General features: G+C 73.7%; 91 protein-coding genes (1 of these 91 only partly in view). 41 read left to right on the forward strand and 50 right to left on the reverse strand.

The window, feature by feature from the left end; all coding sequences use genetic code 11:
- Positions 1-217: the 3' portion of an ABC transporter ATP-binding protein gene (locus AC07FJ_RS25845; protein ID WP_479051688.1), read on the forward strand. 1571 nt of this gene lie to the left of the window's left edge; only the last 217 of its 1788 coding nucleotides appear in the window; the start codon falls outside the window, past its left edge; the stop codon is at positions 215-217.
- Positions 214-1965 (forward strand): ATP-binding cassette domain-containing protein, encoded by a 1752-nt coding sequence (locus AC07FJ_RS25850; protein WP_479051689.1) that lies wholly within the window; start codon positions 214-216, stop codon positions 1963-1965. Before AC07FJ_RS25845 ends, AC07FJ_RS25850 begins: the two co-directional genes overlap by 4 nt.
- A 16-nt stretch (positions 1966-1981) precedes the next feature.
- On the opposite strand, the gene AC07FJ_RS25855 is transcribed toward AC07FJ_RS25850, so the two are convergent.
- The 4 genes from AC07FJ_RS25855 to bdeA all read right to left on the reverse strand — a co-directional run bounded on the left by AC07FJ_RS25855 (position 1982) and on the right by bdeA (position 7963).
- Positions 1982-2605, reverse strand: coding sequence for a response regulator transcription factor (locus AC07FJ_RS25855; RefSeq protein WP_479051690.1), 624 nt, complete (start codon positions 2603-2605; stop codon positions 1982-1984).
- Positions 2606-2787: 182 nt separating this feature from the next.
- The gene (locus AC07FJ_RS25860) at positions 2788-4071 is read right to left on the reverse strand and encodes an outer membrane protein assembly factor BamB family protein (RefSeq protein WP_479051691.1); all 1284 of its coding nucleotides are present in this window, start codon (positions 4069-4071) and stop codon (positions 2788-2790) included.
- 96 nt (positions 4072-4167) lie between these two features.
- Positions 4168-7008 carry a helix-turn-helix transcriptional regulator gene (locus AC07FJ_RS25865; protein WP_479051692.1) on the reverse strand — a complete coding sequence of 947 codons (2841 nt, stop codon included), beginning with the start codon at positions 7006-7008 and terminating at the stop codon, positions 4168-4170.
- Between the two features lie 100 nt (positions 7009-7108).
- On the reverse strand, positions 7109-7963 hold the full coding sequence (gene bdeA, locus AC07FJ_RS25870; RefSeq protein ID WP_479051842.1) for a bis(hydroxyethyl) terephthalate hydrolase: 855 nt from the start codon (positions 7961-7963) through the stop codon (positions 7109-7111).
- Between the two features lie 222 nt (positions 7964-8185).
- On the opposite strand from bdeA, the gene AC07FJ_RS25875 reads away from it, so the two are divergent.
- Together AC07FJ_RS25875 and AC07FJ_RS25880 are read left to right on the forward strand one after the other, a co-directional pair.
- Entirely contained in the window at positions 8186-8665 is a 480-nt protein-coding gene (locus AC07FJ_RS25875; protein WP_479051693.1) for a DUF6098 family protein, read from the forward strand.
- Between the two features lie 107 nt (positions 8666-8772).
- The gene (locus tag AC07FJ_RS25880; RefSeq protein WP_479051694.1) at positions 8773-10137 is read left to right on the forward strand and encodes an APC family permease; all 1365 of its coding nucleotides are present in this window, start codon (positions 8773-8775) and stop codon (positions 10135-10137) included.
- Positions 10138-10152: 15 nt separating this feature from the next.
- Here the strand turns inward: AC07FJ_RS25880 and AC07FJ_RS25885 are convergent, their stop codons facing one another.
- The 5 genes from AC07FJ_RS25885 to AC07FJ_RS25905 all read right to left on the reverse strand — a co-directional run bounded on the left by AC07FJ_RS25885 (position 10153) and on the right by AC07FJ_RS25905 (position 14722).
- A complete protein-coding gene (locus AC07FJ_RS25885) occupies positions 10153-10323 on the reverse strand; it encodes a hypothetical protein (protein ID WP_479051695.1) in 171 nt (56 codons plus the stop codon).
- Positions 10324-10443: 120 nt separating this feature from the next.
- Complete coding sequence (locus AC07FJ_RS25890) at positions 10444-11400, reverse strand: cytochrome c oxidase assembly protein (RefSeq protein WP_479051696.1); 957 nt, start codon at positions 11398-11400, stop codon at positions 10444-10446.
- Between the two features lie 127 nt (positions 11401-11527).
- A complete protein-coding gene (locus tag AC07FJ_RS25895; RefSeq protein ID WP_361420353.1) occupies positions 11528-12553 on the reverse strand; it encodes a 6-phosphofructokinase in 1026 nt (341 codons plus the stop codon).
- Positions 12554-12720: 167 nt separating this feature from the next.
- Positions 12721-13449: a type 1 glutamine amidotransferase gene (locus tag AC07FJ_RS25900; RefSeq protein WP_361420350.1), complete on the reverse strand. Its 729-nt coding sequence runs from the start codon at positions 13447-13449 to the stop codon at positions 12721-12723.
- A gap of 34 nt (positions 13450-13483) precedes the next feature.
- Positions 13484-14722 (reverse strand): Mur ligase family protein, encoded by a 1239-nt coding sequence (locus AC07FJ_RS25905; RefSeq protein WP_361420347.1) that lies wholly within the window; start codon positions 14720-14722, stop codon positions 13484-13486.
- Between the two features lie 147 nt (positions 14723-14869).
- Between AC07FJ_RS25905 and def the strand changes: the two genes are divergently transcribed.
- Positions 14870-15415: a peptide deformylase gene (def, locus tag AC07FJ_RS25910; RefSeq protein WP_479051697.1), complete on the forward strand. Its 546-nt coding sequence runs from the start codon at positions 14870-14872 to the stop codon at positions 15413-15415.
- Between the two features lie 112 nt (positions 15416-15527).
- Here def and AC07FJ_RS25915 read toward each other — a convergent pair whose 3' ends face one another.
- A complete protein-coding gene (locus AC07FJ_RS25915; RefSeq protein WP_361420341.1) occupies positions 15528-16175 on the reverse strand; it encodes a TetR/AcrR family transcriptional regulator in 648 nt (215 codons plus the stop codon).
- Positions 16176-16310: 135 nt separating this feature from the next.
- On the opposite strand from AC07FJ_RS25915, the gene AC07FJ_RS25920 reads away from it, so the two are divergent.
- From AC07FJ_RS25920 to AC07FJ_RS25935, 4 genes are all read left to right on the forward strand, one after another.
- A complete protein-coding gene (locus tag AC07FJ_RS25920; RefSeq protein WP_479051699.1) occupies positions 16311-17552 on the forward strand; it encodes an acyl-CoA dehydrogenase family protein in 1242 nt (413 codons plus the stop codon).
- Positions 17553-17644: 92 nt separating this feature from the next.
- The gene (locus AC07FJ_RS25925) at positions 17645-18616 is read left to right on the forward strand and encodes a serine/threonine protein kinase (RefSeq protein WP_479051700.1); all 972 of its coding nucleotides are present in this window, start codon (positions 17645-17647) and stop codon (positions 18614-18616) included.
- Between the two features lie 8 nt (positions 18617-18624).
- On the forward strand, positions 18625-20835 hold the full coding sequence (locus tag AC07FJ_RS25930) for a protein kinase domain-containing protein (RefSeq protein WP_479051701.1): 2211 nt from the start codon (positions 18625-18627) through the stop codon (positions 20833-20835).
- A gap of 25 nt (positions 20836-20860) precedes the next feature.
- The gene (locus AC07FJ_RS25935) at positions 20861-22972 is read left to right on the forward strand and encodes a serine/threonine-protein kinase (protein ID WP_479051702.1); all 2112 of its coding nucleotides are present in this window, start codon (positions 20861-20863) and stop codon (positions 22970-22972) included.
- A 48-nt stretch (positions 22973-23020) separates the two neighbouring features.
- Here AC07FJ_RS25935 and AC07FJ_RS25940 read toward each other — a convergent pair whose 3' ends face one another.
- From AC07FJ_RS25940 to AC07FJ_RS25960, 5 genes are all read right to left on the reverse strand, one after another.
- The gene (locus AC07FJ_RS25940; RefSeq protein ID WP_479051703.1) at positions 23021-23902 is read right to left on the reverse strand and encodes a carbohydrate ABC transporter permease; all 882 of its coding nucleotides are present in this window, start codon (positions 23900-23902) and stop codon (positions 23021-23023) included.
- Entirely contained in the window at positions 23899-25266 is a 1368-nt protein-coding gene (locus AC07FJ_RS25945; protein WP_479051704.1) for a carbohydrate ABC transporter permease, read from the reverse strand. The genes AC07FJ_RS25940 and AC07FJ_RS25945 overlap by 4 nt, the downstream gene beginning before the upstream one ends.
- A gap of 10 nt (positions 25267-25276) precedes the next feature.
- Entirely contained in the window at positions 25277-26614 is a 1338-nt protein-coding gene (locus AC07FJ_RS25950; RefSeq protein WP_479051705.1) for an ABC transporter substrate-binding protein, read from the reverse strand.
- Entirely contained in the window at positions 26611-28278 is a 1668-nt protein-coding gene (locus AC07FJ_RS25955) for a glycoside hydrolase family 13 protein (RefSeq protein ID WP_479051706.1), read from the reverse strand. The genes AC07FJ_RS25950 and AC07FJ_RS25955 overlap by 4 nt, the downstream gene beginning before the upstream one ends.
- Before the next feature lie 215 nt (positions 28279-28493).
- The gene (locus AC07FJ_RS25960) at positions 28494-29780 is read right to left on the reverse strand and encodes an ABC transporter substrate-binding protein (protein WP_479051707.1); all 1287 of its coding nucleotides are present in this window, start codon (positions 29778-29780) and stop codon (positions 28494-28496) included.
- A gap of 122 nt (positions 29781-29902) precedes the next feature.
- Between AC07FJ_RS25960 and AC07FJ_RS25965 the strand changes: the two genes are divergently transcribed.
- The 3 genes from AC07FJ_RS25965 to AC07FJ_RS25975 are packed head-to-tail and all read left to right on the forward strand — an operon-like array spanning position 29903 to position 33476.
- The gene (locus AC07FJ_RS25965; protein ID WP_479051708.1) at positions 29903-30418 is read left to right on the forward strand and encodes a PadR family transcriptional regulator; all 516 of its coding nucleotides are present in this window, start codon (positions 29903-29905) and stop codon (positions 30416-30418) included.
- A complete protein-coding gene (locus AC07FJ_RS25970; protein WP_361420309.1) occupies positions 30415-31182 on the forward strand; it encodes an ABC transporter ATP-binding protein in 768 nt (255 codons plus the stop codon). The genes AC07FJ_RS25965 and AC07FJ_RS25970 overlap by 4 nt, the downstream gene beginning before the upstream one ends.
- Before the next feature lie 5 nt (positions 31183-31187).
- The gene (locus AC07FJ_RS25975) at positions 31188-33476 is read left to right on the forward strand and encodes an ABC transporter permease (RefSeq protein WP_479051709.1); all 2289 of its coding nucleotides are present in this window, start codon (positions 31188-31190) and stop codon (positions 33474-33476) included.
- Between the two features lie 55 nt (positions 33477-33531).
- On the opposite strand, the gene AC07FJ_RS25980 is transcribed toward AC07FJ_RS25975, so the two are convergent.
- On the reverse strand, positions 33532-34209 hold the full coding sequence (locus AC07FJ_RS25980) for an esterase/lipase family protein (protein WP_479051710.1): 678 nt from the start codon (positions 34207-34209) through the stop codon (positions 33532-33534).
- A gap of 156 nt (positions 34210-34365) precedes the next feature.
- On the opposite strand from AC07FJ_RS25980, the gene AC07FJ_RS25985 reads away from it, so the two are divergent.
- The gene (locus tag AC07FJ_RS25985) at positions 34366-34902 is read left to right on the forward strand and encodes a thermonuclease family protein (protein WP_479051711.1); all 537 of its coding nucleotides are present in this window, start codon (positions 34366-34368) and stop codon (positions 34900-34902) included.
- A 6-nt stretch (positions 34903-34908) separates the two neighbouring features.
- Here the strand turns inward: AC07FJ_RS25985 and AC07FJ_RS25990 are convergent, their stop codons facing one another.
- From AC07FJ_RS25990 to AC07FJ_RS26005, 4 genes are all read right to left on the reverse strand, one after another.
- Positions 34909-35397 (reverse strand): glutathione peroxidase, encoded by a 489-nt coding sequence (locus tag AC07FJ_RS25990; RefSeq protein WP_479051712.1) that lies wholly within the window; start codon positions 35395-35397, stop codon positions 34909-34911.
- Positions 35398-35492: 95 nt separating this feature from the next.
- Complete coding sequence (locus tag AC07FJ_RS25995) at positions 35493-36578, reverse strand: hypothetical protein (protein WP_479051713.1); 1086 nt, start codon at positions 36576-36578, stop codon at positions 35493-35495.
- A 234-nt stretch (positions 36579-36812) separates the two neighbouring features.
- Positions 36813-37679, reverse strand: a complete 867-nt coding sequence (locus AC07FJ_RS26000) for an acyl-CoA thioesterase (protein WP_468291609.1) — start codon at positions 37677-37679, stop codon at positions 36813-36815.
- Positions 37680-37690: 11 nt separating this feature from the next.
- Positions 37691-40264, reverse strand: a complete 2574-nt coding sequence (locus tag AC07FJ_RS26005; protein ID WP_479051714.1) for a DEAD/DEAH box helicase — start codon at positions 40262-40264, stop codon at positions 37691-37693.
- A 64-nt stretch (positions 40265-40328) separates the two neighbouring features.
- On the opposite strand from AC07FJ_RS26005, the gene AC07FJ_RS26010 reads away from it, so the two are divergent.
- Together AC07FJ_RS26010 and AC07FJ_RS26015 are read left to right on the forward strand one after the other, a co-directional pair.
- Entirely contained in the window at positions 40329-41120 is a 792-nt protein-coding gene (locus AC07FJ_RS26010; RefSeq protein WP_361420286.1) for a metal-dependent hydrolase, read from the forward strand.
- Positions 41121-41188: 68 nt separating this feature from the next.
- The gene (locus tag AC07FJ_RS26015) at positions 41189-43138 is read left to right on the forward strand and encodes a flavin monoamine oxidase family protein (RefSeq protein WP_479051716.1); all 1950 of its coding nucleotides are present in this window, start codon (positions 41189-41191) and stop codon (positions 43136-43138) included.
- 63 nt (positions 43139-43201) lie between these two features.
- Here the strand turns inward: AC07FJ_RS26015 and AC07FJ_RS26020 are convergent, their stop codons facing one another.
- Positions 43202-44983 (reverse strand): ABC transporter ATP-binding protein, encoded by a 1782-nt coding sequence (locus AC07FJ_RS26020; protein WP_479051717.1) that lies wholly within the window; start codon positions 44981-44983, stop codon positions 43202-43204.
- A complete protein-coding gene (locus AC07FJ_RS26025) occupies positions 44980-46782 on the reverse strand; it encodes an ABC transporter transmembrane domain-containing protein (protein ID WP_479051718.1) in 1803 nt (600 codons plus the stop codon). The genes AC07FJ_RS26020 and AC07FJ_RS26025 overlap by 4 nt, the downstream gene beginning before the upstream one ends.
- Before the next feature lie 161 nt (positions 46783-46943).
- Here AC07FJ_RS26025 and AC07FJ_RS26030 point away from each other — a divergent pair, with 161 nt between their 5' ends.
- Positions 46944-48578, forward strand: coding sequence for a peptide-N4-asparagine amidase (locus AC07FJ_RS26030; protein WP_479051719.1), 1635 nt, complete (start codon positions 46944-46946; stop codon positions 48576-48578).
- A 221-nt stretch (positions 48579-48799) separates the two neighbouring features.
- On the opposite strand, the gene AC07FJ_RS26035 is transcribed toward AC07FJ_RS26030, so the two are convergent.
- The 3 genes from AC07FJ_RS26035 to AC07FJ_RS26045 all read right to left on the reverse strand — a co-directional run bounded on the left by AC07FJ_RS26035 (position 48800) and on the right by AC07FJ_RS26045 (position 53800).
- Positions 48800-50212, reverse strand: a complete 1413-nt coding sequence (locus tag AC07FJ_RS26035) for a Gfo/Idh/MocA family protein (protein WP_479051720.1) — start codon at positions 50210-50212, stop codon at positions 48800-48802.
- A 174-nt stretch (positions 50213-50386) separates the two neighbouring features.
- Positions 50387-53317, reverse strand: coding sequence for an FAD-binding and (Fe-S)-binding domain-containing protein (locus AC07FJ_RS26040; protein ID WP_479051721.1), 2931 nt, complete (start codon positions 53315-53317; stop codon positions 50387-50389).
- A 30-nt stretch (positions 53318-53347) separates the two neighbouring features.
- Positions 53348-53800: a MarR family winged helix-turn-helix transcriptional regulator gene (locus AC07FJ_RS26045; RefSeq protein WP_355365265.1), complete on the reverse strand. Its 453-nt coding sequence runs from the start codon at positions 53798-53800 to the stop codon at positions 53348-53350.
- Positions 53801-54241: 441 nt separating this feature from the next.
- On the opposite strand from AC07FJ_RS26045, the gene AC07FJ_RS26050 reads away from it, so the two are divergent.
- Positions 54242-56050 (forward strand): ABC transporter ATP-binding protein, encoded by a 1809-nt coding sequence (locus AC07FJ_RS26050; RefSeq protein ID WP_479051722.1) that lies wholly within the window; start codon positions 54242-54244, stop codon positions 56048-56050.
- Positions 56051-56430: 380 nt separating this feature from the next.
- On the forward strand, positions 56431-57291 hold the full coding sequence (gene mltG / locus AC07FJ_RS26055) for an endolytic transglycosylase MltG (protein ID WP_479051723.1): 861 nt from the start codon (positions 56431-56433) through the stop codon (positions 57289-57291).
- 3 nt (positions 57292-57294) lie between these two features.
- On the opposite strand, the gene AC07FJ_RS26060 is transcribed toward mltG, so the two are convergent.
- A complete protein-coding gene (locus AC07FJ_RS26060; RefSeq protein ID WP_479051724.1) occupies positions 57295-58434 on the reverse strand; it encodes an NAD(P)-binding domain-containing protein in 1140 nt (379 codons plus the stop codon).
- Positions 58435-58480: 46 nt separating this feature from the next.
- Positions 58481-59668: an NAD(P)/FAD-dependent oxidoreductase gene (locus tag AC07FJ_RS26065; protein ID WP_479051725.1), complete on the reverse strand. Its 1188-nt coding sequence runs from the start codon at positions 59666-59668 to the stop codon at positions 58481-58483.
- Positions 59669-59744: 76 nt separating this feature from the next.
- Between AC07FJ_RS26065 and AC07FJ_RS26070 the strand changes: the two genes are divergently transcribed.
- On the forward strand, positions 59745-60167 hold the full coding sequence (locus tag AC07FJ_RS26070) for a secondary thiamine-phosphate synthase enzyme YjbQ (protein ID WP_361420254.1): 423 nt from the start codon (positions 59745-59747) through the stop codon (positions 60165-60167).
- Positions 60168-60227: 60 nt separating this feature from the next.
- Here the strand turns inward: AC07FJ_RS26070 and AC07FJ_RS26075 are convergent, their stop codons facing one another.
- Together AC07FJ_RS26075 and AC07FJ_RS26080 are read right to left on the reverse strand one after the other, a co-directional pair.
- Entirely contained in the window at positions 60228-61205 is a 978-nt protein-coding gene (locus AC07FJ_RS26075; protein WP_479051726.1) for a 2-hydroxyacid dehydrogenase, read from the reverse strand.
- Positions 61193-62365, reverse strand: a complete 1173-nt coding sequence (locus tag AC07FJ_RS26080) for a lactate 2-monooxygenase (protein ID WP_479051727.1) — start codon at positions 62363-62365, stop codon at positions 61193-61195. The genes AC07FJ_RS26075 and AC07FJ_RS26080 overlap by 13 nt, the downstream gene beginning before the upstream one ends.
- 203 nt (positions 62366-62568) lie before the next feature.
- On the opposite strand from AC07FJ_RS26080, the gene AC07FJ_RS26085 reads away from it, so the two are divergent.
- A complete protein-coding gene (locus AC07FJ_RS26085) occupies positions 62569-63855 on the forward strand; it encodes an ATP-binding protein (protein ID WP_361420243.1) in 1287 nt (428 codons plus the stop codon).
- 50 nt (positions 63856-63905) lie between these two features.
- Here AC07FJ_RS26085 and AC07FJ_RS26090 read toward each other — a convergent pair whose 3' ends face one another.
- The 4 genes from AC07FJ_RS26090 to AC07FJ_RS26105 all read right to left on the reverse strand — a co-directional run bounded on the left by AC07FJ_RS26090 (position 63906) and on the right by AC07FJ_RS26105 (position 66254).
- A complete protein-coding gene (locus AC07FJ_RS26090) occupies positions 63906-64499 on the reverse strand; it encodes a DinB family protein (RefSeq protein WP_479051728.1) in 594 nt (197 codons plus the stop codon).
- Between the two features lie 66 nt (positions 64500-64565).
- On the reverse strand, positions 64566-65315 hold the full coding sequence (locus tag AC07FJ_RS26095) for an HAD family hydrolase (RefSeq protein ID WP_479051729.1): 750 nt from the start codon (positions 65313-65315) through the stop codon (positions 64566-64568).
- Positions 65312-65797, reverse strand: a complete 486-nt coding sequence (locus tag AC07FJ_RS26100; protein ID WP_361420231.1) for an Lrp/AsnC family transcriptional regulator — start codon at positions 65795-65797, stop codon at positions 65312-65314. Before AC07FJ_RS26100 ends, AC07FJ_RS26095 begins: the two co-directional genes overlap by 4 nt.
- A 46-nt stretch (positions 65798-65843) precedes the next feature.
- Positions 65844-66254, reverse strand: coding sequence for a four-helix bundle copper-binding protein (locus AC07FJ_RS26105; RefSeq protein WP_479051730.1), 411 nt, complete (start codon positions 66252-66254; stop codon positions 65844-65846).
- A 178-nt stretch (positions 66255-66432) separates the two neighbouring features.
- Here AC07FJ_RS26105 and AC07FJ_RS26110 point away from each other — a divergent pair, with 178 nt between their 5' ends.
- Complete coding sequence (locus AC07FJ_RS26110; protein ID WP_479051731.1) at positions 66433-67845, forward strand: RtcB family protein; 1413 nt, start codon at positions 66433-66435, stop codon at positions 67843-67845.
- 51 nt (positions 67846-67896) lie between these two features.
- On the opposite strand, the gene AC07FJ_RS26115 is transcribed toward AC07FJ_RS26110, so the two are convergent.
- On the reverse strand, positions 67897-68373 hold the full coding sequence (locus AC07FJ_RS26115) for an archease (RefSeq protein ID WP_361420223.1): 477 nt from the start codon (positions 68371-68373) through the stop codon (positions 67897-67899).
- A 126-nt stretch (positions 68374-68499) separates the two neighbouring features.
- On the opposite strand from AC07FJ_RS26115, the gene AC07FJ_RS26120 reads away from it, so the two are divergent.
- From AC07FJ_RS26120 to AC07FJ_RS26135, 4 genes are all read left to right on the forward strand, one after another.
- Positions 68500-69630 (forward strand): site-2 protease family protein, encoded by a 1131-nt coding sequence (locus AC07FJ_RS26120; RefSeq protein WP_479051732.1) that lies wholly within the window; start codon positions 68500-68502, stop codon positions 69628-69630.
- A gap of 161 nt (positions 69631-69791) precedes the next feature.
- The gene (locus tag AC07FJ_RS26125) at positions 69792-70175 is read left to right on the forward strand and encodes a hypothetical protein (protein ID WP_479051733.1); all 384 of its coding nucleotides are present in this window, start codon (positions 69792-69794) and stop codon (positions 70173-70175) included.
- Between the two features lie 204 nt (positions 70176-70379).
- Complete coding sequence (locus AC07FJ_RS26130) at positions 70380-71948, forward strand: FUSC family protein (protein ID WP_479051843.1); 1569 nt, start codon at positions 70380-70382, stop codon at positions 71946-71948.
- 187 nt (positions 71949-72135) lie between these two features.
- Positions 72136-73146, forward strand: a complete 1011-nt coding sequence (locus AC07FJ_RS26135; RefSeq protein WP_479051844.1) for a lactonase family protein — start codon at positions 72136-72138, stop codon at positions 73144-73146.
- 132 nt (positions 73147-73278) lie between these two features.
- On the opposite strand, the gene AC07FJ_RS26140 is transcribed toward AC07FJ_RS26135, so the two are convergent.
- From AC07FJ_RS26140 to AC07FJ_RS26160, 5 genes are all read right to left on the reverse strand, one after another.
- Positions 73279-74199 carry a sirohydrochlorin chelatase gene (locus AC07FJ_RS26140; protein WP_361420214.1) on the reverse strand — a complete coding sequence of 307 codons (921 nt, stop codon included), beginning with the start codon at positions 74197-74199 and terminating at the stop codon, positions 73279-73281.
- Positions 74200-74287: 88 nt separating this feature from the next.
- Complete coding sequence (locus AC07FJ_RS26145; RefSeq protein WP_479051734.1) at positions 74288-75394, reverse strand: N-acetylglucosamine kinase; 1107 nt, start codon at positions 75392-75394, stop codon at positions 74288-74290.
- A 16-nt stretch (positions 75395-75410) separates the two neighbouring features.
- A complete protein-coding gene (locus AC07FJ_RS26150) occupies positions 75411-76088 on the reverse strand; it encodes a uracil-DNA glycosylase (protein ID WP_479051735.1) in 678 nt (225 codons plus the stop codon).
- Between the two features lie 68 nt (positions 76089-76156).
- The gene (locus AC07FJ_RS26155; protein ID WP_479051736.1) at positions 76157-77242 is read right to left on the reverse strand and encodes a WD40/YVTN/BNR-like repeat-containing protein; all 1086 of its coding nucleotides are present in this window, start codon (positions 77240-77242) and stop codon (positions 76157-76159) included.
- A gap of 149 nt (positions 77243-77391) precedes the next feature.
- Positions 77392-78474: an NADH:flavin oxidoreductase/NADH oxidase gene (locus tag AC07FJ_RS26160; protein ID WP_479051737.1), complete on the reverse strand. Its 1083-nt coding sequence runs from the start codon at positions 78472-78474 to the stop codon at positions 77392-77394.
- Between the two features lie 288 nt (positions 78475-78762).
- Between AC07FJ_RS26160 and AC07FJ_RS26165 the strand changes: the two genes are divergently transcribed.
- The 5 genes from AC07FJ_RS26165 to AC07FJ_RS26185 all read left to right on the forward strand — a co-directional run bounded on the left by AC07FJ_RS26165 (position 78763) and on the right by AC07FJ_RS26185 (position 84714).
- On the forward strand, positions 78763-79062 hold the full coding sequence (locus AC07FJ_RS26165; RefSeq protein ID WP_361420789.1) for an ArsR/SmtB family transcription factor: 300 nt from the start codon (positions 78763-78765) through the stop codon (positions 79060-79062).
- 63 nt (positions 79063-79125) lie between these two features.
- Positions 79126-79866 carry a two-component system response regulator CseB gene (gene cseB / locus AC07FJ_RS26170; RefSeq protein ID WP_479051738.1) on the forward strand — a complete coding sequence of 247 codons (741 nt, stop codon included), beginning with the start codon at positions 79126-79128 and terminating at the stop codon, positions 79864-79866.
- Positions 79867-79873: 7 nt separating this feature from the next.
- Positions 79874-81211, forward strand: coding sequence for a sensor histidine kinase (locus tag AC07FJ_RS26175; RefSeq protein ID WP_479051739.1), 1338 nt, complete (start codon positions 79874-79876; stop codon positions 81209-81211).
- Between the two features lie 148 nt (positions 81212-81359).
- Complete coding sequence (locus tag AC07FJ_RS26180) at positions 81360-82115, forward strand: ABC transporter ATP-binding protein (RefSeq protein ID WP_479051740.1); 756 nt, start codon at positions 81360-81362, stop codon at positions 82113-82115.
- A gap of 22 nt (positions 82116-82137) precedes the next feature.
- Positions 82138-84714: an ABC transporter permease gene (locus tag AC07FJ_RS26185; RefSeq protein WP_479051741.1), complete on the forward strand. Its 2577-nt coding sequence runs from the start codon at positions 82138-82140 to the stop codon at positions 84712-84714.
- 6 nt (positions 84715-84720) lie between these two features.
- Here the strand turns inward: AC07FJ_RS26185 and AC07FJ_RS26190 are convergent, their stop codons facing one another.
- The 3 genes from AC07FJ_RS26190 to AC07FJ_RS26200 form a co-directional block, all read right to left on the reverse strand.
- Positions 84721-85212 carry an MSMEG_6728 family protein gene (locus AC07FJ_RS26190; protein WP_479051742.1) on the reverse strand — a complete coding sequence of 164 codons (492 nt, stop codon included), beginning with the start codon at positions 85210-85212 and terminating at the stop codon, positions 84721-84723.
- Between the two features lie 420 nt (positions 85213-85632).
- Positions 85633-86988 carry an FAD-dependent oxidoreductase gene (locus AC07FJ_RS26195; RefSeq protein WP_479051743.1) on the reverse strand — a complete coding sequence of 452 codons (1356 nt, stop codon included), beginning with the start codon at positions 86986-86988 and terminating at the stop codon, positions 85633-85635.
- Between the two features lie 127 nt (positions 86989-87115).
- Complete coding sequence (locus tag AC07FJ_RS26200; RefSeq protein ID WP_479051744.1) at positions 87116-87799, reverse strand: DUF305 domain-containing protein; 684 nt, start codon at positions 87797-87799, stop codon at positions 87116-87118.
- A 188-nt stretch (positions 87800-87987) separates the two neighbouring features.
- Between AC07FJ_RS26200 and AC07FJ_RS26205 the strand changes: the two genes are divergently transcribed.
- On the forward strand, positions 87988-89535 hold the full coding sequence (locus AC07FJ_RS26205) for an LVIVD repeat-containing protein (protein ID WP_479051745.1): 1548 nt from the start codon (positions 87988-87990) through the stop codon (positions 89533-89535).
- Here AC07FJ_RS26205 and AC07FJ_RS26210 read toward each other — a convergent pair.
- The 3 genes from AC07FJ_RS26210 to AC07FJ_RS26220 form a co-directional block, all read right to left on the reverse strand.
- On the reverse strand, positions 89523-90167 hold the full coding sequence (locus AC07FJ_RS26210) for a TetR/AcrR family transcriptional regulator (protein ID WP_479051746.1): 645 nt from the start codon (positions 90165-90167) through the stop codon (positions 89523-89525). The two genes, AC07FJ_RS26205 and AC07FJ_RS26210, sit on opposite strands and share 13 nt — an antisense overlap.
- Positions 90168-90299: 132 nt before the next feature.
- On the reverse strand, positions 90300-90992 hold the full coding sequence (locus AC07FJ_RS26215) for an HAD family hydrolase (protein ID WP_479051747.1): 693 nt from the start codon (positions 90990-90992) through the stop codon (positions 90300-90302).
- A gap of 18 nt (positions 90993-91010) precedes the next feature.
- Positions 91011-91688 (reverse strand): phosphatase PAP2 family protein, encoded by a 678-nt coding sequence (locus tag AC07FJ_RS26220; RefSeq protein ID WP_479051748.1) that lies wholly within the window; start codon positions 91686-91688, stop codon positions 91011-91013.
- Positions 91689-91852: 164 nt separating this feature from the next.
- Between AC07FJ_RS26220 and AC07FJ_RS26225 the strand changes: the two genes are divergently transcribed.
- Positions 91853-92614 carry a nucleotidyltransferase domain-containing protein gene (locus AC07FJ_RS26225; protein WP_479051749.1) on the forward strand — a complete coding sequence of 254 codons (762 nt, stop codon included), beginning with the start codon at positions 91853-91855 and terminating at the stop codon, positions 92612-92614.
- A gap of 90 nt (positions 92615-92704) precedes the next feature.
- On the opposite strand, the gene AC07FJ_RS26230 is transcribed toward AC07FJ_RS26225, so the two are convergent.
- Complete coding sequence (locus AC07FJ_RS26230; RefSeq protein WP_479051750.1) at positions 92705-93640, reverse strand: M56 family metallopeptidase; 936 nt, start codon at positions 93638-93640, stop codon at positions 92705-92707.
- A gap of 81 nt (positions 93641-93721) precedes the next feature.
- Positions 93722-94294 carry a DUF5134 domain-containing protein gene (locus tag AC07FJ_RS26235; RefSeq protein ID WP_479051751.1) on the reverse strand — a complete coding sequence of 191 codons (573 nt, stop codon included), beginning with the start codon at positions 94292-94294 and terminating at the stop codon, positions 93722-93724.
- A 152-nt stretch (positions 94295-94446) separates the two neighbouring features.
- Between AC07FJ_RS26235 and AC07FJ_RS26240 the strand changes: the two genes are divergently transcribed.
- Entirely contained in the window at positions 94447-95064 is a 618-nt protein-coding gene (locus AC07FJ_RS26240; protein WP_479051752.1) for a GNAT family N-acetyltransferase, read from the forward strand.
- Here the strand turns inward: AC07FJ_RS26240 and AC07FJ_RS26245 are convergent.
- Together AC07FJ_RS26245 and AC07FJ_RS26250 are read right to left on the reverse strand one after the other, a co-directional pair.
- Complete coding sequence (locus AC07FJ_RS26245; RefSeq protein ID WP_479051753.1) at positions 95061-97646, reverse strand: ATP-dependent Clp protease ATP-binding subunit; 2586 nt, start codon at positions 97644-97646, stop codon at positions 95061-95063. The two genes, AC07FJ_RS26240 and AC07FJ_RS26245, sit on opposite strands and share 4 nt — an antisense overlap.
- A gap of 122 nt (positions 97647-97768) precedes the next feature.
- Positions 97769-98452, reverse strand: a complete 684-nt coding sequence (locus tag AC07FJ_RS26250; protein ID WP_479051754.1) for a glycerophosphodiester phosphodiesterase — start codon at positions 98450-98452, stop codon at positions 97769-97771.
- Between the two features lie 412 nt (positions 98453-98864).
- On the opposite strand from AC07FJ_RS26250, the gene AC07FJ_RS26255 reads away from it, so the two are divergent.
- The 4 genes from AC07FJ_RS26255 to AC07FJ_RS26270 all read left to right on the forward strand — a co-directional run bounded on the left by AC07FJ_RS26255 (position 98865) and on the right by AC07FJ_RS26270 (position 102838).
- On the forward strand, positions 98865-100262 hold the full coding sequence (locus AC07FJ_RS26255) for a DUF6421 family protein (protein WP_479051755.1): 1398 nt from the start codon (positions 98865-98867) through the stop codon (positions 100260-100262).
- Positions 100263-100291: 29 nt separating this feature from the next.
- A complete protein-coding gene (locus tag AC07FJ_RS26260; RefSeq protein ID WP_479051845.1) occupies positions 100292-101071 on the forward strand; it encodes an SDR family NAD(P)-dependent oxidoreductase in 780 nt (259 codons plus the stop codon).
- The gene (locus AC07FJ_RS26265) at positions 101050-102144 is read left to right on the forward strand and encodes a threonine aldolase family protein (RefSeq protein ID WP_361420143.1); all 1095 of its coding nucleotides are present in this window, start codon (positions 101050-101052) and stop codon (positions 102142-102144) included. Before AC07FJ_RS26260 ends, AC07FJ_RS26265 begins: the two co-directional genes overlap by 22 nt.
- 94 nt (positions 102145-102238) lie before the next feature.
- Positions 102239-102838, forward strand: coding sequence for a transglutaminase-like domain-containing protein (locus AC07FJ_RS26270; protein WP_479051757.1), 600 nt, complete (start codon positions 102239-102241; stop codon positions 102836-102838).
- Positions 102839-102880: 42 nt separating this feature from the next.
- Here the strand turns inward: AC07FJ_RS26270 and AC07FJ_RS26275 are convergent, their stop codons facing one another.
- The gene (locus tag AC07FJ_RS26275; RefSeq protein ID WP_361420137.1) at positions 102881-103603 is read right to left on the reverse strand and encodes a lysophospholipid acyltransferase family protein; all 723 of its coding nucleotides are present in this window, start codon (positions 103601-103603) and stop codon (positions 102881-102883) included.
- 264 nt (positions 103604-103867) lie between these two features.
- On the opposite strand from AC07FJ_RS26275, the gene AC07FJ_RS26280 reads away from it, so the two are divergent.
- The 4 genes from AC07FJ_RS26280 to AC07FJ_RS26295 all read left to right on the forward strand — a co-directional run bounded on the left by AC07FJ_RS26280 (position 103868) and on the right by AC07FJ_RS26295 (position 106809).
- Complete coding sequence (locus AC07FJ_RS26280; protein ID WP_479051846.1) at positions 103868-104188, forward strand: TlpA family protein disulfide reductase; 321 nt, start codon at positions 103868-103870, stop codon at positions 104186-104188.
- 79 nt (positions 104189-104267) lie between these two features.
- Complete coding sequence (locus AC07FJ_RS26285; RefSeq protein WP_479051758.1) at positions 104268-104798, forward strand: flavin reductase family protein; 531 nt, start codon at positions 104268-104270, stop codon at positions 104796-104798.
- A gap of 202 nt (positions 104799-105000) precedes the next feature.
- Positions 105001-105786, forward strand: coding sequence for an electron transfer flavoprotein subunit beta/FixA family protein (locus AC07FJ_RS26290; protein ID WP_361420131.1), 786 nt, complete (start codon positions 105001-105003; stop codon positions 105784-105786).
- A gap of 60 nt (positions 105787-105846) precedes the next feature.
- Entirely contained in the window at positions 105847-106809 is a 963-nt protein-coding gene (locus AC07FJ_RS26295) for an electron transfer flavoprotein subunit alpha/FixB family protein (protein ID WP_468291745.1), read from the forward strand.
- Positions 106810-106913 lie beyond the last annotated feature (104 nt).

The following is a 106913-nucleotide window of genomic DNA, read 5'->3' on the forward strand; positions in this document are numbered from 1 at the left end:
CCGGCTCTCCTCGGCGGCCCGCGCCGACCTGGTGATCTGGCTGGACGAAGGCCGTGTACGCGCCACCGGGCCGCACCCGGAGCTGTGGCGGGACCCGGCCTACCGGGCGGTCTTCGCCGCGACGACCGACGGAACCGCGACGACCGGCGAAACCGCGGTCACCGGCGAAACCGCGGTCACCGACGGAACCGCGGCGACCGACGGGACCGCGTCATGACGGGCCAGGGCCCGCTGCGCCGCGTCCTCCCGCAGGCGCGCCGCTTCCTGCTGCGCCGACGGCGCGACCTGCTCACCCTGGCCGGCTGGTCTCTGCTGGAATCGGCCCACACCTTCCTCACCGGTTACGGCGTCGCCCGCGCCCTGGACGACGGTTTCCTCGCGGGGCGTACCGGCACCGGCCTGCTGTGGCTGGCGGTCGCCGCGGCCGCGGCGCTGCTGGGCGGCTTCGCCGTACGCGGGGTGTTCGCGGGGCTCGCCGGCCTGGTGGAGCCGCTGCGGGACGGGCTGGTGCGCCGTGCGGTATCGCAGGCCCTGGCCGCGGCGGTGTCCGACCCGGCGCGGTCGGACGGCGCCGGCGCCACGAACAGCGCGGCGGTCTCGCGGCTCGTGCACCAGACGGAGATGGCCCGGGACAGTTTCGCGGGACTCGTCCTGACCGCCCGGTCGTTCGTCTTCACGGCGCTGGGCGCGCTGCTCGGGATGGCCACGCTGGCGCCCGCGCTGCTGCTCGTGGTGGTGCCGCCGCTGCTGCTGGGACTGCTGCTATTCCTCGCCACCCTGGCGCCGATGGCCGCCGCGCAGCGGGCCTTCCTCGACACGGACGAGGCCCTGTCCGCCCGGGTCGGCGCGGTGGGGGCGGGCCTCCGCGACGTGGTGGCGTGCGGCGGGCAGGACCGGGTCGCCGAGGACGTGGGCGCACTGATCGGCGCGGAGGCGGGCCTGTCGCGCCGCCTCGCCCGATGGGCGGGGGTGCGCACCCTCGCGCTGGGCGCGGCGGGGCGGCTGCCGGTCGTGGCCCTGCTGGTGGCGACCCCGTGGCTGCTCGGTCGCGGGGTCACCGCGGGAGCCCTGCTCGGCGCGCTCACCTACCTCGTCCAGGCGCTGCTGCCCGCGCTGCACACGCTGATGACGGCGCTGGGCGCGGCGGGGACCCGGCTGCTGGTGGTGCTGGACCGGTTCGGCACGGAGGAGCCGGCGCTCCCGGGCGCTGCGCCGTCCATACGGCACAGTCCCCGCCCCGGCGGCAGTGCGGCCGCCGCCGTCGAACTGCGCGGTGTCACCTTCGCGTACGGCCCCCGCGCCCGCCCCGTGCTCGACGGCCTCGACCTGGTCGTCGAGCCGGGGGAGCACCTCGCGGTGGTCGGCCCCAGCGGCATCGGGAAGTCCACGCTGACGGCCGTGCTGGCCGGGCTGCTCACCCCGACCGGGGGCACGGTCCTCGTCGACGGCGCCCCCGCACGCGCGCACGACGGCCCGCCCGGACCGGATCCGCGCCGCGTCCTGCTGCCGCAGCAGGCCCACGTCTTCAGCGGCACGGTCCTGGACAACCTCCGCTACCTGCGGCCCGGCGCGCGGCCCGCCGAGGTGGAGGAGACCGTCGCGGCGCTCCGCATCGAACCCCTGGTGCGGCGGCTCGGCGGCCTCGACGCGGTGGTCGACCCCGGCAGGCTGTCGCAGGGGGAGCGGCAGCTCCTGGCCCTGGCCCGCGCCCGCCTCTCCGCGGCGCCGCTGCTCCTCCTCGACGAGGCGACCTGCCACCTGGACCCGGAGACCGAGGAACGCGCGGAGCGCACGCTCGCCGCGCGCCCGGGCACCCTGGTCGTCGTCGCCCACCGGCTGTCGTCGGCCGTACGGGCGGACCGCGTCCTGGTGCTGGACGGTACGCGGGCGGCGTGCGCGCCGCACGAGGAACTGCTGGACACCTCGCCGCTCTACCGCGATCTCACGGGCGTCTCCCACGGGTGAGCCGTCCGGCTCGCCCTCACACCCACCCCGCGCCCTGCGAGATACGGATGGCGTCTATCCGGTTGCGCGCGCCGACCTTCCGGGTGGCCGACGCCATGTAGTTGCGCACGGTGCCGTTGGACAGGTGCAGCCCTCTGGCGATCTCGGCGATGGACTCGCCCTCCGCCGCTCGTGCCAGCACGCTCAACTCCCTTGCGGTGAGCGGCATCCGGGACGCCTCGAGAAAGCCGAAGGCGAGCGATTCGTCGACGAACCGCTCGCCTGCCGCGACTTTGCGGATGGCCCTCACCAGGCGGCGTGGGGAGCTGTCCTTGTCGACGTAGCCCAGCGCCCTCGCCTCGAAGGCCTTGCGCAGCGAACCGGGGCGCCCCGCCGAGGCGAGCACCAGCAGACCGATGCGGGAGCCGAGGGCCACGCCGCCGCCGGACCGTCCGTCCTCCCACAGCGTCGCGGTGCCCGGACAGTCGAGGTCGACCACGCACACGTCGGGCCGTAACGACTCCGTCTCCCGCAGCGCCGTGCACCAGCCGCCGGTGGAGACCTCGAACGACTCCTCCGACCCCTCCGATTCCCTGGTGAGCAGCGCCGCCAGCGCCGACCGCAACAGGGCGACGCTGTGCAGGACAAGCACCTTCGTCATAGCGGTTCCCCTCCCGATGGCGGCCCGGCGTTTCCCGGGCCTCGCATGCCACACATGCGACTGCCCCGGACGCGGGCGCAGGAACCTTTCGCTGGGGCGTACGGGGCGCGCGGTACAGGCAAGCGGGCGCCCCCCGTGCTACCCGTGCGCGCCCGTGCGCCCCCTTCCCGTCCGAGGGGGCGTCAGGACCGCTCGTACGCGGTGAAGGGCGAGGCCCGGTACCCCGCCGCACCGGTGATCAACAGCCCCCGGTAGTCGAACAGCACGCCCCCGACCTGGTCGTGGAAGCCGCGGTTGTCGAGCTCCTCGCCGGTGGCGGCGTCGAAGACGAACAGGTCGCCGTCGGCGAACATGTGCTCGTCCGCCTCGGTGAGCACGGTGACCTTCCCGTCCTGGACGAGCAGGTCGTAGGCCTTGGCGCCGTCGATGTGCTCGTCCGTGCCGCCCCAGGCGATCTCACCGGTCGCCAGGTCGAAGGCGACCAGCGTGTGGTCGTAGTACCTGCTGTGGTGATCGCCCAGGGCGTAGAGCCTGCCGCCGTCCACCGCGACCTCGAACGACAGGGGGCTGGTGTGCGAACTGGTCCCGCCGATGGCGCCGTAGTCGCCCTTGTAGTCGATGGCGGGCTGGGCGCGGCCGTCCTCGCCGAACGAGTAGTAGGCCTCCGGGCCGGCCACCACCAGCGGGTCCGCGGACACCACGTGGGCCGGCGTGCTCCCGGCGAGCAGCGGGCGGCGGGCGCTCAGCGGGGTCGACCAGAGCAGCGTGCCGGTGGCCGGGTCGAAGGCGGCGGCGTGCAGTTCGCCGGAGGGCGCCTCGTCCGGGTCCTCCTTCTTGTCCCCGCCGCAGGCGAGCACCGCGGAGACCCGGCGCTCGGCCGCGCCGAACCGGCCCGCCGAGCAGTCCTTGGGGACGGCCGCCGTCCACCGCACCCGGCCGGTGCGCACGTCCACGGCGCGCGGCACCCGCTCGCCGAGCACGGCGACACCCCCGGCCGCGGCCACCATCTCGCGTGGGGAGTTGGGGTCGCCGGGGGCGTAGGCGATGGCGGTGCGCCAGAGTTCACGACCGTCCTTCAGACCGATCGCCACAGCGGTGGCGCACTCCCCGGCCTTCTCCGCAGCGCCGTCCGCGTCGCGGACCACCACCAGCACGGACGCGGCCTCGTCGGCGTCGCCGCCGCAGATCTCCGAGCGTCCGGGCGGTACGTACTCCCATGCCCGTTTGCCGGTACGGGCGTCGAACCCGGTCACCGCGTCGAAGCGGCTGCGCACCAGGGTGTCGCCGGACAGCCAGACGCCGTTGCCGTGGTCCGAGTCGGTGCGGTCGGCGGGGGTGCTCCAGCGGACGTCCATCGAGTCGCCGGGGAAGCGGCCCGTGGTGGAAAGGCACCCTGCGGTGAGCGCGCCGACCACGACCAGCACCACCCCGAGCTTGATCAGTATCCAGGTAAGCCGTGTGCTCATCCCGCTCCCCCTCCGCTACAGCGGCGATCATCATACGGACAGCCGGCGGGGAGGGACGGATGGCAGCCGGAGGGCGGACAGTCGCGGCTCCCGCCCCTACTCGTAGGCCACGGCGCCGTCCCGCTCGGCCAGGTGGGCCACCCCGGCGCCGTCCGCCCGGTCCATCAGCCGTGCCAGCTCGACCCGGGAGCGCACCTGGAGCAGCGCGAAGACGTTGCGCAGGTGGTGGTCGACGGTGCGCGGGCTGATCGACAGCCACGCGGCCACCTCGCGGTTCGTGGCCCCCTCGGCGACGCAGCGCGCGATCCGCAACTGCTGCGGCGTCAGTACGGGGAGCACCCCGGCCGGTTCGCGCCGGGGCCCCGACGCCTCACCCGTGGCGCGGAGTTCCGCCCGTGTCTGCTCGGCCCAGGGGTGGGCGCCGCACCGTTCGAAGGCGACGAGGGCGTCCCGCAGCCTGCCCCGTGCCTCGCGCGGACGGCGCCGGCGCCGCAGCCACTTGCCGTACAGCAACAGCGTGCGCGCGGTCTCGAAGTCGCCGCCCGCCTCCTCGTGGCGGCGCAGCGCCTCCCGGAAGAGGGCGTCCGCCTCCTCCGCCTCACACGCGAGCAGCGCCCGGCACCGCGCCAGCTGCGCCGGGGCCTGCGCGTCCGCGCCGAGCGCCGCCCAGACGGCGAACTCCGCGGCCGCCGCCCGCGCGTCCCCGCACAGCCCGGCCGGCACGGCCGCCTCGACGAAGCACGGCACGGCGAGCATCCGCACGCCGAAGTGGCCCCGGCGCGGCCCCGGCCGTACCAGCGGCCCGAGCCGGGCGGCGGCGTCGGCCGCCCGCCCCCGTCCGAGATCGGCGCGGGCCGCCGCCCATTCGGCGAGCGTGGCGGCCTGGGCCAGGCCGTGCGCCCGCGCGACCGCCAGGGCGTGCCCCACATGGCGCGCCACGGCCCCGGCGTCGCCCTCCACCGACGCGACGAGCGCGAGTACGGCGTGCTGGTGCGCGACGACGTTGCGCAGCCCGGCCCGGTGGGCCCCGCACAGGCCCTGCCGCGCGTGCGCCCGCGCCAGCGCGTGCCGCCCGGCCCGCAGCTCCGCGTACGCCAGGTGTTCCAGCACCCGGGGCTCCAGGGCGGTCAGGCCCCGGGCCCGGGCGAGCGCCAGCGCGCGGGCACCGGCGCGGCAGGCGCCCGCGCTGTCGCCGAGCACCAGCGCGGCGGCCCCGGCCCGCAGCAGGCCCACGGGGTCGTCGTCCCCCGCGGCCCGGCGCACCACCCGGCGCAGCGGCTCCCGCGCCCGGTCCAGCCGCCCACCGAGCGCCGCGTACAGCCCGGCCCGGTAGTCGTACGACGCCCCGGGCTCGTCGGGCGAACGCTCCGGCGGCCCTCCCTCACCGCCGAGCGCGGCCAGGCACGCCGCCACATCGCCCATCGCCCACCCGGCCTCGACGGCGGCGAGCCGCGCGGCCAGCGCGCGCTCCGGGTCGTACGGGCCCAGCAGCGCGGCAGCCACCAGCAGCTCCGCGTGGGCGTCACCGACGGGGCCGTCGTACAGCGCGAGGGTGCCGCGCACCAGCTCGGCCCGGCCGCGCACGGCTCCGTGCGCGGCCTGCCGCGCGGCGGCGAGCAGCTCCCGCGCCCGCCGCGGATCCCCGGCCGCCACGGCGAGCTCGGCGGCCGCCGTCAGCCGCGCCGCCCGGGTGGCGTCGTCGGCGCTGAGCTCGGCGGCGCGGGCCAGGGCCGACGCCCGCTCCGGCGGCGTGCCGCCCGCCTCCGCGGCCGCCTCCAGCGCCGCCGCCAGGCCCGCGTCCGGCCCCTCGGCGGCGAGGGCGCGGTGGAGGAGGTGCGGCAGCCGGTGGTCCTCGCCGCCGAGGGCCGCGGCGAGCAGTGCGTGCGCGGTGCGCCGCCGCGACAGCGGGGCCCCCGCGAGGACCGTGCGCCGCAGCAGCGCGCTCTCGAACCGGATCGTCTCCTCACCGATCCCCAGGACGCCCGCCGCCTCGGCCGCGTCCAGCGCCCCGGGCCCGATCCCGGCGGCCCGGGCGGCCCGCAGCACCACGGCCGCGTCCGCGCCGCCGTCTCCCGGCGCGAGCTCCTGCGCGGCGGCCGCCAGCAGCACCGTGAACCCGGTGTCGGGCGGCAGCCCCGACAGCCGCCCGCCGAACGTCCGCGAGAGCGTGCCGCCGTCGACGAGCGGCCGGGGCAGCGGCGCGCCCCCGGTGAGCTGCGCCGGGGTGAGGCCCCTCACGACCGCCGCGACGAGCGCGGGATTGCCCTCGGTCTCGTACCGCAGCTCCCGCAGCAGCTCCTCCCGCACCGCCGGATCGGCACCGCCACCGGTCACCACGCCTGCCGGATCGCCTGCCGGATCGCCTGCCGGACCGCTCGCCGGCTCGTCCACCAGCTCGTCCACCAGAGCGGCCACGGCCCGATCGGCGAGCGGCGCGAGGCGCACCACCGGCACCCCCGCGAACTCGGGGTCCCGCACCCGGTGCGCGGCCACGGACACCAGCAGCCCGACGGTACGCAGCGACTCGGGGCGCCGGGCCGCGAAGCCGAGCGCGGCGCGCGACGGGGTGTCCCACAGGTGCGCGTCGTCGACGCACACCAGCAGGGGGCGTGCCTCCGGGGCGGCCCCGCGCAGCAGCTCGGCCAGTCCGCCGGGCTCCAGCCCGCCGCGCAGGACGCCGGCCGCACCGCGGACCCCGGCGGCGGAGAGCAGCGCGTGCACCCCGCTGTACGGAACTCCCCGCTCGGCCGCCGCCGCCCGCGTGTGCGCCACACGCCCGCAGCCCCCGAACCGAGCGGCGGCGTGGTCGAGGAGCGCGGTGCGGCCGAGGCCGGGCTCTCCGGCGACGAGGAGGGCGCCCCCGTGGCCGGACCGCACCCGCTCCAGCAGGGCCGCCACGGCGTCGAGTTCAGCGCTCCGGCCGTATATCCCGGTCACACACAGCACGTTACTTCCGCGTAACGACAGCCGGAAGCGGCGTTGGGCACGCGCCCAACGCCGCCGGTCCAACTCTGTGCCCGGGCACCGCGTCCTGGTGTCACGAGGTGTGCGGGCAGGTGCCCCGGTACTCCTCGATGGTCAGGCTCGGCCGCGGGATCGGGCAGAGGAACTGCTCGTAGCGGGTGTCGTTGTCGATGAACCGCTTGAGCCACGAAATGCTGTACTTGGCGATCGTGGTGTCGGAGGTGTTCGGCGCGAAGTGGCCGGCGTTGTTCAGCTCCAGGTACGCCTTGTCGAGCGTGCTCGGCAGGCTCGTGTAGAACGGCTCCGAGTGCGAGGAGACCGGCGCGATCGTGTCGTTGTCGGCGCCGATGAGCAGCGTCGGCGTCTTGATCTCCGGCCAGCTCTTGTCGGTGTTCCAGGCGGTGAGCGGTATCGCGGCCTGGAGGGACGGCCGGCTCTTGGCGGCCTCCAGCGAACCGCCGCCGCCCATGGAGTGGCCCATCACGCCGAGCCGGGTGGCGTCGATCCGGCCGCGTACGGAGCTGCGCTGCGTCAGGTAGTCCAGCGCGGCGAGCAGCTGGCGGCCGCGGCTGTCCGGCTGGTCGAGGGTGGTGTTGGTGTCGATGGTGAAGACCACGAAGCCCTGCGAGGCGAGCCGGGGGCCGTACCAGGCGATGGAGGACTGGGTCCCGGTGTAGCCGGGCGAGATGGCCACGGCTCCGAAGGTGCCGTCGGCGGTGGTGGTGGGGTAGTAGATGGTGCCCCCGCCGAACCCGGTGACCGCCAGGGAGGAGACCTCCGTCTGGGAGACCGCGTAGGGGCCGCGGACGGCCTCGATGCTCGCGGTGGTCGGTGCCGGGCCGCGCTCGTAGGGGTTCTCGGCGGCCTGCGCGCCCGGCGTGATGGTCAGGGTCATGCCAAGACAGGTGGTGGCGATGAACGCCGCCAGAGTGGATCTCTTCACGACTGAGTCGTCCTCTCGGTCGTGGCGGGGCAGCCCGGTGTGCTCGCGGTGACAGGATCACCGCCGGGCGGAACCGCCGTGTTCGCTGGGGTGCCACTGTCCCGGCGCCCACGTCACACCGGCATCGGTGGAATCACCGGTCGTCACCAGGGGTACGCGGCGGACGTCCCGATAGGACGGTCGGCACGACGAGGAGCGTGACCCCCCATGGACCAGACCGACGCGGCGCCCGGCCGCAGGACGGCCCCCGACGGCGTGACCGAGCTGCCCACGGTGAGCAGCCTCGCGGAACTGGGCGACCTGGTGGAACGCCACGACGAGCTCTACGTCCGGTGGTCCCGCAGCCCCGCCGACGACGTGAAGGACACGCACAGCGCCGACCACCTCACCGGCATCACCATGCCCGGCCTCTCGGCGAACCCCCTCCAGGTCGAGACCTGGTGGGAGGACCGCCCCGTGCGGCTGTGGGTGGCCAGGCGCCTCTACGACTACTGCCACCTGCGCGAGGAACGGGACGGCGACGTACGCCCCTGGGCCCTGCGCGGCCGCGAGGTGGGCCGCGGCCCGGACAACGAGCCGCTGGTCCGCGACATCGAGCCGGTCTGCTGGATCGACCTCAAGGTCATCGAGGAGGCCGAGCGCGAGGTCGCGCGCCAGCGCCGCCCCTGGGGCCCCATGCGCAGGTGAGACCCGCCCGGCCCGCCGGGTCCGCCCGGCCTGCCCGGCCCGTCCGGCCCGGCGCGGACGGGACGAACGTCCCGCGTGCTCCCGGCCCACCAGGGAAAACGGACCACATGTCCACAGCCACGGATCACGCAGCCACGGCGCGGCCGGCCCAGCAGGGCCGGCCGCTCAAGCGGGCGCTCACCACCCCGCTGCTCTACTTCTTCATCCTCGGCGACGTCCTCGGCGCCGGGGTGTACGTCCTGATCGGCCAGGTCGCCGCCGCGTCGGGCGGCGCCGTCTGGGTGCCGCTGACCGTCGCACTCGCCCTGGCCCTGCTCACGGCGGCGTCGTACGCGGAACTCGCCACCAAGTACCCGCGCGCCGGTGGCGCCTCGCACTACGTCACCCGCGCCTACGGGCCCTTCGCCGGCTTCCTCGCGGGGTTCTGCATGCTGGCCGCCGGTGTCGTCTCGGTCGCCGCACTGGCCCGGGGTTTCGCGGGCGACTACCTCGCCGCCTTCGCCACCGTCCCGGTCGCGCTGGTCGCGGTCCTGTTCCTGGCGGCCCTGGCCCTGCTCAACGCGCGCGGCATCCGCGAGTCCACCCGCGCCAACGTCGTCGCCACCCTCGTCGAGGTGAGCGGTCTGGTGATCATCATCGTGCTCGGCGCCTGGCTCCTGCTGCGCGGCGACGGCGACCCCGGCCGGCTCACCCGGCTGGGCACCGCGGAGAAGGGCGCGGCGTCGGCCGTCCTGAGCGGCGCGGTGCTGGCGTACTACTCCTTCGTCGGCTTCGAGACCTCCGTCAACGTCGCCGAGGAGACCCGCGACCCCCGCCGCTCCTACCCGCGCGCCCTGTTCGGCGCGCTCGCCACGGCCGGCGGCGTGTACGTCCTCGTCGGCATCGCGGCATCGGCCGCCGTCCCCACCAGCACCCTGGCGCAGTCCAGCGGCCCGCTCCTCGAGGTGGTCAGGGCGGCGGGCGGCGTGCCGCTGTGGCTGTTCAGCGCGATCGCGCTCGTCGCCGTCGCCAACGGCGCGCTGCTCACCGGCATCATGTCCTCGCGCCTCACCTACGGTATGGCCCGCGACGGGCTGCTGCCCGCTCTCCTCACGCGGGTGCTGCCCGGGCGGCGTACGCCGTGGGTGGCCATCGCGGCCACCACCGCGCTCTCGATGCTGCTGGCGGTCACGGGCAGCGTCGAGACCCTCGCCGCCACCCTGGTGCTGCTCCTGCTGGTGGTCTTCTTCCTGGTCAACACCGCCGTCCTGGTCCTGCGCCGGGACACCGGCGGCACCCCGGGCCACTTCCGGGCGCCGGTCGTCCTGCCGGTCCTCGGCGCGGCCTCGTGCGTCCTGCTCGCCACCCGGATCGAGGCCCAGGTGTGGCTGCGCGGGCTCCTCGTGCTCGCCGTCGGCCTGGTCCTGGGCGCGGCCGCGGCGCTCCGGCGGCGGGCATCGGGCCGCCGGAAGCCGCCTGCGGAGCAGTCCTAGGTGTCCCTGAGGGCCCTACGTGTCCCTGAGGGCGATGACGCCGAGGGTCAGCAGGCCGAGCACGACCCACCCGAACCAGAGCCAGCCGTTGCTGCCGAGCGCCACCGTGTACGCCGTGGTCAGCACCAGCGCGCCGACGGTGAGCGCCCCCATCGTCTTCGCGGGACTGGACGTGTGTCTGGACATGCGTGCCCTCCTCCCGGCCTGGGCCGTGGGGCCGACGGGCCGTACGGCCATGGTCGCCCCACTGCCACCCACAGCGCTACCGCCGCGCACGACCCGCCGGGAGGCGCCCTGGCGGCCCCGCTACCGGCCGCGCGCGTGCAGCGACGCCAGGTAGGCGTTGTACGCCTCCAGCTCCTTGCCGCCGTCCCGGTCGGCCGCCCGGTCCTTGCGGACCGCCTGCCGCTGCTCGGAGCGGTACCACTGGTACACCAGCGCGATCAGCACCAGCACGGAGGGGATCTCGCTGAACGCCCAGGCGATGCCGCCCGCCGCGCTCTGGTCCGTGAGGGCGTCGATGCCCAGCGAGGCCGGCGGGTTCCGGTACGCGTCGACCATCGGCTCCGACGCCATCATCAGCGCGATCCCGAAGAAGGCGTGGAACGGCATGCCCGCGAACAGCTCCAGCATCCGCATCACGTAGCCCGGCCGGTGCGGGCCCGGGTCCACGCCCATGATCGGCCAGAAGAACACCAGGCCGACCGCGAGGAAGTGCACCATCATCGCGATGTGCCCCGGCTTCGAGCCCATCAGGAAGTCGAACAGCGGCGTGAAGTACAGCCCGTACAGGCTCGCGATGAACAGCGGGATCGTGAACGCCGGGTGCGTGACGACCCGCAGGTAGCGGCTGTGCAGCAGGGCCAGCAGCAGCTCGCGCGGCCCCTTGCCACCGCGCCGCGCCGCGACCGGCAGCGCGCGCAGCGCCAGCGTGACAGGCGCGCCGAGCAGCAGCAGGATCGGCGACAGCATGCTGACGACCATGTGCTGCACCATGTGCACGCTGAACATGACCATGCCGTAGTCGTTCAGCTTGGTGCACATCACCAGCGCCACGGTCAGCACGCCGACGGTGAAGAACACGATCCGGCCGACCGGCCAGGAGTCGCCGCGCCTGCGCAGCCGGACGACGCCCCACCCGTACAGGCCGAGCACCAACAGGCAGCCGACCAGGAAGAAGGTGTCCGGCGAGTACGCGAGCGCCCGCCCCAGCGTGAACGGCGGAAGGTCCATCGGCATGCCGTGCCCGCTGTGATGATCCATCCGCCGGCTCCTGATTCGTACGGGGTTGTCCGCTTGCGGGGACAAGACTAGAACCGCCCCCGGCCGCGTCTGCGACCGGGGGCGGTTCGTTCAGGTTTCACGTTTCAAGCGGAGGGTCAGCGGATGGTCAGAGGACGGTCTCGGCCTCGTCGTACCGCTCGGCGGGCACCGTCTTCAGGGTCTCCACCGCCTGCGCCAGCGGCACCATCACGATGTCCGTGCCGCGCAGCGCGGTCAGCATGCCGAACTCGCCCCGGTGCGCCGCTTCCACCGCGTGCCAGCCGAAGCGGGTCGCGAGGACCCGGTCGTACGCCGTCGGCGTGCCGCCCCGCTGGACGTGCCCGAGGATCACCGCGCGCGCCTCCTTGCCGAGGCGCCGCTCCAGCTCACCCGCGAGCTGCTGGGCCACACCCGCGAACCGCTCGTGGCCGTAGATGTCCTTGCCGCCCTCGTCGAAGGCCATCGTGCCCTCACGCGGCTTGGCCCCCTCGGCCACCACCACGATCGCGAAGCGCTTGCCCGCGCGGAACCGCTCGCCGACCCGGGCGGTGAGCTCCTCGATGTCGAAGGGCCGCTCGGGGACGACGATGGCGTGGGCGCCGGCCGCCATGCCCGAGTGCAGCGCGATCCAGCCGGTGTGCCGGCCCATGACCTCGACGATCAGCACCCGCTGGTGCGACTCGGCGGTCGTCTTCAGCCGGTCCAGCGCCTCCGTGGCGACGCCGACGGCCGTGTCGAAACCGAAGGTGACGTCGGTCGACGCGATGTCGTTGTCGATGGTCTTCGGCACGCCGACGATGGGCAGCCCCGCCTGGGAGAGCAGGTTGGCGGCCTTGAGGGTGCCCTCGCCGCCGATGGGGATGATCGCGTCGAGACCGAGCTCGGCGACGTACCCCTTGGCGCGCTCGACACCGTCGACGAGGTGCGCCGGCTGGACGCGGGACGACCCGAGGATCGTGCCGCCGCGGGCCAGGATGCCGGCCACCGCGTCGAGGTCGAGCTTGCGGTAGTCGCACTCCAGGAGGCCCTTCCACCCGTCGTGGAAACCGATGACCTCGTCGCCGTGGTCGACGACGGCGCGGTGCACGACGGAACGGATGACGGCGTTCAGACCGGGGCAGTCGCCGCCGGAGGTGAGCACACCAATGCGCATAGCCCGAAATACCTTTGCAACGTGGGCCGACTCCCGGACCACGTCGTCCGGTTGGATCCCCGCCACCCTACCGGCGTTGGGTGACGGGGCCGAACCGTGCGTCCGTCCACTGGACGTTCTTCAGAGGAACAGACAATTGACCCCCCGCCAGACGAGCGGACGCCCGCTCAGGCGGGCTGGCTCGCCGCCGCGATCCGCTCGGCGCGCAGCGCCTCGTACCACCGGTCGTCGGTCGGCGGCAGCGCGTTCACATCGAGGGCCAGCTTCAGCAGCAGGTCCGCGATCTGCGGGTTGCGCGCCATGACCGGCCCGTGCATGTACGTCCCGAAGACGGTGTCGTTGTACGCGCCTTCGGTGCCGTCCCCGGTGCCGTTGCCCTTGCCGTACACGGTCCGGGCGAACGGGCGGGCGGTCGGGCCGAGGTGGGTGATGCCCTGGTGGTTCTCGAAGCCCGTCAGCTGGGGCAGGCCCAGGCGAGGGTCGATGTCGGCCAGCACGTCGCCGACGCACCGCTCGCCCTCGCCGCGCGTCGAGATGACGTCGATGAGGCCGAGGCCGGGCTCGCGCTCGCCCAGGTCGTTGATGAACTCGTGGCCGAGGATCTGGTACCCGGCGCACACCGAGAAGATGATGGCGCCGTTCTCGGCGGCGCGGTTCAGCCCGCCGTCACGCCGCAGCCGCTCGGCCGCGAGCCGCTGCGGCCGGTCCTCACCGCCGCCGATCAGGTAGATGTCACCGGACGTCGGGATGGGCTGGTCGCTGCGGACGTCCACCCGGTGCACGTCCAGGCCGCGCTGCCGGGCGCGGCGCTCCACCACCAGCGCGTTGCCCTGGTCTCCGTACGTGCTGAGCAGGTCCGGGTAGACCCACACCAGCCGCAGACTGCTGTCGCTCATGCTCATGTCCTTCGAGGCTCTCGATCGCTCGTGCTCAGTTGCCGACGCGGCGGCGTACGTCCTGGAACGCGGTGTAGTTCGCGATGAGCTCGATCCGGCCGGGCGGAGCCAGCTGGACGGCCTCGTCGATGGTGTCGCACACCCGGAAGTCCAGGCCCGCGACGTCCAGGCGCACCGCCAGGTCGAGGCGGCGGTCACCGATCACGAAGATCGGGTGCCCGGCGAGCCTCGGGTAGTCGACGTCCCAGAGCCAGGACGTGTCGGTGCCGTCGGCGCCGCGGGCGTTGACGGCCAGGATCACCGGCGTCGGCGGCGCGTCGATCAGCGAAAACGTTTCGAGCCAGCCCGCGGGGTTCTTCGCGAGCAGCAGCCGCAGGTCCCGGCCGAGGAACGACACCACGTCGTACCGTCCGGCCACCGCCTGCACCTGGTACATGCGCTCCAGCGCCACCTGCGGCGGTACGCCGAAGACCGCGGCGACCGCGGCCGACGTGGCGGCGTTCGCCTTGTTGGCGCGACCGGGCAGCTGGAGGTGGATCGGCCAGGCCGAGCCGTGCGGGTCGAGCACGTGGTCGCCGCTCAGCGCCCAGCTGGGGGCGGGGCGGCGGAAGCCGCACTCGCCGCAGAACCAGTCGTCGCCCGGGCGCTGCATGACACCGCCGCAGGCGGGGCACGACCAGGCGTCGTCCTTCCACTCCTGACCAGCGGCCACCCACACCACGTTGGCGGAGGACGACGCGGCCCACACCACCAGCGGGTCGTCGGCGTTGGCGATCACGACCGCCTTCGAGCCGGCCAGCCCCTCGCGCCACTTCTCCGCCAGCATGCGGGTCTCCGCGGCGCGGTCCAGCTGGTCGCGGGAGAGGTTGAGCAGCGCGACCGCCTTCGGCTCGGTGTCGCGCGCGACACCGGCCAGGTACTTCTCGTCGACCTCGATGACGCCGTACTTGGCGTCCGAGCCGCCGGCGAGCGCGGAGGTGATGCCCGCGGGCATGTTCGCGCCGAGCGCGTTCGAGACGACCGGGCCGCTGGCGCGCAGGGCCTCGGCGATCAGCCGGGTCGTGGTCGTCTTGCCGTTGGTCGCCGACACCAGGACGACGTCCAGGTGCTGCGCCAGCCGCCCCAGCAGGTCGGGGTCGAGCTTGAGCGCCACCTTGCCGCCGATCACCGATCCGCTGCCGCGTCCCGCAGCACGCGACACCGCCGCTGCGGCCTTTCCTGCCGTCACGGCCAGCTTGGCGCGCGGCGACAGCGGCTCCGTGTTGCCTGCCATCGTCCTTGTTCCTCCTAGCGTGGGTCCGGGCTCAGCCTATCGAGATCCGCCCGGGCGCCCGAACCGCGCCACCTGCCGAAACGGTCGGGCGACGGCCGAACCTACGCGGAAACCGCGCTCAAACCACGCGGAACGTACGCTGACGCCATGCGAAACCGCCCGATCCCCGGCAGTTCCGGTCGCGTACGAGCCATGACACTGCTCGGCGAACCGGTGCTGCACACGCCCTGCGAGCCCGTCACCGACTTCGGGCCCGAGCTGTCCCGGCTCGTCGAGGACATGTTCGCGACGATGTACGCCGCCGAGGGCGTCGGCCTCGCGGCGAACCAGGTCGGTGTCGGTTTGCAAGTGTTCGTCTACGACTGCCCGGATGACGACGATGTCCGGCACCTCGGCCACGTCGTCAACCCGCGGCTGGTCGAGGCGGACGGGGTGACGGTCCGCGGCCTGGAGGGCTGCCTCTCGCTGCCGGGCCTGGAGGCGGGCACGGAGCGCTACGACCACGCGGTGGTCGAGGGCGTGGACCGGCTGGGCGCGCCGGTGCGGGTGGAGGGCACGGGCTTCTTCGCCCGCTGCCTCCAGCACGAGTGCGACCACCTGGAGGGCATGGTGTACCCCGACCGCCTCACCGGCTGGCGCCGGGCCAAGGCCCTGCGGGCGGCGCGCCGCGCGCCGTGGACGCGGGAGCGCTGAGGACGCCGCTGCGCGGCGCTTTATCCCCTACCCGCCCCTTCCCGTAACCGGGGGCTCCGCCCCCGGACCCCCGCGCCTCAATCGCCGGCGGGGCTGAGTTTCGGCCCCGCCCCTAGAACCCGGGCCCGCCCTCGCGGTCGTCGACCTCCGCCAGGCGGCCCCACAGCAGGTCCGCCAGGCCCCGCACCAAGTCCTCCCGCGAGCACGGCCGTTCGCCGAGCCACCAGTCACCCGCCGCGTGCATCATGCCGACGATGCCGTGGCCCCACACCCGCGCCAGCGCCTCGCTGCCCGGGCCCAGGTCTATGCGCTCCGCGATGACCTCCGCGAGCTCCTCGCCCATGCGGCGCAGCAGCGGCGCCGAGTGGCGGCCGACGTCGAAGCCCTGCTCAGGCGTCTGGCCGGACTCCTCCGCCGGGTGCATCAGGAAGCGGTACACCTGCGGGCGCGCCTCGATCGCGGCGAGGTAGGTGTCGAGCGTCGCCTCCACCCGCCGGCGCCGGTCGGCCGGCGCGTCCAGCGCGGCGCGCAGCGCGGCCAGCAGGGCGTCCGTGTGACGCTTGGCGAGGGCGCGGTACAGGCCGCCCTTGTCGCCGAAGTGGCGGTAGAGGATCGGCTTGGTGATGCCCGCCTCCGCGGCGATGGCGTTCATCGACGCCTGGGGCCCGTCGCGGAGCACCACGCGGTCGGCGGCCTCGAGCAGTTCGCGTCGCCGCTGGTCGGCCGACCGCTGTTGGTCGGTCCGGTGTGTGGTGTCCATAGTGATTCTCCCCGCCCGTGCGATGTCCTGAGGCTTTGCGCAACGTAACACCCGCCCGCGCGCCGCTGCCGGTTGACAGCGGCTACTTACCGGTAACAGACTGCGGTTACCGTTAGTAACATCCTGGGAGGCAACATGGCCGCCGAGTTCACGCTCGACCTCAACGACGACCAGAAGCAGGTACGCGACTGGCTGCACGGTTTCGCCGAGAACGTGATGCGCCCGGCGGCGGCCGAGTGGGACGAGCGTGAGGAGACCCCCTGGCCGATCATCCAGGAGGCGGCCAAGGTCGGCATCTACTCCCTCGACTTCTACGCCCAGCAGTTCTTCGACCCCACGGGCCTCGGCATCCCGATGGCGATGGAGGAGCTCTTCTGGGGCGACGCGGGCATCGCCCTGTCCATCGTCGGCACCGGCCTCGCGGCCGTCGGCGTCCTCGCCAACGGCACCGAGGAGCAGATCGGCACCTGGATACCGCAGATGTACGGCGACGCCGACGACGTCAAGGTCGCCGCCTTCTGCTCCTCCGAACCCGACGCCGGCTCGGACGTCGCCTCGATGCGTACCCGCGCCGTGTACGACGAGGCCGCGGACGAGTGGGTCCTCAATGGCACCAAGACCTGGGCCACCAACGGCGGCATCGCCAACGTCCACGTCGTCGTCGCCGTCGTCGACCCCGAGCTCGGTTCCAAGGGCCACGCGTCCTTCATCGTCCCGCCGAACACCCCCGGCCTCTCCCAGGGCCAGAAGTTCAAGAAGCACGGCATCCGCGCCTCCCACACCGCCGAGGTCGTCCTCGACGGCGTACGCGTCCCCGGCTCCTGCCTCCTCGGCGGCAAGGAGAAGCTGGACGAGCGCCTCGCCCGCGCCCGCGAGAAGGCCAGGCAGGCCGGCAAGGACGAGGGCGAGCGTGTGAAGAACGCCGCCATGGCCACCTTCGAGGCCTCCCGCCCCGCCGTCGGCGCCATGGCCGTCGGCACCGCCCGCGCCGCGTACGAAGTGGCGCTCGACTACGCCAAGACCCGCGAGCAGTTCGGCCGCCCGATCATCGACAACCAGGGCGTCGCCTTCCAGCTCGCCGACATGCGCACCCAGATCGACGCCGCCCGCCTCCTGGTGTGGCGCGCCTCCTGGATGGCCACCACCGGCAAGCCGTTCACCTCCGCCGAGGGCTCCATGTCCAAGCTGTACGCGAGCGAGGTCGCCAAGAAGGTCACGGCCCAGGCCGTCCAGATCCTCGGCGGCAACGGCTACACCCGTGAGTACCCGGTGGAGCGCATGCACCGCGACGCCGCGATCTACACGATCTTCGAGGGCACCAGCGAGATCCAGCGCCTGGTCATCGCCCGTACGCTGTCGGGCATGCCGATCCGCTGACGGACCTCGCACGCCACCGCCCCCTCGGCCCCGCCGAACTGACATCCGGTTAGACTCACCGGGCTCGGCGCACGGTACGAGGGGGATCGCACATGGAACGCCCGCGTCAGGACGATCCGGTGCGGATCGGCCCCTATCTGGTGCTCGGGGCACTCGACCCCGAGACCGCCCGGCCGGCCGTCCCGGAACGCCGCTACCTCGCGCGCAGCGCCTCGGGGGACGACACCGTCCTCCTCGCCGTCCCCCGAGCCGACGCCGACCCGGACCGCTGGTGGGCCGAGGCCGAGAACGCGCGCCGCCACACCGCGCCCGGGCTGCTGGGCGTCACCTGGACCGGCCGGGACGGCCGACTCCCGTGGCGCGCCGCCCCGTACGTGCCCGCGCTCGCGCTGCCCGCGGCGCTCGACGCGCACGGCGGTCCGCTGCCGGAGCCGGCCGTCCGCTCCCTGGGCGCCGCCCTCGCCCGGACGCTGGCCGCCCTCCACGACCAAGGGGTCGCCCATGCCGGACTCTCCCCGTCCGCCGTGCTCATCACCGCCGAAGGCGTCCGGCTGACCGCCTTCGGAGCCGTACGCGCGGCCGCGCCCGACGGCGAGCGGCGCTGGGGCCTGCCCGGCCTGGAGCCCGGCAGCCTGGCGCCGGAGCAGGCCTCCGGCGGCCGGCCCCGCCCGCCCGGCGACCTGTACGGCCTGGGCGCGGTCCTGGCGTACGCGAGCACCGGGCACACCGTGCCCGAGAACGCCGAACTCCCCCCTTCCCTGCGGAACCTGATCGCGGGCTGCCTCGCCCGTGACCCCGCCGGCCGGCCGACCGCCCACCAGGCGCACGCCGCCTTCGCGTCGCCCGGACCGTCCGGCTCCCCGACGAGCCCCGTACCCACGGTCCTCGACACGGCGGGCCATCCGACGCCCTTGCCCGCCCGGGTGGTCGTCGCCCTCGCCCGGCAGGCGGCGCAGGTACTCGCCGCAGAAGCCGCCACGCCCTCCACGGCGGGCGGGTCCGCCGCGGCCGTCACCGTGACCGCCGCCCCCGCCCCCGCCCCGCCCGCGACCGCCCTGGACTGACGCACCCCATGTTCTCGCCGCTCATGCACGACGACCCGCGCCAACTGGGCGCCTACCGCCTCATCGCCCGCCTGGGCGGCGGTGGCATGGGCACCGTCTACCTCGCACGCTCCCTCAACGGCCGCACCGCGGCCCTGAAGACGGTGCACGCCCACATCGCCGGCGACCCCGCCTTCCGTACCCGCTTCCGCCTCGAAGTCGACGCGGCGCGCGTCATCGGGGGCGTCCACGGCGCCCGCGTCTTCGACGCCGACCCGCTGGCCGCGACGCCGTGGATGGCGACGGAGTACCTGCTGGGGCCGCCCCTCGACGAAGCCGTCGCCTCCTTCGGCCCCCTCCCCGAACCGGCGGTCCGCGCGCTCGGCGCCGGACTGTGCCGGGCGCTGGCCCGGCTGCACGCCTCGGAAGTGGTCCACCGCGACCTCAAGCCGTCCAACATCATGGTCACCGCCGAAGGCCCCAAGGTCATCGACCTCGGCATCGCGCGGGCGATCGGCGACGCCCATCTGACCCGTACGGGCGCGGCCGCCGGCACCCCGGCCTTCATGTCCCCCGAGCAGGCAACTGGCCAGGAACACACCCCGGCGGGCGACGTGTTCGCCCTGGCGAGCGTCCTCGTCCACGCCGCCACGGGCCACGGCCCCTTCGGCACCGGGCAGCCCGCCGACGTCCTCTACCGGGTGCGCTACGCCGAACCGGACCTGTCCGGCGTCCCCGAAGCCCTGCTCCCCGCCCTCTCCCACTGCCTCGCCAAGGACCCCGCCCAGCGCCCCTCCACCATGGAGCTGGCCGCCCGACTCGGTACCGAGCCGGAGTACTTCGCCGAGTGCCTCCCCGAACCGCTCCTCATGGAGATCGCCCGCCGCTCGGCGGCGGTCTGGCACGTGCGCCCCACGCGCCTGCCGCCCCCGGCGCACGAGACCGTCGCCGCCACCGCCACCGCCGCGGCCCCCGCGCCGGGCCGTGGAACCGGCCTCTCCCGCCGCAGGCTCCTCGCGCTGAGCGGCGGCTCCATCGCGGGCCTGGCCGCGGCGGGGGCCGGTGCGTGGGCCTGGCTGGGGAACCGGGGGAACGAGGGGAGCGGCGGGAACGCCGCGCCGAAGCCGGCGGACACCGCCGCGTCCGGGCCCCGCTGGGAGCTCCTCTGGCAGGTCGAGGCCCAGGGCAGCCCCGATCTCCTGCCGCCCGCGGCGATCCTCCTCAAGGACCTGGTCATCGCCTCGTACCACGGCAACTCCCTCCAGGGCATCGACCCGCGCACCGGCACGGTCCGCTGGGCGAACGAGCCGTCGGTGCTCCCGCACCGCGTGGCCGCCGACGGCGAGCACGTCCTCGCCCTGGACTACGCCTCCGAGGGCGAGCCACTGCGCGTCGCCACCGTCGACCCCGCGACGGGCGAACTGACGGACCCGCTCGCGGGACCCACGGACCTGAGCGGCGTGCCCCTCGGTACGCAACTGCTGTGCGCCGGGCGCGGCGCCGTGTACGTGGCCGCCTGCCGCGGCCCCCAGTCCGTGCGGGAGTTCCGCAAGGACCAGGCGTGGTTCCTCGCGGCCCTCGACAGCAGGACGGGAAAGCAGCTCTGGGCCGAACCGCTCCCCGCGCGGTCCGACGCCACTGAGCGCCTCCACTTCCTCGCCGCCGAGGTCAGAGGCGAACTCCTCGTGCTCGTACAGCAATCGGAGCAGGGTGACCTGAGCCTGGTCGTGCGCGACGCCGGCACCGGCAAGGTGCGCTGGAGCACCCCGCTCGGTGGCCCCGGCGGGCCCTTCACGCGCGCCGTCCTCACCGTGGACGACCAGCACGTCTACCCTGCGACCGGACGCCTGCAGGCCCTGGACCTGCGCAGCGGCGCCGTGGCCTGGCGCCACGAAGGAGCGACGCCACGCGCCCGGTTCGGGCCGCCCACCGTGAGGAACGGCGTCGCGTACGCCGTCGAGGAAGGGCGCGGCCTGGTCGCCCTCTCGGCAGGCGACGGGAAGGCGCTGTGGGCGCAGAAGGCCCGCCGGGTCGCGGAGACCGAGCTCGCCTACCCGCCCGTCGTCGGCCGAGCCGAGGTCTACAGCCCCTCACCCTCCGGACTCGTGGCCGCCGACCTGCGCACCGGCGCCCCCAAGGACACGGTCAAGGCCGCCCCGGCCCGCTACTACACCCATGAATCCGCCCAGCGGCTCATCGCCGTGGGCCCGTCCTCCGTAGCCGGATACCCGCTGCGATGAACCACGGAGAGCACTGATCACCGCCATGAACCCGCTGCAATTCGGAGATCCGGTCCGCCTCGGCCCGTACCGCCTGCTCGGTGTGCTGGGGGAAGGCGGCATGGGCAAGGTCTACGTCGGCCAGGACGGCGAGGGCCGGGCCGCGGCGGTGAAGGTGCTGCACCCCCACCTGTCGCACGACCAGAACCTCGCCCAGCGGTTCGTCCGCGAGGCGCGGATGGCCCAGGCCGTCTTGAGCCCCGGCGTGGCCAGGGTCCTCGACGCGCGGACGGAGGGCGGGCGCCCGTGGATCGCGAGCGAGTTCCTCACCGGCCCGACGCTGGAGCAGGCGGTCCGCGCGTACGGACCGCTCGACGAGCCCGCCGTGCGCGCCCTCGCCGAAGCGCTCGCGCGCACCCTGCACGACATCCACGCCGCCGGTCTCGTCCACCGCGACCTCAAGCCGGCCAACATCGTGCTGACGTCGGGCGGCCCCCGCGTCATCGACTTCGGCATCGCCCGCCCCGAACACGGCCTCACCCTCACCACCACCGGACAGGTCCCGGTCACCCCCGGCTTCGGCGCGCCCGAGCAGGTCCTGGGGCACCGGGTCGGCCCGTCCGCCGACGTCTTCTCGCTCGGCGCGGTCCTCGTCCACGCGGCGAGCGGGCAGCGGGCGTACGAGGGCGCCAACATCGCCGCCGTCCAGTACGAGGTCGTCCACGGCGCCCCGCGCCTGGACCGCGTGCCGCCCGCCCTGCGGCCGCTGATCGAGCCCTGTCTCGCCAAGGACCCCACGGCTCGGCCCACCCCGCAGGACCTCGTCCGCATGGCCGCCCCGCCCCGTGGGGCGAACCGCGTGTGGCGGCACGGCCCGATCGCCCAGGACATCACCACGCGGGAACTCGGCCTGCGAACGCTCACCTCGACAGTGCCGGGCGCCACCACCCAGACCCCGCGCCCCGTGTCGCGCCGCCGTCTCCTGACGACGGCCGCGGCGGGCGGCGCCGTCCTCGCGGCGGGAGGCGCGGCGGCGGTCTGGTGGAGCACGAGACCCCGCCGCACCGACGAGCTCTTCGACATCCCGCCCGCCGTGAAAGCGCCCCCGGGCCGGCTGCTGGACGCCAAGAAGGGGGACTTCGTCATCGGGCAGTCGCCCGAGCCCCTCTGGACGCTGAAGGACGTCCTCGCCGAGGGCTCCCCGGGACCCCTCCCGGCCGGGGACGTCGTGGTGGCCGGCACCGCGGACGGCGGCATCACGGCGTACGGCGTCGTCGACGGCAAGCGCCGCTGGACCGCGCCCGAGGCCAGGGCCGAGCGCCGCTACGCGTCGCTCTCCGACCGGCTGGTCGCGGGGATCGGCGCGGACGGCACGCTGCTGACCTTCGTCGCCTCCACCGGCCAACCGAAGTGGACGGCGCCGGCCGAGGCGTCCTCGATCCTCGGCGTGGACGACGACGCGGTGTACGTGGCCACCGAGGACGACCGGGTGCGTGCCGTCGGCCGCTCCGACGGCCGCCTCCGCTGGACCGTGCGCCTCGACACCGCCCTCGGGCGGGAAGCCGAGCCCCGCGGCACGGTGTCCGAGGGCTGCCTGGCCGTCACCACCAAGGCCGGTGACGTCACCGTCCTCGACACCGGCGACGGCCGCACGGTCTGGAAGGTGGGCCAGGAGTCCGACGAGCGGGTGGAGACCCTGGCGTCGGGCCGTACGCTCTTCCTCTCGGGCCACCGCTTCAGGGCCGTGGACATCACCACCGGCAAGCAGCAGTGGATCGCGGACCTCTCGCGGCAGGACGGCACGCCGATGCGCTGGGGGCCGCCGGCGCTGCACGGCGGCCTTGTCTACGTGGCCGCGCTGGGATCCCCGTTGCGCTTCGACGTCCGCACGGGCAAGACCGTCACCTGGGCCTGGGGCCTCCTCCTGGAAGGGCACCCCCGCACCCCGCTGGTCCTCCAAGGCAACGGCTTCTGGATGTTCGAGGTCGACGGGACCAGGACGGAGGCCGGGGCGGCGGTCCGCCACCGCGAGGACACCACCGGGACGATCTGGGGCTTCCGCGGCCTGCGGAAACCCGACCGCTGCTGGATGGTGGGCGATGCCCACCGCGTCTTCGTGCGCGACAGTACGACGCTCACCGCGCTGCCGGTCTTCTGACGCGGAAACCCCGGGAGGGGGTGTCCCTCCCGGGGTTTGCGGGCGGTGTCACTTCACCGAGCCCGCCATCACCCCCTGCACGAAGTGCCGCTGGAAGGCGAAGAAGACGACCACCGGCACCACCAGGGACAGGAACGCCCCCGGCGCCAGCACATCGATGTTGGAGCCGAACTGCCGCACCTGCGACTGCAGTTCCACCGTCAGCGGCTGCGACGAGGAGTCGGCGAAGAGGAGGGCCACCAGCATGTCGTTCCACACCCACAGGAACTGGAAGATCGCCAGGCTCGCGATCGCCGGGCGGCCCACCGGAAGGACGAGCCGGGTGAAGATGCGCCACTCGCCCCCGCCGTCCATCCGCGCCGCCTCCAGCATCTCGCGCGGGATGTCGGCGAAGTAGTTGCGCAGCAGGAAGATCGCGAACGGCAGTCCGTACGCCACGTGGAACAGCACCACGCCCGGGATCGTGCCGAACAGCCCCAGCTGCCCGAAGAGCTTCGCCACCGGCAGCAGGCCCACCTGCACCGGCACCACCAGCAGGGCCACCACCAGCAGGAAGATCCAGTCCCGGCCCGGGAACTCCAGCCAGGCGAAGGCGTACCCGGCCAGCGCCGCCACCACCACGACCAGCACGGTCGTCGGGACCGAGATCAGCACGGTGTTCCAGAAGGCCCGCGTGATGCCCGCGTTGTCCAGCAGCGTCGCGTAGTTGGCCAGCGACAGCTGCCCCGGCTCGGCCAGCGCCGTCCACCAGCCGCTCGACGCGCTGTCCCGCGCCGAGCGCAGCGACGACAGCAGCAGCCCGGCGACCGGGGTGATCCAGATCAGGCCCACCAGCGCCAGGAACGCCTGCACCAGGCTGTTCCCCAGCCACCGGCGCAGCCTGCCGCCGCTCCGAGCCGGTGCCGGTGCCGGTACGGTGTTCGCGCTCATGACTGACTCCTCCGGAAACGGCGGACGTTGAACACCATCGCCGGGATCACCAGCAGCAGGAGCAGCACGCCCAGCGCGCTGCCGAGCCCCTGGTCGTTGCCGCCGCCGAAGGACACCAGCCACATCTGGGTGGCCAGCACGGTGGCGTCCTCCTGCACCGGGCCCGGCGCGATGATGTAGATCAGGTCGAAGACCTTCATCACATTGATCACGAGCGTCACGAAGACCACCGTCAGCACGGGCGCCAGCAGCGGCACGGTGATCCGCCGGAACACCTGCCACTCGTTGGCGCCGTCCATCCGCGCCGCCTCCAGGCAGTCGCGCGGCAGCGACGACAGCCCGGCGCCGATCAGCACCATGGCGAAGCCCGTCCAGATCCACAGGTACGCACCGATGATCGCCGGCGTGACGAGCGCCGGGCCGAGCCAGGAGACGCCCTCGTACGGCGGCGCGAAGTTCGCCGCGGGCAGCCGCACGGTGTACGCGCCCGGGCCCAGGTCCGCGAGGCGGAACGAGCCGTCGGCCGCCGTGGTCGCGGTGGCGACGGCCTTGCCGTCCCGTACCGCCTCGACCGTCATCCCCGGCAGACCCCGCTCGGCGGCGTCCACCACGCCCGGGCGCCCCCCGCCGCCGGGTGTGAAGTCCAGGTAGACGGTGCCGCGCACCTCACGGGGGCCAGGCTCCGGCCCCGCGGCCGCGGCCTTCGCCTCCGCCGGCAGCTCCTTGGGCGGTACGCCGACGAGGCCGAGCGCCACCGTCGCGCCGGGCGCCACCGGTTCGGCGGTGCGGTACGAGCCGTCCGGCGCCCGGTCCAGGCCCCCGTCCTCCCGGGGCCGGGCCGCCGGGTAGGAGGAGGAGTCCTCGAAGACGCCGTGCACCCCGACCACCGCCGCGTTGAGCACGCCCTTGTCGGGGTCCTCCTCGTACGCCAGCCGGAAGATGATGCCCGCCGCCAGGAAGGAGACCGCCATCGGCATGAACAGCAGCAGTTTGAAGGCGGTGGCCCAGCGGACCTTCTCCACCAGCACGGCGAGCATCAGGCCGAGCCCGGTCAGCAGCGTCGGCGCGACGACCACCCAGATCGCGCTGTTGCGCAGGGCGGTGAGCGTCGCCGGGTCACGGAACATCTCCGCGTAGTTGCCGCCGCCGACGAACCGGGTGCCGGACGCGTCGAAGAAGCTGCGCCCGACCGAGAAGACCACGGGGTAGACGACCAGCGCGCCGAGCAGCAGCAGCGCGGGCAGGACGAACACCACGGCGATGGTCCGGCGGCGCCGCCGGGCGCGGGCCCGGCCGTCCGCGGGCCGGGGCCCGCCCGGCCCGCTCTTGGCGACGGGCGGGGGAGGGGCGGTGAGTGTGCTCATGACCCTCGCCTCAGCCCTTGTTCGGCTTGTACGCCTTGGCCGCCGCGGCCTCCAGCGCCGCCGCCGTGGCCGCCGGGTCCTTCGGGTCGCGCAGGAAGTCCTGCAGCAGCTTCCACTCGCCCGCGCCCTTCGTGCCGCCGAACGCCGCCGGGGCCTGGTCCGACATGTCGAAGCGCACCGCATCCCCGGCCGCGATCAACGACTTGGCGGTCTCGCGCAGCGTGTCGTCCCCGTACGCTTCGAGGTCCAGCTCCTTGTTGGGGGAGAGGAAACCGCCCGCCCCGGCCCACGCGGCGGCCGCCTCCGGCGTCGCGAGGAACTCCAGGAACGCCATGGCGGCCTTCTGGTTCTTGCCGTCCTTCAGGACGACGGCCGCGTCGCCGCCGCTGACCACCGGCGCCTTGCCGCCCGCGACCGCCGGGAAGGGGAAGAACCGCGCGTCCTCGCCGATCTTCCTCCCGAACTGGTCCTTGGCGATCCCGGCGACGAAGTCGCCCTCGTACACCATCCCGGCCTCCGGCTCCGGGCCGAAGACCTTCTCGACGGAGCCCGGGAAGTCGGTGGCGAGCGCGCCCTTCTGGCCGCCCGCGATCAGCTTCTTGTCGGAGAAGAGCGCGCCGAGCGTGGTGAGCGCCTTGACGACCGTGGGGTCGGTCCACTTGATCTCGTGCCGGGCGAGCTGGTCGTACTTCTCGGGCCCGGCCTGGGAGAGGTAGACGTTCTCGAACCAGTCGGTGAGCGTCCAGCCGTCCTCACCGGCGACCGCGAAGGCCGGCAGACCCGAGTCGGAGACCGCCTGCCCCGCCTTCAGCATCTCCTCGTACGTCTTCGGGGGCGTGACGCCCGCCTGCTCCAAGGCGTCCGGGCTGTACCAGACGGTCGACTTGTGGGCGGCCTTGAAGTACAGGCCGTAGAGCTTGCCGTCGACGGAGCCGTACTCCTTCCACACCGGCGCGTAGTTGGCGTCGACGGCCTTCACGGTGGCCGGGGAGAGCGGCGTCAGCCACTTCTCCTCGGCGAACTGCCGCAACACCCCGAGCTGCGGGACCATCACCACGTCGGGGGCGTTGCCGCCCTCGATCTTGCTGCCGACGACGGTGGAGACGTTGTCGCCGGTCGAGGTGAACTGCGTCTTCGCGCCGGTCTTCGCGGTGAAGGCGTCCAGCACCTTCTGGAAGTTCTTCTGCTCGGCGCCCGACCACACACCGGCCACGTTGAGGGTCTGGCCGCTGAGCTCCTTGCTCCCTCCCCCCGCGCTGACCGGGCCGCCGCCGCAGGCGGTCGCGCCCAGTGCCAGGGTGAGGGTGAGGGCCGAGCAGCGGGCGAGCACTGTCCGTCGTCGCGTCATCTCTGTGATCCCTTCGGGGTGGTGGTGTGGTCGTCGCTGATCCACCAGGCGGCGGTGGAGCCGGGCAGGGAGCCGTCCGGGCAGATGCCGCTGGACAGCAGGGGGGCGCCGGCGACCGGGGCGGGCACCGGGGCGGTGGTGAAGTTCACGGCGCAGACCAGGCCGTCGCCGCGTACGAAGGCGAGGACGCCGGGCGGCGTGTCGTCGAGCCAGTGCAGGGAGCCCTCGCCCAACTGAGGCAGCCCGCGCCGCAGCTGCAGGCCCTCGCGGTACAGGTGCCAGAAGGAGCGGGTGTCCGCCAGCGCCCGCTCGGTGGCGTGCTCGGCGAACCAGCCCGGCTGCGGCAGCCACGGCCGCGCGCCCTCGGCACCGGTGGAGAAGCCGAACGGCGAGGCGTGCCCCGACCAGGGCAGCGGCACGCGGCAGCCGTCGCGGATCCGGGCCCGGCTGCCGGTGCGCCGGAAGATCGGGTCGGTGAGCACCTCGTCCGGCAGGTCCACGACCTCCGGCAGGCCCAGCTCCTCGCCCTGGTAGATGTACGCGGCGCCCGGCAGCGCCAGCATCAGCAGCGCCGCCGCCCGCGCCCGGGCGGCGCCCAGGCCGCTGCCCTCGGTGCCGGACTCGCCGTAGCGGGTGACGGTGCGCACCTGGTCGTGGTTGTTGAGCACCCAGGTGACGGTGGAGCCGGTGCCCGCGATGTCGCGGATGGCCTCGTCGATGACCTTGCGGAAGGTGTCGGCGTCCCAGGGCGCGCTCAGCAGGTCGAAGAAGAACGCCTGGTGCAGCTCGTCGGGTCGCACGTACTTGGCGTGCTCGCGGGCGGTCGGTACGGAGACCTCGCCGACCAGCAGCCGCTCGCGGCCGTCGCGGGCGGTGTACTCCTCGCACACCGCGCGCCAGGCGCGCCACACGTCGTGCACCTCGGGCTGGTTCCAGGCGAGCGGGTTGACCGAGTCGCGGGTGCGGGCGTCGGCCTCGGGGTCGGGGGAGTCGGGCAGCTCCGGGTGCTTGAAGAGCCCGGCGGCCACGTCGATGCGGAAGCCGTCGACGCCCCGGTCCAGCCAGAACCGCAGGACGTCGTCGAAGTGCGCGGGCACCTCGGGGTTGCGCCAGTTCAGGTCCGGCTGCTCGGGCGTGAACATGTGCAGGTACCACTGGCCCGGCGTGCCGTCCGCCTCGACCACCCGGCTCCACGCCGGACCGCCGAACATGGCGTGCCAGTTGTTGGGCGGTACGTCGCCGTCCGGGCCGCGCCCCTCGGCGAAGTGGAAGCGGGCGCGGGCCTCGCTGCCGGGGCCGGAGGCGAGCGCCTCGCGGAACCAGGCGTGCTCGCTGGAGCAGTGGTTGGGGACGATGTCGAGCAGCACCTTGATGTCGAGGCGGTGAGCGGCGGCCACCAGCCGCTCGAACTCGTCGAGGTCGCCGAAGACCGGGTCGACGTCGCAGTAGTCGGCGACGTCGTAGCCGTGGTCGGCTTGCGGTGACGGGTAGAAGGGGCTCAGCCAGATGCCGTCGACGCCGAGCTTCTTGAGGTACGGCAGGCCGGCCCGGACCCCGGCGAGGTCGCCGATCCCGTCGCCGGTGCTGTCCAGGAAGCTGCGGACGTACACCTGGTAGATCACCGCGTCGCGCCACCAGTGGCGGCTGCTGAGGGCTGTGAGCATCACCCGTTGACCTGTTTCTGCGTGAAGGGGTGCACGCCACCCAGAGCGGGTAGCGGTTATGCATGCATGTTAGGTATTCAGGTCGAGGGGGTGTCAATGAACGTGCGGCAAACAGCAGGAAGTTGGGGGTATGTATACCGATTTGCCCCTCCTTGGAGAGAGGGGTATGGCGGGCGTCGTTACCTAACGGGTATGTAGAAGGGTCGGCGGAGCCGTCAGCGACGGCGGGCGATGGCCGCCAGCTCGCCGGCCAGCCGCCGCACCGCCGCCTCGGGCGACTGGTGCTGCGCCATCACGTCGTGCGCCACCGCCTGCACCGCGAGGCTCACCTGCTCGTAGTGCGGGCTCTTCGGGCGCGGCGCCGCCGCGAGCACGCTCGCCCGCAGCGTCGGCAGGTACGGGAACGCCCGCACCAGCGCCGGATCCCGGTACAGCTCCGCCCGCACCGGCGGCAGCGCGCCCTCCGTCAGGACACGGCGCTGCACCTCCTCGCCGGTCAGGTACGCGATGAGGTCGCGCGCCGACCGGGGGTGGCGCGCCTGGGTGCTCACCGCCAGATTGGAGCCGCCCAGCACGCTTGTGCCCGGCCCGTCGGGCCCCGGCAGCGGCACCGCGCCGAACCTCCCCGCCACCTTCGACCCCGGGCCGGAGGCACCGGCGTACGCGTACGGCCAGTTCCGCAGGAACAGCAGCCTGCCGTCCTGGAAAGCCTGCCGGGACTCCTCCTCCTTGTACGCCAGGGCCTCGCGCGGGATCCAGCCGTCGCGCACCCCGCGCGCGAGGAAGCCGAGCCCGGCGCGGGCCGCGGCGGAGTCCACGGTGACCCGCTCGCCCTCGTCGCCGAGGATCGTGCCGCCCGCCGAGTACACCGCCTCGGCGGCGTTGACCGTGAGCCCCTCGTACGGCAGGAACTGCCCCGCGTACCCGCCCACGCCGAACCTCGGCGCGAGGGTCCGGGCCTGGTGCTCCAGCTCCGCCCAGGTGCGCGGCGGATCGGCACCCGCGCGGTCCAGCAGGTCCTTGCGGTAGAACAGCATCCCGGCGTTGGTGACGTACGGGACGGCGTACAGCCTCCCGTCGTACGTCGCCGTGTCCACCACGGGCGGCAGGAAGCTCTTCAGCGGGAAGCGGTCGCGCTCCAGCGGCGCGATCCAGCCCGCCGCGGCGAACTCCGAGGTCCAGGCGACGTCGATGTTGAGGACGTCGAAGCGGCCCCCGCCCGGACGCAGGTCCGTGATCATCTGCGCGCGGGTCTCGTCGGCGGAGTCCGGCAGCTCGACGAGCGTGACGCGCTCGCCGGGGTGGTCGCGGTTCCAGCCCTCCAGCACCGGGCCGAGATAGCCCGTGAGGTCCCCGGCGGTCGCCAGCGTGAGGGGCCCGCGCCCGTCGCCGCGCACCCCGGCCGCCCGCTCGCCGCTCGCGGGCGCGGGCGAGGCCACGTACCCGCTCAGGACGACGGCGACCGCGAGGAGCCCCCTACCGGCGGCGCGCATCCACCGCATAGGTTCCTCCTTGAGCACGGCGCCGTACACCTTCGTCCGGCGTCAGGGCATGTATACCCGTTAGGCATGGGCGATACTAGAGCTCACATCACATTGGGAGCACGCGGAGGAGGACGGCACCGGTGCGGCTTCCCCTCCTCGCCCTGCTGGCCCGCGGACCCGCCCACGGCTACGAGCTCAAGCAGGACCTTGAGCAGCTGCTGGGCGCCGCGTACCCTCCCACCAACGTCGGCCAGATCTACGTCACCCTCGGCCGGCTGGAGAAGTCCGGGCTCATCGAGGGCGAGGAGATCGCCCAGGAGAGCCGCCCCAACAAGAAGATCTACCGCCTCACCGAGGCCGGGCAGGAAGCGCTGCGCGCCTGGTTCGAGGAGACGGCGGACGAACCGAGGGTCCGCGACGAGTTCTTCATGAAACTCGCCCTCGCCCCCCGGACCGGCCTCGCCGACCAGATCGCCCTCATCAACAGACAGCGCCGCGAGTACCTCAACACCATGCGCAACCTCTCCAAGCTGGCCGCCACCGAAGACCGGGACAACCGCATCGCCCACCTGCTGATCGAGGGCGCCATGCTCCACCTCCAGGCGGACCTCGACTGGCTGGAGCGCTGCCAGGAGGAGTTGGAGGAGCTGCAGTGACGGACTCCCACGCGATACCCCTGCTGCGCGCCGAAGGGCTCGTCAAGACCCACCACGGCGAAGGCGCGCCCGCCCACGCCGTACGCGGCGTCGACCTGACCGTCCGGCGCGGCGAGTTCGTCGCCGTCACCGGACCCTCCGGCGCCGGCAAGTCCACCCTGCTGCACCTGCTGGGCGGGCTCCAGCGCCCCGACGAGGGCTCCCTCTGGCTCGACGGCGAACGCACCGACGGCTACAGCGAGGCCCGCTGGGCCGTGGAGCGGCGCCGCAGCATCGGCATCGTCTTCCAGTTCTTCAACCTGGTCTCCAACCTCACCGTCGCCGACAACGTCGAGCTGCCCGCGCTCCTCGCCGGCCGCTCCGCCCGGCAGGCCCGCGCCGCCCGCGAGAAGCTCCTCGCCGAACTGGGCCTGGAAGGCAAGGAGCGCAGCATGCCCGGCGAGCTCTCCGGCGGCCAGCAGCAGCGCGTCGCGCTCGCCCGCGCGCTGGTCAACCAGCCCCGGCTGCTCCTCGCCGACGAGCCGGCCGGCAGCCTCGACAGCAAGGGCACCCGCGAGGTCATGCGGCTGCTGACCCGCTTCCACGCGGCCGGCCAGACCATCGTGCTCGTCACCCACGACGCCCGGCTCGCCAGCGCCGCCGACCGGGTCATCAGCTTCTTCGACGGCCGCATCGCCGACGACGCCGCACTCGGCACCACCCCGCCGCGCGCCGCCGGCCGCGGCCTGTCCGGCGTCCTCGAACTCAACGAACTGAAGGACTGACCGGCGTGCGGGCCATGCTGCGCTGGGCGCACGCCGACCTCCGCACCCACCGGGGCGAGGCGCTCTTCATGATCGCCGCGACCGCCGGGATCGTCGCCTCGCTGCTCCTCGCGACCGCCCTCTTCGGCTACGCCACCAACCCCTGGCAGCGGCTCTTCGCCCAGTCGCGCGGCGCCCATGTCTGGATCCACACCGGCCCCGCCGCCGACGCCGCCCGGCTCGCCTCGCTCGACGGCGTCGAGGCCACCGCCGGCCCCTACCGCACCGCGACGACCACCGTCGCCTCGCGCGGCGCCCGGGCCGCCGTCGAACTGCGCGCCGCGGCCGCCCGGCCGCCCGCGACGGGCCGCCCCCTGCTCGCCTCCGGGCGCTGGCTCGACCCCGCCGTCCCGGACGGCGTCGTCCTGGAGTCCACCCTCGCCCGCGCCCTGTGGGCCGAACCGGGCGACCGGATCACCCTGCCCTCCGGCACCCCCCTCACCGTCGTCGGCGTCGCGGACACCGCCGAGCCCCGCTACCGCCCGGGCGAACGGCCCGGCACCGTGTGGGCGCCGCCGTCCGCCGTGCCCGCCGACCGCACCGGCGGCCAGGTCGTCGGGCTGCGGCTCGCCGACCCCGACGCCACCGGTTACGCCGTGCAGCGCGCCGTCACGACCCTCGGCGCCGGAGCCGTCACCGACGTCACCACCTGGCAGCAGACCCGCGGCGAGGCGCAGGGCGACACCCGGCTCCTCGGTCAGGTCCTCGGGCTCTTCGGCCTCGGCGCCCTGATCGCCGCCGCGCTCGCCGTGTTCGGCGCCATCAGCACCCGGGTGCGCGGCCATCTGCGGGACGTCTCCGTCCTCAAGGCCATCGGCTTCACCCCCGGCCAGGTCGTACGCGTCTTCCTGGTCCAGCACCTCGCCTTCGCGGCCCTCGGCGCGGTCCTCGCCACCGTGCTCATCCAGGCGCTCGGCGCCCGCCTGCCGGGCCGCCTCGGCGACGCGGTCGCGGTCTGGCAGGGGCTGCCCGGCCACACGGCGGCCCTGCTCGCGGTGCCCGTCGCGGCGGTGCTCTTCATCGGCGCGGCGACCTGCCTCGCCGCCTGGCGCGCGGGGCGCGTGGAACCGGTACCGGTGCTGCCCGCGGGCGCGGCCCCCGGGGCCGGTCTCTCGCGTGCCGGCCGCGCGGCGCTCGGGGCCGGGGTGCCGGCCCCGCTCGTCCTCGGATGGCACCAGGCCTTCGGGCGCGGCCGGCGGGCCCCGGCCACGGTCGTCCGGCTCGCGCTGCCGCTGCTGCTGATCATCGTGGCGCTCGGCGCCTGGACGACCATCGAGCGCTTCGACAGCCGCCCCGAACAGCTGGGCCTCGCCGCCGCGCTCACCGCCCGCCCCGGCGCGGGCCTCACCGACCGCGAGGCGGCCGCGCTCCTCACGGCGCACCCCGCCGTCCGGGCCGCGCACCCCGGCCTGGAGGTCGCCGCCCTCGTGCCCGGCCAGACCGGCACCATCGCCCTGCGCGGCCTCGGCACCCGCGCCGCGCCCTACCCGTACACCGTCGCCGAGGGCCGCCCGGCGCACGGCCCCGACGAGGCGGTGGCCGGGCAGGGGCTCCTCGACCACCTCGGCGTACGCGTCGGCGACTGGGTCCGCGTCACGGTCGGCGGCCACCCGCAGGTGCTGCACCTGGTGGGCCGCAGCATCGAGCCGGAGAACGGCGGCCGGGTCATCTCGACCTCGCTCGACACCCTCCGGGAGAACGACCCCGCCCTGCGCGCCACCCTCTACCAGCTCCAGCTGGCCCCCGGCGCCGACCCGCGCGCGGTCCGCGCCGAACTCGCCGCCGCCTCCGAAGGCCGGCTCGACGTCCACGAGGTCACCACCCCCGCCGACCGCCTCTCGGCACTGCGCGGTGTCGTCGTCGGCCTGATCGCCGTGCTCGCCCTGATCGGCCTCACCGAACTGTCCACCGCGATCGGCGGCAGCCTGCGCGACGGCGAACGCGACCTGCTGGCCCTCAAGGCCATCGGCCTGTCCCCGCGCCAGATCGCGGCCGTCACCGTGACGGCCATCGGCTGTACGGCCCTGGCCGCCGCACTCCTCGCGACCGCCCTCGGTGTGCCCTTCGCGCACTGGCTCATCGACCACGAGGCGCACGCCACCGGCATCGGCGCGGGGATCGCCCACGCCCCGGCCCCGCCGCACCTCGCGGCCCTCGCCGCGGCCGCCGTGCTCGGCGCGATCGCCCTCACCGCCCTCCCGGCGGCCCGCGCCGCCCGCCACCGCCTCGCGGACACCCTCAGCGCGGCGGCCTGAGAGCGACGGCCTGAGCGCGGCGGCGCAAGCGGGCGGACGGGCCCGGGCGGCGCCGTCAGCGGTGCACGAAGTCCCGCACCTGCGCGTACACCACCGGATCGGTGCCCAGGGCGCTGTGCCCGAGGCAGGCCGTCCGGGTGTTGGCCGCGCCGCTCAGGGCGACGGTGCTGTCCGGGTTGATGAAGCCGTCACACGGTGACCACCACGTGGCATGGCGAACCCCCTCGGGGGTCTCGTCGCCGGAGTTGAGCGCGGTGAGAAAGGCGGAGCCGATGCGCATCTCCGTACACGAGGTGTCGTAGCAGGACTCGGCGGCGTCGGTGCCGTGGTTGGGGCCGCCGAGGGATACCCAGGCGTCGGTCTTCCCGCTGCCGCCGAGCTCCTTGGCGTAGTGGCGGCTGGACAGCCCGCCCATGGAGTGGGTGACGACGTCGACCCGGGACGCGCCGGTCTCCGCGAGCAGCCGGTCGACCTGGGCCGAGACCTCCTGCGCGGTGGTGGCATTGGACTGGCGCCAGTCGTAGCTCCACTGCCGCAGGTGCGTGGACGGCCAGCCGTCCGCGCGGAAGCGGTCCGCCATGGTGTTCCAGTACGCGCCGGACGAGTTGTACCCGTGCACGAACAGCACGGGATGCCGGGTGGGGGTGGCGGTGGCGGAGGCGTCGGCCGGGACGGCGGTGCTCAGGCCGAGCAGAGTGCCCGCGACGGCGACGGAAAGCAGGTGCTTCTTCATGACCTACCTCGAAGAGGGCCGCGTGGGGGGCGCGAGAGGAGGTTACTGGTGAGTACACCGGAGAAGTCAATGGTCTTGCGCCACAACGTCGAGGTCGCCCGGCCTCCGCCACGGTGCTGTACTGGGAGGACGGAAACCCCGCTGAGAGGGGGCGTCATGCACCGCTCCTCGCCCCGCAGCCGGACCACCGCCGTCCTGGCCGCGGCCGTATCCGTCCTGGGCCTCGCCACCGCCGCCCCCACCGCGGCGCAGCCCGGCAACCCCGAGCCCAGGCAGCGCGGACCGGTCGTCCTGCGCGTCATCGACGGCGACACCGTCGAGGTACGCGGCGACGGCCGCGTCATCCCCGACGGCGAGATCGCGCGCGTACGCCTGCTGGAGATCGACACCCCCGAGCGCGGCGAGTGCTACAGCCGCCAGGCCACGGCGCGCACCGCCGAACTGCTCCCCATCGGCAGCAGACTGCGCACGGAACGCGACATCGAGCTCAAGGACCGCTTCGACCGGTACCTGCTCTACGTGTGGAACGAGAAGGACGTCTTCGTCAACGAGTCCCTCGTCCGCAGCGGCCACGCCACCAAGGTGCTGTTCGAACCCAACGACAAGTACTGGCCCACGATGACCAGGGCCGAACAAGCCGCCCGCCAGGCCGGCGCCGGCCTGTGGTCCGCCTGCCCGGCCCCGGCCCGCTGACGCGCGTCAGGCCGCCGGCAGCGCCGCCTCGATCGCCGCGACCAGCTCCGGCGCCTCCGGCTCGGTGCGCGGACGGAACCGGCTGACCTCGCCGCCCGGGGCGACGAGGAACTTCTCGAAGTTCCACTGCACGTCGCCCGCCGCGCCGTCCGCGTCCGCCGCCTTCGTCAGCTGGACGTACAGCGGGTGCCGTCCGTCCCCGTTGACGTCCGACTTCTCCAGCAGTGGGAACGTCACCCCGTACGTCGCCGAGCAGAAGGTCGCGATCTCCTCCGCCGTGCCCGGCTCCTGGCCCGCGAACTGGTTGCACGGCACGCCCAGCACCGTGAACCCCCGGCCGGCGTACCGCTGCTGCAGCCGCTCCAGCCCCTCGTACTGCGGCGTCAGACCGCACTTGGACGCGACGTTGACGATCAGCACCGCCTTGTCCTTGTACTCGGCGAGGCTCGTCGGCTCGCCGGACAGGGTGCGCAGCGGGATGTCGTACAGGGACATGGGGGGCTCCTCGCAGGGGAGAGCGGGCACGGTACGGACGGACTCCATGAAAGCAGGCCGGCCGCCGCCGCCCCGCCCCGGCCCGGTCGCCCGGGTCACGTCGTCCAGTCGGCGAGGCGGAAGACGCCGAGCATGTCGTGGGAGCGCGGGTCGGCGTCGGCGAACGGATAGAAGGACGCCTCCACGCCGACCCAGCCGCGGAAGGTGCCCGCGTCGTCGATGATCTGCAGTATCGGCTTCACGTGCGAGTTGCCCGTGTAGCAGGCCCGGCCCTGCTCCAGGGCGAGGCAGGTGCACCAGTGCCACAGGGTGTCCCGCCGGTCCTGGGGGGACAGTGACTGCAGGTAGTACTGGATGGAGGTGACGTTCGCCGGGGTGCCGCCGCCGTAGTCCGGGCAGCCGCCGGTCGCCTGGCAGGCGCGGGTGGACGTCGGCTGCAGCAGCGTCAGGCACCAGGTCGTCCGCACGCAGGTCTGGAACGACCGGTGCTGGAACAGGCCGCTCGCGGGGTCGACCCGGTCGTGGGCCCACGTCAGTGCCTGGAGGTGGAGCGGGGCCGGGTGGTCCCGCACGGCCGTCATCGCCTGACGGGCCGTCAACGGCGCGTTGCTGCCGTAGCCGTATCCGGCCGTGGCGTCGCTGGCGTACAGGAAGGACAGCCGGGCCAGTGCCGATGTGGTCTCCACCGCCCATTTCTCCGTGCTGGGCGGGGTGGTGTCCCAGAAGATCCACAGGACGGACGTCGGCCGGCCCTCGACCGTCTCCGTCTCCAGCTGGTACCGGCCCGAGCCCAGGTCGGTGGGCTCGGCGGCGAAGCCGCCCGCCGTCTGGATCTCACAGGTGCGGACCAGCGTGGCGGTGGTGGAGAGGGAGGTGGTGGAGCACGATTCGTCGGGCACGGTCCCGGTGCCGACCCGGGCGCGCGGCTCGGTGTGTTCCCACCGGTGCATGCGGGCGGCGACCGTGCCGTCGGCGGTGTCGAAGGAGTAGGTGCCCAGCCGCACCTGGTTGGCACGGGAGCCCGCGGTCATGTGGCCGACGGCGACGACGAAGTTCGCCTTGCCGCCGGGGAGTTGCTGGGCGGCCTGCGCGGGGGCGGCGGACGCCGGCAGCGCGAGGAACGCGAGAGGCACGAGGGAGGCGAAGAGCGCGAGCAAGAGGACACGGAGTCTGCGCGGCATGACCTGCACGATCCAGAGCGGGGGAGGGGGGAAGGACCCGGGGCCGGCCGAGGGAGCGCTCGGCTCGGCCCACTGCGTCCATGGCCCCGATACTGCCGCATGTGATCGTTTCGCCCGCGCATCACGCGTCGTGTCGGCCCTCGAACACCCGCCGTTCCGGAACCCGTCGTTCCCGAACCCGCCGCTCTCGCAGCCGTCGTCATCCAAGGTCCGAGCCGACGGGGGCCGCGGCGCTCAGTGCCGCCTGAACAGCCCTTCCTGCACCACCGACACCAGCAGCCGCCCCTCGCGGTCGTAGATCCGCCCGCGCGCCAGGCCCCGGCCGCCCGTCGCGATCGGGGACTCCTGGTCGTACAGGAACCACTCGTCCGTGCGGAACGGCCGGTGGAACCACATCGCGTGGTCCAGCGACGCCATGTCGAAGCCGCGCGGCCCCCACAGCGGCTCGACGGGGATGCGCACCGCGTCGAGCAGGGTCATGTCGGAGGCGTACGTCAGCGCGCAGGTGTGCACCAGCGGGTCGTCGCCCAGCGGGCCCACCGCGCGCATCCACACCGCGCTGCGCGGGTCCGCCTCCTTGACCTCCTCCTGCGTCCAGCGCAGCCGGTCCACGTACCGGATGTCGAAGGGCTGGCGCCGCGCCATTCTCTCCAGCGCCTCCGGCAGCGCCCCCAGGTGCTCGCGGATCTCGTCGGCGACCGACGGCAGGGACTCCGGCGGCGGGAAGTCCAGCCGCGGCGGCAGCTGGTGCTCGAAGCCCGCCTCCTCCGGCTGGTGGAAGGAGGCCGTCAGATTGAAGATCGTCTTACCGCGCTGGATCGCGGTGACCCGGCGCGTGGTGAACGACCGCCCGTCCCGGACCCGTTCGACCTGGTACACGATCGGCAGGCCCGGGATGCCCGGCCGCAGGAAGTACGCGTGCAGCGAGTGCACCGGCCGGTCGCCCTCCGTGGTGCGGCCGGCCGCGACCAGGGCCTGGCCGGCGACCTGGCCGCCGAAGACCCGCTGCAGGGACTCCTGCGGGCTCGCGCCGCGGAAGATGTTCACCTCGATCTGCTCCAGGTCGAGCAGGTCGACGAGTCGCTCGGCGGGGTTGGTCATACGGGGTCCTCCTACAGCTGGCCGACGTCGGTGACGCGGACGACCGCGCGGCCCTCCTCGTCCGAGGCCGCCAGGTCCACCTCCGCGCTGATGCCCCAGTCATGGTCGCCCTTGGGGTCCGCGAAGGTCTGCCGGACGCGCCACAGGCCGTGCGCCGGGTCCTCCTCGATCGAGAGCAGCTTGGGACCGCGCGCGTCGGGACCGGTGCCGAGCTCGTCGTACTCCTCCCAGTACGCGTCCATCGCCCGCTCCCAGGCCTCCGCGTCCCAGCCGGACTCGGCGTCGAGCTCGCCGAGTTCGTAGAAGCGGTCCAGCGCCGCCAGCTCCACGCGGCGGAACAGCGCGTTGCGCACGAGCACCCGGAAGGCGCGGGAGTTGGCCGTGACCGGCTTGACCTGGTCGGCCTTCTCCTGGGCCTCCTCGGCGGTCTCCACCTCCGGGTTGGCCAGCTGCTCCCACTCGTCGAGCAGCGAGGAGTCCACCTGCCGCACCATCTCGCCGAGCCAGGCGATCAGGTCCTCCAGGTCCTCCGTCTTCAGGTCGTCCGGGATGGTGTGGTCCAGGGCCTTGTACGCCGACGCCAGGTAGCGCAGCACGATGCCCTCGGTGCGCGCCAGCTCGTAGTGGGACGTGAACTCGGTGAAGGACAGCGCCCGCTCGTACATGTCCCGGATGACGGACTTCGGCGAGACGGGGTGGTCGCCGACCCACGGGTGGGACTTCTTGTACGTGTTGTACGCGTGCCACAGCAGCTCTTCGAGCGGCTTCGGGTACGAGATGTCCTGGAGCCGCTCCATCCGCTCCTCGTACTCGACGCCGTCCGCCTTCATCGCGCCGACCGCCTCGCCGCGCGCCTTGTTCTGCTGGGCGGCGAGGATCTGACGCGGGTCGTCCAGCGTCGACTCGACCACCGACACCATGTCGAGGGCGTACGACGGGGACTCCGGGTCCAGCAGCTCGAACGCCGCCAGCGCGAAGGTGGACAGCGGCTGGTTGAGCGCGAAGTCCTGCTGGAGGTCGACGGTGAGCCGGATCGTGCGGCCCTCGGCGTCCGGCTTGTCGAGCTGCTCGACGACCCCGCCGTCCAGCAGCGAGCGGTAGATCGCGATGGCACGGCGGATGTGCCGCAGCTGGTTCCTGCGCGGCTCGTGGTTGTCCTCCAGCAGGCGGCGCATCGCCTGGAAGGCGTCGCCGGGGCGGGCGATCACCGAGAGCAGCATGGTGTGCGTCACCCGGAAGCGTGAGGTCAGCGGCTCCGGCTCGGAGGCGATCAGCTTCTCGAAGGTGTTCTCGGTCCAGCCGACGAAGCCCTCCGGTGCCTTCTTGCGGACCACCTTGCGACGCTTCTTCGGGTCGTCGCCCGCCTTCGCGAGCGCCTTCTCGTTCTCGATGACGTGCTCGGGCGCCTGCGCGACCACGAACCCGGCCGTGTCGAAGCCCGCGCGCCCCGCCCGGCCCGCGATCTGGTGGAACTCGCGGGCGCGCAGCGTGCGCACGCGGGTGCCGTCGTACTTGGTGAGCGCCGTGAACAGCACGGTGCGGATCGGCACGTTGACGCCGACGCCGAGGGTGTCCGTACCGCAGATCACCTTCAGCAGCCCCGCCTGCGCCAGCTTCTCCACGAGGCGCCGGTACTTCGGCAGCATGCCCGCGTGGTGCACACCGATGCCGTGCCGGACGTACCGCGAGAGGTTCTTGCCGAACTTGGTGGTGAAGCGGAAGTTGCCGATCAGCTCGGCGATCTTGTCCTTCTCCTCGCGCGAGCACATGTTGATGCTCATCAGCGACTGCGCCCGCTCGACGGCCTGCGCCTGCGTGAAGTGCACGATGTAGACCGGCGCCTGCTTGGTCTCCAGCAGCTCGGTCAGCGTCTCCGTGATGGGCGTGATCCGGTACTCGTACGACAGCGGGACCGGCCGCGTCGCCGAGCGGACCACCGAGGTCGGGCGGCCGGTGCGGCGGGTCAGGTCCTTCTCGAACATCGAGACGTCGCCGAGGGTGGCCGACATCAGGACGAACTGCGCCTGCGGCAGTTCCAGGAGCGGGATCTGCCACGCCCAGCCCCGGTCCGGCTCGGCGTAGAAGTGGAACTCGTCCATCACGACCTGGCCGATGTCGGCGTCCTTGCCGTCGCGCAGCGCGATCGACGCCAGCACCTCGGCCGTGCAGCAGATCACGGGAGCGTCGGCGTTCACGGACGCGTCGCCGGTGAGCATGCCGACGTTCTCGGTGCCGAAGAGCTTGCACAGGTCGAAGAACTTCTCCGACACCAGCGCCTTGATCGGCGCGGTGTAGAAGGTCACCTGGTCGTTCGCGAGCGCGGTGAAGTGCGCACCCGCCGCGACCAGGCTCTTTCCGGATCCGGTGGGGGTGGAGAGGATCACGTTCGCCCCCGAGACCACCTCGATCAGCGCCTCTTCCTGGGCCGGGTAGAGCGTGATGCCCTGGCCCTCGGCCCATGACGAGAAGGCCTCGAAGAGGGCATCGGGGTCGGCGTCGGGCGGCAGCTGATCGATAAGGGTCACGCCCCCATCTTGCCTGGCGGACCCCCCGGAGTGGGAACCGGCCACCGGTACGAAGATCACAGAGCGATACCCTGTCCCGTCAACGGGGGCGCACGACAGATCCACACGGGGCGGGGAAACGCACATGATGGGACCGGCACACTCACTCTCCGGCGCGGCCGCGTGGCTGGGGGTGGGGGCCGCGACCGCCGCGGCCGGGCATCCGATGCCCTGGCCGGTGCTCGTCGTCGGCGCCCTGATCTGCGCCGGAGCGGCCCTCGCGCCCGACCTCGACCACAAGTCGGCGACCATCTCGCGCGCCTTCGGCCCGATCTCGCGCGGGCTGTGCGAGATCGTCGACAAGCTGTCGTACGCCGTCTACAAGGCCACCAAGACGCGGGCCGACGCCCGCCGCAGCGGCGGCCACCGCACCCTCACGCACACCTGGGTGTGGGCGGTGCTCTGCGGCGCGGGGGCGTCCGCGCTGGCCGTCACCTGCGACCGCTGGGCCGTCCTCGCCATCCTCTTCGTCCACCTGGTGCTCGCCGTCGAGGGCCTGCTGTGGCGGGCCGCCCGCATGTCCAGCGACGTCCTGGTGTGGCTGCTGGGCGCCACCAGCGCCTGGATCCTCGCGGGCATCCTGGACAAGCCCGGCTACGGTTCGAACTGGCTCTTCACGGAGCCCGGCATGGACTACCTGTGGCTGGGCCTGCCCATCGTGCTCGGCGCCCTCGTCCACGACATCGGCGACGCCCTGACCGTCTCGGGCTGCCCGATCCTGTGGCCGATCCCCGTCAAGGGCAAGCGCTGGTACGCGCTGGGGCCGCCGAAGGGGATGCGGTTCCGCGCGGGCAGCTGGGTGGAGCTCAAGGTGCTGATGCCGGCGTTCATGCTGCTGGGCGGGGTGGGCGGCGCGTCGGCGCTGAACTTCATCTGATCGTCCCGTTCGGGTGAACCGGGTGCGAAGCCCCTTCGCGGAGTCTCAAGATCCGCTTTCTTCTGATCATGGATTCCCCACACCTGACACGCCGTCAGCTGACCGCCGCCGCCTCCACGGCCGCCGCCGCCACCCTGCTCCCCGCCTCACCCGCCACGGCCGCGCCGGTCACCCCGGCCGTCCAGGCGCCGGCGGCCGCGCCCCGCTCCACCGCCGACCGGCAGACCTGCCTCGCCGTCGCCCGCGCCCTCCTCGTACTCGACGAGGACGACAAGCCCCTGGTCCCGCGGTACGAGAAGATCCTGCTCGGTGACGGACTGCCCAAGGGTGCGTCGCGCCGCAAGAAGGTGCTGGTCCTCGGCGCCGGACCGGCCGGCATGGTCGCGGCCCACCTGCTCAAGCGCGCCGGCCACCACGTCACCGTCATCGAGGCCAACGGCAACCGCGCCGGCGGCCGCATCAAGACCTTCCGCACCGGCGGCCACGAGAACGCCGCCCAGGCCTTCGCCGATCCGAAGCAGTACGCCGAGGCCGGCGCCATGCGCATCCCCGGCAGCCACCCCCTCGTCATCGGACTGATCGACCGGCTCGGCATCGAGCGGCGGCCCTTCCGCTACGTCGACACCGACCCGGGCGGCACACCCCGCTACCGCACCTGGATCAGCGTCAACGGCATCAGGGCCCGCCGCGCCGACTACGCCAAGGACCCCCGGGCGATCAACCGCTCCTTCGGGGTACCGAAGAAGTACGAGGACGTCCCGGCGGCCGTCATCGTGCGCCGAGCCCTCGACCCCGTGCGCGACGAGTACAGCACGCTGCGCCCCGACGGCACCCGGGCCGACAAGCCGATGCCGGAGCTGCTCGAGGGCTGGGCCCGGGTCGTCCAGCGGTTCGGCGACTGGTCGATGTACCGGTTCCTGACCGAGTACGCGGGGCTCGACACCCGCACCATCGACCTCATCGGAACCCTGGAGAACATGACCTCCAGGCTGCCGCTCTCCTTCCTGCACAGCTTCATCAGCCAGGCGCTGATCAGCCCCGGCACCGCCTTCTACGAGCTGGACGGCGGCACCGCCGTCCTCGCCGACGCGCTCCTGGAGCGGGTCCGCGACGACGTCCGCTTCGACCGCCGCGTCACCCGGATCGAGACCCGGGACGAGGGGGAGCGCGTGGCCGTCGACACGGTCTCCGAAGGCCGGGGCGGCACGGTGGTCCACGAGCGGTTCACCGGGGACGCGGCGATCGTCACCATCCCCTTCTCGGGCTTCCGGCACGTCCAGGTCTCGCCCCCGCTGTCGTACGCCAAACGCCGCGCCATCACCGAGGTGCACTACGACAGCGCCACCAAGGTGCTCCTCGAATTCAGCCGCCGCTGGTGGGAGTTCGACGAGGGCGACTGGCGACGCGAACTGGACGCCATGGAGCCCGGGCTGTACGACCGGTACCGCAAGGGCCAGGTGGCGCAGGACGGGCGGCTGCTCGGCGCGCACCCCTCCGTCCCCCGGGGGCACCTCTCCGAGGACCAGCGCACGCACTACGCGGCGAACGCCTGGGTCTCCCGCGACCAGCCCGAGGCGGCCGGGGTCATCGGCGGCGGGTCGGTGACCGACAACCCGAACCGCTTCATGTTCAACCCCTCCCACCCCGTCCCCGGCAGCGCCGGCGGGGTCGTCCTCGCCTCCTACAGCTGGGCGGACGACGCCAGGCGCTGGGACGCCTACGACGACGAGGCCCGCTACGCGCTCGCCCTGCGCGGCATGCAGGAGGTGTACGGGCAGCGGCTGGAGGTCTTCTTCACCGGCGTCGGCCGCACCCAGAGCTGGCAGCGCGACCCGTACGCCTACGGTGAGGCGTCCGTCCTGCTGCCCGGCCAGCACACCGAGATCCTGCTGGACATGCGCACCCAGGAGGGCCCGCTGCACTTCGCCGGCTGCCACACCTCGGTCAAGCCGGCCTGGATCGAAGGCGCCCTGGAGTCGGCCGTCCGCGCGGCCCTGGAGGTCCACGGCGCCCACTGACCGGTGGGGCCCGGGGCCCGGTTCGGTCCCGGGCCCCGCTTCGCATCGGCCGCATCGGCCGTGTCAGCCGTGCCAGGAGCGCCACAGCGCCGCGTACGCCCCGTCCGCCGCGACCAGCTCGTCATGGCTGCCGAACTCGCTGATCCGGCCGTCCTCGACGACCGCGATCACGTCCGCGTCGTGCGCCGTGTGCAGCCGGTGCGCGATGGCCACCACCGTCCGCCCGTCCAGCACCCGCGCCAGCGACCGCTCCAGGTGCCGGGCCGCGCGCGGGTCCAGCAGCGACGTCGCCTCGTCCAGCACCAGGGTGTGCGGGTCGGCCAGCACCAGGCGGGCCAGCGCGATCTGCTGGGCCTGCGCCGGGGTCAGGGCCAGCCCGCCGGAGCCGACCTCGGTGTCCAGGCCGTCCGCCAGGGCCCGCGCCCACGCCTCCGCGTCGACCGCCGCCAGCGCCGCCCACAGCTCCGCGTCCCGCGCCTCCGTCCGCGCGAGCCGCAGGTTGTCCCGGAGCGTGCCGACGAAGACGTGGTGCTCCTGGTTGACCAGCGCCACGTGCTCGCGGACCCGCTCGGCGGGCATCCGCGACAGCTCCGCCGCCCCCAGCGTGACGCGCCCCGCGCGCGGGGCGTAGATCCCCGCGAGCAGCCGGCCCAGCGTGGACTTGCCCGCGCCCGACGGGCCGACCAGGGCGAGGCGCGTGCCCGGTGCGACGTCCATCGACACCCGGTGCAGCACGTCCACACCGTCCCGGTACCCGAAGCGCACGTCGTCCGCCCGCACCGCGCGCCCGTCGGGCCGTACGGCCGGGTCCCCGGCGTGCGGCTCGACCTCGCGCACGCCCACCAGCCGGGCCAGCGACACCTGCGCGACCTGGAGCTCGTCGTACCAGCGCAGGATGATCCCGACCGGCTCCACCAGCATCTGCGCCAGCAACGCGCCCGTCGTCAGCCGGCCCACGTCCAGCCAGCCGCGCAGCACGAAGAACCCGCCGATCAGCAGCACCGAGGCGAGGATCGTGGTGTGCGTGACGCTGATCACCGGGAAGATCACGGACCGCAGGAAGAGCGTGTACCGCTCCCACGCCGTCCACTCCCGGATGCGCCGGTCGGACAGCGCGATCCGCCGCGCGCCCAGCCGGTGCGCCTCGACCGTGCGGCCCGCGTCGACCGTCTCGGCGAGCACCCCGGCGACCGCCGCGTACCCCGCCGCCTCCGAGCGGTACGCCGACGGCGCCCGCCGGAAGTACCAGCGGCAGCCCGCGATCAGCAGTGGCGCCGCCACCAGGATCGCGAGCGCCAGCGGCGGGGCCGTCACCGCGAGCCCGGCGATCAGCAGCCCGGCCCACACCACGCCGATGGCCAGCTGCGGGACCGCCTCGCGCATGGCGTTGGCGAGCCGGTCGATGTCGGTGGTGATCCGGGACAGCAGGTCGCCGGTCCCCGCCCGCTCCAGCACGCCGGGCGGCAGCCCCACCGACCGTACGAGGAAGTCCTCGCGCAGATCGGCCAGCATCTCCTCGCCCAGCATCGCCCCGCGCAGCCGCACCAGCCGCACGAACACCGTCTGCACCACCAGCGCGACCACGAACACCGCGACGGTGACCGGCAGATGGAGCTCACGCGTACCGGCGGCGAGCCGCTCCACCAGCGAACCGAGCAGGTACGGGCCGGCCATCGAGGCGATGACCGCGACCGCGTTGACGGCGACGAGCACCGCGAACGCCGTCCGGTGGCGGCGCAGCAGCTCCGCCACGTACGCGCGGACCGTCGCGGCGCCGCCCACCGGCAGCGTCGTCGCGGTCTCGGGAGCCGCCGGGTCGTACGCCGGCGGCGCCATGCCGATCATGCCTTCTCCTCCACATCCACCAGCGCGTGTCCGGGCGCGGCCACGGGCGGTACGTCGTCGGTCTCGCGGGTGACGACCGCGCGGTACCGGGGCTCCGTGCGCAGCAGCTCTCGGTGCGTGCCCACCGCGACCGCCGCGCCCTCGTGGACCAGCACCACCCGGTCCGCCCGGTCCAGCAGCAGCGGGGACGACGCCAGCACCACCGTCGTACGCCCGGCGCGCAGCCGCGCGATCCCCGCCGCGACCCGCGCCTCGGTGTGCGAGTCCACCGCCGACGTCGGCTCGTCCAGCACCAGCACGTCGGGGTCGGTGACCAGCGAACGGGCCAGCGCCAGCCGCTGGCGCTGCCCACCGGAGAGCGACCGGCCGCGCTCGGTGATCCGCGTCCGCATCGGATCGCCGTCCGCGCCTACCGACGCCTGCGCGAGCGCGTCCAGCACGTCACCGCACTCCGCCGCCGCCAGCGCCTCCCCGGCGCTCACCGCTCCCGACGACGGCACGTCCAGCAGCTCCCGCAGGGTGCCGGAGAGCAGCACCGGGTCCTTGTCCTGGACGAGGACGAGGGCGCGCGCCCGGTTGAGCGGCAGCTCGTCCAGCGGGACCCCGCCGAGCAGCACCGAGGCATGGCCGTCGGTCTCCTCGGCCGGATGCCCCCCGAGCCGGTCGGCCAGCCGCCCGGCGGCGTCCGGATCGCCGCACACCACGGCGGTGAACAGCCCCTCGGGCGCGCGCAGCCCGGTCACCGGGTCGTAGAGATCGCCACTCGGTGAAGGCCCGGCGCCGTGGGCGCCGGTGACCGTCGTCGTACGCGTCAGGGACAGCACGCGCGCCGCGCGTTTCGCGGAGGGCCGCGAGAAGGCGAACGCCATCGCGATCTCCTCCACCGTCCGCAGCGGGTAGTGGGTGAGGGTCACCGCGGCGTAGACGGTGACCAGTTCACCGACCGCGATCCGCCCGTCGAGGGCCAGCCGCGCGCCGTACAGCACCACACCGATCAGCAGCAGTCCCGGCAGCAGTACCTGGACCGCCGCGATCAGCGCCCACATGCGGGCGCTGCGCACCGCCGCCTTCCGGACCTCCTGGGACGCCTCGCGGTAGCGGCCGAGGAACAGCTCCTCGCCGCCGATGCCGCGCAGGACGCGGAGGCCCGCGACCGTGTCCGACGCCAGCTCGGTGGCGCGGCCGGCCTTCTCGCGCTGGACGTCCGCCCGCCGGGTGGCGCGCGGCAGCAGCGGCAGCGGCGCCAGCGCCAGCAGCGGGATGCCGATGGCCACGACGACGCCGAGCGCGGGCGCGTAGAAGACCAGGCCGACGCAGACCGCGACCAGCGTGAGCGCCGACGCGCCGAACCGCGACAGGACCTCCACGAACCAGCCGATCTTCTCGACGTCGCCGGTGGACACGGCGACGACCTCGCCGGCGGCGACGCGGCGGGTCAGCACCGCGCCGAGCTCGGCGGTCTTCCGGGACAGCAGCTGCTGCACCCGGGCGGCAGCGGTGATCCAGTTGGTGACGGCGGCGCGGTGCTGCAGGGTGTCGCCCACCGCGATGGCCGCGCCGAGCAGCGCCAGCAGCGCGCCCGCGAGCGCGAGCCGGTCCGCGGACCCGTCCACGACCGCCTGGACCGCGAGGCCCACGCCGATCGGGAGTCCGGCGATGCCGAGCTGGAGCACCAGGCCCCAGGCCAGGGACGCGAGCTGGCCGCCCAGCTGGTTGCGGCCCAGCCAGACGAGGAAACGCGTGCCCGACCTCACGTCGGGGTCACCTGGATCGGCGTACGGAAGGTTCTGGATCTGCATGACGTCCCAGGGATCTCGCGACGGGCGGCGGGGAAACCGTGCAAGGTTCGCCGTCCGGACCCGGGGTCGGCAATCGATTTTCCGGCAGGACGGTACGAAACGCGCCAAGGTCCACCGGGCTGTCTGGCGCACTCCCGTGACGGGCGCTTCACTCGCGGCCCATGAGACAACGGACAGTCATGAGCATGCTCAGCCTCACGGTCCGCGGCACCCTGCTGGCCGTCACGGCGGCGCTGCTCCCCTCCGCCCTCGCCCCCGCGGCCGCGAGTGCCGCGGAACAGCCGCAACCCCCCGCCGAGTTCGGGACCGACTGGCACGATCCCGTCACCGCCGCCCCGCCGGTCCCGCGCCCCACCGGCGTCCGCTCCTGCGAAGTGACGCTCGCCAAGGCGCAGTTCCGCGACTTCACCCCGTACCGGGGCGCCTACACGCCCCCGAAGGGCTGCGGCGACCGCTGGAGCGCGGTGGTCCTGCGGCTCGACGGCAGCGTGAAGGGACGGCAGTACGACCGCCTCGGCCACCTCACCGTCGGCGGCGTCGAGGTCTTCCGGACCTCCACCCCGCAGCCCTCCCCGGACGGCATCACCTGGTCGGTGGAGAAGGACATCACCCGTTACAGCGACACCCTGCGCCGCCCGGGCCCCGTCGAGATGCTCATCGGGAACGTCGTGAACGACACGTACACCGGCGTCCTCGACGTCACGGTGACGCTCACCTTCTACGCGCGCCCCGCCTACGGCCCCGGCACCTCCACCGACGTCCCCGACCGGGTGATCCCGCTCGACACCCCGTCACCCGCGCTGCCGCGCAACTCCGAACGGATCCTCGCCGAGGTGTACGCCACCGGCTCCGGCGGCGGCTGCGAGGAGTACTGGTACCTGGCCGTGCCGGAGGCCGCCCCCTACTCCTGCAAGGCCGCCGAAGGCCCGCACCGCGAGGTCCGCATCAGCGTCGACGGACGCCTCGCGGGCATCGCCGCCCCCTTCCCCACGGTCTGGACGGGCGGCTGGTCCAACCCCTTCCTCTGGTACGTCACCCCCGCGCCGCGCGCCTTCGACGTCAAGCCCGTCGTGTACGACCTGACGCCGTTCGCCGCGCTGCTGAACGACGGACGGCCGCACCGGATCGAGGTCACCGTCGCCGGGGTGCCCGCCGGCGCGCCCGGCTGGTCCACGCCCACCAACCTCCTGCTCTGGCAGGACGAAGGACGCGAGGTCGTCACCGGCGCGCTCACCCGCCACGACACCGGTGCGCCCGCCAACACCACGGCGTACACACCGGGCCGGGAGCACCGCCTCGCCACCGAGGCTGCGCACCGGCTCGACATCGCCGGGTACCTCGACACCTCGCACGGCCGCGTCGCCACCACCGTCACCCGGTCCCTCGCCCACACCTCCGTGCACCGCTGGACCGACGGCGAGACCACCGACGCGCTGACGGCCGGGTGGACGGACGACGAGACCGTCACCAGCGGCCGGACGGTCACCCGCACCCACCGCACGTACACCATGGACGGCGAGACGACGCTCGGCGCCGGCGACCGGCTGCGCACCGTCCTCACGCTCGGGGACCGCGCCGACACCCTCGTCCTGCGCGGCGGCGAGCGGACGGCCTGGACGCGCCTCGACGACACGTACACGGGCGACGCGACGTACACCGCCAACGTGCCGCGCGACCAGCGGCACGCGGTGGGCACCACCACCGAGCGCTACCGGCTGCACGGCTCGGCGGGCTGCTACGACCGCACCCTGACCGCCGTCCAGGGCACGCTGACGGTGGACCGCCGCCGCTGCTGACGCCTCGGGGGCGCGGGGGGGGGGGGGGGGGGGAGGGGGGGAGGAGCCCCCCCCCCCCCCCCCCGCCGGGGACACGGTGGGGGGGGGGGGTCTCCGGGGGGGGGTGTGGGAAACCCGCATTGGTCCATTGAGGGGGGGACGGTGGGGGGGACCTGTCTCGTGGGGTTGGTTTGGGGGGGGGGGGGGTTGGTTTTTTTCCCCCCGCCCCCCCCCCCCCCACCTCACTCCGGCTTGACCGAATCCATCCCGGAGCGGGGCTTCCTCCACTCGCCCCGCGTGAAGTCGGGGATCTGCTGCGGCGCGCCCTTCGCCTTGATCGAAGCGTGACTGAGCGGCACGGGCGCCGTCCAGGTCGCCCCGTCGTACACGTCGAAGTCCGGGACCAGCCCGAGCCTCATGCACTGCATGAGGCGGAAGACCATGAGGTAGTCCATGCCGCCGTGCCCGCCGGGCGGATTGGCGTGCTCCTTCCACAGCCAGTGGTCGAACTCCGCCGCGTACGCCGAGAAGTCGCCCCACTGGTGGCCCTTGTGGTCCGGCTCGACGTAGATCCGCGCCGGGTAGTCCTCGAAGACGCCCTTCGTCCCGCCCAGGCTGTTGATCCGGCTGTACGGATGCGGTGTCGACACGTCGTGCTCCAGCCGGATCACCCGGCCCCTCGCCGTCGTCACCATGCTGATCGTGCGGTCGCTGCCGACGTACGTCTCCTTCCAGCTCGGGTCACCGGGCGGCATGTTCGCCTCCCGGTACTCGGCCAGCCCCAGCGCCGGCGTACCGAAGCTGCTGATGCTGACGACCCGGTCGCCCCGGTTCACGTCCATGTAGTTGGCCACCGGCCCGAAGCCGTGGTTCGGGTACAGATCACCGCGCAGCCGCGTGTGCCACAGCCTGCGCCACGGGCCTTCGTAGTACGTGGGCGAGAACATCAGCTCCCGCAGGTCGTGGTTGTACGCGCCCGCGCCGTGCAGCAACTCACCGAACACGCCGGCGTGCGCCATGCGCAGCACCCGCATCTCGTTCCTGCCGTAACAGCAGTTCTCCAACTGCATGCAGTGGCGGCGGGTCCGCTCCGATAGGTCCACCAGCGCCCACAGCTCGTCCAGGCGCATCGCGAGGGGGCACTCGACGCCGACGTGCTTGCCCGCCAGCATCGCCGCCTTCGCCATCTCGAAGTGCGAGTCCCACGGGGTCGCCACATAGACGAAGTCGACGTCCCCGCGCGCACAGAGGTTGGCGTAGTCGTCCTCGCCCTTGGCGTAGACGGCGGGGGACGGCTGACCGGCCTTCACCACCTTGGCGGCCGCCTGCTCGGCCTTCGCCCTGACCGGGTCGCACACCGCCACCACCCGTACGCCGGGGAGGGCGAGGAACAGGTCGATCATGCTGCCGCCGCGGTTGCCGAGGCCGATGATCCCGACCCGTACGGTCGACCGCCGCTCGAAGGGCACGCCCGCCATGGTGCTGCCCTGGCGCCGGGGCGCGGGTACGTCCCCGGGTGTGTCGGCCGCGGCGGTGCCGCCGAGTGCGCCGAGCCCCAGCCCGGCGGCCCCCGCCACCCCCGCCACGCCCGCCGTGGTCCGCAGGACGGAGCGACGGCTGGGCGAGTCCTGGTTCCCGGGTGCTGCGTCGTTCATCGAACCTCCCGTAGCTACGTGATGTGCGCGGATGGGTTCATGAATCCCGGGAAGGACCCTGGCGGTCGTGGCTCAGGGTGCGCAAGAGCGCGGATTGGACTCTTGGGACGAGCCCATGGACTCTCGTGCGCTCTCGCGGGCTCTCGCGGTTCTTCGTGGAGGCGCGGGGCCGGTTCAGGGGCGGGTCGCCCGCTCCAGCTCCTGGAGCGCCGAGTGGTAGCGGCGGCCCGTGGCGTGGTCCATGCCGATCTCGCACATGCGGTTGGCCGAGAGGTACGCGTCGAAGGGGCGGGCCGTCACCTCGGCCGCCTCGCGGGCCGTCGCCGACTCCGTCAGCTCGGGGTGCAGCATGCCGCGGTCGCCCGCGAAGGCGCAACAGCCGGCGTCGTCCGGTACGTACACCTCCTCGGCACAGGCCGCCGCGAGCGCGGTCAGCCGGTCCTGGTCGCCGAGGTGGAGCATCGCGCAGGTGGGGTGGACCACGGCGGAGCCCGCCCGGCGGCGTACCTCCAGGTGCGGCAGCAGCTCGTCGGCGGCCCACACGACCGAGTCGAGGACCGTCAGCTCGCCGTGCAGCGCCCGGTTGCGGTCGGTGAGGTACGGCACCACGTCCCGGGCGAGGCCCAGGGTGCAGGAGGACGCGTCGACGACGAGCGGCAGGCGGCCTCCGGCGGTCCAGCCCCAGGCGGCCTCCACGACGCGGTTCGCCATCACGCGGGCGCCCTCCTCGTACCCCTTGGAGTGCCAGATCGTGGCGCAGCAGGTGCCCGCCACGTCGTCCGGGACCCACACGGGCCGCCCGGCCCGCGCGGACAGCGCGACGACGGCCTGGGGGAGGGGGAGGGGCGGGTCCTCGAAGCCGTCGGGCTCGCCGAAGATCCGGTTCACACAGGCCGGGTAGTAGACGGCGGCCGCGCCGGTCCGTTCCGTACGCGGGAGACGGGCGCGGGCCGCGCCGGGGACCTCCGGCAGCCACTCGGGGACCAGGTCGGGCCGGATGACGCGGCGCGCCAGGCCCGTCACCGACGCGGTCAGCCGGTCGCCGGCCGCGTCCGCGGCCGACAGGGCGAGCCGGGCCGCCGCCTCCACCCCCTTGAAGTTGCGGGCGGCGAGCGCCGCCACCCGCTCCTCGCGCGGGGAGTGCCGCTCGTGCCGCAACCGCTTCATCAGGGCGCCGGTGTCGATGCCCACGGGGCAGGCGAGCTCGCAGAGCGAGTCGCCCGCGCACGTGTCCACGGCGTCGTAGCCGTACGCCGCCGCCAGGCCGTCCTCGACCGGTGAGCCGGGGCTCTGCCGCATCATCTCGCGCCGCAGCACGATCCGCTGGCGGGGAGTGGTCGTCAGGTCGGCGCTGGGGCAGGCCGGTTCGCAGAAGCCGCACTCGATGCACGGGTCGGCGAGCGCCTCCACCGCCGGGATCGTCTTCAGGCCGCGCAGATGGGCGCGCGGGTCGCGGTCCAGGACGACCCGCGGCGCGAGCACCCCCTCCGGGTCGATCGCCCGCTTCGTACGCCACATCAGCTCGGTGGCCACCGGCCCCCACTCCCGCTCCAGGAAGGGGGCGATGTTGCGTCCGGTGGCGTGCTCGGCCTTGAGGGAGCCGTCGAACCGCTCGACCGTCAGGGTGCAGAAGGCGTCCATGAAGGCGGCGTAGCGGTCGGTGTCGGCCGGGTCGGCCGCGTCGAAGGCCAGCAGGAAGTGCAAGTTGCCGTGGGCGGCGTGGCCCGCGACGGCCGCCTCGAAGCCGTGCTCCCGCTGGAGCGCGAGGAGCGCCTCGCACGCCTCGGCGAGGCGTGCCGGGGGGACGGCGAAGTCCTCGGTGATCAGGGTCGTACCGGGCGGGCGGGAGCCGCCGACCGCCGTGACGAACGCCTTGCGCGCCTTCCAGTACCCGCCGATGGCCGCCGGGTCCCGGGTGAACCGGTTGGTCACCGACGCGACCGGCGCCACCAGCTCCAGACCCGCCAGCACCCGATCGGCGGCCCGCTCGTACGCCCCCAGCGTCGCCCGGTCGGGCGCCCGGAACTCCACCAGCAGCGCGGTGGTCTCCCCGGGCAGCTCCGCCCAGTCGGCGGGCACCCCCGCCACGCTGACGGAGGCCCGCATGGCGTTGCCGTCCATCAGCTCGACGGCGACCGCGCCGGCCTCGGTGAACCGCGGCACGGCGGCCGCGGCGGCGGGCAGGGACGGGAAGAACAGCAGCGCGGTGGAGACCTCACGGTCCAGCGGCAGCGTGTCGAAGACGACCTCGGAGATGAAGCCGAAGGTGCCCTGGGACCCCACCATCAGCCCGCGCAGGATCTCGACGGGTGTCGAGCCGTCCAGGAAGGCGTCCAGCCGGTAGCCGTTGGTGTTCTTCAGCCGGTGTTTGGCGCGGATCCGGGCCGTCAGCTCCGTGTCGGCCTCGATCTCCGCCTTCAGCGCGAGGAGCTCCTGGCACAGCTCGGGCTCGGCGCGTGCCAGTTTCTCGTCGGCGTCCGGGTCGCCGGTGTCGACGACCGTCCCGGACGGCAGGACGACGGTGAGCGAGGAGACCGTGCGGTACGAGTTCCGCTCGGTACCGGCGGTCATGCCGGAGGCGTTGTTCGCCACGACGCCGCCGACGGTGCAGGCGGCGGCGCTCGCCGGGTCGGGACCGAGCACCCGGCCGTACCGAGCGAGGGTGGCGTTGGCCCGGGCGACGACGGTGCCGGGCCGGATGCGGGCGCGGGCGCCGCCGTCGAGCACCTCGACGCCCGCCCAGTGCTTGCGCACGTCGACCAGGATGTCCTCGCCCTGCGCCTGGCCGTTGAGGCTGGTGCCGGCGGCCCGGAAGACCACCTCGCGGCCCTTGTCGTGGGCGTACGCCAGGAGGGCGGCGATGTCGTCGGTGGTCTCGGCGACCACGACGATCTGCGGCACGAAGCGGTAGGGGCTGGCGTCCGACGCGTACCGCACGAGGTCGGAGACGCGCCACAGCACCTTGTCGGGGCCCAGGAGGGCGAGCAGCTCGTCCCGCAGCCGCCCGGGCGAACCGTGCGCCACCAGATCCGGTACGCGGTCGGGGGACGGTGTCCGCCGCACGCCGGGGCGCAGCCTGTCCGGGTTCGGCTCCAGCAACGGCATGTCACGGTCCCCTCGACGTCGGGCCTCGTCTCAGCAGCGCCGCCGCTCCGGCACCCCGTCGACGAGGGCGGACAGCAGGCCGCCGAGCACCTCGCGCTGTTCGGCGGTCAACGGAGCCAGGATGTCCTCTGCGGCCGCCCGGCGCGCGCTGCGCAGCCGCCGCAGCGTGTCCCGGCCGGTGTCGGTGAGCTCGATCCGTATCACCCGGCGGTTGTCCGGATCGGGGACGCGCCGGACCCGGCCGCTCGCCTCCAGGCCGTCGACCAGACTCGTCACGGCCCGGGGCACGACCTCCAGCCGGGCCGCGAGGTCCGCCATGCGGGGCGGGCGGTCGTAGTGCGCGACGATCCGCAGCAGCCGGGACTGGGCCGGGGTGATGGCGACGTCGGCCGACTCGAGCTGGCGCTGCTGGCTGCGGTGGAGCCGGCGGGTCAGGCGCAGCAGCTGCTCGGCCAGCAGGCCGTCGGCGTCGGGGGAGTTCATGACGGAAGACTATCAGGACTACGCTCATTGTGAAGGTAGGTAACAATGAGCTAAGCTCTGAATCGTTCGTGGTGTCGTCGCCTCGTTCGGCGCTTCGTTCGGCGCTTCGTTCGTCGCTTCGTTCGTCGCTTCGTTCGTCGCTTCGTTCGTTGTTCCGTTCGTCGCGTCGTCGGTCGCGCCGCGAAGGGACACCCGCGACGCGGGTGTGCCTGACACGGGCGCACCGGCGTCCCTGTCGTCCGCGTGGGCGCCACCCACGTGGCCGTCCGGGCGCGCGTGCCCGCGGACGCACGTGCTCACGTACACGCGTGGCACGGACACGGTGTCGCGCGGCTTCGCGCGTCACCCACCCGTACGTCGCCGACGTGCGCGTCACCCACCCGCGCGTCACCCATCCGCGCGCCCGCCGAGCCCGGCGGCGCGCCCAGCCCGAAGGAGCCCATGCGCATCCACGCCGAGTCCACCTGGACGCCACCGGCCCCCGATCCGGAACAACCGCCGGCCGAGATCCGGCGCATCCTCCGGCTCTTCCGCCCCTACCGCGCCCGGCTCGCCGTCGTCGGGCTGCTCGTCGCGGCCTCGTCGCTCGTCTCCGTCGCCTCGCCGTTCCTCCTCCGCGAGATCCTCGACACCGCCATCCCGCAGGGCCGCACCGGACTGCTCACGCTGCTCGCGTTCGGCATGATCCTCACCGCCGTGGTGACCAGCGTCTTCGGCGTACTCCAGACGCTGATCTCGACGACGGTCGGTCAGCGCGTCATGCACGACCTGCGCACCGCCGTCTACGCCCAGCTCCAGCGCATGCCGCTCGCCTTCTTCACGCGCACGCGCACCGGCGAGGTCCAGTCCCGGATCGCCAACGACATCGGCGGCATGCAGGCCACCGTCACCTCCACCGCCACCTCCCTCGTCTCCAACCTCACCTCCGTCGTGGCCACCGTCGTCGCGATGCTCGCGCTGGACTGGCGGCTCACCGTCGTCTCCCTGCTGCTGCTTCCGCTGTTCGTGTGGATCAGCCGCCGCGTCGGCCGCGAGCGCAAGGCGATCACCACCCAGCGGCAGAAGCAGATGGCCGCGATGGCCGCCACGGTCACCGAGTCGCTCTCCGTCAGCGGCATCCTGCTCGGCCGCACCATGGGCCGCGCGGACTCCCTCACCCGCTCCTTCGCCGCCGAGTCCGAGCGGCTCGTCGACCTCGAAGTGCGCTCCTCCATGGCCGGACGGTGGCGGATGTCCACCATCGGCATCGTCATGGCCGCCATGCCCGCGCTGCTCTACTGGGCCGCAGGACTCGCGCTCCAGGCCGGCGGCGCCGCCCTCTCCATCGGCACGCTCGTCGCCTTCGTTTCGCTCCAGCAGGGCCTGTTCCGGCCCGCCGTCAGCCTGCTCTCCACGGGCGTCGAGATCCAGACCTCCCTCGCGCTCTTCCAGCGCATCTTCGAGTACCTCGACCTGCCGGTCGACATCACCGAGCCGGAGAAGCCGGTCCGCCTCGACACGATCCGCGGCGAGGTCCGCTTCGAAGACGTCGACTTCCGGTACGACGAGAAGAGCGGCGAGACGCTCCACGGCATCGACATCACCGTCCCGGCGGGCGGCAGCCTCGCCGTCGTCGGCCCCACCGGCTCCGGCAAGTCCACGCTCAGCTACCTGGTGCCCCGGCTCTACGACGTCACCGGCGGCCGCGTCACCCTCGACGGCGTCGACGTACGCGACCTGGACTTCGACAGCCTCGCCCGGGCCGTCGGCGTCGTCTCCCAGGAGACCTACCTCTTCCACGCGTCCGTCGCCGACAACCTGCGCTTCGCCCGGCCCGACGCCACCGACGAGGAGATCCAGGCAGCCGCACGAGCGGCCCAGATCCACGACCACATCGCCTCTCTGCCGGACGGGTACGACACCCTCGTCGGCGAGCGCGGCTACCGCTTCTCCGGCGGCGAGAAACAGCGCCTCGCCATCGCCCGCACCATCCTGCGCGACCCGCCGGTCCTCATCCTCGACGAGGCGACCAGCGCCCTCGACACCGGCACCGAACACGCGGTGCAGCAGGCGATCGACGCGCTCTCCGCCGGCCGCACCACCATCACCATCGCGCACCGGCTCTCCACCATCCGGGACGCCGACGAAATCGTCGTCCTCGACGCCGGCCGCATCACCGAACGCGGCACCCACGACCACCTCCTCGCCCTGGACGGCCGGTACGCCGCGCTCGTCCGCGGCGACGCGGAACTCGCTCCCGCGACTCCCTGAAGAGCTCCCGGCCGGCACACGGAAGCGCCGCCGCTCCCGTGGGACGGGGGAGCGACGGCGCCGGGTCGAGCGATCGTCAGACGAGCCAGCCCACGAAGTGGATGAAACCGGCCAGCAGATCGGTGAGCACGTTCATGATGGTGCGTTCTCCTTGTGCTTCGTGCATGTGTGGGACGACGCAACCGAGGTCTGCAGCCCGTCGCTTGCGCACCGTAAGCATCATGCGCCGCAGCCGCGTTCCGCCCGGAAACCGGATGCGATCACACGTTCAGGCGAACATCCGATCCCGTGTTCGCGTGTTCAGGGCCGACTCGGTGGTCGACGTGTCGGGGCGCGGCCGGCTGCCGGATTCGGCGTACGGCCCGGGTTAGCGTGCCCGCATGGTGAACGAGTCCCCGCAGGGCACGCCCCGGCGCCGGTCCCGGATGACCCGCCGGGGCAAGCTGTCCCTCGCCGCAGGCCTGGTGGTCGCCACGGCCGCCGCGGTGCTGGTGCCGTTGCTGCTGCTCAGGGGGGAGGCCCCGGCCCCACCGCCGCCCGAGAAGCCGAGGATGCTCCTCATCCCCGAGGGCTGGCGGGCCACCCAGGTGTACGCCGCCGTCGACAAGGCGCTCAAAGCTCCGCCTGGCACCACGCGGAAGGTCGCCGAGAGCGGCAGGCTCAAGCTGCCGGCCGACGCGCAGGGCAACCCCGAGGGGTTCCTCTTCCCGGCCACGTACCCCGTGTACAAGAAGACGACCGCGCGCGGCCTGCTGGACTACATGGTGCGCACCGCCCACGAACGGTTCGGCGCCGACCGCGTCAGCGCGGGCGCGCAGCGCAACGGCGTGAGCCTCTACCAGACGCTGACCATCGCCAGCATCGTGCAGGCCGAGGCCGACACCGTGGAGGACATGGGCAAGGTGGCGCGAGTGATCTACAACCGGCTCGCCCAGGGCATGGCCCTCCAGATGGACTCCACCCTCAACTACGCGCTGGGCCGCTCCACCCTCGACACGTCGCACGCGGACACCCGGATGGAGAGCCCGTACAACACCTACAACCGCCAGGGCCTCCCGCCCACCCCCATCGACAACCCGGGCGAGCAGGCGATGGACGCGGCGATCAATCCGCCCCCCGGCGACTGGCTGTACTTCGTGACCGTCCGCTCCGGTGACACGCGCTTCACCGCCGACTACGCCGAGCACCAGCGGAACGTGCAGGAGTTCAACGAGGTCCGGAGGACAGCGGCGGCGAGCTGACGCTCACGCGGAGACCCGGTCGGGCGCGCGGCCCGGGACGGCGCGTGGCGCCGGCACCCGCATGGGTGCGCGCTCGCCGGAGCGTTCCAGCAGGCGCCCGATGTCCCGCACGGCGGCCCGCCCGGCCCGGTTGGCGCCGATGGTCGACGCCGACGGCCCGTACCCGACCAAGTGCACGCGCTCGTCGCGTACCGCACGGGTGCCCTCCAGTCGGATGCCGCCACCCGGCTCACGCAGCCGCAGCGGCGCGAGATGGTCGATGGCGGCCCGGAAACCGGTCGCCCACAGAATGACGTCCGCGTCGACCGTCCGCCCGTCCTCCCAGGCCACGCCCGTCGGCGTGATCCGGTCGAACATCGGCAACCGGTCCAGGACCCCGCGTTCCCGGGCCCGCCGGACGGCGTCGGTCACCGGCAGCCCCGTCACGCTGACCACGCTCTGCGGCGGCAGCCCGCGCCGTACCCGCTCCTCCACCAGCGCGACCGCCGCCCGGCCCTCCGCCTCGCCGAACGGACCCTCGCGCCACACCGGCTCCCGGCGCGTCACCCAGGTCGTCTCCGCCGCGACGTCCGCGATCTCCATCAGGTGCTGCGTGCCGGACGCCCCGCCGCCCACCACGATCACCCGCAGACCCGCGAACCCCTCCGGCCCCGGGTAGTCCGCGGTGTGCAGCTGCCGCCCCCGGAAGGTCTCCTGGCCGGGGTAGCGCGGCCAGAAGGGCCGGTCCCAGGTCCCGGTCGCGTTGATCAGGGCGCGCGTCGCGTACGTCACCTCCGAGGTCTCGACCAGCAGCAGGCCGCCCTCGCCGCCGTCCCGCACCGCCGTCACCTCGACCGGGCGGCGCACGCGCAGGTCGAACCTCTCCTCGTACCGCGCGAAGTACCCGCCGATCACCTCCGACGACGGACGCCCGTCATCGGCGCCGGTCAGCTCCATGCCGGGCAGCTGGTGCATCCCGTGCACCTTGCCGTACGTCAGCGAGGGCCAGCGGAACTGCCACGCGCCGCCGGGGCGCGGAGCGTGATCCAGGACGACGAAGTCCCGGCCCGGCTCCAGCCCGGTGCGGCGCAGGTGGTAGGCGGCGGAGAGCCCGGCCTGCCCCGCGCCGACGACGACCACGTCGTACACCCGGAAATCGTTCACCCTTCCACTAACCAAGGGAGACGTGCGCATCTTCCCCTCCACCGGGTCAGATGATGTGCGCCTCCGCGCGGGCCCCGGACGCGGTGCCGTCGAAGCGGTCGGCGGCGAGCGGAGCGACATCGACGAACGGCGTCCTGCCGAGGTACAGGTCCCGCACCACCTCCCCGACCGCCGGCGCCATCAGGAAGCCGTGCCCGGAGAACCCCGTCGCGTACAGGAACCGGCTGACGCCGCGCGCCTCACCGATCAGCGCGTCACGGTCGGGCGTCATCTCGTACAGGCCCGCCCAGCCGCCGCGTACCGGCACGTCCGCGAGCGCGGGGGCGCGCCGGGCGGCGGCCTCCCGGAAGAGGCCGAGCCACTCCTCGCTGAACTCCCGACCGAAGCCGGGCTCCTGACGGGGATCGGCCAGCCCGAGTACGAGACCGCCCGCGCCGTCGCCGTGGAAGTACAGCGTGGAACCGTAGTCCAGGGTGAACGGCACCCGCGGCGGCGCCGGGTCCAGCGGCCCGGTGAGGGCGATCTGCCGGCGCAGCGGCGTGACCGGCAGCTCCACCCCCGCCATCGCGCCCACCTCCCCGGACCAGGCGCCGGCCGCGCAGACCACCGCCCCGGTACGCACGGTCCCGGCGCTGGTGCGCACCGCGCGGACCGCTCCGCCGGAGGTCTCGATCCCGGTGACGGCGCACCGGCTCCGTACGGTCGCGCCGAGCGACGCGGCGGCCCGCAGGTAACCGCGGACGGCGGCACCGGGCAGCGCGTACCCGTCGGCGGGGGAGTGGGCGGCGGCCACGAACGACGACGGATCGACGTACGGGCACAGCCCGTGCGCCTCGCGCGGGCTCAGCAGCCGGCTCGGCACGCCGTACGCGTGCTGCACCTCCATCGCCCGCCGGAAGGTCGAAACCTCGGCCTCGTCGGCCAGCAGGAACAGATAGCCGACGCTCTCCAGCCCCACCTCCGCCCCGGGCCGCTCCCCGAACGCCCGCCACGCCGCGAGGCTGCGCTGCCCCAGCCGTACGTTCAGCGGATCGGAGAACTGCGCGCGCACCCCGCCGATCGGCTTCCCGGACGACCCGGACCCCGGCGCGTCCCGCTCCACGAGCAGCACCCGCCCGACCCCCGCCTCCGCGAGGTGGAACGCGACGCTCGCCCCGATGACCCCACCCCCGACCACCACGACATCGGCGGCCTCCGGCAGCGCCCCCTCGGCTGACACCCCGTCGATCTCCATACCCCCATGGTGGCGACTGACGACTCGTCACGTCGACGGCACCGCTCGGCGTGCCGCGCGGTGACACCATGGACGCATGAGCGACGCATTCACCACCCGTACGCTGCGGATCACCACCGGCCCCAAGGAGACGGTCCACGACCTGACCGGCGACTGCGCGTCCTTCCTGCGGGAGGTCGCGGCGGGCCGGGACGGCCTGCTGAACGTCTTCACACCGCACGCCACCACCGGCGTGGCCATCCTGGAGACCGGCTCCGGCAGCGACCACGACCTCCTGGCCGCCCTCCACACCCTCCTCCCGGCCGACGACCGCTGGCAACACCGCCACGGCAGCCCCGGCCACGGCCGCGACCACGTCCTCCCCGCCCTGGTGCCCCCGCACGCGACGATCCCGGTCATCGACGGCGAGATGGCGCTGGGCACCTGGCAGTCGGTGTGCGTGGTCGACACGAACAAGGACAACCCGGACCGGCAGGTGCGGCTGAGTTTCCTGGGCTGAGCAGGGGACGAGCAAGAGCTGCTCAGATGCCGTGCTTCGTCGCGGCGCCGTGAACCGGCCTCACGACACCACATCCCGCGGCGCCTTCCCCGCCACGTAGGCGGTGACGTTCTCGACCGCGGCCAGGGCGATGCGGACCAGCGTCTCGCGCGTGACGCCGCCCACGTGCGGGGAGAGCACCACGTTCGGGGCCTTCAACAGCCGCAGGGTCGACGGCGGCGGCTCCGGGTCGAAGACGTCGAGGCCCGCGCCGGCGAGGGTGCCGGATGCGAGGGCGTCCGCGAGGGCCTCCTGGTCGATGAGGGCGCCGCGGGCGGTGTTGACGACGAAGGCGGTCGGCCTGAGGAGGGCCAGGCGGTCGGCGTCGAGGAGATGGCGGGTCGCGTCGGTGAGCGGGGCGTGGAGCGTGACGTAGTCGGAGGCGCGCAGCAGCTCGTCGAGGTCCGTGTGGCGGGCGCCGCCCGCGCGGGACTCCGCCTCCGGGGTGGCGCGCCGCGGGCCGGCGTACAGGACGCGCATGTCGAACGCGGCCGCGCGGCGGGCGACTTCCGTGCCGATGCGGCCGAGGCCGATGATGCCGAGGGTCTTGCCGGACAGTTCCGTGAGGGAGCGCTGGAGGCGCGGCAGCGCCCAGTCGCCGTCGACGAGGGCGGTGTGGGCGGGGATCAGCTGCTTGGCGAGGGCCAGCATGAGAGCGAAGGTCTGCTCGGCGACGTTCTGCTTCTCCGCGGCGCTGGAGCCGATCGTGCACACGGTGACGGCGCGCGCCCGGGCGGCTGCCACGTCGACGTAGTCGTAGCCGTGGCTGGCGCACTGGACCAGCTCCAGGCGCGGCGCGGCCGCCAGGTGGCCGGCGGTGACCGGGGCGAGGGCGGTGATCAGGACGTCGGCCTCACGCAGCGCGACCGGGTCCTCGTCGGCCGTCTCGACGACGGTGACGCGGGCCTCGCCCGGGAACAGCCCGGCGAGCGCGGCACCGGCGGTGCGGCCGCCGACGTGGGACGGGACGACGGCAAGGACGTTCTTCACGGTGTCCACTCCTCGAAGAGGTCGTCGGGGCCCGGCGTGGTGGGCGTGGAGTGCCCGGACAGCGCCAGGGTCAGGTCCAGCTCGGCGAGCAGGCAGCGGATGACGTGCTCGACGCCCGCCTGGCCGTCGAGACCGAGCCCGTACGCGTACGGTCGCCCCACCAGCACCGCCCGGGCGCCCAGGGCGAGCGCCTTGAAGATGTCGTCGCCCGTGCGGACGCCGCTGTCGAACAGCACGGTCAGCCGGTCGCCGACCGCCTCCGCCACGCGCGGCAGGGCGTCGGCGGCGGCGACGGAGCCGGCCACCTGGCGGCCGCCGTGGTTGGACACGACCACTCCGTCCACGCCCGCGCCGGCGGCGCGCCGGGCGTCGTCCGGGTGCAGGATGCCCTTGAGCACGATCGGCCCGTCCCAGTTCTCCCGCAGGAACGCCAGGTCCGGCCAGGTCTTGGCGGGGTCGGCGAACATGCTCACGAAGTGCAGGACGGCGGCGTTCGGGTCTTCGTGCACCGGCTTGGCGAGACCGGCGAGGAACGCCGGATCGGTGAAGTAGTTGGCGGTCCCCACGCCGTGCAGGAACGGCAGGTACGCCTGGTCCAGGTCGCGCGGCCGCCACGCCAGCAGCGGGGTGTCCAGCGTGACGAACAGCGCGCTGAAGCCCGCGGCCTTCGCCCGGTCCAGGAAGGAGCGGGCGACTTCCCGGTCCTTGGGCCAGTACAGCTGGAACCACCGCTCCGCGTCGCCCATCGCCTCGGCGACCTGCTCCATCGGCGTGCTGGAGGCGGACGACAGGATGTACGGAACGCCGTGCGCGGCGGCCGCGCGGGCGGCGGCCGGCTCCGCGTCCGGATGCAGGATCGACAGGACGCCCACGGGCGCGAGCGCCAGCGGCACGGGCAGCGTACGGCCGAGGAGCCCGACGGACAGGTCCCGCTCGTGCACGTCGCGCAGCATGCGCGGCACGATCCGCCGGCGCTCCAGCGCCGCCCGGTTGGCGGCCGCGGTGCTGCCGTTGCCCGCGCTGCCGGCCACGTAACCGACCGGGCCGGGCCCGAGACGCCGCTCGGTGAGCTCCTCGAGGCGGGTGAGGTCGGTGGGCAGGCGCGGCACGGCGCCCTTCATGCCGTTCAGGTAGATCTCGTACTGGAAGTCCGCCCAGTGTTTCCCCATGCGCGCGTTCCACCCCTTCGCCCCGGCACCGTGTGTCCCCCGGATCCTCGCGAGTCGCGGCCCGCCGCGTCCACCACCTCGACGGAGTCCGTCCACCGACACGGCGGCGTACTCGGCGCCGCGCGCTTGTGCAGACCGGCACAGGAGCGGGTCCGCCCGCGCCCCCTAGCCTCGCCGGAACATCACGAACGAGGGGGTACCGCGTGAACTGGCTCATCCACGACTACCGAGAGAGCGACCTCGCGGCGGTCGTCCACCTGATCGACACCACGGCCGAGCTCGGCCAGGAGTCCGTGTTCTCGCTCGCCGAGTGCATCGGCGCGCTGACCTCCCGCCAGCCGGCCGTCGTCGCCGTCCACCAGGGCGTGCCCATCGGCGCGGCGCTCGCCTGCGTGGCGGGGGAGCGCGCCTGGGTGATGCGGATCGCCATCGCGTCGGCCTGGCGCGGCCGGGGCCTGGCGAGCGCCCTCCTGGTCGAGCTGGAGCGGCGGCTCCTCGCCGCCCGGGTCGGCCGGATCGCCTACGTCCTGCCCGAGGAGGACCTCTTCGGCGAGGGCCTGATCAACGCCGGCTACACCCGGCGCCCGGCCGTCGCGTACTTCGAGAAGGTCGAGCCGCTGCACGGCCCCGCCGCCAACCTCCTGGAGGACCTGGGCGGGCGGTTCCTGCCCGCCGACCTGTGGGCCAAGGTGGCCGGCATGGAGCCGGAGAAGGACCTCATCGAGCGGCGCGTCGTGCTGCCGCTCGCCGAGCCGGAGCGCGCCGCCCGCCACGGGGTGCAACCGCCGCGCGCCATCGCCCTCTTCGGACCGCCGGGAACGGGCAAGACCACCTTCGCCCGGGGCATCGCCTCCCGGCTGGGCTGGCCCTTCGTGGAGCTGCTGCCGTCCCGGCTGGCCGACGAGGGCAACCTGGCGGCGGCGCTGCGCAGCGCGTTCGCCCGCATCTCCGAGCTGGAACGGGTGCTCGTGTTCATCGACGAGGTCGAGGAGATCGCACCCGTACGCACCGAGCCCGCGCAGCCCGGCGGGATGCACGGCGTGACCAACGAGCTGCTGAAGCTGATCCCCCGCTTCCGGGAGGGCGACGAGCGGCTGCTGGTCTGCGCGACCAACTCCATCCGCTCGCTGGACCCGGCGTTCCTGCGCCCGGGCCGCTTCGACTACCTGATCCCGATCGGTACGCCGGACAAGGAGGCGCGCACGGCGATCTGGTCGCGCTACACGCACGGCCGGGCCGACGTCGACGTGTCCGTCCTGGTGGCGGCGAGCGAGCTGTTCACGCCCGCCGACATCGAACACGCGGCGCGGATCGCGGCCCAGGCCGCCTTCGAGCGGGACCTGCGCGGCGGCGCCGGCCAGGACCACGACCAGGCGCCGGGCGCGAGCACCGAGGACTACCTGGAGGCCATCGCCCAGTGCCGGCCCACGGTGACGCCCGCGATGATCGACCAGTTCCGCGCGGACATCACCTCCCACGCCCGGTTCTGACCGCGCGTACGGGAGCGCGCGGGGAGGCGGCGGACCGGGCCGGTGCGCCGTCACCCGGCCCGGTCTGCCTCCCGCGCCGTGCGCTCCAGCCGGCCCCGGTACTCCTCCCACCACGCCGCGTCACCCGGTGCCATGCTGTCGTTGCCCTGCTTCACCCCCACGGCGCCGTCCAGGAGTTCGCGGAGGATGTCGGCGTGCCCGGCGTGCCGGTGCGTATCGGCCAGCACGCGCACCACGGCCTGATGCAGCGTCACCTCGTCCCGGTCGTCGGGCCACCACGGAACCCGGCCCACCGTGTCGAGCGGCAGCGCGTCGATCGTGGCGTCAGCGTGCGCCCACGCCCGGCGGTAGAGGTCCACGATCCACGCGCGCGACTCGTCGGCGGTGGCCCACATGTCCCCGTTCGGCTCCGCGCCCTCCTCCAGCCAGGGCAGCGGCTCGCCCGACGGCCGCCCGAAGGTGTCGCCGAGGTAGCCCAGTTCCACGCCGGCCGCGTGCTTCACCAGGCCCAGGAGGTTGGTCCCGGTCGGCGTCAGAGGGCGGCGGACGTCGTACTCCGAGAGCCCTTCTAGCTTCCACAGCAAGGCGTCCCGTGCGGACTGGAGGGAGGAGCGGAGGTCGGTCTTGGCATCCGGTGCGGTCATGGGGGCCAGTCTGTCGTGCGCGTGATCTTTGTCCACCGCCTTTCCGGCCGCGCGCTGCCGCCGCGCTCACACCGTCTTCGTCGCGCCTCCGTCGACGACGTGGTCCGCCCCGTTGGCAGCGGCCCGGCCCTGGCCGCCCCGTACGAAGTCGTACGCCGCCCCCGCCGTGAACTCCCCCTGGCCGCCGCGCAGCAGCAGCCCCGCCGTCCGGAACGCCGGGTCGTCGGCCGTCGAGGGTACGTACGGAACGGCGATGCACCGCATCCCGGCCGCGTGGGCCGCCGCCGCGCCGGGTGGGGCGTCCTCGACGACCACGCAGTGCGCCGGCTCCACGCCCAGTCGGCGCGCCGCCTCCAGGAACACGTCCGGCGCGGGTTTGCCCCGCTCGACCTCCTCGGCGGAGACCAGCGTGGCGATGTACGCGCCCAGGCCCGTGCCGTCGAGCACCGCCTCGATCGCGGCGCGCGAGGAGCCGGACGCCACGGCCATCGGGACACCCTCCCGGTGCAGGAGCTCCACGAACGCGCGCATCCGCGGGAACACCCCGGTCGCCGCGCGCGCCAGCTCCAGGTAATGGCGGTTCTTGGCGGCCAGCAGCTCGTCGACCGGCGCCTGGAGCCCGTACTCCTCCTTGAGGATCTCCAGCGTCTCGCGCGTCCCGATGCCGATGAAGTCGGTGTGGCGCTCCCAGGTGAAGCCGGTGACGCCGTGGCTCTCCAGCAGCCGGCGCCCGGCCTCGTAGTAGTTCGGCTCGCTGTCCACCAGCGTGCCGTCGAGGTCGAAGAGGACCGCCGTGCGGAAGGAGGAGGCGTTCACGGGCGCTGCGGGCGCGAGGCCCGTCCCACCGCCTCCACCAGGGGCAGCAGCCGGTGCGGCACGCGCTCGCGCAGCGCCATCTCCGTCCGCGTACGCACCACGCCCGGGATCTGGATCAGCCGCTGGATGACGTCCTCCAGATGGCCGTTGTCCCGGGCCACGACACGCGTCAGCAGGTCCCCGCCGCCGGTGATCGAGAACGCCTCCACGATCTCGGGGACGGCGGCGAGCTCCTCGCCGACCTCGTCCAGATATCCCTGCGTCACCTCGATGTGCACGAACGCCAGCACCGGATGCCCCAGCGCGGCGGGGGAGAGGACCGGACCGGTGCCGGTGATCACCCCGTCGCGCTCCATCCGGTCCAGGCGCGCCTGGAGCGTGCCGCGCGCGATGCCCAGGATCCGGGCGTACTCGCGCACACTCGTGCGCGGCTGTTCGATCAGCAGCCGCAGAATCCGGGTGTCGAGTTCGTCCACTGCCACGGAACGTGACAGTACCCCGTTCCCGCGGGTGGGCAGGGCGTGTGCCTCAGCCGAGGCTCGCCAGCAGCTCGTTGCACGCCTGCTCGCACCGCCGGCACGCCTCCGCGCAGACCCGGCAGTGCTCGTGCATGTCGGCGTGGCTCTCGCACTCGTCCGCGCACGCCTTGCACACGGTGGCGCACGCCCGCACGACCGCGCGCGTGATGTTGGCGTCGTACCCGGTGTGCCGGGAGAGCACCGACGCGGTGGTGTTGCACATGTCGGCGCAGTCCATGTCGGTACGGATGCACTTGGTCAGGTCGCCGACCATGCCCTCGGACAGGCAGGCGTCGGCGCAGGCCGTACACGCCTGGGCACAGGCGATGCACTCCTCGATGCACCTGACCATGGCCTCGCGGTCCACGCCGCCGAGGTCGGCCGGGTACGTGTTCAGCATGTCCTTGACCGATGTGGTCATCTTCCTCGCCTCCTCTGTTGCGTCACGTCTGTTGCGTCACGCTGACGGGTGCACCGGCGGCCCCCGGCCAAACAACCACCGGCACCCCGAGGTGACGGTTCGGCATGACAGGTCGGCGGGTGGGTACGCGGCGCGCGATGGTCGGAGGCCTCGGGAGGCCGCGAGGGAGATCACCACCATGGAGATCACGGAGGAGCGTCCCTACCGCTTCCGCATCGCACCGCACCGCGACATGCGGGTCCCCGGGGTCGTGTTCGCGTCCCGGCGGCTGCTGCGGGACGCCGAGAAGTCACTGGAGCAGGTCGCCAACGTGGCGACCCTGCCGGGCATCGTCACCGCCTCGTACGCGATGCCGGACATCCACTGGGGCTACGGCTTCCCCATCGGCGGCGTCGCCGCGACCGACGTCGACGACGGCGGGGTGGTGTCACCCGGCGGCGTCGGCTTCGACATCTCGTGCGGGGTACGCCTCCTCGCCGCCGACTGCGACCGGCGCGCCCTGGCGCCCGTACTGGCGCGGCTCATGGACGGCCTGGGACGGGCGGCCCCCCACGGCCCCGGGCGGGGTGCGGTCTGGCACCTCGGCGGGACCGGGCAGCTGCGGCGGGTACTGGAGGGCGGCTCGCGGTACGCCGTCGAGGAGGGCCACGGCGAGGAGCGGGACCTGCTGCGCTGCGAGGACGCCGGGGCGGTCCCCGACGCGGACGTCGGCGAGGTCAGCGAGCGGGCGATGCAGCGCGGCCTCGAGCAGGTCGGCAGCCTGGGCGGGGGCAACCACTTCCTGGAGGTCCAGGCGGTCGACGAGGTGTACGACGAGCCGGTCGCCCGCGCCTTCGGCCTCGCCCTCGGGCAGGTGTGCGTGATGATCCACTGCGGCTCCCGCGGGCTGGGGCACCAGGTGTGCAGCGACCACGTGCGGACGATGGACAAGGCGATGGCGCGCTACGGCATCACCGTGCCCGACCGGCAGCTCGCGTGCGCCCCGGTCGACTCACCGGTGGGGAAGTCCTACCTCGGGGCGATGGCCGCGGCCGCCAACTACGGGCGCGCGAACCGCCACATGCTCGGCGAGGCGGCGCGCCGCGTCTTCCGCAGCACGGCCGGGGCCCGGCTGAGCCTGGTGTACGACGTGTCCCACAACCTCGCCAAGATCGAGCGCCACGCGCTGGACGGCGGGACCCGCACCCTCTGCGTCCACCGCAAGGGCGCCACCCTCGCCCTCCCGCCCGGCCACCCGGACCTCCCCGAGGACCTGCGCGCCGCCGGTCAGCCCGTCCTCATCCCCGGCACCATGGGCACCGCGTCGTACGTCCTGACCGGTGTGCCGGGCGGCGACGCGTTCCACTCCACCTGCCACGGCGCCGGCCGGGTGCTGAGCCGCCACGCGGCCCTGCGCGCGGTACGCGGTGAGGAGCTGCGCGCCCGCCTGGAGTCGCGGGGCATCGCGGTGCGCGGGGCCTCCTGGCGCGGCCTGGCCGAGGAGGCACCGGAGGCGTACAAGGACGTCTCGGAGGTGGTCGAGGCGAGCGAGGGCGCGGGCCTGTGCCGCAAGGTGGTGCGCCTGGTGCCGCTGGGGGTGGTGAAGGGCTGACGCCGCGCCCCCGGCCCGTGCCCCGTCACGGCGCCCCGGGCCCCCGGACGGTCAGACGTCGACGGTCGCCGCGCACGTCCAGCCGTACGGGCCCGGGGCGAGGTGGAGGTCGCTCCAGGAGACGGCCTTCGGAGCCGCGCCGATGACCGGGACCCGGGAGAGCTCCGCGACCGCGAGCCGGACGTCCAGCCCGCCGTCCGTCATCTCCGCCTCGACGTCCACGGGCACCTCCCCGTGCACCTCCAGCCGGAAGATGACCTCGTCGAGCAGCGCGGCGAGCAGATCGTCGTCGTCGGTCTCGTCGAACCGCACCCGCCGCACCGCCGTCGGGCGGACGCCGCCGAGGTCGGCGAAGCACTCCACCATCCCCAGCACCGCCTCGGCCAGGCACAGCTCCCGGGACGAACCCCACGCCTCGATCCGTACGTCCGCCGTGTGCGGAACCGTCCGGTGCCCGCTCTCGCCCGACCGCCGCCCGGACGCCTGCTCGTCGCCGTTCGTGTCGTCATCATCCGCGTCGCCGATCATGACGAGCACTTGCCCTCAATGAACCGGACATATGCCGCCATTCCCCCTCCGGGGAGGACAATGAAGCAGGGCGCCGCGCCGCTCGGCCGGACGCCCGGCCTGCGGTTCCCTGGGAGACGAGTGACGATGAAGGGCTCACTCCGTGTCGGACGGGTGTGCGGTGTACCGCTGCGGATGCACTGGAGCGTCCCGCTGCTCGCGGTCCTCTTCGCGTACGGACTGGGGCGCCGGACCCTGCCCGACTGGGCTCCCGGGCACCCGGACGCGGTCTACACCGTCGCCAGCGCCGTAGGGGCGCTGCTGCTCATGGGCAGCGTGCTGCTCCACGAAGCCGCGCACGCCGCGGTGGCGCGGTGGAAGCGGATCTCCGTGGACGACGTGACCCTCTGGGCGCTGGGCGGTGTCACCCGGATGGACAGTCCGAAGACGGCCGTGGCGGCGTTCGCGGTCGCGGTCAGCGGGCCGCTCGCCAGCCTGGCCGTCGGCGGAGCCGCGCTCGGCGCGGGCGTCGCACTGCACGGGCTGACCGGCTGGCCCGTGCCCGCCGCCGTCCTGGTGTGGCTCGGCTGGATGAACCTGCTGCTGGGCGTGTTCAACCTGCTGCCCGCCGCCCCGCTCGACGGCGGCCGGGTGGTGCAGGCGGCGCTGTGGTGGCGCACCGGCGACCGGGACCGCGCCGAACGGGCGGCCGGCCGCAGCGGCCAGGTCATGGGCGTGCTGCTCATGATCCTGGGGTGGTTCTCCGTGCTGCGCGGGATGACCGGCGGCCTGTGGCTCATCGTGATCGGCCTGTTCATCACCGTCGTCGCCGGTGCGGAACGGCAGCGTGCCGTCTTCCGTACGGTCCTGCGCGGCGTACGGATGGCCGACGCCATGTCCGCCCCGGTGGTCACCGGCGCCTACTGGCTGACCGTGCGGGCCTTCATCGACGAGGTGGCGGCCGGGTGCGGCCACTCCGTCGTGCCGCTGGTCGACTTCGAGGGCCGCCCCAGCGGGGTCGTGGAGGTCGCCCGGCTGGCCGCGGTGCCGGAGGCGCGCAGGGACGAGCTGCGCGTGCGGGACGTGGCCACTCCGCTGTCGCGCTGCGCGCTCGCCGCCCCGGACGATCCGCTGGCCGAATCCCTCGACAAACTCCGCCCGGGTGCCGGAGGGCGCTTCCTCGTCGTGGACGGAGAACGCCTGGTCGGGATCGTGACGGCGAAGGACATCGCGCGGCTGATGCGGCGGCACAGCTTGCGCGGCCCCCGGACCGAGTGAGCGGACGGCTGCTGGAGCGGACGGCCCGGTTGAACGCGCGGCCGGCTGCGCGGAAGGCCGGTTGAACGCGGCGCACGGCTGGAAAGAGCGTTGCCCTGGAGGCGGCCGTCCGCTGCGCTGAGGGGGTCGGCGACATGCGGGGGCGGAGCGAGGAGGGCGTGATGCCCGCGAGGCACTCGGAACGTGACGGGTCCGGGCCCTGGACGGCGTACCCCACGCCGGTGGTGTGCGCGTCCGTCTCCCTCGGATCGGCCGGGCTCCTGCCCGTGCTCGGCGCCGTGCGGTGGCTGCACCACCCGGTGCCCGCCCTCGCCGCGTACTGCGTGCTCACGGCCCTGGTGAGTCTGCGCGCGAGTCTGCGCGCGGTTCCGTTCGCCGCGGTCGTGGCGTGGATGGTGTACGACGGCTTCGTCATCCACGAGCAGGGCGAGCTCACCTGGGACGGCTCCGTCGACGCGTACCGCCTGGGGCTGCTCGCCGCGTCCTCGCTGCTCGGAACGGTGGTGGCAGCGCTGGGCCGCGCCTGCGGAACGCCTCGCGCGTGACGGGCCGCCCGCGCCGCCGGTAATGGCCATTGGCTCCCCGTTGGCGCACGCTCCTCCGGTCTCACTGGGCCATTGGCTCAGTGAAGGAAGGGCCACTTGAGCCAACGGGCGAGACAGTGTTGTGATGGACCCATCGATGGCGCTGCGGACTCCGCGGCGCCTTTTTCATGCCATGTCATGTACGTGAAGGAGGGCCGGGAAACCGTGCTGAAGAAGGTGTTCGTGGCTCCGGACCCCGGGCGACTGCGGCTGCGCAGCGCCACGCGGGCCGTCCTCGGCATCGCGTTGGCGGTGGGCGTGTGCGGGACGGCCGGCCACTCGTTGGTCGCCGCCATCACCGGCGGCCTCGCGGCGTTGCTCGCCCTCTTCACCGTGACGGACCCGACGGTGCGCGGCCAGGCGGTCACGACCGCGCTGCTGCCCGTCGTCGGGCTCCCGGTCCTGGCCCTGGCCGCCGTGCTGCACGACCAGCCGCTCGCGCGTGACCTGGCGTTCCTCGCCATCGTGGGGGCGGGCGTGTACGCCCGGCGCTGGGGGCCGCGCGGCCACTCGCTCGGCGTGTTCGCCTTCATGGCCTTCTTCGTGACCCAGTTCCTCGGCACGGTGCCCGGGCAGCTGCCCGAGCTGTACGCCGCCGTCCTGCTGTCGCTGCTCGCCTCCTCGGCCGTACGGTTCGGCCTGTGGTGCTACGAGCGGCGGTTCGCGCCGCCCGCCGCCGTACCGACGCCGTTCGACGGCGGGCGGTGGCTGGGCCGGGCGACCACCCGGCAGGCGGTGCAGGCGACGGTCGCGGCCGGGTTCGCCCTGGTCGTGGGCCAGGTGCTGTCGCACGAGCGCTGGTACTGGGCGGTGGGCGCCGCCTGGTGGATCTTCGTCAACACGACGTCGCGCGGCGAGACGCTGGTACGGGGCTTCCGCCGGGTCCTCGGCACGGTGATCGGCATTGGCGCCGGCCTGCTCGTCGCCGTCCCGCTGCACGGTGAACCCGTGGCCACCGCCGCCCTGATCGGGCTCTGCGTCTTCGGCATCTTCTACACGGCGGCGGTCTCGTACACCTGGATGATGCTCGCCGTGACCGTGATGGCGAGCCTGCTGTACGGGGTGCTCGGCGTGCTGGACACCGGCCTGCTGGCCCTGCGGCTCGTGGAGACCGGCGTGGGGCTGGCCGGCGCGGCGCTGGCCGTGCTCTTCGTGCTGCCCATCACCACGCACGCGACGACGGACGCCTGGATCGCCCATGCCCTGCGCTGCGTCCACGGCTGCACCACCTCGGCCGCGCGGCGCCTCGCGGGCGACCCGGACGCGGACCCCGCGCCGCTCGCCGCCGAACTGGAGGTGCTGCTCGGGCGGGCCCGGCTCTCCCTGGCGCCGCTCGTGCACCCGCTGAGCCCGCTGCGCGCCCGCAAGGCCCGTGCCCGCCGGGTCCTGGCCCTGCTGGACGACTGCGCCCGCGAGGTGCGCGGCCTCACGTCGGTCGCGGCGGACCCGGAGGCCTCGCACGACGCGCGGCTCGCCGCCGCGTGCTGGCGCGTGGAGATCGCCCTCCAGGCGCTGGTGGTGCCCGCACCGGGCGCCGAGCGGTCCGAGCAGGCCGAGCGCGCCGAGCAGGCGGCCCCGGAGGCGGCGCCCGCCGCCGCGTCGGCCGCGCACCACCACCCCGTCACCGAGGCCGCGCTGCAGCACCTCCACGGGCTGGAGCGGGTCCTGGTCGACCTGGCCGTGCCGCTGCGCTCCTCGCCGCGCTCGTCGGCCGCGTTCCAGACCCTGTCCTGACCGGAGCGCCCACCGATTGGTCTGGACCTGCTAGCGTCGCCATGCCGGGTGGTCGGCCCGGGGGAGAGGGGCGGCGCGCGTGCGGTACGCAGAGGAGCAGGACCGAGAACGGGGCCGGGGTCAGGGCGGAGGCGGGAGCCAGGGCGGAGGCGGGGACCGAGGCCGGGACCGGGGCCGGAGGGCCTTCATCGGGTCGTTCACCTCGACCGGAGGCCGTGGCGTCGTCGCGGCAGACCTCGACCCCGAGACGGGGGCGCTGACCGTCACCGGAGCCACGGACGAGCTCCCGGACCCCTCCTTCCTGGCCGCCGCGCCCGGCGGCGCCCTGCTCTACGCCGTGTCCGAGACCCCGGACGGCGCCGTCGCCGCCTTCGACGTCACCGGGGCCGCCCCCCGCCTCATCGGCGCACCCGCCCGGGTGCGCGGCGCAGGCCCCACACACCTGGCGCTCGCCGCCGGGCACGTGCTGACCGCCAACTACTCCGACGGCAGCGTCAGCGCCCTGCCCCTCGGGGCCGGAGGCGTACCGGACGCCGCCACCGGCGTCGTACACCGGCACCACGGCTCCGGCCCACACCCGGAGCGGCAGGCCGGCCCGCACGCCCACCAGGTGGTGTCCGCGCCCGACGGCCGGTGGGTGCTCGCCGTGGACCTCGGCACCGACTCCGTCCACGTGTACGCACTCGCCGACGGCGCCCTCCTGCGGCTCGCCGAGACCTCCCTGGCCCCGGGCACCGGGCCCCGCCACCTGGCCTTCCATCCGGACGGCGGCCACGTCTACGTCCTCGGCGAGCTGGAGCCGACCCTGACCGTCTGCCGCTGGGACGGGCAGGCGGGCGTCCTCGAACCGGTCGGCGCGACCCCGGTCCTGCCCCCGGGTGCGTACACCCCCAGTCACCCGTCCGGGATCGCCGTCGCGCGCGACGGGCGCTTCGTGTGGGCAGCGGTGCGCGGCGACGACGGCATCGCCGTCCTCGCCCTCGACGAGACCCGCGAGAAGCCTGAGTTGGTCACCACGGTGCCCTGCGGCGGCCGCTGGCCCAGGGACCTGGCGCTCGACCCCGACGGGCGGCGGCTGTACGTGGCCAACGAGCGCTCCGGCGACGTGACCTGGTTCGACGTGGACCCGGAGACCGGCGTGCCGTACCGGGCGGGCGCCGTCGAGGTCCCGGCGGCCTCCTGCGTGGTCTTCACCTGACGTCCGGTGGTCTTCACCTGACGTCCGCCGGCCGCAGGGCGCGCGGAAGGGCCCGCACCGGATGACGTCATCATCGGGTGCGGGCCCTTCCGTTACGGTCCCTGCGGTCCTCGTACGGCCCGGGCGCGCGGGTCAGTGAACCGGGGCGCCCTGCGGCTGCGGGGCGAGGCCCAGCGCCGCCGAGTACTGCGACAGCACCAGCTTGCCGACCGCCGGGTACGCGCCCAGCGGCTCGGACACCGGGCAGTCCGCGGCCTGCGCGGCCTCCTCCAGCAGGCCCTGGCCCAGCTCCGGCCCGATCAGGTAGGGCGCGAGCGCGAGCTGCTGCGAACCGGAGCCGCGCAGCTGCTCGGCGACCGCGGCCACCGAACCCTCCTGGTCCAGCGCGGCGGCCATCACCGGGACGGCGAGCCGCGCGGCCAGCAGCATGCCGGTGATGCCGGCCGCCTGCACGGCCTCCTCGCCGCCGACCGTGGCCAGGACGATGCCGTCGGCCGCCGTGGCGACCGTGAACAGCCGTGCCCGGTCGGCACGGGCCAGCCCCGCCTCGGACAGCCGGACGTGCACGGCCTCCGCGAGCAGCGGGTGCGGGCCCAGCACATCGGTCAGATGGGCGGGCGCACCGCTGTTCGCGACCTCATCGCGTATCCGCGCCATCAGGGCGTGGTCCGGGCCCGCCAGCAGCGGCACCACGACGGCGGCCGGGCCCTCGGGCTCGGCGACCTCACGGCCGGCGGCCTGCGCCAGCTCGTACCGCTCGACGCGCAGCGCGGCGGCCTGCTTCACCACGGCCGCGAGCGTGGGGTACTCGGCGTCGTCGCCGTCCAGGAAACCGATCCCGGCCTCCAGGCCGGGCAGCTCGGAACGCGCGATGCTCACGACCTCCTCCGCCAGCCCGCGTACGGCGGCGGAAGGAGCGCCGGGAACGGCGAGAACGAGCGCGGGCGCGCCCTCGGGCGCCGCCACGGGTTCGGGGCGACGGTGCCGCCCGGACTGGCGGGGTCGCGGCATTCGTACAGGCAGGCCGGAAGCGGGCCCAGTGGGGGAGCTCATGTCGCCGCATGCTACTGGTTTTGGCTGCTCCCTCGCGTGGGGAGGGGGCGGTCGCGTGCCCTCTGTCCGGCTATGCCCGAACAGTCGGCTACCAGCCGGTTGTCTCGAGCATGCCCGGCTCCCGGGGCAGCCGCAGCGTGTCCGTGGCGAGCGCCGCCGCGACGCTCAGCGCACCGGCGAGCGGATCGCCGTCGGCGGAGACGGTTCGCGCGTACGGCAGTTGCTCCGCCAACTCGGCGCGCAGGGGGACGAGCAGGGCGTCGCCCATCGCGAACAGCCCGCCGGTCAGCGCCACTTCGGCCGGACCGGCAGAGTCGGCCCCTTCGGCCCCTTCGGCCCCTTCGGCCACGCCGGCCGCGTCGGCGCGGCCGGCGCCGGGCGGGCAGACCGCGGCAGCGGCTTCCGCGATGTGCCGGGCGGCCCCGGCGAGGATGCCGGACGCCACCGGGTCGCCCTCCGCGCCGCACCGCGCCACTTCGGGCGCGAAGGAGGCCAGCACCGCCGGCCGGTCACCGCGCGGGTAGAGCCGGCCCGGCAGGCCCTTGGGGTCGCCGAACACCGCCTCGACGCGCGCCAGGAGCGTGGCCGAGCCGCCACGCCGCCCGTCGTACGCGCGCAGGGCGGCCTCCAGCCCGGCGCGGCCGATCCAGGCGCCGCTGCCGCAGTCGCCCAGCAGATGGCCCCAGCCGTCCGCGCGGCGCCAGGCCGACAGGTCCGTGCCGAGCGCGATCATGCCGGTGCCGGCCGCGACCACGGCGCCCGGCCGCTGCCCGAGCGCCCCGGCGTACGCGGTGACGGCGTCCGCCGCCAGCGCGAGGCGGTCCACGCCGAGCGAACCGCGCAGCGCGGCGGGGAGCTTGGCGCGCAGGTCGTCCCCGAGGGTCGCCATCCCGGCGGCTCCGACGGCGACGGCGGTGATGGCGGCCGGGCGCACGGCGACACCGGCCCGGGCCAGCAGCTCTTCGGCGGCGGGCACCAGCCGCTCCAGCAGGTGCCCGGCGTCGATGCCCCGCTCCCCGGTCCGTACCGGCTCCGCGAACGCCACGCTGTCGACGTCTACGGCGTCGTCGGCGGCGCGCACACGACCGGTGTCCCGACCGGTGTCCCGACCGGTGCCCCCGGAGACGGCCCCGAGGGCGACCCGCAGCCCCGACCCGCCGGAGTCGACGCCCAGCACCCACACGCGGTCGCTCATGCGACGCCGCGCCGCGTCACGGCAGGCGCCACTCGACCGGCTGGGCGCCCTGCTGGAGCAGGAGCTCGTTCGTACGGCTGAACGGGCGCGAGCCGAAAAAGCCGCGGTCGGCCGACATCGGCGACGGATGCGCCGACTCGATCGCGGGGAGGCGGCCGAGCAGCGGGCGCAGATTGCGGGCGTCACGTCCCCACAGCACGGACACCAGCGGCTTGCCGCGTGCGGCGAGCGCCCTGATGGCCTGCTCGGTCACCTCCTCCCAGCCCTTGCCGCGGTGCGCGCCCGGCTTGCGGGGCGCCGTCGTCAGCGACCTGTTGAGCAGCAGCACGCCCTGCCGGGTCCACGGCGTCAGATCACCGTTGGAGGGCCGGGGCAGCCCGAGGTCGGTGTGCATCTCCCGGAAGATGTTCTCCAGGCTGCCGGGCAACGGCCGTACCTCCGGAGCGACCGAGAAGCTCAGCCCCACCGCGTGTCCCGGTGTGGGGTACGGATCCTGGCCGACGATCAGGACCCGCACCTCGTCGAACGGCTGCTGGAACACCCGCAGGACGTTCGCCCCCGCCGGGAGGTAGGTGCGTCCCGCGGCGATCTCCGCGCGGAGGAAGTCGCCCATCGCGGCGATGCGTTCGGCCACCGGCGCGAGGGCCTGCGCCCACCCCGGCTCGACGATTTCATTCAACGGTCGTGCTGCCACGGCCGTCACTCTACTGGCGCAGCGAACCCCCTCTCACCCGGCGCCCGAGACGTGGACCCCACGCGGTCTCAGCCGATGACCGCGGCCCGCACGCACAGCACGTCCGGCAGGTGGGAGGCGAGGAGCTGCCAGCTGTCGCCGTCGTCCGCGCTCGCGTACAGCTCGCCGTTGCGATTGCCGAAGTACACGCCCGCCGGGTCGGCGTCGTCCACGCACATCGCGTCCCGCAGCACCGTGCCGTAGTGGTCGCCCTCGGGCAGGCCCGCCGACAGCGGCTCCCAGGTCCCGCCCGCGTCGCTCGTGCGGTAGACCCGGCAGCGGTGGTCCGCCGGGACCCGGTCCGCGTCGGCGGCGATGGGGAACACGTACGCCACGCCCGCCCGGTGGGGGTGGGCCACCATGGCGAAGCCGAAGTCGGAGGGCAGGCCCGCGCCGATGTCGGTCCACTTGGCGCCGCCGTCGTCGCTGCGGTACACCCCCCAGTGGTTCTGGAGGTACAGCCGGTCCGGGTCGGCCGCGTCCTGCGCGATCTTGTGCACGCACTGCCCGAACTCCGGGTGCGGGTCGGGCAGGAAGACCGCCGAGACGCCGTCGTTCGACGGCGACCAGGTCGCGCCGCCGTCCCGGGTGCGGAACACACCGGCGGTCGACACCGCGACCGTCACGGCGTCCGGGTCCCGCGGGTCCGTGACGACGGTGTGGACGGCCTCCCCGCCACCGCCCGGAACCCACCGCGACCGGGTCGGGTGCTCCCACAGCGGGCGCACCAGCTCGAAGGTCTCGCCCTCGTCCGTGGAGCGGAAGAGCGCGGCGGGCTCCGTGCCCGCGTAGACCACGCCGGGCGCGGCCGGCCCCGCCGGGTGCAGCTGCCACACCCGCTCCAGCGAAGCGCCGGTGTCCTTGGGGAACTTGACCGCGGGCTGCCGCGGTTCGGTCCACGTCTCGCCCAGGTCGTCGGAGTGGAACACCGACGGTCCCCAGTGCGCGCTGTCCCCGCCCGCCAGCAGGCGCGGTGTGCTCCGGCGCGTGTCGATCCCGATCGAGTACACGGCCTGCGCGTTGAAGTGCGGGCCGCCGAACTCCCATCGGCCGTCTCGCCTGCGGCCGATGAAGAGTCCCTTGCGTGTGCCTACGGTGAGCAGTACGTCGGTCATGGCCGACACCTCCAGGACGCCGTTGTCGCGGATACGGGCCAGTGTGCACCCACCCACTGACAGTGACCCCTCCCGGCGGTGTTAGCGCAGGTCAACGGGGGTGTCCGACCGGTTGGTCCCGGTGTCGCGCCCCGGTGCCGGCCCCGGCGTCAGACCGACCGGTGGTACTGGTCGGGCACGTGCGCCTCGCCGCCCAGCTCGCGCGCCGCGTGCCGGGCCCACGACGGGTTGCGCAGCAGCTCACGGCCGAGCAGTACCGCGTCCGCCTCGCCGTTGGCGACGATCTTCTCGGCCTGCGCGGCCTCGGTGATCAGGCCCACCGCGGCGACCGGCAGCGCAGTCTCCGCCTTCACCCGCGCCGCGAACGGCACCTGGTAGCCCGGGCCGACCGGGATGCGGACGTGCGGCGCGTTGCCGCCGGTCGACACGTCGAGCAGGTCCACGCCGTGCTCCTTGAGCAGCGCGGCGAACCGTACGGTGTCGTCGGCCGTCCACCCCGCCCGCTCCTCCAGCCAGTCGGTGGCCGAGATCCGGAAGAACAGCGGCAGCTCCTCGGGCCACACCTCGCGTACCGCGTCGACGACCTCCAGGGCGAAGCGGGTGCGGTTCTCGAAGGAGCCGCCGTACGCGTCGGTGCGGTGGTTGCTGTGCGGCGAGAGGAATTCGCCGATCAGGTACCCGTGCGCGCCGTGGATCTCGACGACCTCGAAGCCCGCGTCGAGCGCGCGCCGCGCGGCGGCCGCGAACTGCCCGGCGATGTCACGGATCTGCTCCGGCGTCAGCTCCTCCGGTACGGGGTGGCCCTCGTCGAAGGGCAGCGGGCTCGGGGCGACCGGCCGCCAGCCGTGCGCGTCGGCGCCGACCGGGGCGCCGCCCTTCCAGGGGCGCTCGGTGGAGGCCTTTCGCCCGGCATGGGCGATCTGGATGCCCGGGACCGTGCCCTGGCCCTTGAGGAAGCCGGTGATCCGGCGCAGCGCCTCGGTCTGGGTGTCGTTCCAGAGGCCCAGGTCGTACGGGCTGATCCGGCCCTCCGGGGAGACCGCGGTGGCCTCCAACAGGATCAGGCCGGTCCCGCCGGCGGCGCGGGCCGCGTAGTGCGCGAAGTGCCAATCACCCGCGACGCCCGCGTTCGGGCCGACGGCCTCGGCGCTGTACTGGCACATGGGCGCCATCCAGACGCGGTTGGGGATGGTCAGCGATCGCAGGGTGCGGGGCTCGAACAGTGCGCTCACGGCGGACTCCAATGCGCGGCGGGGCCGGTCGGTACGCCTCGTACGATAACCGTCGTAGTACGCCACCTGTCAAACTACGAGGCCTCTCGTACAATGCAGGGACCCGAGGAACCTGGAGCCCCCGTGACCACCGTGCCTGCCGTGACCGCTGTGACCACCGGAAGCGCCGGCAGCTCCGGAGGAACCGGAACCGCCGGAACCGCCGGAACCGCCGGAGGCGGGGGCGCCGCAGGCTCCGGCACCGCAGGCTCCGGCGCGCGCGAACTCGCGCACCCCGCGCGCGACGAGATCCGCCTCGAAGCCGTGCTCCACGCCCTCGCCGACCCCATGAGGCTGCGCGTCGTACGGGAACTGGCCCTGGCGGAGTCCGAGGTGGCCTGCTCGCACATCGAGCTTCCGGTGACCAAGTCGACGACCACGCACCACTTCCGCGTCCTGCGCGAGAGCGGTGTCATCCGCCAGACCTACCGGGGCACGGCCAAGATGAACGGCCTGCGCCGTGACGACCTGGAGGCGCTCTTCCCCGGGCTGCTGGACGCGGTCCTCGCCGCCGCCGAGCGGCAGGCCGCCCGTCTCGACGGCTCCTGAGCGGTCGGCGCCGGCGCCTGCCGTATCGTTCCACCGACCCGTCCGAACAGGAGCCATCCGCCCGTGTCCTCCCCCGCCCCGGCCCGGACGTCCTCGCATCCCGTTCGCGTGCTGCTGGTGGAGGACGACGACCTGATGCGCCGGTCCTTCACCGTCGCCCTGGAGCGTTACGGCTACGAGATGAGGGCCGCCGCCGACGGCCTCACCGGTTTGGAGCTCTTCCGCGACGAGCCCTTCGACCTGCTGATCCTCGACGTGATGCTGCCCGGCCTCGACGGGATCGGCCTGTGCCGCAGGATCCGGGAGACCAGCCTGGTGCCCGTCCTGATGATGTCGGCCCGCGGCGACGGGCTCGACGTCGTCGCCGGTCTGGAGGCCGGAGCGGACGACTACGTGGTCAAGCCCGTGGACACGTACGTACTCGTCGCACGCATCCGCTCGCTCCTGCGGCGGGCGACCTACGCCCCCGCCTCCCCCGCCGCCGTCCCGGCGCCCGAGCGGACGCCCGGTGAGGAGCGCGAGGTGCTGGTCTTCGGGGACCTGACCATCGACACGGCCGGGATGGAGGTGTCCCTCTCCGGCAGTCCCGTGGCGCTGACACCGACCGAGTTGAAGCTGCTCCTCGCGTTCGCCGCCCACCCCGGCGTCGTACTGGAGCGGCACACCCTGCTGCGCGACGTGTGGGAGTACGGCTGGGACGGCGACAGCCGGGTCGTGGACCTGTGTGTGCAGCGGCTGCGCCGCAAGCTGGGCCGGGACCGGATCGAGACGGTCCGCGGCTTCGGCTACAAGTTCAGGCGCTGAGGCCGCCGTGCGTCCCTTCCGCCGGCCGAGGCCGGGCCGGGTCTCCCTCCGCCCGGCCCGCGCGTCCCTGCGCTGGAAGATCGCCGCGCTGGCCGCCGCCACGGCCTGCCTGGTCGTGGCGGCCGTGGGCGTGCTGGTGCACCTCTGGACCGCGCAGGACATCCGCTCCCGCGCCGAGGGACAGGCCCTCAACACGCTCTACTCGGCCATGGACGTGTACCGGCGTACCGGAACGCTCGCGGACGGCGCCGAGCTCGCCCCGGCCGAGCTGCCCGCCGCCCTGCGAGACCCGGCCGACGGCGACCGGCACACCGCCCACGACGGGCGCGTCGAGGGGAACCTGGGCCCGAGCGTCTGGGCCGCCCAGCGCACCAGTGGCCCCGGCAGCCCGGTGCTCGCCGTCCGCGTCAACATGAGCCCCGAGCTCCACACCCTGCGCCGCCTCGACATCACCATGACGGTGGCCTCGCTGGTGGCGCTCACCGCGGCCGCGCCGCTCGCCGTCTACGGGGCCGGGCTGCTCGCCCGCAGGCTGCGGCGGGTCGGCGAGACCGCGAGCCGGATCTCCGCCGGGGACCTCGACGCCCGGACCGGGCCCACCAAGGGCCGCGACGAGGTGGCGGAGATCGCCGCCACCGTCGACCGGATGGCCGACAGCCTCGCCCGACGGCTGCGTACCGAGCGGCAGTTCACCGCGGACGTGGCCCACGAGCTGCGTACCCCCGTCGGCGGTCTGCTGGCGGCGGCCGACCTGCTGCCGCCGGGCGAGACGGAGGACCTGCTCCGCGCCCGGGTGCGCGACCTGCGGGGCCTGGTCGAGGACCTGCTGGAGATCTCCCGCCTGGACGCCGGTGCCGAGCAGCCCGTACGCGCCCGGGTGCCGCTCGTCGCCGTCGTCTCCGAGGCCGTGGCCCGCACCGGCCTCGACACGGAGGTCACCGAAGTCACCGAGAGGACCGACGTCACCGGCACTGAGGTCACCGAGGGCACTGAGGTCACCCAGGGCACCGGCGAGGCCGGGACGACCGTGGAGACCGACCCGCGCCGCCTGGAGCGGATCGTCGGCAACCTGGTCACCAACGCCCACCGGCACGGCGCCGGCCCGGTACGGGTCACCGTCGAGGGCCGTACGGTCGTCGTACGCGACCACGGCCCCGGTTTCCCGCCGGACCTCTTGCTGCACGGCCCCCGCCGCTTCCACACGGGCGCGGTGGAACGCGGCTCCGGCCACGGCCTCGGCCTGACCATCGCCCTCGGACAGGCCCGGGTCCTCGGCGCCGACCTGCGTCTCGACAACGACCCGGACGGCGGCGCCGTCGCCACCTTGCGCCTGCCTGCGCACTGACGCCCTGCGCGACCACGCCGACCGGGCTCGTACAGAACCGATACGCAGCGGCGCGGCCCCCGATACACGCCGGTCCAGACCCCGATACATCAGCCGGACACCCTTCGACGTGCACCTTTCCACACCCGCACGCGAAGAGGAGGTCCCCGTGACCGCCGACCCCCTGGCGCTCCACCCGACGACCGGCATCGCCGCCGCCACCACCGACCTCACGAAGGTCTACGGCAGCGGCGACACCCGCGTCGTCGCCCTCGACCGGGTCAGCATCGCCTTCCGGGAAGGCGAGTTCACCGCCATCATGGGCCCCTCAGGCTGCGGCAAGTCCACCCTGCTGCACTGCGCCGCCGGACTCGACGCACCGAGCTCCGGCTCCGTGCGCGTCGGCACCACCGAACTGAGCACGCTCGACGACCGCCGGCTCACGCGGCTGCGCCGCGACCGGATCGGCTTCATCTTCCAGGCGTTCAACCTGCTGCCGACGCTGACCGCGCTGGAGAACATCACGCTCCCGCTCGCCCTCGCCGGGCGCCGCCCCGACCCGGAGTGGCTGGACCGCGTGGTCTCCATGGTCGGCCTCTCCCAGCGCCTCGGCCACCGGCCCGCCGAGCTCTCCGGCGGCCAGCAGCAGCGCGTCGCGGTCGCCCGCGCCCTGGCCTCCCGCCCCGCGATCGTCTTCGGCGACGAGCCCACCGGAAACCTCGACTCCCGCGCCGGGGCCGACGTCCTCGGCTTCCTGCGCGACTCGGTGCGCGAGCTCGGCCAGACGGTCGTCATGGTCACCCACGACCCCGTCGCGGCGGAGTACGCGGACCGCGTGGTGTTCCTCGCGGACGGCCGGATCGTGGACGAGACGTACGCCGCGCCCTCCCCCTCCCACCCCCGCGACCGCTCCCGCCAGGGCTGAGCGGAAAGGACCGACCAGAACCGTGTTCCGCACCGCCCTGCGCACCGTACGCGCCCACAAGGCCCGGCTGCTGATGACCGTGCTCGCCGTCATGCTCGGCGTCGCCTTCGTCTCGGGCACCCTCGTCTTCGCCGACACCACCGCCGCGGCCCACCGCGCCGCCGCCTCGAAGAGCTTCGCCGGCATCGCCGTCACCGTGACCGAGAAGCCGCCCCCGCCCGGCGCCCCCGCAGCCGGCCAGGGAGCCGGGGGCGTGCTCGACGACGCGCTCGTACGGCGACTGGCTGAGGTGCCCGGTGTCGCCGCCGTGCGGCCGTCGGCCGACGGTTCGGCGGTCCTGAACGCGGCGGACGGCACCCCGCTGCGAGCCGATCGGGCGTGGTCCCACCTGGCCGCCGCCTACGTACCCGACAAGGACGGCGAGGACAGCCGCCACCCGGTGGTGGAGGGCCGTGCCCCGGCCGACAGCGCTGAAGTGGCCGTGGACAGCGGCACCGCCGCCGCGGGCGGCTTCCGCCTGGGCGACATGATCACCCTGGCCACCGACGGCCCGGTCATGACCAAGCGCCTCGTCGGCATCGTCACCACCCGGGACACCCGGGTCACGGCCGGGGGCACCCTCGTCCTCTTCGACCGGGCTACCGCGCAGCGGCTGTTCGCGTCCCCGGGCCACTACACCGGCATCGACCTGTCCGCCGCGCCCGGCACCGCCCCGTCCGAGCTCGCCCGCCGGGTCACCGAGGTGCTCCCGGCCGACCGCGCCGAGGCCACTACCGGGGCCGCCCAGGCCGCCCAGCAGGCCCTCCTCGTCGACACGCTGACCCGGGGTTACGAGAAGGTGCCGCTGGTCTTCGCCGGGGTCGCGCTGTTCATCGGCTCGTTCCTCATCGTCAACACCTTCACCATGCTCGTGGCGCGGCGCACCCGTGAGATCGCGCTGCTGCGGGCCATCGGCGCCTCGCGCCGCCAGGTGTCCCGCTCCGTCCTCCTGGAGGCCCTGCTCGTCGGCCTCGTCGCCTCCGCGGGCGGCCTCCTGCTCGGGCTCGGCATCGCCGCCGTACTGCCCGACGTCCTGAGCACCGGCGCGCACGTGCTGCCGCGAGGCCCCCTGGTGGTCGGCCCGCGCTCGGTCGTGGCGGCGCTGGGGGTGGGCGTGGGTGTCACCGTGCTCGCCGCGTGGCTGCCGTCCCGCCGGGCGGCGAGGGTCGCGCCCGTCGAGGCGATGCGTACGGCCGCGCAGCCTCCCGCCCCCGCCCGGTCGCGGTCCCGGCTCCGCGGCGCGACGGGCCTCGCCCTCCTCGTCCTCGGCGCAGGTCTGCTGGTGTCGCTCACGCGGGCGGAGGACGCCTCGGAGGAGAACCTGCGGACGGCGATGTCCGGCTGCGCCCTCCTCCTCGCCGCCCTGATCGTCCTCGCTCCGCTGCTCGCCGCGCCCGTGATCCGGCTCATCGGACGCCTGACCGCCCGTTACGGGATCACCGGGCGGCTCGCCCGTGAGAACGCGCTGCGCGACCCGCGCCGCACCGCGGCCACCGCCGCCACCCTGATGATCAGTACGGCGCTGGTCAGCGGTCTGGCGGTCATCGGCCACTCCACCGGGCAGGCCCTCGACCGGCAGGCCGCGGCCGGGCTCGGCGCCGACTACGTGATCAGCACCCGCTCCACCACGACCGCGGTCGACCCGGCGGCCGTACGGCGGGTGGCCGACACCGCCGGCGTACGGACCGCGAGCGCCGTCACGGACTCCACCCTCTTCACCGGCGGCGGAGTCCGGGAAATCTCCGGTGTCGACCCCCGCACCGTGGACGCCGTCATGAAGCTCGACTTCGTCAGCGGCTCCGCCGAGGACCTCGGGCCCGGCCGGATCGCCCTCTCCCGCACCCTCGCGACGGACCTCGGCCTGACCACGGGCGGCAGGCTGGACGCCCGCGTCGGCCGGCACCAGGAGCCGGAGCCGTACACCGTCGTGGGCGTCTACCAGGACAACCCCATCGCCCGCCACGCGCTCGGCGACCGTACGGAGGTGGCCGAGAACGCCTTCCTCCCCGGCTCGGTCCAGCGGATCCTCGTCCGCACCGACGACGGCGCGGACCCGGAGACCGTGGAGCGGCGGCTGCGCGCCGCCGTGGGCAACAGCCCCCTGCTGAAGGTGCAGGGCCGGGGACAACTCGTCGCCGAGGCCGCCGGCACCCTGGGCGACCTGCTGAAGGTGATGTACGGGATGCTCGCCATCGGCGTCGTGATCGGCGCGCTCGGCATCGTCAACACCCTGGCCATGTCGGTCGCGGAGCGCACCCGCGAGATCGGGGCGCTGCGCGCGCTCGGCATGGACCGCGCCGGCGTCCGGCGGATGATCCGTCTGGAGGCGGTGGGCGTCGCCGCGTTCGGCACCCTCCTCGGCATGGCGGGCGGCCTGTTCGGCGCCTGGTCGGTCGGCTCGCTCGCCAACGGCGCGATGGAGCACTACGCGCTGGCGCCGCCCTGGGGCACGCTGCTCCTCATCGGCCTGCTGTCCCTCGTCATCGGCGCGGCCGCGGCCACCGTCCCGGCCCGCCGGGCGGCCGCGCTGAGCCCGCTGGAGGCCGTCGCCGGGCACTGACCCCGGCTACGGCTCGCGGACGGCCTCCGGGTCCCGGTCGGACGCCGGCCAGACGTACGGGAGGTCGTCCGCGATCCCGGGGAAGTGGCCGCGGTAGAAGTCGGGGTCCTTGCGCAGCAGCGCCGACTGGTGGCTGCGGTGGAAGGCGGGGTCACCGAGCCACGGGGGCAGCTCCCCGGCCGCGGCGAGCGCGCCCTGCGGCCGGGGTCCGTCCTCTCCCGGCCGCCGCCAGGCGCGGAAGTCGCGCATCAGCGTGGCGGCGCAGGTGTCGGAGCGCCCGGTGGCCGTCCAGACGCGGCAGACGTCCAGGCCGTAGCGGACGAGCGCCTCCTCGTAGCCGGTCCACATGCGGACCGCGGGATGCCTGCGCCACCCGTACCCGGGCACGGTCAGCCCGCGGAACACCTGGAGCGCCTCCACCCGCTGCTTGCCCAGCCGGCGCGGATCCAGGGCCTCCGCCGAACGGGTGAAACCGGGGTACGGCAGGAACGTCTGCATGCGGTGTCCCTACCCGGACACCGCCCGGGACCCCACCCGGACGCCGCCGCTGGGGCTACGCGGGCACGGCCCGGGACCCCACCCGGACGCTGTCACGAGGGCTACGCGGGCGCGGCCCCGGGCCTCGCCCGGATGCCGCCGCTGGGGCTACGCGGGCATGGTCCCGGCCCCAACCCGGACGCCGCCACGAGGGCTACGCGGGCACGGTCCCAGGCGCCGCCCGGATGCCGCCGCTGGGGCTCCGTGGATACCGCCCCAGCCTTGCCCGGGTGCCGCCGCGGGGCCAACCGGTGCACGGCCCCGGCCCGCCCTAATGCCGACGCGAGGACTACCCGGGCACCGTCCCGGAACCCGCCGAGAGGGCCGGGCGGATACCGTCCCAGACCCCCCGCCAGCGATACCCGGGCGCCGCCCCGCGGGCTACGCGGGCACGCCGGCGGCTCCCAGCAGACCCGCCCAGTCGGCGATCTTGACCGTCGAGCGCCCCAGGGTGTGGCCCAGTGCCGCCTCCGCCTGCTCGATGGAGAGCCATCCCGGCCACTCCACGGGCCGCAGCCCCCAGCTTCGCAGCGCGGCGAGCGGGTCGTCCGCCACCGGGCGCCGCAGCAGCAGCGCCGCGTCGTCCAGCAGCGAGGTGGCCGTCTCCTTGGCGCAGGGCCGGTTGGTGCCGATCACACCCGTCGGGCCCCGCTTGATCCACCCCGCGACGTACTCGCCGGGCGACGGTGCGCCGTCCCGCAGCACCCGCCCCGCCGCGTGCGGCACCGTGCCGCGCGCGGCGTCGAACGGCAGCCCCTCCAGCGGTACCCCGCGGTAGCCGACCGCCCGCAGCACCAGCTGGGCCTCGACGTCCTCGTACGCGCCGGTCCCGCGCACCCCGCCCGTGCCGTCCGGCACGGTCCGCTCGAAGCGCACCCCGGCCGCCCGGCCGCCGCGCTCCAGCACCTCCACCGGCCGCAGGAAGAACCGCATCCGGATGACCCGCTCCCGGGGCTCCGGAGCCGTGCTCTCCGCCCAGGCGCGTACCACCTCCACATTGCGCCGGTTCACCGCCGGCAGGCCCGCCGGGTCCGCGTACGCCGGGTCGAGCGCCAGGTCCGCCGGGTCCACCTCCACCCGGGCCTGCGGCATCGCGCCCAGCTCGCGCAGCTCCTTGGTGGTGAACTTGGCCTGCGAGGGCCCGCGCCGGCCCACCATGTGCACGGTGCGCACCTGGCTCGCCGCCAGCGCGCCCAGCGCCGCCTGCGGCACGTCGGTGGGGTGCAGCTCCTCCGGGCCGCGGGCGAGGATCCGCGCCACGTCCACCGCGACGTTCCCGACGCCGATCACCACCGCCGAGCGGGCGGCGAGCGCGATGCCGAAGCCGTTCCCGGCGGCGTCCGGGTGGGCGCTGTACCAGGAGACGAAGTCCGTGGCCGAGTAGCTGCCCGGCAGGTCCTCGCCCGGCACGCCCAGTGTGCGGTCGCGCGCCGCGCCGACGCAGTACACGACCGCGTGGTACAGCTCCAGCAGCCGCCGGGGGGCCACGCCCCGGGCGCCGACCTCGACGTTGCCGACGAATCCGATCCGCTCGTGCTCCAGCACCGTGCGCAGGTTGTTCTGCAGCGACTTGATCTTCTCGTGGTCCGGTGCCACCCCGTACCGTACGAGCCCGTACGGACAGGGGAGCCGGTCCAGGACGTGGACGCGGACGTCCGGCACGCGGGTCTGTTCCACCAGCGACTGGGCGGTGTAGACCCCGCTCGGCCCGGACCCGACGACGGCGATTCGCAGCACGGCCGCGCTCCTTCCCGGAGGGATTTCCAGCATCGCACCGCCGCGCCCGTCGCGGGAGATGCCGGAGCCGTGCGGGGCGGGAGCCGTACGGGCCGGCCAAGCCCGGCCGGTCCCGGGCTTGCCCGGCCTACAGGGAGCGCATCCGGTTGATCTCGGCGGTCTGCTGCGCGATCACGTCGTTCGCCATCTCCTCGACCTGGACGTTGTTGCCCTGGGACAGCACCTCCGTGGCCATGGTGATCGCGCCTTGGTGATGGGTGATCATCAGCTTCAGGAACAGCTCGTCGAAGGCCGTGCCGCGCGCCGCGCGCAGCTGGGCCAGCTGCGCCTCGGTGGCCATCCCGGGCATGGAACCGTGGTCGTGGCCGCTGTGGGGTGCGGGGCCCGCGTTGCTCTCCAGCCACCCCTGCATCGCGTCGATCTCCGGCTGCTGCGCCGCGGCGATCCGCGCCGCCACCCTCCTCACCCGCTCCGACGCGGCCTGCTTCGGCGCGAGGGCGGCCATGGTCAGCGCCTGGCCGTGGTGGGCGATCATCATGCGGGTGTACGTGACGTCCGCCGTGTTCGGCCTGTCGTCGGGGCGCTCCTTGGCGGCCTGCTCGGGGGACAGGGTCCTGGCCGGCTCGCCGGGCTTTCCGGGCGCCACCACCACGCCGCCCCCGCCACCGTCGCCGCCCGCCCTGGCCCGCGCTCCGTCGTCGGACCGCCCCGGCGACGCCGACTCGCAGGCGCCCAGGGCCAGTACGGCGGCGAGGGCCGCCACGGCGACGGCGGAGCCGCGGACACGCGCGGCACTGATGCGGTGCGACATGGCGAACCTCCAGGGACACGTGGGCCGGCCGGTGGTCATCCTGCCCCGGGGCGGCCCCTTCGCGCGCCCCCCGGTCGAAAACTTTCCTCAACGACCGCGTAGGTGCTCTGTTGAGATGTGCATGCAAAGCAACATACTGCCGGGGTCCGCAACCCGTTCAACTCCGAACGGATCCAAGGGAGGACGCAGTGACCTCGTTGCGCACCACTCACGCGCGGCGGCGCAGACGTCTCGCCGTGGCCACCGCCGCGGCCGGACTGTTCGCCACCCTGCTGACGGCCGGCCCCGCGGCCGCCACACCCGACCCCGGGGACGTGCCGGCCACCCCGGAGAGCGTCTCCGCGCAGGCGGAAGCGGAAGTCCGGGCGGCCATCCGCAGCGGTGAGATACCCGGCGTGGACCAGGTGGTCCACAGCGCGAACATCACCCACGTCGCCAACGTCCCGCACGACGCCTTCACCGGTATCAACTCCGACCTCGCCTTCCAGGGGAAGTACGCCTTCTCCGGCAACTACGACGGCTTCCGCGTCTTCGACATCAGCAACCCCAAGGCACCGGTCACCGTCGCCCAGGTCCTCTGCCCGGGCGCCCAGAACGACGTCTCGGTCTCCGGCGACCTGCTCTTCCTCTCCACCGACTCCTCGCGCAGCGACAGCTCCTGCAGCAGCACCTCGCAGCCCGCGACCGAGAAGTCGTCCTGGGAGGGCATGAAGATCTTCGACATCAGCGACGTCCGCAACCCCAAGTACGTCGCAGCCGTCGAAACCGCCTGCGGCTCGCACACCCACACGCTGGTGCCCGAGCGCCGCAACGTCTACGTCTACGTCTCCTCGTACGCGCCCAGCGCCGCCTTCCCCGACTGCCAACCGCCGCACGACGGCATCTCGATCATCAAGGTGCCGCGCAAGGCGCCCGAGAAGGCGGCGGTGGTGAACTTCCCGGTGCTCTTCCCGGGTGAGGGCCCCGACGGCGGCGGCAACCCCGGCGGGCCCACCAACCCGGGCGTCTCCAAGACCACCGGCTGCCACGACATCACGGTGCTGCCCTCCAAGGACCTCGCCGCCGGCGCCTGCATGGGCGACGGCATCCTGATGAACATCGAGGACCCGGAGAACCCGAAGATCATCGACCGCGTCCAGGACAACGTCAACTTCGCCTTCTGGCACTCGGCGACCTTCAACCAGAAGGCGAACAAGGTCGTCTTCACCGACGAACTCGGCGGCGGCGTCGGCGCCACCTGCAACGAACGCACCGGCCCGAACCGCGGCGCCGACGGCATCTACGACATCGTCGGCAAGGGCGACCAGCGCAAGCTCGTCTTCCGCAGCTACTTCAAGATCGACCGGTACCAGGCGGACACCGAGAACTGCGTCGCCCACAACGGCTCGCTCATCCCGGTCAAGGGCAGGGACATCATGGTCCAGGCCTGGTACCAGGGCGGGCTCTCCGTCTGGGACTTCACCGATTCGGCCAAGCCCAGGGAGATCGCCTACTTCGAGCGGGGCCCGCTCACCACCGACAAGCTGACCACCGGCGGCTCCTGGTCGGCGTACTACTACAACGGCCACATCTACTCGAACGACGAGCGCAAGGGCTTCGACGTCCTGCGGCTCGACGACCGGCGCACGGACCCGGCGAAGCGGGTGCGCATGCACGAGCTCAACGTGCAGACGCAGCCGGACTACTTCGACGACTTCGACGACGACAACGACGACGACGGCGATTACGACGACTGACCGACCGTCTCGCCCCGCGTTCCGCCGGACGGCGCCCCGTCGTCCGGCGGAACGCCGAGCTCCCAGTCCAGCCCGTACCGCTGGAACAGCTCCGCGCGCAGCCGCGCCCGGGGCATCGGCGCGCCCGGCAGCAGCACCGCGAAAACCGCGCCCATCAGCAGCGCCCGCAGCAGCGGGTAGTCCGCGTCGACGTCACGCACTCCGTAGCGGGCCACCGTGTCCCGCAGCAGGGCCGCCAGCCGCTGCTGCTCGGGGCACTGCACGAACCCCTCGGCCTGGAGGATCCCCGCCATGTGCGTGCGCATCAGGAGCGGCCGCTGCACCGCCAGGTCCAGGATCGCGTCGATGGCGCGTGCCAGCCGCTCCCGCCCGTCGTCGGTGCGCGGCTCCCGCTCCAGTGCCGCTTCCAGGGTCAGGTGCATCAGCCGGTGCACCGCGGACTGCAGGAGCTGGCGCTTGCCGGGGAAGTAGTACGAGACCAGACCGCGCGCCGAGCCCGCCCGGTCCGCGATGTCCGCGAGCGTGGTCGCCTCGTAGCCCCGTTCGCCGACCAGCTCCACCGTCGCCTGCAGCAGCCGCTCCCGGGAACGCCGCCGCAGTTCTTCATTGACCGATGCGCTCCGCGGGGACATGCTTTAACTCCTGCGTTGACTGGCTCTCAGCCAATATACTCAGGGCACCCTCGCGCGACGCCCCTGTGGTCGTCCGGCGGGGGCTGGTGTCATGCGGACCGGGCGACGCGGGGGATCGTCCGGTCCCATGGCCTACAGCAGCTCCAGCACCGTGCGCAGCGCCGCCGGCCGCTCACGCGCCGGCAGGTGGTCCACGAAGTGCACCGCGCAGCCGACTCTCGCCGCGCCGCCGTCCGCATAGCGGTCGTCGCCCACCATCAGCGCCTGCCGCGGCTCCCTCCCCAGCGCCTCGCACGCCGTCCGGAACAGCCGCCCGTCCGGCTTCTGGACCCCGTGTTCGTACGAGAGGGCGTACGCGTCCACGAACCGGTCCAGCCCGTGCGCGCGGAACACCGGGCGCGGGTCCCACCCGATGTTGCTGACCACGGCGACGCCCACCCCCCGCTCGCGCAGCGCGGCGAGCACCTCGCGCGCGTCCGGGTACGGCTCCCAGGCCTCCGGGGTCATGTGGCGGTCGTACAGCGCGTCGTACAGCACCGGGTCGGGCAGCTCCACCTGGCGCGCCAGAGCCGTGTAGAGCGTGCGGTGGTGGTCCGCCGTGATGTCGCGGGTCGCCCACCGCTCCGCCAGGTGCTCCGGGACGCGGCGCGGGGCGCTGCCGCCCGGCAGGGCCCCGGCGGCCTCCAGCTCCGCGGCCCAGCGGGCGACGGCGTCGGGCGGGGCGGCGATCCCGGAGGCGTCCAGGACGGCGCGCAGCCAGCGTTCGGCCGGTTCGATGCGGAACAGGGTTCCGGAGAAGTCGAAGAGGACGCACGTGATCGTCATGCCGGTATCCCTGCCCGCTCAGCGCCGGCGCGACGACACCGTCCGTTCGTAAGCCAGGACGGCGACGGCCACCACACAGGCGCCGAGGAGCCAGCCGCCCAGGACGTCCGTCGCCCAGTGCACACCGAGGTACACCCGGGTCAGGCCGACGCCCGCCACCGACACGGCGCCGGCCACCGCGACCCCGCGCCACGCGCGCGTGCCGGGCCCCCGCCCGTACCGCGCCAGCAGCCACAGCAGCAGCCCGAAGGTGAGGGCGGCGGTCATGGCGTGCCCGGACGGGAAGGCCGCGAAGTGCGCGGTGTCCACGGGGTCGCGCCACTGCGGGCGGTCCCGGCCCACCACCGTCTTGAGCGTCTGCTGGAGGGCGGCCCCGAACAGGCTCACCGCCCCCGTCCACACCGCGAGGAGCCGCTCCCGGGCCCACCAGAGCCACACCACGGCCAAGGCCGTCACGGCACGCATGGTCCACGGGTCCCAGACCCAGTCGCTCAGCACCCGGTTGACGCGCGTGAGCACCGGGCTCCGTACGGCCGAGTCGTGCAGCCCGTCCGCCACCGCCCGGTCGAAGGCGACCAGCGGCCCCCATTCGACCGCCACCAGCACCAGCAGCACCCCCGCGAGGGCGCCGGATCCCAGCGCGGCGGCGCAGGCGGAGGGGGTGCGGGTGGGCGGGGGGAGTGTGGGGGAGCGCATACCGTGATCCTCCCCGACGACGGGGCCCGCTAACAGGCACTCCGCTTGCGAGGCTCGCGGGGGGTAGGGGCGCGCAGGGGCAGAGCGGAGGCTCCCACGCGACGGGAAAGTTCCAGCTCCGGCTCCGGGTTCCTTTCCTCGACCCTGTGAGCCAGGCTTCTCCCATGGGGGACCAGATCACCGAGCAGCTCATCGAGCGCTTCGTCAGTGCGCTCCGGTCAGTCGTGCCGCCGATCTCCGTCTGGGCGCACGGGTCACTCGCTGGAGGCGATTACCAGCCGGGCCGCAGCGACCTCGACCTGATCGCGGTCGTAAGCCGACCGTGCACGGCAGCGCAGGAACGGCGACTGGAAGAGCTGCACCAGAACCTGGGCAGGGACATCACGCTTGCGTCGAAGCTGCACTGCAGCTATCCCGCGGTCACGGAGCTGGCTGATGCCACGCACCGCCACCTCACGTGGGCGCACGAGGAGCTGATGCGCCGACCGGTCACTCCGGTGACCAGACGTGAACTGCACGACTTCGGGCTGGTCCTGCACGGCCGGCCGCCCGCAGGCATCCTGCCGCCGGTGACCGACGGGCAGCTCGCTGATTTCATCGTCAAGGATCTGGAGAGCTTCTGGTTGCCGGCCCTCTCTCACCCGGAGCGGTGGATGCGCGACATCTGGATCGACCTCGGCCTGCTGACCTTGGCCAGGGCGGCAACGACGCTGCGGGACGGCAAGCTGATCACCAAGGCCGACGCTCTCGGGGTGCTCACCGACATGGGCGCCCCCGCCGACGTCGTGGAGGACATCAGGCGGCGTCGCTATGGTGTGCCCGCTCCTGCGACAGAGCAGTGGATCGCCCGTCGGGCCGAACTGACGCTCACCTTCCTCAGGTCCCACATCAGGGAGGTCATCCTGAACAAGGACCTACGCGAGTGACGGGCCTGGCCCGGTGAGACCAGGTCAGGACGCTGACCCGGTCGTACCGTGTCCCGAGGCGACCGGGGCCGCGGTGCTCGGCGAACCGGCCTACCCCAGCGCCCGCAGCGCCGGGACGAACGCCACCAGCACCGGTACCGCGGGGACCAGCGCGGCGGCCGCCGTCAGACGCAGGCGGCGGGCGGCCGTGAGGCGCGGGGCGGCCGCCAGCAGGCGGTTCACCCGCTGCGGCAGCTGGGCGTCCGGGGCGGGGCCCGGGCCGAACACGCCCCGGTGCTCGTTCAGTTCCACCAGCGCCAGCGCGATCGTCAGCCGCCCGTACCGCCGCGACGCCACGTCGTCGGCCGCCAGCTCCACCAGCCGGTGCATCTCGTCGCGGAACGCCGCGAACACCGGCACCTGGGGGAAGCCCGTCGCCAGCGCCGCCGAGCAGTGCAGCAGCCAGTCGTGCCGGGCGCGCGCGTGGCCCTGCTCATGGGCGAGCACCGCGTCCAGTTGACGCCCCTTCAGGCGGCGCAGGGCGGCCGTGGTGACGACGAGCCGCGGCTCGGCCCCCGGGAGCCACCAGGCGTCCGGGCGGCTGCCCTCCAGCGGCACCAGGGGGTCCTCGTACCCCTTCTCGCCCGGCAACAGCGGCGCCCGTACGAGGAGTTCGGCGCGACGGCGGCGGCGCCGCGCCCGGGCCCGGCGTATCTCGCGCGTGAGCATGGCCGCGCTCCACAGCCCGCCGCAGGCCAGCAGCACCGCGAGCACGGCGGACCACGGGCCGTTCTCGGCCAGGGCGTACGCCTCCACCACGCCCCGCGGCGCGGGCGCGAAGACGTGCCCGCGCACCGCGTGCCAGGCGGCCGCCGCGCTGAAGGTCATCGACAGCGCGAAGCTCACCAGCACCGAGGCCACCACGCACTGCCACACCCACAGCGCCACCACCGGCTCGCGTTCCGCCCAGTCGGCTCGGGCCAGCAGCCGCGGGGACGCGCATGCGGTCAGAACGCCGAGTGTGAGCAGCGCGAGGGAGACCACCATGGGCCTCACCTTAAGAGCGCGCCCTACCCCTCGGTACGGTCTCGCGCCCCAAGTGACGCACGCCACGGTTTCGCAGAGACGTCAGAGCGACAGCAGCATCGCCAGCATCGCCAGCCCCATGGACACCCGGCAGGCGAGCACCATTCCGGGCGTGGCCCCCGCCGGTTCCCCCCGTCCCGCCACCCCGAGCGACACCGCACCTGCTCCCGGAACGGCCATCGGGACCAGTCGGTTCCCGGCCCGCAGCACGTAGACGGCGTAGTACGCCAGCAGCGCGCCCGTCAGCAGCGGCACCCCGGAGCCGCCCGCGACGCCGTGCCCCGCGTGCGCCCCGCCGCCTCCGCCGGACATCGCCACCGCCATGTACACCATGGCCAGCGACCCGACGAGGTGGTGCAGGTGACCGGTCCCGCGCCGGGCCGCCCACCACAGCGCGTGCAGCGCGGCGGCCCCGAACACCGCGGCGTACACGGCCCAGGCCCCCGGCGCGGAGAAGGGCACCGCCATCGCCGCCATCCCGAAGCCCATCAGCGCCTCGCCCGCCGCCGCCGAACGCTCGGCACCGCCGCAGCGCCTCATCCGCGCCAGGCAGTACGCGCCGGTCACCGCGCACAGCGCCACCAGCAGCCAGCCGGACATCGCGGGTCCGTGCACGGCGTACCTCCCCGTTCGACGAGACGGCTCGGGGGAGGATGCCCGCCCCGCCGCGGGCGCATACGGGCGCAGAGTCGTACGAGGGGAGCGCGCGAGGCGCGGCACCCGGCCGGGTTACCCTCGCACGCGGAACACCCGTACCGAGGAGGGTCATGGACACCGCACCGCCGCAGGACGCCCTGGAGCTGACCTACCGCGACGCCGTCGAGGCCGACGTCCCCGCGCTCGTCGAGCTGGTGCAGTCCGCCTACCGCGGTGACAGCAGCCGCGCGGGCTGGACCACCGAGGCCGACTACCTCCAGGGGCAGCGGACCGACCCCGAGGGCGTACGCGAGATCATCAGCGCGCCCGGCTCCCGTCTCCTGGCCTTCGAGCGCGACGGCGCGATCATCGCCTGCTGCCAGCTCGAACACCGCGGTGACGCCGCGTACTTCGGCATGTTCGCCGTCCGCCCCGGCCTCCAGGGCGGCGGCCTCGGCCGGCGGATCCTCGCCGAGGCGGAGCGCCTGGCCGTCGCCGAGTGGGGCGCGCGCGAGATGCACATGACGGTGATCTCGATCCGCGAGGAGCTGATCGCCTGGTACGAGCGGCGCGGCTACCGCCGTACGGGGAAGACGAGCCCCTTCCCGTACGACGACCAGCGCTTCGGCGTGCCCCAGCGCGACGACCTGGAGTTCGAGCTGCTGGTGAAGGAGCTCGTGGGCAAGGAGCTCGTGGGCAAGGAGCTCGTGGGCAAGGACCTCCAGGCCGCGGCGGAGCGGGAGGCCTAGGAGGGGCCCGGCTCGGGCGGCTCCTCGGTGCGGAACGTCAGCCGCCCGTCGTCGACGCCGACCCGCACCTGTGCGCCCGCCGGGAGGCGGCCGTCCAGCAGCAGCCGGGACAGCTCGTTGTCCACCTCGCGCTGGATCGTGCGGCGCAGCGGGCGCGCGCCGTACTCGGGCTGGTGGCCGCGGCGGGCGATCCAGTCGACCGCCTCCGGCTCGAACTCCAGCGTGACGTCCTGGGCGCGCAGCCGCCGCCGCGTCTCCTCCAGCAGCAGGTCGGTGATCCGCCGCAGCTGGTCCTCGTCGAGCCGCCGGAAGAGGACGATCTCGTCGATGCGGTTGAGGAACTCGGGGCGGAAGTGCTCGCGCAGCGGCCGCAGGGCCCGTTCGCGCATCGCCTCGTCCGCCGCCTCGGTGTCCGCCGCGCCGAAGCCCAGCTGGCCGCGGCCGGTGCCGATGGCCTCCGAGCCGAGGTTGCTGGTCATCACGATGACCGTGTTCTTGAAGTCGACGGTGCGGCCCTGCGAGTCGGTCAGCCGCCCGTCGTCCAGAACCTGCAGCAGGATGTTGAAGACGTCCGGGTGGGCCTTCTCCACCTCGTCCAGCAGCAGCAGCGAGTACGGGTGGCGGCGCACCGCCTCCGTCAGCTGGCCGGCCTCCTCGTGCCCGACGTACCCGGGGGGCGCGCCGACCAGGCGGCTGACCGTGTGGCGCTCCTGGAACTCGCTCATGTCCAGGCGCACCATCCGGTCCTCACTGCCGAACAGCGCGTCCGCCAGCGCCCGCGCGAGCTCGGTCTTGCCCACGCCGGTCGGGCCCAGGAAGAGGAAGCTGCCGATCGGGCGGCTCGGGTCGGCGAGGCCCGCCCGCGAGCGCAGGACCGCCTGCGAGACGGCGGTGACCGCCTCGTCCTGGCCGATGACCCGCTTGCGCAGATGGTCCTCCAGGCCGAGGAGCCGTTCCTTCTCCTCCTGGGTCAGGCTGCTCACCGGGATGCCCGTCTGCCGGCTGACCACCTCGGCGACGTCCTCGGCGGTGACCTCCAGGACCCGGCCGTCACCCGCCGCCGGTTCGCCGCGCCCCGCCTTGATCCGTTCCTCGATGTCCTGGACCCGGTCGCGCAGCTCGGTGGCCTTCTCGTACTGCTCCGCCGCCACCGCCTGGTCCTTGTCCCGCAGCAGCTGCTCGCGCTGGCGCTCCAGGACCCGGATGTCCGCGTCGCCCGAGTTGGCGCGCAGCCGCACGCGCGCGCCCGCCTGGTCGATGAGGTCGATCGCCTTGTCCGGCAGGAACCGCTCGGTGATGTACCGGTCGGACAGCTCGACGGCCGCGAGCAGCGCCTCGGGCGCGTACCGCACCTGGTGGTGGGCCTCGTACCGGTCCTGGAGCCCGCGCAGGATCTCCAGCGCGTCCTCGGGGCTCGGCTCCGGGACCAGGATGGGCTGGAAGCGCCGGGCGAGCGCCGCGTCCTTCTCGATGTAGCGGCGGTACTCCTCCATCGTCGTGGCCCCGATGACGTGCAGCTCGCCGCGGGCGAGGGCGGGCTTGAGCATGTTGCCCGCGTCCATGGAGCCGCTCTCCGAACCGCCGCTGCCGCCGCCCGCGCCGACGACCGTGTGCAGCTCGTCGATGAAGACGACGAGGTCGTCCGTGTGGGAGCGGATCTCGTCGATGATCGCGTTCATCCGCTCCTCGAAGTCGCCGCGGTAGCGGGTCCCGGCCACGACGCCCGACAGGTCCAGTGCCACCACCCTGCGGTCGCGCAGGGTGTGCGGTACGTCCCCCTCGACGATGCGCTGCGCCAGCCCCTCGACGATGGCCGTCTTGCCGACGCCCGCGTCCCCGATCAGGACGGGGTTGTTCTTGCCGCGCCGGGAGAGCACCTCGACGGTCTGCTCGATCTCCAGCTCGCGGCCGATGACCGGGTCGATCCGGCCCTCCTTGGCCATGTCGGTGAGGTCGCGGCCGTACTTGTCGAGGTTCGGGGTGCTGCGCTGCGGCAGCGGCCGGTGGTCCACGCCGGAGTCCGACCAGCCGCCGGGCGGTACGCGCGGCGCGCCGGACGCGCCCGGTACGGACCCGGGGTCGAACCGCGCCTGCGTCAGGATGCGGCCCGCCGCCGAGTCGGGGTTGGCGGCGAGCGCCGCCAGCACGTGCTCGGGGCCGATGTAGGAGGCACCGGTGTGCCGGGCCAGGTCGTGGGCGTCGAGCAGCGCGCGCTTGACCGCCGGGGTGACGGCGATCCGCGACTGCGGCGGTCCCTCACCGGCCGTCCGGTCGATCTCCGCGACCAGCGCGTCGGGGTCGGCGCCCGCGCGGGCGATCAGGTCGCGGGTCGGCTCGGTGGTCAGCGCGGCCCGCAGCAGGTGCTCGGTCTCCAGGTCCGGACTGCCGTGCTCGGCCGCGTACGAGGCGGCGTCGCCGACCATCCGGCGGGCCGGCTCGCTCATGAGCCGGCCGATGTCGATGTACCGGGGCCCGGACCGGCCCGATCCGGATGATGACGTTCCACCGCCGAAGAAACGGGCCAGGAACTCGCTGAAGGCGTCGGGGCCGAAGCCTTCCGGGCCCATGAAGCCGCTGCTCATATGTGTCCGTTCCGTCCGTTCCGGTGTCCTGGGATGGCTGGGACACCTCGCGGGTTCCCGAGCGCATTTCGGTTACACCTGTGACGAACGGGACCAGGCGGCTGCGCGGACGCGGTGGGCGCTCAGGCGGTGAAGCGGCTCGTGCGGCGGATCTCCGGGTGGTCGGTGGTCACCCCGTCCAGCTCCAGCGCCCGCGCCAGCCGCAGGTGCTGCTGCGTGTTGACCACCCAGCCGATGATCCGCAGCCCCGCCTCCCGCGCCCGCTCGGTGGTCTCCAGGGTCAGCCGCCGGATGTTCAGCGCCAGCGTGGCGGCGCCCACGGCGTGCGCCCGCTCCACGATGTCCGCCTCCCAGCGGCTGGCGATGAGCACGGTCCGTACACCGGGCACCAGCCGGGTGATCTCGGCGACCGCCTCGTCGTGGAAGGACGACACCTCGACCCGGCCCGTCAGGTCGCGCCGGTGCATCACCTCGGCGAGCGCGCGGGCCGCCGCGAGGTCCTTGATCTCCGCCTGGAGCGGCGCGTCCACCGCGTCCAGGACCTCCTCGAAGACGGGGATCCGCTCGCCCAGCCCCGCGTCGAGGGCCCGCAGCTCGTCGAGGGTCTTGTCGGCGATGGGGCCGGTGCCGTCGGTCGTCCGGCCGACGTCGGCGTCGTGCATGACGACGAGCGCCCCGTCCTTGCTCAGATGGAGGTCCAGCTCGATGGCGTCCATGCCGACGCGCTCGGCGCGGCGGAAGGAGCGGAGGGTGTTCTCCGGTTCGACACCCATGACTCCGCGATGACCGATGGTGAGGAAACTCAAGGTCTTCTCGCTTCCTTCGAGGGGCCGGGGGCGCGGTCCGGCTACCGGTCCAGGACCACGCGGCACGGTCGCAGCAGCCTAACGGCGCCCTCCTGATGCGGAACCGGTCGCGCGGGGGCGGAATGGAGTAGGCCGCTTCCCCTCCCGTGCGCCCCCGGCGCACCCGCCCTCACTCGTCCGTGGGCGTGCCGTTCCGGCCGCCACGAACGCGTGGAGGCGGTCATGGCCGGAACCATGCCCGGGGACGTACCCCCGTCCGGCGCGTGAAGCCGCCGCCCGAACCCCCTCTGACAGGAAAAACAGCGGCGACCACGGGGGGTCGGCAGGATAATTTATTCTTGAGCCCCTTGTGGCGAAGAACCGCCCATGGATACGGTGCCTTAACGCGAGGTTCTCCCGTGGAGGAAGAGTGATGACGGAAATTCTTGTGCAGGACGCTGTCGGCGTGGCTGAATCGACCGACCCCAGGGTGATCGACCACCCGGCATGGACCGCGCTCAAGAATGCCGTGGAAGAGATCCGCACCTGGCAGTCCGCGGACGGCTCCATAGACCTCGACGCCGAGGGCGCCCCCGCCCGCGCCACGGTCGACGCCGCGCTCGACCGCGTCGCCACCGCCGTGGAGCAGCTGTCGCCGCTGCTGCCGCACGACGCCGCGTACCACCGCGCCGCCGTCGCCGACCTGCGCACGTGGGCCGCGGGCGGTTACGCCGTGCCCGACTTCCTGGACTCGCTCCTCGCGTTCCAGCCCGCCGCCCAGCGCGTCGACGGCCTGCAGCACCTCGTGGTCTTCCCGATGTACACGCAGAACGGCAACCCGGACCGCAACCTCGAAGCCGTCGTGCTGCGCATGGTCTGGCCGGAGTGGCTCGCCGAGCTGGAGGCCACCCGCTACGACAACCCGCTCTTCTGCGGCATCACCTTCGAGGACTTCACCTCCGGGTACGACACGCACTCGGCCGTCCTCTTCCCGGAGACCATCGCCGTCCGCGAGGCCCCCGAGCGCTTCAGCTGGGGCGGCATCTTCTGCGACCGCGAGGCCGCCCGCTTCCGCCGCGTCACCGAGGCGGCCGTGGACATCCTCGGCATCGACCTGCCCGACGACATCCGCGAGATGCTGGGCGACCAGGAGCGGTGCGAGAAGGCGTTCGTGCTCTGGGACATGGTCCACGACCGCACCCACAGCCACGGCGACCTGCCGTTCGACCCCTTCATGATCAAGCAGCGCCAGCCGTTCTGGATGTACGGCCTGGAGGAGCTGCGCTGCGACCTCACCGCCTTCAAGGAGGCCGTGAAGCTGGACGCCGAGGGCAACGCGCACGGTCGCGACGTGCAGTACGCCGTGCTGTTCGACCGGATGTTCCGCTTCCCGGTCTCCGGTGACCGCAACCGCAACTACGACGGCCTCGGCGGCCAGCTGCTCTTCGCGTACCTCCACAAGCACGACGTGCTGCGCTGGACCGACAACACCCTGAAGATCGACTGGGAGCGGGCCCCGCAGGTCACCAACGCGCTGTGCGCGGAGATCGAGAAGCTCTACCGCGACGGCATCGACCGCCCCAAGCTCGTCCACTGGTTCGCGGCGTACGACCTCGTCTCCACCTACCTCGCCCCGCACCCGGGCTCCCGCTGGGCCAAGGGCCCCGACGCCCTCGACCTGAGCCTGCCGCCGCGGAAACTGGTGGACGACGTGCTTCCGGACGAGTTTCCGCTCAGCATGTTCTATGAGGCCCTCGCCAAGAAGCTCAAGAGCGTGATCGCCTCCACCAAGGGGATCACCGCGCAGAGCGCCGAGCAGGTCGCCGCGTGAGCTCTCGTACGCAGGAGGAGGCGACGCCCATGAACGGCAACGGCAACGGGAACGGCAACGGGAACGGCAACGGAGCGCTCGAAGGCGCGGTCATCGCGGTGGCCGGAGCGGCGGGCCCGGCCGGCCGCGCCACCCTGCTGCGGCTGGCGGCGGCGGGCGCGACGGTCGTCGGCGCCGACTACGACCCGGAGCGCCTCGCCGAGGCGGTCGACGCCGCCCGGTACATGCACGGCGGAGCCACCGTCACCGGCGACATCGTCGACCTCCTCGACCTGAACGCCACGCGCGAGTGGGCCGACAAGACCGAGAAGGAGTTCGGCCGCATCGACGGCCTGGTCCACCTCGTCGGCGGCTGGCGCGGCAGCGCCTCCTTCCCGGAGACGAACCTCGCCGACTGGGAGCTGCTGGAGAAGCTGCTGATCCGCACCGTCCAGCACACCTCGCTCGCCTTCCACGACGGGCTGCTGCGCAGCGACCGCGGTCGCTACCTCCTGGTCAGCGCCGCCGGAGCGACCAAGCCGACCGCGGGCAACGCCGCGTACGGCGCCGCCAAGGCGGCGGCCGAGGCGTGGACCCTTGCCCTCGGCGACGCCTTCCGCAAGGCGGGGGGCGAGGCGGGGCCCAAGGCGGCGGCTGCCATCCTGGTGATCAAGGCACTGGTGCACGACGCCATGCGCGCCGAGCGCCCGAATGCGAAGTTCGCGGGCTTCACGGACGCCAAGGACCTGGCCGACGCCATCGCCGGCGTCTGGGAGAAGCCCGCCCAGGAAGTGAATGGACAGCGCCTGTGGCTGACCCCCAAGCCGTGACCCCCGCCGCCGTCAGGACCGACGCGCGGCGGCGCCACGACCCGACCGTACGCGGCTTCGCCAGCGACAACTACGCCGGCGCCCACCCGGAGGTCCTCGCGGCGCTCGCCCTCGCCAACGAAGGCCACCAGGTCTCGTACGGGGAGGACGTCTACACCGAGCACCTCCAGCGGATCATGCACAGCCACTTCGGCCCGACCGCCGAGACGTACCCCGTCTTCAACGGCACCGGCGCCAACGTCACGGCCCTCCAGGCGCTCACCGACCGCTGGGGCGCGGTCATCTGCGCCGAGTCCGCGCACATCAACGTGGACGAGGGCGGGGCGCCGGAGCGCATGGCCGGGCTGAAGCTGCTGACCGTCCCGACCCCGGACGGCAAGCTGACGCCGGAGCTCATCGACCGGCAGGCGTTCGGCTGGGAGGACGAGCACCGCGCCATGCCGCAGGCCGTCTCGATCACCCAGAACACCGAGCTCGGCACCGTCTACACGGTCGACGAGATCCGCGCCATCGTCGAGCACGCCCACGGCCTCGGCATGAAGGTCCACCTCGACGGCGCCCGGATAGCCAACGCGGCCGCCTCGCTGGACGTCCCCATGCGGGCGTTCACCAACGCGGTCGGCGTGGACGTCGTGACCTTCGGCGGCACCAAGAACGGCATGCTCATGGGCGAGGCGGTGGTCGTCCTCAACCCGGACGCGGCCCGCCACATGAAGCACCTGCGCAAGATGTCGATGCAGCTGGCCTCCAAGATGCGGTTCCTGTCGGTGCAGTTCGAGGCGCTGCTCGCCAAGGACCTGTGGCTGCGCAACGCCCGGCACGCCAACGCGATGGCTCAGCGCCTCGCGGAGGGCGTGCGCGCGGTGGACGGCGTCGAGATCCTGTACCCGGTGCAGGCCAACGCGGTCTTCGCGCGGCTGCCGCACGAGGTCACCCGACGGCTCCAGGAGCGCTTCCGCTTCTACTTCTGGGACGAGTCGGCGGGCGACGTCCGCTGGATGTGCTCCTTCGACACGACCGAGGACGACATCGACACCTTCGTCCTGGCGCTGAAGGAAGAGATGGCACGCTGAGGCGCTCCCCAGCGACCTTCGATGCGGTGCATGAATATGCGACCGGCCGGAAATTCATTGACTTCCGGCCGGTCGCTTCCTTAGGTTTGGGGGCATGGAGCTGATTCAGCACACCCCGGAACTCTCCGCGTATCTCGCGGCCGATGAGGCAATCGACCACGAGCACTCGCTGGTACGGGGTATCGCGGCGCGACTCACCGTTGAGCACGTCGACGCATATTCATACGCCAAAGCCGCCTTCGAGTACGTCCGTGACACCATCGGCCACTCCGCCGACGTCGACGACCCGCGCGTCCCGTGGCGCGCCTCCGACGTGCTCGAACTGCGCGTCGGCATCTGCTACGCCAAGTCCCACGCGCTCGCCGCGCTGCTGCGCGCCCGCTCCATCCCCACCGCACTGTGCTATCAGCGGCTCACCGAAGACGACGGCACGGATCCGGTGCTGCACGGCCTGGTGGCCGTCCGGCTGCCGGGCCGGGGCGCCTGGGCCCGGCAGGACGCCCGGGGCAACAAGCCGGGGGTCGACGCCCGGTTCAGCCTGGACCGCGAACAGCTGGCCTTCCCCGTACGCCCCGAGCTCGGCGAGATCGACTACCCCGTGCTGTACGCGGCACCGCACCCGGTCGTCCTGAGCGCCCTGCGGGCCGCCCGCGACCGTGAGTACCTGTGGAAGACGCTCCCGACGGAGCTCTGAGCGCTGCGGCGCCCGGCCGGCCCGGCGCGCTGCCGCCACCGTTCAGCTGGCCTCGCGCACCTCAGCCGGCGTCGGAGCCGTACCGCCGAGGTGGGCCGGGACCCACCAGGTGTCGCTCGCGTCCTTCGGCCGCACCGGGTACGCGCGCTGCGCCGCCTCCAGCAGCTCCTGCACCCGCTCGCGCAGCCGCCGCGTGATCGCGCCCGCGTACTGGTCGGTGGGCGCCTCCACCGGCTCGCCGACCCGGATCGTCACCGGGATGTGGCTGCGCTTGAAGTTGCGCGGCCGGCCCTTGGTCCACAGCCGCTGGGTGCCCCACAGCGCCATCGGGATCAGCGGCACACCCGCCTCCTGGGCCAGGCGCGCCGCGCCCGACTTGAAGCTCTTGAGCGTGAACGACTGCGAGATGGTCGCCTCGGGGAACACCCCGATGATCTCGCCGGCGCGCAGCGACTCGAGCGCGTGGTGGTAGGCGGCCTCGCCCTGCTCGCGGTCGACCGGGATGTGCTTCATGCCGCGCATCAGCGGCCCGGAGATCTTGTGCCGGAACACCGCGTCCTTGGCCATGAAGCGCACCAGGCGCTTCTGCGGCAGCGCCGCGAGACCCGAGAAGATGAAGTCCAGGTAGCTGATGTGGTTGCTGACCAGCACCGCCCCGCCGCTGCGCGGGATGTTCTCCGAACCCTGAGTGTCGATCTTCAGGTCGAGCGCCTTGAACATCGTGAGAGCGGCGCCGATGACCGGCCGATAGACGAGTTCTGCCACAGGAGAAGACCCTTCTTCGTCGATGCCTGGGGAGGTTCTCCCGGCGGAAGTTACGCAGCCGTAGGTATCCGGCATGGGGCAGATCGTGCCGCATGTCCGCCCCGCAGGCCAGTCCTGACGCCGTCGGGAGAGGAGATTCTCGTCACGTCGTGGCCGCTCACAGGGGCTGCGGGAATCAGCCGGGGCCCCGTCGGCGCTGCACGGGACGGCGGCGTCGGACGAGGTGAGGGAGCGGTGACGAAGGACGTGGAGAGTGTGGAGGACATGGCGGACGGGGGCGGATTCCTGGGGCCCGGGCAGCTGGGGCAGGCCCTCGGGGAGAGGGCCACACTCGTGCAGTTCTCCAGCGCCTTCTGCCAGCCGTGCCGCGCCACCCGGCGGATCCTCGCCGACGTGGCGGACATGGTCGAGGGCGTGGCCCACGTCGAGATCGACGCCGAGGAGCACCTCGGGCTCGTGCGCGCCCTGGGCATCGCCAGGACCCCCACCGTGCTGGTGCTGGACCGGGCGGGCCGGATCGTCCGCAGGGCGGCCGGCCAGCCGCGCAGGGCCGACGTCATCGCGGCCCTCGGGCACGCCGTGTGACCGGCCGTGATGCATCTCGCACCTACTTCGCGGAGTCTCCCTTGACCGCACCCGCCGCGCATCGAAAGGCTGGCGTCCCATGACGGCCCCGTCCGAACTCGACGTTCCCTTCCGGCAGCAGCACGCCACCCCCGACCTCCTCCGCTCCGTCTTCCGGCGGCACGCCGCGGGTGTCGCCGTCATCACGGCGCACGGCACCACGGCCGACGGCGCGCGACCCGTCGGCTTCACCGCGACCTCCCTCACCTCCGTCGCCGCCGAGCCCCCGCTGATCTCGTTCGGCGTGGGCACCTCGTCCTCCAGCTGGCCGGTGCTGGCGGAGGCCGAGCACATCGGCGTGCACATACTCGGCGAGCACCAGAGCGAGCTGGCCGCCACCTTCGCGCGGAGCGGCGCCGACCGCTTCGCCCCGCCGACCCGCTGGTACCCCGGCCCCGAGGGCGTACCCCTGTTGGACGGCGTACTGGCCTGGCTGGTGTGCCGCGTCGTGGCCCGCGTCCCGGCGGGCGACCACCGCATCGTCGTGGCCCAGGCGGTGGCCGGCGACCCGGACGGCGCCGGGCGGCCGCTGCTCTACCACCAGGGGCGGTTCAGCGGGCTGCGGGACTGAGGGATCCTGGACGTACACCCCGGTTACTCAGCGTTGGCAAGGTCACAGTTCAAAGCGCTTGCTTACTGGGAAAGCACTGGGTGTACTGACGAGTAATATTTCGTCCGGGGCGGCCGACGCCCCGAGCGGAAACCGTCCCATCAGGCGCCTATGCTGCGTGCAACAAGGCAGCCCAGTTATGACGATGTGTAGGAGAGCCGGCGTGAGCTTGAGGATCGTTGTCTGTGTGAAGTACGTGCCCGACGCCACCGGCGACCGGCACTTCGCCGATGACCTGACCGTCGACCGCGACGACGTCGACGGCCTGCTGTCGGAGCTGGACGAGTACGCGGTCGAGCAGGCGCTGCAGATCGCCGACGAGGCGGACGACGCGGAGATCACCGTGCTCACGGTCGGCCCCGAGGACGCCAAGGACGCGCTGCGCAAGGCGCTGTCCATGGGCGCCGACAAGGCCGTCCACGTCGAGGACGACGACATCCACGGCTCGGACGTCATGGCCACCTCGCTGGTGCTCGCCAAGGCCATCGAGAAGACCGGCTACGACCTGGTCATCTGCGGCATGGCGTCGACCGACGGCACCATGGGTGTCCTGCCGGCGATCCTCGCCGAGCGCCTGGGTGTCCCGCAGGTCACCCTGCTCTCCGAGGTCTCGGTCGAGGACGGCACCGTCAAGGGCCGCCGTGACGGCGACACCGCGTCCGAGCAGCTGGAGGCGGCGCTGCCGGCCGTCGTGTCCGTGACGGACCAGTCGGGCGAGGCCCGCTACCCGTCCTTCAAGGGCATCATGGCCGCCAAGAAGAAGCCGGTGGAGTCCCTGGACCTGGAGGACCTGGAGCTCGACTCCGACGAGGTCGGCCTCGAGGGCTCCTGGACCAAGGTCGACTCGGCGGCGGAGCGTCCGGCCCGCACGGCCGGCACGGTCGTCAAGGACGAGGGCGAGGGCGGCAAGCAGCTGGCCGAGTTCCTCGCGAGCCAGAAGTTCATCTAGGGCTCGCGCGAGCCACTCACCCGCCCCCAGACTCTTCGCATCGCAGGAGATTGAAGTCCCATGGCTGAAGTTCTCGTCTACGTCGACCACGTGGACGGCGCCGTCCGCAAGCCCACGCTGGAGCTGCTGACCCTCGCCCGCCGCATCGGCGAGCCCGTCGCCGTCGCCCTCGGCTCCGGTGCCGAGGCCACCGCCGCCACGCTCGCCGAGCACGGCGCGGTCAAGGTCCTGACCGCCGACGCGCCCGAGTTCGCCGACTACCTCGTCGTGCCGAAGGTGGACGCGCTCCAGGCGGCGTACGAGGCCGTATCGCCCGCCGCCGTGCTCGTCCCGTCCTCCGCCGAGGGCAAGGAGGTCGCGGCCCGCCTCGCAGTCCGCATCGGCTCCGGCATCATCACCGACGCCGTCGACCTCGAGGCCGGCGACGAGGGCCCGGTGGCCACGCAGTCCGCGTTCGCCGCCTCCTTCACCACCAAGTCCCGCGTCTCCAAGGGCACCCCGGTCATCACGGTCAAGCCGAACTCGGCCGCCGTGGAGGCCGCCCCGGCCGCGGGCGCCGTCGAGGCCCTGTCCGTCTCCTTCTCGGAGAAGGCCACCGGCACCAAGGTCGTCTCCCGCACCCCGCGCGAGTCGACCGGCCGCCCCGAGCTGACCGAGGCCGCGATCGTGGTCTCCGGCGGCCGCGGCGTCAACGGCGCCGAGAACTTCTCGATCATCGAGGAGCTCGCCGACTCGCTCGGTGCCGCCGTCGGCGCCTCGCGTGCCGCCGTTGACGCCGGCTGGTACCCGCACACCAACCAGGTCGGCCAGACCGGCAAGTCGGTCTCGCCGCAGCTGTACATCGCGGCGGGCATCTCCGGCGCGATCCAGCACCGCGCGGGCATGCAGACCTCGAAGACCATCGTGGCCATCAACAAGGACGCCGAGGCCCCGATCTTCGACCTGGTCGACTACGGCGTGGTGGGCGACCTTTTCGAGGTCGTCCCGCAGCTGACCGAAGAGGTCAAGTCCCGCAAGGGCTGATCCCTCGGATCGTTCGGCAGACGTGGCCCGGGGGGGGGGGGGGGGGGGGGGGGGGAGGGGGGGGGAGGGGGGGGGGGGGGGGGGGGGGGGGGGGGGGGAGGGTA

It is taken from the genome of Streptomyces sp. NPDC045998, from assembly GCF_056430285.1.

Coding starts and splice junctions, on each gene's coding strand:
- def (WP_479051697.1), top strand. CDS start 14,870: ATGCGAAACCGCCCGATCCCCGGCAGTTCCGGTCGCGTACGAGCCATG.
- AC07FJ_RS26200 (WP_479051744.1), bottom strand. CDS start 87,799: ATGTCGCACCGCATCAGTGCCGCGCGTGTCCGCGGCTCCGCCGTCGCC.
- AC07FJ_RS26035 (WP_479051720.1), bottom strand. CDS start 50,212: ATGAACGACGCAGCACCCGGGAACCAGGACTCGCCCAGCCGTCGCTCC.
- AC07FJ_RS25900 (WP_361420350.1), bottom strand. CDS start 13,449: ATGAGCGACAGCAGTCTGCGGCTGGTGTGGGTCTACCCGGACCTGCTC.
- AC07FJ_RS26090 (WP_479051728.1), bottom strand. CDS start 64,499: ATGACCGCACCGGATGCCAAGACCGACCTCCGCTCCTCCCTCCAGTCC.
- AC07FJ_RS26255 (WP_479051755.1), top strand. CDS start 98,865: ATGACGGAAATTCTTGTGCAGGACGCTGTCGGCGTGGCTGAATCGACC.
- AC07FJ_RS25920 (WP_479051699.1), top strand. CDS start 16,311: ATGGCCGCCGAGTTCACGCTCGACCTCAACGACGACCAGAAGCAGGTA.
- AC07FJ_RS26120 (WP_479051732.1), top strand. CDS start 68,500: ATGAAGGGCTCACTCCGTGTCGGACGGGTGTGCGGTGTACCGCTGCGG.
- AC07FJ_RS26280 (WP_479051846.1), top strand. CDS start 103,868: ATGGCGGACGGGGGCGGATTCCTGGGGCCCGGGCAGCTGGGGCAGGCC.
- AC07FJ_RS26225 (WP_479051749.1), top strand. CDS start 91,853: ATGGGGGACCAGATCACCGAGCAGCTCATCGAGCGCTTCGTCAGTGCG.
- AC07FJ_RS25890 (WP_479051696.1), bottom strand. CDS start 11,400: ATGGATCATCACAGCGGGCACGGCATGCCGATGGACCTTCCGCCGTTC.
- AC07FJ_RS26190 (WP_479051742.1), bottom strand. CDS start 85,212: ATGCAGACGTTCCTGCCGTACCCCGGTTTCACCCGTTCGGCGGAGGCC.
- AC07FJ_RS26145 (WP_479051734.1), bottom strand. CDS start 75,394: ATGAGCGACCGCGTGTGGGTGCTGGGCGTCGACTCCGGCGGGTCGGGG.
- AC07FJ_RS26270 (WP_479051757.1), top strand. CDS start 102,239: ATGGAGCTGATTCAGCACACCCCGGAACTCTCCGCGTATCTCGCGGCC.
- AC07FJ_RS25850 (WP_479051689.1), top strand. CDS start 214: ATGACGGGCCAGGGCCCGCTGCGCCGCGTCCTCCCGCAGGCGCGCCGC.
- AC07FJ_RS26040 (WP_479051721.1), bottom strand. CDS start 53,317: ATGCCGTTGCTGGAGCCGAACCCGGACAGGCTGCGCCCCGGCGTGCGG.
- AC07FJ_RS25950 (WP_479051705.1), bottom strand. CDS start 26,614: ATGACGCGACGACGGACAGTGCTCGCCCGCTGCTCGGCCCTCACCCTC.
- AC07FJ_RS25985 (WP_479051711.1), top strand. CDS start 34,366: ATGCACCGCTCCTCGCCCCGCAGCCGGACCACCGCCGTCCTGGCCGCG.
- AC07FJ_RS26295 (WP_468291745.1), top strand. CDS start 105,847: ATGGCTGAAGTTCTCGTCTACGTCGACCACGTGGACGGCGCCGTCCGC.
- AC07FJ_RS26230 (WP_479051750.1), bottom strand. CDS start 93,640: ATGGTGGTCTCCCTCGCGCTGCTCACACTCGGCGTTCTGACCGCATGC.
- AC07FJ_RS26105 (WP_479051730.1), bottom strand. CDS start 66,254: ATGACCACATCGGTCAAGGACATGCTGAACACGTACCCGGCCGACCTC.
- AC07FJ_RS25995 (WP_479051713.1), bottom strand. CDS start 36,578: ATGCCGCGCAGACTCCGTGTCCTCTTGCTCGCGCTCTTCGCCTCCCTC.
- AC07FJ_RS26125 (WP_479051733.1), top strand. CDS start 69,792: ATGCCCGCGAGGCACTCGGAACGTGACGGGTCCGGGCCCTGGACGGCG.
- AC07FJ_RS26140 (WP_361420214.1), bottom strand. CDS start 74,199: ATGAGCTCCCCCACTGGGCCCGCTTCCGGCCTGCCTGTACGAATGCCG.
- mltG (WP_479051723.1), top strand. CDS start 56,431: ATGGTGAACGAGTCCCCGCAGGGCACGCCCCGGCGCCGGTCCCGGATG.
- AC07FJ_RS26025 (WP_479051718.1), bottom strand. CDS start 46,782: ATGCAGATCCAGAACCTTCCGTACGCCGATCCAGGTGACCCCGACGTG.
- AC07FJ_RS25875 (WP_479051693.1), top strand. CDS start 8,186: ATGGACCAGACCGACGCGGCGCCCGGCCGCAGGACGGCCCCCGACGGC.
- AC07FJ_RS26110 (WP_479051731.1), top strand. CDS start 66,433: ATGGAGATCACGGAGGAGCGTCCCTACCGCTTCCGCATCGCACCGCAC.
- AC07FJ_RS26080 (WP_479051727.1), bottom strand. CDS start 62,365: ATGGGGAAACACTGGGCGGACTTCCAGTACGAGATCTACCTGAACGGC.
- AC07FJ_RS25860 (WP_479051691.1), bottom strand. CDS start 4,071: ATGAGCACACGGCTTACCTGGATACTGATCAAGCTCGGGGTGGTGCTG.
- AC07FJ_RS26020 (WP_479051717.1), bottom strand. CDS start 44,983: ATGATCGGCATGGCGCCGCCGGCGTACGACCCGGCGGCTCCCGAGACC.
- AC07FJ_RS25955 (WP_479051706.1), bottom strand. CDS start 28,278: ATGCTCACAGCCCTCAGCAGCCGCCACTGGTGGCGCGACGCGGTGATC.
- AC07FJ_RS26285 (WP_479051758.1), top strand. CDS start 104,268: ATGACGGCCCCGTCCGAACTCGACGTTCCCTTCCGGCAGCAGCACGCC.
- AC07FJ_RS26065 (WP_479051725.1), bottom strand. CDS start 59,668: ATGGAGATCGACGGGGTGTCAGCCGAGGGGGCGCTGCCGGAGGCCGCC.
- AC07FJ_RS25915 (WP_361420341.1), bottom strand. CDS start 16,175: ATGGACACCACACACCGGACCGACCAACAGCGGTCGGCCGACCAGCGG.
- AC07FJ_RS25930 (WP_479051701.1), top strand. CDS start 18,625: ATGTTCTCGCCGCTCATGCACGACGACCCGCGCCAACTGGGCGCCTAC.
- AC07FJ_RS25905 (WP_361420347.1), bottom strand. CDS start 14,722: ATGGCAGGCAACACGGAGCCGCTGTCGCCGCGCGCCAAGCTGGCCGTG.
- AC07FJ_RS26050 (WP_479051722.1), top strand. CDS start 54,242: ATGCGCATCCACGCCGAGTCCACCTGGACGCCACCGGCCCCCGATCCG.
- AC07FJ_RS26045 (WP_355365265.1), bottom strand. CDS start 53,800: ATGAACTCCCCCGACGCCGACGGCCTGCTGGCCGAGCAGCTGCTGCGC.
- AC07FJ_RS26210 (WP_479051746.1), bottom strand. CDS start 90,167: ATGTCCCCGCGGAGCGCATCGGTCAATGAAGAACTGCGGCGGCGTTCC.
- AC07FJ_RS25980 (WP_479051710.1), bottom strand. CDS start 34,209: ATGAAGAAGCACCTGCTTTCCGTCGCCGTCGCGGGCACTCTGCTCGGC.
- AC07FJ_RS26115 (WP_361420223.1), bottom strand. CDS start 68,373: ATGATCGGCGACGCGGATGATGACGACACGAACGGCGACGAGCAGGCG.
- AC07FJ_RS26215 (WP_479051747.1), bottom strand. CDS start 90,992: ATGACGATCACGTGCGTCCTCTTCGACTTCTCCGGAACCCTGTTCCGC.
- AC07FJ_RS25945 (WP_479051704.1), bottom strand. CDS start 25,266: ATGAGCACACTCACCGCCCCTCCCCCGCCCGTCGCCAAGAGCGGGCCG.
- AC07FJ_RS25855 (WP_479051690.1), bottom strand. CDS start 2,605: ATGACGAAGGTGCTTGTCCTGCACAGCGTCGCCCTGTTGCGGTCGGCG.
- AC07FJ_RS25880 (WP_479051694.1), top strand. CDS start 8,773: ATGTCCACAGCCACGGATCACGCAGCCACGGCGCGGCCGGCCCAGCAG.
- AC07FJ_RS26015 (WP_479051716.1), top strand. CDS start 41,189: ATGGATTCCCCACACCTGACACGCCGTCAGCTGACCGCCGCCGCCTCC.
- AC07FJ_RS26010 (WP_361420286.1), top strand. CDS start 40,329: ATGATGGGACCGGCACACTCACTCTCCGGCGCGGCCGCGTGGCTGGGG.
- AC07FJ_RS25885 (WP_479051695.1), bottom strand. CDS start 10,323: ATGTCCAGACACACGTCCAGTCCCGCGAAGACGATGGGGGCGCTCACC.
- AC07FJ_RS26245 (WP_479051753.1), bottom strand. CDS start 97,646: ATGAGCAGCGGCTTCATGGGCCCGGAAGGCTTCGGCCCCGACGCCTTC.
- AC07FJ_RS25895 (WP_361420353.1), bottom strand. CDS start 12,553: ATGCGCATTGGTGTGCTCACCTCCGGCGGCGACTGCCCCGGTCTGAAC.
- AC07FJ_RS26155 (WP_479051736.1), bottom strand. CDS start 77,242: ATGACCGACGTACTGCTCACCGTAGGCACACGCAAGGGACTCTTCATC.
- AC07FJ_RS25960 (WP_479051707.1), bottom strand. CDS start 29,780: ATGCGGTGGATGCGCGCCGCCGGTAGGGGGCTCCTCGCGGTCGCCGTC.
- AC07FJ_RS25935 (WP_479051702.1), top strand. CDS start 20,861: ATGAACCCGCTGCAATTCGGAGATCCGGTCCGCCTCGGCCCGTACCGC.
- AC07FJ_RS25990 (WP_479051712.1), bottom strand. CDS start 35,397: ATGTCCCTGTACGACATCCCGCTGCGCACCCTGTCCGGCGAGCCGACG.
- AC07FJ_RS25940 (WP_479051703.1), bottom strand. CDS start 23,902: ATGAGCGCGAACACCGTACCGGCACCGGCACCGGCTCGGAGCGGCGGC.
- AC07FJ_RS25925 (WP_479051700.1), top strand. CDS start 17,645: ATGGAACGCCCGCGTCAGGACGATCCGGTGCGGATCGGCCCCTATCTG.
- AC07FJ_RS26260 (WP_479051845.1), top strand. CDS start 100,292: ATGAACGGCAACGGCAACGGGAACGGCAACGGGAACGGCAACGGAGCG.
- AC07FJ_RS26030 (WP_479051719.1), top strand. CDS start 46,944: ATGAGACAACGGACAGTCATGAGCATGCTCAGCCTCACGGTCCGCGGC.
- AC07FJ_RS26240 (WP_479051752.1), top strand. CDS start 94,447: ATGGACACCGCACCGCCGCAGGACGCCCTGGAGCTGACCTACCGCGAC.
- AC07FJ_RS26220 (WP_479051748.1), bottom strand. CDS start 91,688: ATGCGCTCCCCCACACTCCCCCCGCCCACCCGCACCCCCTCCGCCTGC.
- AC07FJ_RS26070 (WP_361420254.1), top strand. CDS start 59,745: ATGAGCGACGCATTCACCACCCGTACGCTGCGGATCACCACCGGCCCC.
- AC07FJ_RS26000 (WP_468291609.1), bottom strand. CDS start 37,679: ATGACCAACCCCGCCGAGCGACTCGTCGACCTGCTCGACCTGGAGCAG.